Genomic DNA, 114,175 nt, shown 5'->3' with positions numbered 1-114,175 from the left:
GCAGCAAGTCCGTTGGAGGATGCTCGCAGATGACAGCGCCGACGTACCGCCAGGTGCCCGCACAGGTCGACCTGCCCGCTCTTGAGCACGCCGTGCTCGACTTCTGGCGCGACCAGAAGATCTTCGCCAAGAGCCTGGAGCAGTCCGAGGGCCGCCCGGAGTGGGTGTTCTACGAGGGGCCGCCCACCGCGAACGGCATGCCCGGCGCCCACCACATCGAGGCACGCGTCTTCAAGGACGTCTTCCCCCGCTTCCGCACCATGCGCGGCTACCACGTGGCCCGCAAGGCCGGCTGGGACTGCCACGGCCTGCCCGTCGAGCTGGCGGTCGAGAAGGAGCTGGGCTTCTCCGGCAAGCAGGACATCGAGGCGTACGGCATCGCCGACTTCAACGCCAGGTGCCGCGAGTCCGTGACCCGGCACACCGACGCCTTCGCCGAGCTGACGACCCGCATGGGCTACTGGGTCGACCTGGACGACGCCTACCGGACCATGGACCCCGAGTACGTGGAGTCGGTCTGGTGGTCGCTGAAGGAGATCTTCACCAAGGATCTGCTGGTCCAGGACCACCGCGTCGCCCCCTGGTGCCCCCGCTGCGGCACCGGCCTGTCGGACCACGAGCTGGCGCAGGGCTACGAGACGGTCGTCGACCCGTCCGTCTACGTCCGCTTCCCGCTCACCTCCGGTCCGCTCGCCGGCGAGGCCGCGCTCCTGGTGTGGACGACGACCCCCTGGACCCTGGTGTCCAACACGGCGGTCGCCGCGCACCCGGAGGTCACCTACGTCGTCGCGACCGACGGCGAGGAGAAGCTCGTCGTCGCCGAGCCGCTCGTCGCCAAGGCACTCGGCGAGGGCTGGGAGACCACCGGCCAGACCTTCACCGGCGCCGAGATGGAGCGCTGGACATACCAACGTCCGTTCGACCTCGTGGAGTTCCCGGAGCCGGCGCACTACGTGGTCAACGCCGACTACGTCACCACCGAGGACGGCACGGGTCTGGTCCACCAGTCCCCCGCCTTCGGTGAGGACGACCTCAAGGTCTGCCGCTCCTACGGCCTGCCGGTGGTGAACCCGGTCCGCCCGGACGGCACCTTCGAGGAGGACGTACCGCTCGTCGGCGGCGTCTTCTTCAAGAAGGCCGACGAGAAGCTCACCGAGGACCTGAAGCAGCGCGGCCTCCTCTTCCAGCACCTGCCGTACGAACACAGCTACCCGCACTGCTGGCGCTGTCACACCGCGCTGCTCTATTACGCGCAGCCCTCCTGGTACATCCGCACCACGGCGATCAAGGACCGCCTCATCCAGGAGAACGAGGGGACCAACTGGTTCCCGGAGACGGTCAAGCACGGCCGCTTCGGCGACTGGCTGAACAACAACATCGACTGGGCGCTGTCCCGCAACCGCTACTGGGGCACCCCGCTGCCGATCTGGCGCTGCGAGGACGACCACCTCACCTGCGTGGGCTCCCGCGCGGAGCTGACCGAGCTGACCGGCGCGGACCAGTCGGACCTTGACCCGCACCGCCCGTACATCGACGAAGTCACCTTCGCCTGCCCGCACGAGGGCTGCGGCAGGACGGCCACGCGCGTGCCGGAGGTCATCGACGCCTGGTACGACTCGGGTTCGATGCCGTTCGCGCAGTGGGGCTACCCGCACAAGAACAAGGAACTGTTCGAGAGCCGGTACCCGGCGCAGTTCATCTCCGAGGCGATCGACCAGACCCGCGGCTGGTTCTACACGCTGATGGCGGTCGGCACCCTGGTGTTCGACAAGTCGTCGTACGAGAACGTCGTCTGCCTCGGCCACATCCTGGCCGAGGACGGCCGCAAGATGTCCAAGCACCTGGGCAACACCCTGGACCCGATCCCGCTCATGGACCGGCACGGCGCGGACGCGGTGCGCTGGTTCATGGCGGCCGGGGGCTCCCCGTGGGCGGCCCGCCGGGTCGGTCACGGCACCATCCAGGAGGTCGTCCGCAAGACGCTGCTGACCTACTGGAACACGGTCGCCTTCCAGGCGCTGTACGCCCGTACGTCGAACTGGGCACCGTCGGCGGCCGACCCGGCCCCGGCCGAGCGCCCGGTGCTGGACCGCTGGCTGCTGTCCGAGCTGCACGCGCTGACCGACCAGGTGACGCAGGCACTGGAGGCGTACGACACCCAGCGCGCCGGCAAGCTGCTCTCCGCCTTCGTGGACGACCTGTCCAACTGGTACGTCCGCCGTTCGCGCCGCCGCTTCTGGCAGGGCGACAAGGCCGCGCTGCGCACGCTGCACGAGGTGCTGGAGACGGTCACCAAGCTGATGGCGCCGATCACTCCGTTCATCGCCGAACGGGTGTGGCAGGACCTGGTCGTTCCGGTCACCCCGGGCGCGCCGGAGTCCGTGCACCTGGCCGCCTGGCCGGAGGCGGACCTGTCGGCGATCGACCCGAAGCTGTCGCAGCAGATGGTCCTGGTGCGCCGGCTGGTGGAGCTGGGCCGCGCCACGCGCGCGGAGTCGGGCGTCAAGACGCGGCAGCCGCTGTCCCGTGCCCTGATCGCGGCCACCGGCTTCGAGTCCCTGGACCGGGAGCTGCACACGCAGATCACCGAGGAGCTGAACGTCGAGGGGCTGGCCTCGCTCAGCGAGGTCGGCGGCAGCCTGGTGGACACGACCGCCAAGGCCAACTTCCGGGCGCTGGGCAAGCGGTTCGGCAAGCGCGTCCAGGATGTGGCGAAGGCCATCGCGGGCGCCGACGCCGCCGCCCTCTCCCTCGCCCTGCGTGAGGGCACGGCGTCCGTGGAGGTCGACGGTGAGACGGTCAGCCTCGCGCCGGACGAGGTGATCATCACGGAGACCCCGCGCGAGGGCTGGTCGGTGGCCTCCGACTCCGGTGCCACGGTGGCACTGGACCTGGAGATCACCGAGGAGCTGCGCCAGGCGGGCCTGGCCCGGGACGCGATCCGGCTGATCCAGGAGGCCCGCAAGAACAGCGGCCTGGACGTCGCCGACCGGATCGCCCTGCGCTGGACCTCCACGGACCCGGCCGCGGTCGCCGCGCTCACCGAGCACGCCGGACTGATCGCCGACGAGGTCCTCGCGACCGACTTCGCCCAGGGCGAGGCGGACGACACCTTCGGCGAGCCCTTCACCGACGAGGGACTGTCGCTCGTGTTCCGCCTGCGCAAGGCGTAACCGCCGGACGGTCGCAAGGCCCGGTCCCCGCACGGGGGCCGGGCCTTCGGCGTCGTGGAAGGGCGCGGGTGCCTGCGGCATCTCGACGTCCGGCCAGGCGCCGCCGCGCACGGGAAACGCCGGGCGGGCCCGATGCGAACCGGCGTCCTCCTGGATGCCATCGAGGGCCGACGACCCTCCACGCCCCCGGCGCGCCGAGAACGCTCCCCGAGCCGGTCACCGGGGCCCATGGAGGCTCGGGTCGGCGCCCCCCTTCACAGGACAGGCGCCGTCGGGCCGGGGCACCGTGCGCCCGCGCGGCGGAGCCGCATGCCGATGCGGGCCCGCACCCCTGAGGCACCTGCCCGCAACCCGCGTAAAAAGGGCGGGCCCCCGGGACCGAAGTCCAGGGGGCCCGCCCTAGTGGACGCTGCCGACGCCGTTGTCGTACCGACCTCAGTGGCCGGTCAGTTGTCGTCCTCGTCGATCAGGAACCCACGCATCGGCGAAGGAGCCTGGCCCATCGGGGACGGACCCTGCGGGCGGACCGGGGCCATCGGCTGGGTCATGGCCGGGGTCATCTGCTGCTGGCCGCCGTAGGACGGGCCGGACGGAGCGGGCGAGCCGCCCATCGTCTGGTTGCCGCCGTAGGACGGGGCGCTCGCGCCGGCCGGGGCCATGGAGGGCGCCGGGGACGGCGGCAGCGACGCGGTGGCCGGGGTACGCGGCGGGGCCAGGGAGTCGTCGGCCTGGGTCTCCAGCTGGCGCAGCTGCGACTCCAGGTACGACTTCAGGCGGGTGCGGTACTCGCGCTCGAAGCCGCGCAGATCCTCGACCTTGCGCTCCAGCGTGGCGCGCGCGGACTCCAGGGAGCCCATGGCGACACGGTGCTTCTCCTGCGCGTCCCGCTCCAGGGCGTCGGCCTTGGCACGGGCGTCACGCTCCAGACCCTCGGCGCGGCTGCGGGCCTCGCCGACGATCTTGTTGGCCTCGGAGCGGGCCTCGGCGATCGCCTGGTCGGCGGTCTGCTGGGCCAGCGAGAGGACACGGGCGGCGCTGTCGCCACCGGGGCCCTGACCGGGGCCGCCCATCGGACCGCCCATGGGGCCGCCCATCGGACCGCCCATCTGCTGCTGCATGGGCGGCTGTCCGCCCATGGGGCCCTGACCCATCGGACCCTGACCCATGGGGCCCTGACCCATCGGACCCTGGCCCATCGGGCCCTGGCCCATCGGACCGGGACCCTGCGGGCCGCCCTGCCCGCCGGGGCCTGCGGGCAGCTGCGGGGCACCGCTCGGCAGCTGGGGCGGGCCACCCATGGGGCCACCCATCTGCTGCTGCGGCGGGCCCGATATGCCGGCGGGCACCGGCTGGCCGGGACCTCGCATGCCCTGCTGCTGCTGAGGATGCTGCTGGTCCTGCTCCGGCGGCTTGCGCATGTTCTGCTGGTTCTGGGCAGCAGCGCGCGTGGCCGCGGCCAGCTTGGCGCGCAGGTCCTCGTTCTCGCGGAGCAGACGGGTCAGTTCGGCTTCGACCTCGTCGAGGAAGGCATCGACCTCGTCCTCGTCATAGCCTTCTCGGAGGCGGACGGTCGTGAACTGCTTGTTCCGCACGTCCTCGGGGGTCAACGGCATCTCTTCACCTCAACGTAGTCATCGGCAGTCGGCAAGACCGGATCGTCCACCCTCATCTCACGAAGCCCTGCGCAATGGAGATGAGAATGTAGACGATGATCATCAGTACGAAGAAGGACAGGTCGAGCGCCACGCCCCCGAGACGCAGCGGCGGGATGAACCGCCGCAGAAGCTTCAGCGGTGGATCGGTGACAGTGTAGGTGGCCTCCAGTACGACCACCATCGCCTTGCCGGGTTGCCACGAGCGGGCGAACTGGAACACGTAGTCCATGACGAGCCGGAAGATGAGCACGACAAGGAACACCATCAGCGCGATGTAGATCACCTGCGCGAACACGCTCATGGTCGGTGGTTCCCTCTCCCCTGTTCCCGTGCTCTTCCGTACTTCGTTGCGGTCGTGCGTCTCAGCTCTGGTTGAAGAACCCGCCCTCTGCGATGCGGGCCTTGTCCTCCGCCGTGACATCGACGTTAGCAGGAGACAACAGGAACACCTTCTGCGTCACCCGCTCGATGCTGCCGTGAAGACCAAACACCAAACCGGCCGCAAAGTCGACAAGTCGCTTGGCGTCTGTGTCATCCATCTCAGTCAGATTCATGATCACCGGGGTGCCTTCACGGAAGTGTTCCCCGATGGTACGGGCCTCGTTGTAGGTCCGGGGGTGAAGCGTGGTGATCCGGTACGGCTCTCGTTCCGACACGACCTTGGGCATGATCACCGGTGCGTTCTTCTCCAGGGACTGACGTTCTTGTGTGATGGATGCCACGGGCGCGATGCGCGCCGGACGTCCGGATTCCGCGGCGAGCGAAGTCGAACGGGCCAGCGGCTCGCGCGGCGCGGGGGGTTGCACGATTCGCACCTCTTCGTCCCTTTGGGACTGATGTGCGCCGTGCGACTGGTGTGACGATTCGTGCCGTCGGTGGTCCCGCTCCGGCTCCGGGTCCAGCTCGGGCTCGAAGTCGTCATCGGGATCGAATCCGCGGCCGTCGTACCCATCGTCCTCCACGAGGCCGAGGTAGACCGCCATCTTGCGCATCGCGCCGGCCATGCTCTGAGTCCTCCGCTCTGTGGTGGATCGACTGACGACTGCCAAGTGCCCGCGATCCACGTGGTCGTTGTGCCCAACTTCACGGGCATTGACCATATTTTCTGCTGTGGTCCGACTTCCTGGCGACGTTACCCGAGCCTGGGGCGGACTCCGAGTACCGCGCTACCGACGCGCACATGTGTCGCCCCGGCGGCCACGGCCTGTTCGAGGTCCGCGCTCATCCCTGCCGACACCATGGTTGCAGCCGGATGGGCTCGGCGCAGGTCAGTCGACAAATCCATGAGGCGCCCGAACGCCGCCTGTTCGCGCCCCGCGTACTCCCCGGTGAGCGGGGCGACGGTCATCAGCCCGTCGAGCCGCAGCCCGGGCGAGCCCGCGACGAGGTCGGCCAACTCTTCGATTCCGCCCGGTGCGATGCCGCCGCGCTCGCCTCTGCCGCTCGCCCCCGCGTCGAGCGCGACCTGGATGAGACAGCCCACCTCGCGCTCCGCCCGCACGGCCTCCTTCGACAGGGCGGCGACGAGCCGGGAACGGTCGATGGACTGCACGACGTCGGCGTAACCGACCACGGAACGCACCTTGTTGGTCTGCAACTGACCGACAAAGTGCCACTTCAGGGGCAGATCCGCACAAGCCGCGGCCTTCGGGGCCGCGTCCTGGTCGCGGTTCTCGGCGACATGGCGCACACCGAGCTCCGACAGGATCCGCACATCGCTCGCCGGGTAGGTCTTCGTGACCACGATCAGGGTCACATCCTCCCGCTCGCGCCCGGCCCCCGCGCACGCGGCGGCGATGCGCTCCTCCACCTTCGCCAGATTCGTGGCGATTTCGGTCTTACGGTCCGTCATGCCCCATCAGTCCAGCCAGACATAGCCTGCGAGCCGCCCGGTGACCCGGTCGCGGCGGTACGAGAAGTGGTCGCCCGACTCCAGGGTGCACACCGGCGACTGCGCCCGGTCGCACACCCCCAGCCGGTCGAGCTGCGCGTGCACGCCGGCACTCACATCGACCGCCGGCGTGCCCCAGCTCGTTTCGGCGTACGCCGCCGACTCGACGGCGGCCACCTCGGCGCGCATCGCCTCCGGCACCTCGTAGCACCGGCCGCACACGGCCGGCCCGGTGCGGGCGACGATGCGGGCGGGGTCGGCGCCGAGCGACTCCATGGCGTCGATCGCCGCGGGGACGATCCCCTTGATCATGCCGGGCCGCCCGGCGTGGGCCGCGGCGACCACCCCGGCGACCGGGTCGGCCAGCAGGACCGGCACACAGTCGGCGGTCAGCACGGCCAGGGCCAGCCCGCGGGTCGCGGTCACGAGCCCGTCGACCTCCGGGGTGAGCCGGGTGGTCCAGGGCTCCTCGACCTCGGCGACGTCGTTGCCGTGCACCTGGTTCATCCAGACCACCCGCGCCGCGTCCAGGCCCAGCGACTTGGCGGCCAGTTCCCGGTTGGTGCGCACGGCCTCGGCGTCGTCCCCGACCGCCCCGCCGAGGTTCAGCTCCTCATACGGAGCGGCGCTCACCCCGCCCCACCGGTCGGTGAAGGCGAAGTGCGCGCCGCTCACGGTCTCGCGCCGACCTATCACTTGAGGAAGTCCGGCACGTCCAGTTCCTCGGCCGCGCTGTCCGAGTAGGTCCGGGGCGACGGCGTCACCGGCGGGGCGACCGGGATGTCGGCCACCGGCTCGGGAGCCGGCTCCGGCTCCTCCTTCGGCTTGACGCTGCCCAGCGAGCCGAAGGACGGACGGCTGGGCTCGCTCGGCCGGGCCGGGGCGGGCTCCTCGCGGCGGGCGGAGGCCGAACCGGCGGAGGCCGAACCGAGGACGGTGTCCCGGCGGGCCGGCGGCTGGCCGCCGTCGAAGCCGGCCGCGATCACGGTGACCCGGACCTCGTCGCCCAGGGCGTCGTCGATGACCGCGCCGAAGATGATGTTGGCCTCGGGGTGGGCGGCCTCGCTGACCAGTTGGGCGGCCTCGTTGATCTCGAACAGGCCGAGGTCGGAACCGCCGGAGATGGAGAGCAGCACGCCCCGGGCGCCGTCGATGGACGCCTCCAGCAGCGGCGAGGAGATCGCCATCTCGGCGGCGGCCACCGCGCGGTCGTCGCCGCGGGCCGAGCCGATGCCCATGAGCGCCGAACCGGCCTCGGACATGACCGACTTGACGTCGGCGAAGTCCAGGTTGATCAGGCCGGGGGTGGTGATGAGGTCGGTGATGCCCTGCACACCGGAGAGCAGGACCTGGTCGGCGGACTTGAAGGCGTCCAGGACCGAGACCTGGCGGTCCGAGATGGACAGCAGCCGGTCGTTGGGGATGACGATGAGGGTGTCGACCTCTTCGCGGAGTTCCGCGATGCCGTCCTCGGCCTGGTTCGCGCGGCGCCGTCCCTCGAAGGTGAACGGGCGCGTGACCACACCGATGGTGAGGGCGCCGAGCGAGCGCGCGATGTTGGCCACGACGGGTGCCCCGCCGGTGCCGGTGCCGCCGCCTTCACCGGCCGTCACGAAGACCATGTCGGCCCCCTTGAGGACCTCCTCGATCTCCTCGCGGTGGTCCTCGGCGGCCTTGCGGCCGACGGCCGGGTTGGCTCCGGCGCCGAGTCCGCGGGTGAGTTCCCGGCCGACGTCGAGCTTGACGTCGGCGTCGCTCATCAACAGCGCCTGTGCGTCGGTGTTGATGGCGATGAACTCGACGCCCTTGAGACCGACCTCGATCATCCGGTTGATGGCATTGACACCACCGCCGCCGACACCGATGACCTTGATGACTGCGAGGTAGTTCTGCGGTGCTGCCACGTCGAAGGCCTCTCGCCTCGAATTACGTTGTCGTCGCCGTGCGGTGCCCCGCACCGGGACGACAGATGCCGAATGGGACGGTCCGTAGCGCCGACCCGAACCCTAACCCTGAAGTTTAGGGTTACCAGTGTGTCTGTTCCCTGGAGTCTTCTGAACAGGACACTAAGTCGACAAGTGGCGCCCGTTCAACGAACACGCCGAACCTCCCGTTTTTCTTTTCACCCTATGTGATCAGCCGTAGCAGTGCCCAACCAGGGTGCTGGCCTGCGCTGATGTGCGTCAACTCCCCGATGACGCAGGGGCGGTGGGGACGCTGACATCGAAGTACCGCGCGCCGGGAGCTGCTTTCATGAGAGCCGTGAGGGCCCGCGCCTTGAGGCGGCCTTCCTCATCGCTGCCCCATGCCACCGTGCGGCCGTCGCCCAACTGGAGCGAGATGGCGTCGTAGGAGCGGACTTGGACGGTCCGGGTGGTCTGCGCCACCTGGGCGGGCAGGTCGCCGGCGACCCGGACGGCCGCGCGTACGAGCCGGTCGGTGCCGAAGCGGCGGAAACTCGCGGCGCCCGGCCCCTCCCGGGAGGCGGACAATTCCAGTGCCGGAACGCCTTTCGGCGCCTGCGGAACCGTGGCGAACCGGACACCTTCGTCATCGACTTCGACGAAGTTCCCGCCCTTTCGGACAAGAAGAACCGGAGTGCGCTCGATCACCTTCAGGCCGATTCCATGAGGCCAGGAGCGAACCACGTCTACGGTGTCGATTCGGGGCAATTTCCGCCGAAGCCGGGCCTCGATGGCCCCCGTGTCGATGGAAACCATCGGCGCCCCGACGGGCACGGCCGCGGCCCGGCGGACCTCCTCGGAGGTCAGCACGAGCGTGCCCGACACCGAGACGTGCCTGACGCGCAGCCACTGGGAGCCGTACAGCACCCACGTCCCACCGGCCCCCAGAAGCAGGACGAGGACGGCCAGGATGACGATCGCACGAAGGCGCCGCCTTCTGAGCCCGCGGGCGGGCGGCGGGCCGGACGACTCCTGCTGGCGTTCACCGCGCTGGGCGGTCATCGGTCCGGCCACGCTCACTGCCCTTTCGTCATATGGTCCTAACGGCGCGAGGCGATCGCCTCGTACACCATGCCGACGAGCAGCTCGTCGGCGTCCCGGCGGCCGAACTCGCTTGCCGCGCGGGACATCTCGTACAGCCGGTGCGGGTCGGCGAGCACGGGCAGCACGTTCTGCTGCACCCACTCGGGCGTCAGTTCCGCGTCGTCGACGAGGAGCCCGCCGCCGGCCTTGACCACCGGCTGGGCGTTCAGCCGCTGTTCGCCGTTGCCGATGGGCAGCGGGACGTAGGCGGCCGGGAGCCCGACGGCGGAGAGTTCGGCGACGGTCATCGCGCCCGCGCGGCAGAGCATCATGTCGGCCGCGGCGTACGCGAGGTCCATCCGGTCCAGGTAACTTACCGGGATGTAGGGGGGCATCCCCGGCATCTGGTGCACTTGCGGCAGTTCGTTCTTCGGACCGACCGCGTGCAGGATCTGGATCCCGGCCTGCTGGAGCCACGGGGCGACCTGCTGAACCACCTCGTTGAGGCGCCGGGCGCCCTGGGAGCCGCCGGAGACCAGCAGCGTGGGCAGGTTCGGGTCGAGACCGAAGCGGGCCCGGGCCTCCGGCCGGACGGCGGCCCGGTCCAGGGTGGCGATGGAGCGGCGCAGCGGGATGCCGATGTAGCGGGCGTCACGCAGCTTGCTGTCCGGGGTGGAGACGGCGACCCGGGCCGCGTACCGCGAGCCGATCTTGTTTGCCAGACCCGGGCGGGCGTTGGCCTCGTGGATCACGATGGGCACGCCGAGGCGCTTGGCGGCCAGATAGCCGGGCAGGGCGACATAGCCGCCGAATCCGACGACGCAGTCCGCCTTGGTGCGCTCCAGGATCTGCTCGGCGGCCTTGATCGTGCCGCGCAGCCGGCCCGGGACGGTGATCAGCTCGGGGGTGGGCTTGCGGGGCAGTGGCACCGCGGGGATCAGCGCCAGCTCATAGCCGCGCTCCGGGACGAGCCGGGTCTCCAGGCCGCGCTCCGTGCCCAGGGCCGTGATCCCCACGGTCGGGTCCTGCCTGCGCAGGGCGTCCGCGAGGGCGAGCGCGGGCTCGATGTGGCCGGCGGTCCCCCCACCGGCGAGTACGACATGCACCGAAATTCACCGCTCTCCGGACGAACGTGCCGCTGAGGCACGCCGTCGCATCGTGTTCCATCTCCGAGGCCCCCGCTCGGCACCGGAGCCTCCCGCCCGCTTTTTACCAAAGCGAGGTTGCCGCATCGCAAGCGCTGCCCGCGCAGCGGGCTCGTCGCGCGCGAAGGCGATCAGCAACCCGATGGCGAACATGGTCGGCAGCAGGGCGGACCCTCCGTAGGAGAACAGCGGGAGGGGGACGCCGGCGATCGGCAGCAGGCCGAGCACCGCACCGATGTTGATCACCGCCTGGGCGGTGATCCAGGTGGTCACACCTCCCGCGGCATACCTCACGAAGGGGTCCTCCGTGCGTCCGGCCACGCGGATACCCGCATAGCCTAGAGCCGCGAACAGGGCGAGCACCGACAGCGTCCCCGCCAGGCCCAGTTCCTCACCGGTGACGGCGAAGATGAAGTCCGTATGGGCTTCGGGGAGTTGGCCCCATTTTTCCACACTCGCGCCGAGCCCGGAGCCGAAGAGGCCGCCGGAGGCGAGCGCGTAGATCCCGTGCACGGCCTGCCAGCAGTCGGCGACCCCCGTCTTGGGCTCGGTGGCGCCGATGCAGGCGAGCCGGGCCATCCGGTTGGGGCTGGTCTTGATCAGGAGCACACCGATCAGGGCGGCGACCGACAGCACCCCGGCGAACAGCCGGGTCGGCGCCCCCGCGAGCCACAGCAGCCCGAACAGGATCGCTGTGAGAATGATCGCGGTGCCCATGTCGCCACCCAGCATGATCAGCCCGAGCAGCAGGAAGGCGACCGGGACCAGCGGCACCAGCATGTGCTTCCACTGGGTCAGCAGCTTCCGCTCCTGTTTGCGGGCGATCAGGTCCGCGCCCCACAGCACCAGGGCGAGCTTGCCGAACTCGCTGGGCTGGATCTGGAAGGAGCCGCCGAGGGAGATCCAGTTCTGGTTGCCGTTGACCGCCATCCCTATCCCGGGCACCTGCACCAGGACCATCAGGAAGACGGCGGCGGCGAGGATCGGGTAGGCCAGCGCCCGGTGCAGCTTCACCGGCATACGGGAGGCGGCGAACAGCAGGGCGCCGCCGATCACCGCGGCGAGGAACTGCTTGCGGAAGAAGTACGACCCGGGCAGTGAGAGCTGGAGCGCGGTGATCTGGGAGGCCGAGTAGACCATCACCAGGCCCAGCACGATGATCAGCACACAGCCGCCGACGATCAGGTAGTAGGCCGTCAGCGGCCGGTCCCATGCCTTCCGCGCGCGCGAGTAGAGCCGCTGTACGGGGTTCTCGCGCGGGGGGCGGGAGACGGCGGGGCGGCGGGACGCCCGCTGTACGGGCGGGCGGCCGGTACGGCTACCGGGCATCGGTGCCTCCATCGAACGTCGACCGTCCCACGCGTCCCTCCCAAGATCCGCCCGGCGGGCGGCCGGGGTCAGGCGCCGAGTTCGCGGACCGCCGCCGCGAACGCGTCACCGCGCTGGTTGTAGTTGGTGAACATGTCCATGGAGGCGCAGGCCGGGGCCAGCAGCACCGTGTCGCCGGGCTGAGCCAGCCGCTTCGCTTCCGTCACCGCCTGGAGCATCGCCCCAGTGTCGGTCCGGTCGAGGTCGACCACGGGTACTTCCGGGGCGTGTCGCGCCAGGGCGTCGCGGATCAGGGCCCGGTCCGCGCCGATCAGAACCGCGCCGCGAAGCCGCTTCGCCGACCTGGCGACCAGTTCGTCGAAGGTCGCGCCCTTCGCCAGACCGCCCGCAATCCATACGATCGGTTCATATGCCGCCAACGAGGCTTCGGCGGCATGGGTGTTGGTCGCCTTGGAGTCGTCCACGTACGCGACACCGTCGATGTCGGCCACGTGCGCGATGCGGTGGGCGTCCGGGCGGAAGGCCCGCAGACCGTCCCGTACGGCGGTGGCGGGCACCCCGAAGGCGCGCGCGAGGGCCGCCGCCGCAAGGGCGTTGGCGATGTTGTGCGGGGCCGGCGGATTGACGTCGGAGACCTCGGCGAGCTCCTGCGCGTTCTTCTGCCGGTTCTCCACGAAGGCGCGGTCGACCAGGATGCCGTCCACCACACCGAGTTGGGAGAGGCCGGGCGTGCCCAGGGTGAACCCGACGGCCCGGCAGCCCTCCTCGACGTCGGCCTCGCGCACGAGGTCCTCGGTGGCCCTGTCGGCGACGTTGTAGACGCAGGCGACCTTGTTGCCCTCGTAGATACGGCCCTTGTCGCGTGCGTACGCCTCCATGGAGCCGTGCCAGTCCAGGTGGTCCGGCGCGAGGTTCAGGACCACCGCCGAGTGCGCCCGCAGGGAGGGCGCCCAGTGGAGCTGGTAGCTGGACAGCTCCACGGCGAGGACGTCGTACCGCTCCTCGCCGAGGACCGCGTCCAGAAGGGAGACGCCGATGTTGCCGACGGCGGCCGTGCGCAGGCCCGCGGCCGTCAGGATCGAGGCGAGCATCTGGACGGTCGTGGTCTTGCCGTTGGTGCCGGTCACGGCCAGCCAGGGGGCCGCGTCGGGACCGCGCAGGCGCCAGGCCAGCTCCACGTCGCCCCAGACCGGCACACCCGCCTCGCGGGCTGCCAGGAACAGCGGCTTGTCGGGCTGCCAGCCGGGCGCGGTGACGATCAGCTCGGTGCCCTCCGGCAGGGTGGCCCCGTCGCCCAGGCGCACGGTGATGCCGAGCGCCCGGAGCTCCATGGCCTGCTCACGCGCGCGTGCGTCGTCGCCGTCGTTGACGACCGTGACGACCGCTCCGCGCGCGTGCAGCGCTTTCGCCGCCGGGACGCCGGAGACGCCGAGCCCGGCGACGGTGACGTGCTTGCCCTGGAAGTCGAAGAGCTCCGAGGTGGAGGTCACTTGTCCGCTGCCCATCCCGCGTAGAAGAGGCCCAGTCCGACGATCACACAGATGCCCTGGATGATCCAGAACCGGACCACCACCAGGACCTCGGACCAGCCCTTGAGTTCGAAGTGGTGCTGGAGCGGTGCCATCCGGAAGACGCGCTTGCCGGTGAGCCGGAACGAGCCGACCTGGATGACGACCGACATGGTGATGAGGACGAACAGACCGCCCATGATGGCCACCAGCAGCTCCGTGCGGGAGAGGATGGCCAGACCGGTGAGGACACCGCCGAGCGCGAGCGAACCGGTGTCGCCCATGAAGATCTTGGCCGGCGAGGTGTTCCACCACAGGAAGCCGAGGCAGGCACCCATCAGCGCGGAGGCGACCACGGCGAGGTCCAGCGGGTCGCGCACCTCGTAGCAGGCGCCCGGGTTGGTGAGGGTCTGCGCGTTGGCGCAGGACTCCTGGAACTGCCAGACGCCGATGAAGGTGTAGGCGCCGAAGACGAGGACCGAGGCACCGGTGGCGAGACCGTCCAGACCGTCGGTCAGGTTCACGCCGTTCGACATCGCGAGGATCATGAACAGCGCCCAGACCACGAACAGCACCGGGCCGATCGACCAGCCGAAGTCGGTGATGAACGACAGCTTCGTGGACGCCGGGGTGTTGCCGCGCGCGTCGGAGAACATCAGCGACAGCACGGCGAAGGCGATGCCGACGATCAGCTGACCGGCCATCTTCGCCTTGGCCCGCAGGCCCAGCGAACGCCGCTTGACGATCTTGATGTAGTCGTCGAGGAAGCCGACCAGGCCCATGCCGAACATCAGGCCGAGCACCAGCACGCCCGAGTACGTCGGCGTCTGACCGGTGATCACCTTGGACAGGAAGTACGCGACGATCGTCGCCAGGATGAAGGCGATACCACCCATGGTCGGGGTACCGCGCTTGCTGGCGTGCTCCCGGGGGCCGTCGTCACGGATGTACTGGCCGTAGCCCTTGCGGGCGAGCAGCTTGATCAGCAGCGGGGTGCCGATCAGTGTCAGGAAGAGGCCGATGACACCCGAGAACAGGATCTGCTTCATCATCGGGCATCAACCCCACGCCCGGTACCGGCCTCGACGAGCGCCTGGGCGACGCCCTCCAGCCCCACCGAACGGGACGCCTTCACGAGTACGACGTCCCCCGGGCGCAACTCGCTGCGCAACAGGTCGATCGCCGCCTGTGCGTCGGACACGTGCACCGACTCCTCACCCCACGAACCCTCGTTATATGCGCCCAATTGCAGCCAGGAGGCCTCAATCCCCCCGACGGCGACGAGCTTGCTGACGTTGAGCCGGACGGCCAGCCGTCCGACGGCGTCGTGCTCGGCGAGCGCCTCGTCCCCCAGCTCGGCCATCTTGCCGAGCACCGCCCACGTGCGGCGCCCCTTGCCCATGGCCGCGAGCGCCCTGAGGGCGGCCCGCATGGACTCGGGGTTGGCGTTGTAGGCGTCGTTGACGATGGTCACGCCGTCCGGGCGCTCGGTGACCTCCATGCGCCAGCGGGAGAGGGAGCCCGCCTCCGAGAGCGCGAGGGCGATCTCTTCCGCGGACATGCCCAGCTCATGGGCGACGGCGGCCGCGGCGAGCGCGTTCGACACGTGGTGCTCACCGTACAGGCGCATGGTCACATCGCTTGCACCGGAGGGTGTGTGAAGCCTGAAGGCGGGCTGTCCGCTGTCCGTGAGTCGCACGTTCTCGGCGCGTACGTCCGCTTCGGCCGACTCTCCGAAAAGGACCACCTTCGCCTTGGTACGGGGGGCCATGGCCCGGACCAACGGGTCGTCGGCGTTGAGGATCGCCACGCCGCCGTCCTCGGCCCGGGGCAGCGCCTCGACCAACTCGCCCTTCGCCTCGGCGATCTGCTCACGTCCGCCGAACTCGCCGATGTGGGCGGTGCCGACGTTGAGCACCAGGCCGACACTCGGCGGGGTGAGGCCGGTGAGGTAGCGGATGTGGCCGATGCCGCGGGCGCCCATCTCCAGTACGAGGAACCGCGTCTCCTCCGTGGCGGACAGGGCGGTGAGCGGCAGCCCGATCTCGTTGTTGAGCGAGCCGGGTGTGAACACGGTCGGCGCCTTGCGCCGGAGCACCTGGGCGATGAGGTCCTTGGTGCTCGTCTTGCCGGCCGAGCCGGTCAGGGCGACGAGGGTGGCGCCGAGCCGGCGTACGACGTGCCGGGCGAGGGCGCCGAGGGCCGTCTGGACGTCTTCGACGACGATCGCGGGTACACCGACCGGCCGGGAGGCCAGCACGGCGACCGCGCCGGCCTCGACGACCTGCGCCGCGAAGTCGTGGCCGTCCACGCGCTCGCCGACGAAGGCGGCGAACAGGCTGCCGGGCACCACCTCGCGGGAGTCCCGGACGACCGGTCCCGTGACCTGCACGGACGGATCCGGTATGTCGTGCGTCTGCCCGCCGACGACTGCTGCGATCTCGGCGAGGGAGAGGGCGATCACAAGTTCATCCCTGGGTCTTCTGGATAGCTTCGCGAAGCACCTGGCGGTCGTCGAAGGGACGGACCACGCCGGCGATGTCCTGGCCCTGCTCGTGCCCCTTGCCCGCGACCAGCACGGTGTCGCCGGCCTGGGCGCGGCCCACGGCGGCGGCGATGGCGGCGGCCCGCTCCTCGAAGAGGAGCACCTCACCGCGTTCGTGCGCGGGCACGGAGGCCGCGCCCTGGAGCATGGTCGCGAGGATCGCGAGCGGGTCCTCGGAGCGGGGGTTGTCGGAGGTCAGTACGGCCGTGTCGGAGAGACGGGCCGCGGCGGCGCCCATCGGGGCGCGCTTGGTCCGGTCGCGGTCGCCGCCGCAGCCGAGGACGATGTGCAGCCGGCCCTTGGTGACCTTGCGCAGCGCCTTGAGCACGGACTCGACCGCGTCCGTCTTGTGGGCGTAGTCGACGACCGCGAGGTAGGGCTGCCCGGCGTCGACGCGCTCCAGGCGGCCCGGGACGCCCGGTACGGCGGCGATGCCGTCGGCGGCGGCCTGCGGGTCGAGGCCGGCCACGGCGAGGGCGACGATGGCGGCGAGGGTGTTCGCCACGTTGAAGGGACCGGCGATCGGCGACCTGGCCTGGATCCGCTCGCCGTTCGGGCCGAGCACGGTGAACGTCGAGTCCATGGGGCCGACCTGGACGTCCTGGGCGCGCCAGTCGGCGTCGGGGTGGCCCTCGGCGGAGAAGGTGACGACCGGGACGGTCGCCTCCTCGGCGAGCCGGCGGCCGTACTCGTCGTCGGCGTTGACCACGCCGAGTTTGCTGCGTTCCGGCGTGAAGAGCTGTGCCTTGGCCCGGAAGTAGTCCTCCATGTCGGAGTGGAACTCCATGTGTTCCGGGCTGAGGTTGGTGAAGACGGCGATGTCGAAGACGCAGCCGTCGACCCGGCCGAGGACCAGGGCGTGGCTGGAGACCTCCATGGCGACCGCCTCGACGCCCCGCTCGCGCATGACGGCGAACAGGGCCTGGAGGTCGGTGGCTTCGGGGGTGGTGCGTTCGGACTTGATGCGCTCGTCGCCGATGCGCATCTCGACGGTGCCGATGAGACCGGTGGCGCGGGCGGTTTTCAGGCCGCCTTCCACCAGGTAGGCGGTGGTGGTCTTGCCGGAGGTGCCGGTGATGCCGATCTGGAGCAGATCACGGCCCGGGTGGCCGTAGACGGTGGCCGCCAGTGCGCCCATCCGCGCGCGTGGGTCGTCCACGACCAGGACGGGCAGGCCGGTCGCGGCGGCGCGCTCGGCGCCGCTCGGGTCGGTGAGCACGGCGACCGCGCCGAGGCTCGCGGCCTGGGTGGCGAAGTCGGCGCCGTGCAGCCGGGCGCCCGGCAGGGCGGCGTACAGGTCGCCGGGTCGGACGGCGCGCGAGTCATGGGTGATCCCCGTGACCTCGGCGGAGCCGGCCGGAGCGGCGGCACCCAGCTGATCGGCGAGTTCCGCGAGGGGTGTGGCGGAGACGCGCACCGGTCGCGGCGGTCCCGGATATGTCACGGAAGCGCCCTTCTGGGTGGTTTGGGACTGATCAGCGTGTGGCACGGCGGTGAGCGTACCGGGCGCACCCGCTCCGGAGCGAAGTGAGGGGCTCTCGGCCCCGTGGTTCCCGGCGTCGGGGGTGATCGTTGTCACGAGCTCGTTCCTGGTGTTTCCGTGGTGCTGATCAGGGCTTGTAGTCGACGGGCAGGTTGGCGGGCTTCGCCCCGGTCGGCGGGACCTGGAGGGTCTTCAGGGCGAACTCCATCACCTGCTTGTAGATGGGACCGCAGATCTGGCCGCCGAAGTAGCTGCCCGAGGTGGCGTTCTGGATCGCGCAGTAGACGGTGATCCGCGGGTTGTCGGCGGGGGCGAAGCCGGCGAACGACGAGGTGTAGCCGCGGTAGCGGCCGGTGGCCGGATCCACACGGTTGGCCGTGCCGGTCTTGCCCGCCACCCGGTACCCGGGAATGCGGGCCTTGATGCCGGTGCCCTGCTCGTCGTCGACCACGGACTCCAGCATCTGGGCCAGGCTCTTGGCGGTCTTCTCGCTGACGACCCGTGCCTGCCGGGGTTTCGGCGCCGGGGTGAAGCGGCCGTCGGCGCCCTTGGTGCCGCGCACCAGGGTCGGCTCGACCCGGACGCCGCCGTTGGCGATGGTCGAGTACACGGAGGCGGCCTGCATGGCGTTGATGGAGAAGCCCTGGCCGAAAGGAATCGTGTACTGCTGCGAGGTGGACCACTTCTGCGGCTGCGCGAGGATGCCGGGGGTCTCGCCGGGGAAGCCGAGGCCGGTGTAACCGCCGATGCCGAACTTGCGCAGGTACGAGTAGAGGACCTTGTTGGCCTCGGACTGGCTCCTGCCCAGCTCGCCGGTGGCCAGGATGGTGCCGATGTTGCTGGACTTGGCGAGCACGCCGTTCAGCGTGAGGTACCAGGTGCCGTGGTCGACGTCGTCCTGGAAGAGCCGGTCGCCGCGGTGCAGCCGGTTGGGTACGACGACGTGGGTGAGCGGGGTGGCCGCGTTCCGTTCCAGCACGGCCGCCATCGACATGACCTTCGCGGTGGAACCGGGCTCGTAGGCGTCCTGGAGGGCCGCGTTGCCCATGGCCTCGCCGTCCGCCTTCGACAGGTCGTTCGGGTCGAAGCCGGGCGAGTTGGCCATGGCCAGGATCTGGCCGGTGCGGGTGTCCTGGACGATGACGTAGCCGCGGTCCGCCTTGGACTTCTTCACCTGCTCGCTGATCGCGTTCTGGGCGGCCCACTGGATGTCGCGGTCGATGGTCAGCTCGACGTCGGAGCCGGGCACGGCGGGCGTCTCGGTGGACCCGGCCGTGGGCACCTCGCGCCCGCCGGACTGGGCGTACCGGAGCTTGCCGTCCTTGCCGGACAGCTGCTTGTTCAGCTGCTGCTCGACACCGCCGCCGCCCTGGCCGTCGGCGTTGACCCAGCCCAGTATCCCGGCGGCCAGGTCACGGTTGGGGTACACCCGCTGGCTGCTGGGGTCGGCGAAGACACCGGCCAGCACGTTGACGGTGGTCCGGTCGGTCTCGCCCTTCTTGGTGAGGGCGGTCTTCAGGTCCTTGATCTGCTTCCAGACCTGCGGGGTCTGCCGGGCGGCGAGCCGGGTGTAGCGGGAGTTCCTGTTCTCGGGCCGCAGCTTCCTGACGATCGCGGCCTGGTCCTGGCCGAGGATCGGGGCGAGCAGCGCGGCGGCCCGCTCCGGGCCGTCCTGGATCTTCAGCTGCTTGGCGTCGAACATGGTCGGGTCGGCCGTGATGTCGTACGCGCTCTCGCTGACGGCGAGGGCGACGCCGTCGCGGTCGGTGATCTCGCCGCGCTCGGCGGCCAGGGTGTGCACCACGTACCGATTCTGCTCGGCCCGTGCCGCGTAGGAGCTCGCCTCGACGGCCTGGACCTGGAGCAGCCGTACGACGAAGACGAGCAGCACCAGGGTCAGGGCGAGGCCGACCAGGCGCAGCCGGGGCCGGGGGCTGCCGAGCCGGAGCGGGCGCGGGGGCATGGGCCGGGCTCCGCTCGGGCGGCGGGCCGGCCGGGCACCGGGCCCGGGCTGCCGCCGGACGGTGCCCCGCGGCCGGGGAGGCTTGGCGGGCCCGGGCACACGGCGGCGCGGCGGTTGCCTGTCGGACACTTCCGTCACCTGCCGGGGGTCGGGGTGGCAAGGGGCTGGGGGGTGGCGGGCGGCGCGGGGGCCGCGGGGGCCCCCTGGGGCTGGACCGGCGGGGCGGGGGGCGCCGCCGTGCCGGGAGCGGGGGGCGCCGCCGTGCCGGGAGCGGGGGGCGCCGCCGTGGGGGCCGGGGCGGCGGAGGTGCCCACGGCCGGGATCAGCGCCTCCGGGGCGGCCGGGCCCGAGAGGACGGCGGCTTCGGGGGCGGCGCTGGGGACGCCCTTGACCGTGCCGTCGGGGCCGAGGAAGGCCGGGTCGCCGCCGGGGATCATGCCGAGTTCGCCGGCGCGCCGCTGGAGGGCGTCGGGGGACGAGTAGGCGTCGATGTCCCGCTGGAGGGCCTGTTCCTCGTCGGTGAAGTTCTTCGTCCGCTTCTGCAGGTCGGCGAGTTCGAACGAGCCTTCGCTGAGCGCGGAGTTCAGCACCAGCAGCCCGATGAGGCCGCCGCCGAGGAGCACGACGACGAGGAGGACGAACGGGGTGCGGGCCGCCCGGGCGCGGCCGGCGGGCAAGAGCCGGGCGAGCCGGGCGGCCCTTCCCTTCAGCGCGGGTTTCCTGCTCACTGCTCCCCCGGTGCGTGGGGGATGCCGCTCCCCCGGTGCGCGGGGGGAACCTTCCGACCCGTCTCGCTCACTCGACGTCCTCCCTGATGCGCTCGGCACCCCGCAGTCTGGCCGGTGCGGCCCGGCGGTTCTCGGCGATCTCCTCCTCGGTGGGAAGTTCGGCACCGCGGGTGAGCAGCTTGAGCCGCGGCTGGTAACGCTCGGGCACGACCGGCAGCCCGGGCGGCGCCGTGGAGGCGGCCCCGGCCGCGAACACCTGTTTGACGAGCCGGTCTTCGAGCGAGTGGTACGACAGCACGGCGATCCGGCCGCCGACGTCCAGGCTCTTCACGGCGGCCGGGATCGCCCGCTCCAGCACGGACAGCTCGCCGTTGACCTCGATGCGCAGCGCCTGGAAGGTCCGCTTGGCCGGATTGCCGCCGGTGCGCTTCACGGCCTGCGGCAGGGCGTCACGGATGAGCTCCACCAGCCGGGCGCTGTTGCTGAACGGCTCCTTCTCGCGCTCGCGGACGATCGCGGCGACGATGCGCTTGGCCTGCTTCTCCTCGCCGTAGGCGCGCAGGATGCGCACGAGTTCGCCCGCCGGGTAGGTGTTGAGGACCTCGGCGGCGCTGCTGCCGGTCGTCTGGTCCATGCGCATGTCCAGGGGCGCGTCCTGCGCGTAGGCGAAGCCGCGGTCGGCCTCGTCGAGCTGCATGGAGGAGACCCCGAGGTCGAACAGCACGCCCTGCACGCGGGCGACGCCGAGCCGGCGCAGTACGCCGGGCAGCTCGTCGTACACGGCGTGCACGAGGGTGGCGCGGTCCCCGAACGGCGCGAGCCGCTCGCCGGACAGGCGCAGCGCCTCCTTGTCCCGGTCCAGGCCGATCAGCCGGGCGTCGGGGAACCGGGTCAGCAGCGCCTCGCTGTGCCCGCCGAGGCCGAGGGTGCAGTCGACGACCACCGCTCCCGGGAGCTCCAGGGCGGGCGCCAGCAGATCCAGGCACCGCTGGAGCATCACCGGGACGTGTCGACTCTGGCTCAAGGGGGCCTCTCAGTTCCGGCGGGCCGTACGCACCGTCGGTCCCCCGAGCCGTACGTACGCGCCGCGCGCGCGAGGAGACCGGTCCGGGCACGTGCCGGGGTCTCCGGGGGTTTCACCAGCGGGGAGAGACTCGCCTCCCGCTTTCGCGTCACTTTAGTCCACGCCGTCCCCTGGTCAATCAACCGACCTGCGCGTCGCGGACCACGACACGACGGGAACCACCTTTGGCACCGATCCACCCGTTCAGCTCACCTTTGCCTCCCTGTGGGTTAGCTCACAACAAGCCACGCTGACGTTCTTTGTCCCCTCTCACAGCAGGCCAGACCGGTACGTGACCAGTAACGTCGTCGGTATGACGACTTCCGCAGCACCCACTGGATCCGAAGGCGCCATAACCACTGGCGACACCGTGACCGACCGCCTCGTGGAGGCCAACCGACGGTATGCCGAGGCGTTCACGGACCCCGGCATGGACGCCCGTCCCGTTCTGCACGTCGCCGTGGTCGCGTGCATGGACGCCCGCCTCGACCTGCACAAGGCCCTCGGTCTGCAACTCGGCGACTGTCACACCATCCGCAACGCCGGCGGCGTGGTCACCGACGACGTCATCCGGTCCCTGACGATCAGCCAGCGCAAGCTGGGCACCCGCAGCGTCGTGCTCATCCATCACACCGGCTGCGGCCTGGAGTCCCTCACCGAGGACTTCCGCAACGAGCTGGAGATGGAGGTCGGGCAGCGGCCGTCGTGGGCGGTGGAGTCCTTCCAGGACGCGGACCAGGACGTGCGCCAGTCCATGCAGCGGGTGCGCACCTCACCCTTCCTGACGCACACCGACGACGTCCGCGGGTTCGTCTTCGACGTGCGCACCGGTCTGCTGCGCGAGGTCGACCCGGCCTGACCCGGACGGACCGGCCGGCCGCCCCGGGATATGTCCCGCCGTCCGCGGCGGGACATATCTCGGCGTCCGCGGCGGGAACGCGGTCGGAAATGCCGTGAAGACCGACATCGCGGGGGCAGTTGTCCACAGGCGAGTGACACGAATCGGTAACGGCGGCAAGAATGCGGGTGTGGCGTCACGCGGAACCTTTCCCGCGTGGTGCCCGTGTTTCGGGGTGGGCCGGTTTCGCGTTCAGAGCGTCGGCCCGGAAAGTAACGGGCCGAGGAGGGCCGGGTGTCGACCTATGACGATCCAGCGAGCCATGGGGGTGCCCCCGCCCGAGCGTATTCGAGGGTGGGGGATGATCTGACCGCCACCGTGGAGCGGGTGCGCGGTTCGGTGGAAGGCGTGATCGAGGGCAAGCCCGAGGTCGTGCGACTCGCGCTGACCGTGCTGCTCGCCGAGGGCCACCTGCTGATCGAGGACGTCCCCGGAGTGGGCAAGACGATGCTCGCCAAGGCGCTGGCGCGGTCCATCGACTGCTCGGTGCGGCGCATCCAGTTCACGCCGGACCTGCTGCCCTCGGACATCACGGGCGTGTCGATCTGGGACCAGCAGCGCAGGGACTTCGAATTCAAGCCGGGCGCCATCTTCGCGCAGATCGTGATCGGCGACGAGATCAACCGCGCCTCGCCCAAGACCCAGTCCGCGCTGCTGGAGTCCATGGAGGAGCGGCAGGTCACCATCGACGGGCAGACGTACGAACTGCCCAGCCCCTTCATGGTGGTGGCCACCCAGAACCCGGTCGAGATGGAGGGCACCTACCCGCTGCCCGAGGCACAGCGCGACCGCTTCATGGCCCGCGTCTCCGTCGGCTACCCGAGTGTGGAGGCCGAGTTGCAGATGCTCGACATCCACGGCGGGGTGAGCCCTCTGGAGGACCTCCAGCCGGTGGCGCACGCGCACGAGATCGTGAAGCTGATCGAGGCGGTGCGCGGGGTGCACGTCTCCGAGCCGGTCCGGCGGTACGCGGTCGAACTGGTCGCCGCCACCCGCACCCACCCGGACCTCAGACTCGGCGCCTCCCCGCGGGCGACGCTGCACCTGCTGCGCGCGGCGAAGGCGGCCGCGGCCCTCGCCGGCCGGGAGTACGCGCTGCCGGACGACGTCCAGGCACTCGCCGCCGCCGTCCTCGCCCACCGTCTGCTGCCCACCGCCCAGGCCCAGCTCAACCGCCGTTCGGCCGATCAGGTGGTGCTGGAGATCCTGCAGCGCACCCCGGTGCCCTCGGCGGGCCGGCAGAGCGGCTACGGCGGCCTCGGCCGGAACATCCCGGCCTACCCCCAGCAGCCGCCGCGGAGTCTGTGATGAGCCCCGGGGGGGCCGGGCCGACGGAGGACGACCGCAAGGAGACGGGCGGCGTCCGTACGGCTCTGTCGGGTCTGACCACCCGCGGCCGCTCCTTTCTCGCGGCCGGGATCGCCGCCGCGATCTGCGCGTTCGTCCTGGGCCAGAGCGATCTGCTGCGGGTCGGCCTGCTGCTCGCCGCACTGCCCCTGATCTGCGCGGCCGTGGTGTACCGCACGCGCTACCGGGTGGCCGCGAGCCGCCGTCTCGCCCCCGCGCGCGCCCCGGCCGGCAGCGAGGCCAGGGTCCACCTGCGCATGGACAACGTCTCCCGGCTGCCCACCGGTCTGCTGATGCTCCAGGACCGGGTGCCCTACGTGCTCGGGCCGCGGCCCCGGTTCGTGCTGGACCGGGTGGAGCCGGGGGGCCACCGCGAGGTGTCCTACCGGGTCCGCTCCGACCTGCGCGGCCGGTATCCACTGGGCCCGCTGCAGCTGCGGCTGACGGACCCCTTCGGCATGTGCGAGCTGACCCGCTCCTTCTCGACGTACGACACCCTGACGGTCATCCCGCGCGTGGAGCCGCTGACCCCGGTCCGCTTCGGCGGCGAGGCCCAGGGGTACGGCGACGGACGGCAGCGCTCGCTGGCCCTCGCGGGCGAGGACGACGTGATCCCGCGCGGCTACCGCTACGGCGACGACCTGCGCCGGGTGCACTGGCGGTCCACCGCGCGCTACGGCGAGCTGATGGTGCGCCGCGAGGAGCAGCCCCGGCGCTCCCGGTGCACCGTCCTGCTGGACACGCGGGGCGGCGCCCACGAGGGCGCGGGCCCCGACTCGGCCTTCGAGTGGGCCGTCTCCGGTGCCGCCTCAGTACTGGTGCACATGCTGGAACGCGGCTTCTCGGTGCGGCTGCTGACCGACAGCGGCAGCGCGGTGCCCGGCGAGGGCGGCGACGGCTTCGCGGGCACCGGCCAGGAGACGGCGGACGCGGCCGGGCTGATGATGGACACCCTCGCCGTGATCGACTACTCCGACGGCACCGGGCTGTCCCGGGCCTACGACGTGCTGCGCGGTGGCAACGAGGGGCTGCTGGTGGCCTTCCTGGGCGACCTGGACGAGGAGCAGGCCACGACGGTCGCCAAGATGAGCCGGCGCAGCGGGGGTGCCGTCGCCTTCGTGCTGGACCCGGACACCTGGGTGCGGGAGGCGACCGACGTCGCCCGCCCGGGCCACCAGCACCCGCAGCGGCTGCGCCTGCTGCGCGAGGCGGGCTGGACGGCGCTGAGCGTGCCGCGCGGCGCCTCGCTGGACGAGCTGTGGCGGCAGGCGGACCGGGAACGCTCCGGGCTGGCCTCGCTGAGCGGGGAGGCACTGGGATGAGCGGCCGGGCACGACTGGCGCTGTGCGCGGCGGCGGCCACGCTGATGACCTGCTGCGCGCTGCTGCCGCTGGTCGCGGAGCCGATCTGGCTGTTTCAGCTGGTCCCGCTGCTGGCCGTACAGACCGGGGTGGGCGCGGCGGCCCGCCGGGTGCCGCTGGGCCGGCCGCTGACGGTGGCGGCGCAGGCCCTGGTCACCCTGGTGCTGCTGACCCTGGTGTTCGCCCGGCAGCACGCGATCGCCGGACTGGTCCCCGGTCCGGACACCTTCCGGTACTTCGCCGAACTGCTCCGGCAGGGCACGGACGACGTCAGCCAGTACGCGATACCGGCGCCGGTCACCGACGGCATCAAGCTGATGCTGATCGGCGGCGCGCTGCTGATCGGGCTGCTGGTGGACGTGCTCGCGGTGACCCTGCGCAGCGCGGCCCCGGCCGGACTGCCGCTGCTCGCGCTGTACTCGGTGGCCGCGGGCCTGTCCGACGGCGGCGCCGAGTGGCTGTGGTTCGTGGTGGCGGCGGCCGGCTATCTGATGCTGCTGCTCGCGGAGGGCCGGGAGCGGCTCGCCCAGTGGGGCCGGGTGTTCGGCGGCGTGCCCCGCGCGCCGGGCGCCTTGGAGGCCGGCGCCGTGGCGCCGGTGCGCACCGGGCGCCGGATCGGTGCGGTCGCGCTCGGCGTGGCCCTGGTGGTGCCGCTCGCCCTGCCCGCGATGCACGGCGGCCTGCTGGACGCCGTCGGCACCGGCGTGGGGGCGGGCAACGGCCACGGCACGATCTCGACGGTCAACCCGCTGGTGTCGCTGCGCGACAACCTGAACACGAACGACGACCGCCTGGTGCTGTCCGTGCGCACCAGCACGGACGACATCTCGGACCTGTATCTGCGGATCGTCTCCCTGGACGACTTCGACGGCACGACCTGGACGCCGGCCCAGCGGCATGTCGTCGGTGTCCCGGACAAGCTGCCCACGCCCATGGGCCTGGGGGCGGACATCAGGCGCGGCAAGGTGAGGACGACCGTCACGGCGGCGGACACGTACGCCCAGAACTGGCTGCCGATGCCCTACCCGCCGAGCGACGTGAAGGTCAGCGGCCGGTGGCGGTACGAGCCCGTCGGCATGACCCTCCTCGGCGACCACGGCCAGACCACGCGCGGGGAGACCTACCAGGTGACCAGCCTGGACGTGCAGCCGACGGCGGAGCAGCTGGCGTCCGCGCCGCAGCCGCCGGCCGCCCTGCGCGGCGAGTACACCAAGGTGCCCTCCTCGCTGCCGAAGGTGGTGGCCCGCACGGCCAGGGAGATCACCGCGGGCGCGAACAGCCACTATGAGGAAGCCGTCAAGCTCCAGGACTACTTCGCCGTCACCGGGGGCTTCCAGTACGACACCTCGGTGAAGGTGGGCCGTGGTCCCGAGGCCATCGCCAACTTCCTGAAGCGGAAAGAGGGTTTCTGCGTCCACTTCTCCTTCGCGATGGCGGCGATGGCCCGCACGCTCGGCATCCCGGCCCGGGTCGCGGTGGGCTTCGCGCCCGGCACCCCGCAGGCCGACGGCACGATCGCGGTGAACCAGAAGGACGCGCACGCCTGGCCCGAGCTGTACTTCGAGGGCGTGGGCTGGACCCGTTTCGAGCCGACCCCCACCCGTGGCACCACCCCGTCGTACACCCAGTCGGACACGCCCGGCACCTCGCTGCCGGACGAGGCGCTGCCGTCCAAGGGCGCGTCCTCGGCTCCCTCGGCCGCGGCCTCGCCGAGCGAGAGTTGCGCGGGCGAGCTGCGCCGGCTTCAGGGCTGCGGCAGCCCGTCCGCGGCGGCGGCCCCGCACCACGACCACGACGGTACGGACGGCTGGTGGTGGCTGCTGGTCGTGCCGGGCGCGCTGCTGGTCCTGGCGGTTCCGCTGTCGCCGCTGCTGTGGCGGAGGCGGGTGCGCGCGCTGCGGCTGGGCGGGCACGCCCGGACCGCGCAGGGGGCGGCGGCTCACTCGCTGGCCGCCTGGCAGGAGCTGACGGACAGCGCCTGGGACCACGGCATTCCGCTGGACGAGTCGCTGACCCCGCGCAAGGCCGCCGCCCGCATCGTCCGGCTCGGGCAGCTGGATCCGGCGGCCGGGGCCGCCGTGCACCGGGTGGCGGACGGGGTGGAGCAGGTGCTGTACGCGCCCCGGCCGCGCCCGGCGGCGGGAGCGGCGGAGGACGTGCACCGGGTGATCGGGGCACTGCGGGCCACGGTGAGCGCCCGGACGCGGCTGCGGGCGCTGCTGCTGCCCCGCTCCTCGGTCCGGGTGCTGTGGGCGGTGTCGGCCCGCTGGTCGGCGCTGCGGGCCCGGGCCGCGGCGGCCCGTCCGACGCTGCGCCGGCCCTCCCGGCAGCAGGGCTGAGCGCACACCGGCAGCGGCCTGAGGCCACACGGGCAGCGGGCTGAGCGCATACGTGAGGGGCGGCCACCGCGTGGTGGCCGCCCCTCACGTATGTCTGCCGCCGTCGGCATCCGTCTGCCGTGGCCGGCGTGTGTCCGTGGCCGCGTACGTCCGTGGCCGGCGCCGGAGCGCGGAGCGGTCAGTGGCCCTGTTCGTCCCGGCGGCGCTGCCAGCGCTGCTCGATCCGGTCCATCACGGAGCGCTTCGGCCGTACCTGCCGGCGAGCCGCCCCCTGGGGCTGCTCGCCGGGTTTCGGGGCCTTGCGCCAGCCGGTGACGGCGAGCACGGCACAGCCCAGCATGACGAGGAAACCCACCACACTGACCCAGATCTGCTGCATGACCATTCCGGTCATGAGGAGCGCGATACCGATGAGGAAGCCCGCGACCGCCTGGTAGACCCGCCGCCGGGTGTACGTCCGCAGCCCGTTTCCCTCAAGCGCCGACGCGAACTTGGGATCTTCGGCGTACAGCGCTCGCTCCATCTGCTCGAGCATGCGCTGCTCGTGCTCCGAGAGCGGCACGGAGTCCTCCTCATCGTGCAGTCGCCGGGGCGACCCGGGGGGTCCCTTCAGGATAGGCAGGGAATCGCCCCCGTGAAACCCGCCCCTCTACGCCAATTGGCCAGCCGAACTCCGCCATGACCGTCCGGCTCGCTGAGGCTTCCATTCCCCGGCGGCCGACCCGTCATGCCGGAAGCCGCACCTCGATCATACGGCGCAAACCCCTCGATCGGGCGGCTTGTGGCGTACTCCATGTGCGGTCGAGACCCTGATCAGCGACTTGTCACGGCCGCCCGCTCAGCCCTCTGCGGCCGCCGCCGTCTCACCGAGCACGTGCAGCTGGGTGGCGACCGAGTGGAACGCGGGCAACTCGGCCGCCGCGGCCTCCAGCTTCAGCAGCGCGTCCGCGGCACCGGGCTCGGTGTCCACCAGGACGCCGGGTACGAGGTCGGCGAAGACGCGCACCCCGTGCACCGCGCCGACCCGCAGGCCGGCGTTCTCGACCAGTGCGGTGAGCTGCTCGGCGGTGAACCGGCGGGGCACCGGGTCGCCGGTGCCCCAGCGGCCGTCGGGGTCCTGGAGCGCCTGCCGGGCCTCGCTGAAGTGTCCGGCGAGGGCGCGGGCGAGCACGGCGCCGCCGAGTCCGGCGGCGAGCAGGCTGAGGACACCCTCCGGGCGCAGCGCCGCCACCACGTTGCGGACGCCCTCGGCCGGGTCGTCCACGTACTCCAGGACGCCGTGGCACAGGACGACGTCGTAGCCGCCGCGCTCGACCACGTCGAACAGGCCGTGCGCGTCGCCCTGGACGCCCGTGACCCGGTCCGCGACGCCGGCCTCGGCGACGCGGCGCTCCAGCGCGAACAGGGCGTTGGGGCTGGGGTCGACCACGGTGACGCGGTGGCCCAGGCGGGCGACCGGCACGGCGAAGTTGCCGCTGCCGCCCCCGGTGTCGAGGACGTCCAGCGAGGTCCGGCCCGTGGCCTTGGCCCGGTGGTCGAGGGCGTCCTGCAGGACCTCCCAGACCACGGCGGTACGGAGGGAAGCGCGAGGGCGCGACGGGTCCGACACGGCAGTTGACTCCTCGGCAGGGCTTGAGGGTTTCAGGCGCCTCCACCCTATTGCCTCCCGTGCCGTACCAGGTCATCGCGCCGCGGCGCGACCGGTGCGTCTCCCGCCGGACGTGGCGGGGGGGTGATGCCGGTGCCGTCACAGCGGACCGGGCCGGGTGCGGCCGGTGCGTCTCCCGCCGGACGCGGCGGGGGTCAGCCCGTGTCCGGGAGATCGCCGTGCGTTCCCGGGGCCCGTGGCGCCGGGCCGTCCGGTTCGTCGGTGTCCTGGCGGGGCTGGGGCAGGACCGGCTGGAGGACCAGCATGCGCTCGACGATGCGGAGGAACATCACCACGTCGCGTATCAGGTCGTCGGCGTCCCGCGAGCCCGCCGCGCCCTGGATGCCCGCCTCGGCGCGGGCGCGGCGGGCGGCGCCGGAGGCGAACAGCGCGCTCCACTCGGTCAGCTCGGGGGCGATCTCGGGCAGCACCTCCCAGGCGCTGCGGATCCGGGCCCGGCGGCGCGGTGAGGTCTCGGGGCGGCCCCGGGCGGCGAGCACGGCGGCGGCGGTGCGCAGGGCGGCGAGGTGGGCCGTCGCGTACCGCTCGTTCGGCGTTTCCAGGACGGCGGCCTCCTCCAGCCCGGCGCGGGCCTGGGCGAGCAGGTCGAGGGCGGCGGGCGGGGCCGTGGCCCGGCGGAGCACGGGGTGCACGTCGCTCGCCGGGCCGTTCAGTGAGGGGGCAGGGCCGGTGGCGCGGCGCCGACGGGCGGCGGCTGCGGACGAGTGGGCCATGACGAACCTCCTGTCGTCTGGGTGACGGCACGAATGCCGTATGTGCCCATCGTGAGGTATGCCACTGACAATCCGTTCTGACCTGGGGCTTTGCCTCGAGCACAGGTTCGGGCGTATTTTTGTACTGACCAGTCAGTTCAAATAGTCACAGGGGGGCTCGTGGACGGCACGGACGACACCGGCGACACGGCCGGCGCGAGCGTCAGCACCGACGGCCTCGGACTCAAGGGCCCACGGGGGTGGGCCTTCCGTGGCATCACCCTCGACGCGGAGCCGGGCTCGCTGATCGCGATCGAGGGACCGTCCGGCTCGGGCCGCACCTGTCTGCTGCTCGCGCTCACGGGGCGGATGAAACCCAATGAAGGGGTGGCCGCCGTAGGCGAGTTCAAACTTCCCCGGCACATGGCGGCGCTGCGCCGGATCAGCGCGGTGGCCAACGTGGCCGGCGTGACCGACCTGGAGCCGGCCCTGACCGTCGGGGAACACCTGCGCGAACGGGCCCTGTTGCAGAGCCGCTTCGGCGACTCCCTGCGTGAGCTGCTGCACCCCCGGACCCGGCGCGTCCACGAGGCCCGGCTGCGCGTTGACGCGGCGCTGGCCGCCGCCGGACTGGACCTGGAGACGCTCCCGAAGGGCTCCCGGACAGCCGTGCGTGACCTGGAACGGCCGCAGGAGGTACGGCTGTCCCTCGCGCTGGCCCTGCTCGGCCGGCCCCGGCTGCTCGGCGTCGACGACGTCGACATGAAGCTCTCGGAGGCCGAGCGCGCCGACGTCTGGGGCGTGCTGCGGGCCCTCACGCAGGCGGGGACGACGGTCGTGGCCGTGTGCCGCACCGCGCCCGAGGGCTGCGTGTCGGTGTCCACGGTGCCGGGCGACGACAAGGCCCGCGAGGGCGCCGACGACAGCGACGACGACAGCGACCCGAAGGAGGAGGCCGATGCGCTCGCCGAGGCTGGCCGCGCTTGAGCTGAGGCGCTTCGGGCGGGGCAGGCTGCCGCGCGCGGCCCTGGTCGCGCTGCTCGTGCTGCCCCTGCTGTACGGCGCCCTGTACCTGTGGTCCTTCTGGGACCCGTACGGCCGTCTGGACCGCATCCCGGTGGCCCTGGTGAACGACGACAAGGGCGCCACGGCGGGCGGAAAGAAGATCACCGCCGGTGACGACATCGTCGACGGGCTGCGCGACAGCCGGACCTTCGAGTGGCACGAGGTGAGCGACGCGGAGGCCCGCGCGGGCGTCGAGGACGGCACCTACTACCTGTCGCTGACCATGCCCGCCGACTTCAGCGACCGGATCGCGTCCAGTTCGGGCGACTCCCCCGAGACCGGCGCCCTCCGGGTGCGCACCAACGACGCGAACAACTACATCGTCGGCCAGATCTCCCGCACCGTCTTCAACGAGGTGCGCTCGGCCGCGTCCACGAAGGCTTCCCGGACCTTCCTGGACAAGATCTTCGTGTCCTTCTCCGACATCCACGACAAGACCGTCACGGCGGCCGAGGGCGCCGACAAGCTGAACAGCGGCATCGGAAAGGCGGAGAAGGGCTCCAAGGACCTCGCCGACGGGCTGAAGGACGCCAAGAGCGGCAGCGGCAAGCTGGCCAAGGGCCTGAAGAAGCTCGACACCGGCGCCGGCGACCTGCAGAAGGGTTCGCGGCAGGTCGCCGACGGCACCCAGGCCCTCGCCGACAAGGTCAACGGTGTCTACGCCGACGCGGGCCCGTTCATCAAGGGCAACGAGAAGACCATCGGGGACACCGCCAGGCTGGTCTCCGACTCGGCCAAGGCGGTCAAGGACAACCTCGACGTGCTGGTGAAGCACGCGCCGGGCGCCGCGAAGGCCGCCCACGCGTCCTCCGCCCTCCTGGACGAGGTGTACAAGAAGCGCTGCGAGCCCGCGACCCTGCCCGACCCCGCCTGCCCGGAGCTGAAGCGGGCCAAGACCGCCGCCGCCGACGTGGCCGTCGTCGCCGACGACCTCAACACACTGATCGCGGACCAGGACGGCGATCTGAAGACGATGCGGGACAACCTGGGCGCGCTCCGGAAGCAGGCCGACGCCCTCGCCGAGCGTTCACCTCATCTCTCCGAGGACGTCGAGGACGCCGTCAAGAAGGTCAACAAGCTGAACGCCGGCGCGCAGAAGGTCGCCGCCGGCGCCGAGAAGCTGCACACCGGACTCGGCACCGCCCACACCGGCGCGGACACGCTGGACAAGGGCATCGGCACCGCCAAGTCGGGCGCCGAGACCCTGAACGGCGGCCTGTACAAGCTGTCCGACGGCTCCGGGAAGCTGGCCGGCGGGCTGCACTCCGGCGCCGAGAAGATCCCGGACTACGACAAGCGGGACCGCGACCGGCGCACCGACGTGATGGCCGACCCCGTGCAGCTGGCCTCCCACGACCTGCACAAGGCGCCCAACTACGGCACCGGCTTCGCCCCCTACTTCATCCCGCTGTCCCTGTGGGTCGGCGCGATGGTGGCCTACATGCTGATCCCGCCGCTCAACCGGCGCGCGCTGGCGGCCGGCTCGTCGGCCTGGCGGATCGCGCTCGCGGGCTGGCTGCCGGTGGTCGCCGTGGGCGTGCTCCAGGTGGGGGCCCTGATGGCCGTGCTGCACTGGGCGATCGGGCTGCAGATGCTGCGGGCGGCCGGCACGATCGGTTTCCTGTGCCTGGTGACGGCCTGTTTCGCGGCGATCGTGCAATGGCTGAACGCCCGCTTCGGGGCGGCCGGCCGGATCCTCGTCCTCGCGCTGCTGATGCTCCAGCTGACCTCGGCGGGCGGCACCTATCCCGTGCAGACCAGCCCGCGCTTCTTCTCCGCGATCCACCCGTTCCTGCCGATGAGCTACATCGTGGAGGCGCTGCGCCGGCTGATCACGGGCGGCGGGCTCGGCCCGGTGTGGCAGGCGTGCGCTGTCCTCTCCGCGTTCACCGCCGGCGCCCTCGCGCTGACCGCTCTCGCGGCCCGCCGCCGCCAGGTGTGGACGCTGGACCGGCTGCACCCGGAGCTGAGCCTGTGATCCCCGGGAAGCTCCCGCACGCGCGCGTACCTGTGAGAATCGGGGCCATGGAAAGCAGCAGCGCCAGGTCCGGCGGCAGCACGCGCCGCGAGGCCACCCGGCAGAAGCTCTACGAGGCGGCCGTCACTCTCATCGCCGAGCAGGGCTTCTCCGCGACCACGGTGGACGAGATCGCCGAGCGGGCCGGGGTCGCGAAGGGCACGGTCTACTACAACTTCGCGAGCAAGTCCGTTCTGTTCGAGGAGTTGCTGAGGCACGGCGTCGGCCTGCTCACCGCCTCCCTGAAGGAGGCGGCCGAGAGCACGGCAGGCGAGGGCGGCAGCAAGGTGGACGCGCTGGACGCGATGGTCCGCGCGGGCCTGGTCTTCATCGACCGCTATCCGGCCTTCACCCAGCTGTACGTCGCCGAGCTGTGGCGCACCAACCGGGCCTGGCAGTCCACGCTGATGGTGGTGCGGCAGGAGGCGGTCGCGGTGGTGGAGGGGGTACTGCGCGAGGGGGTGGCGGCCGGCGAGTTCAGCGACGAGATCGACGTCCAGCTGACGGCGGCGGCGCTGGTCGGCATGGTCCTGGTGGCCGCGCTGGACTGGAAGTCCTTCCAGCCGGAGCGTTCCCTGGACGACGTCCACGCGGCCCTGTCCCGGCTGCTCCAGGGTCGGGTCAGCGGCCGGGTCTGAGCGCGCCCCGGGCACACCCCGCATCTCCCGGGCACACGGGGAAGGCGCCGGTCCGTCCCCGGACCGGCGCCTTCCCCTTCCCCCGTGCTCCCCCGTGATCTCCCCGCGATTCCCCCTGTTTCCCCCGTACTTCCGCCCCGCACTCCCCGTACGGGCTCCCCCGTGCGGACCCCCGTGGTGGTCTTCCCCGAGGCCCCCTGTCTCGCTTCCGCCGACGATCGGCGGAAGGAGCGGCCGGCGGGCGGGCGCCGTTCCGCCGCCCCGTGCCGGCGGTGCCGGGCCCCGCCCCCTGCCGTGCCTCCACTCTCTCGTTCCGGCGCCCCTCGCCTCATCCGTGCAGATACTCATCTGGCCGGTTGAGTACGCGTACTCAGCCGGCCGAGCGCGTGCCCACGCCTGCGGCCCGCGGTCTGGTTACGATCGCGTCCGTGTCCGTACTCCCTCTCGTCTTCACCAGCGGCTGGGCAAGCGGCATCAACGCCTACGCGGTGGTGCTGCTCCTCGGCCTCTTCGGCGCGACGGGGGTCAGCGACGACGTCCCGCAGACGTTGCAGCGCCCCGAGGTGCTGATCGCCGCCGGCGTGCTGTTCCTGTGCGAGGCCGTCGCCGACAAGATCCCGTACGTCGACTCGCTGTGGGACTCCGTGCACACGGTGGTCCGTCCGCTCGCCGGCGCCTGGGTGGGGGCGCTGCTCGCCGGGCAGAGCGGCTCGCTGTCCGATGTGGCGGCCGGCCTGCTCGGTGGTTCGACGGCGCTGGCCAGTCATACCGTCAAGGCCGGGACGCGGATGGCGGTCAACGCCTCGCCCGAGCCGTTCAGCAACATCGTGCTGAGTTTCGCCGAGGACCTCGGGGTCGGGGCCGTCGTCTCGTTCGCGATGTTCCATCCGGAGGCGGCGGCGATCATCGCGGCTGTCCTGCTGGTGGGCGGGCTGCTGGCCCTGCTGTTCCTGATCTCGCGCATCCGGCGCTTCCTGCGCCGCCGGGCCCAGCGCCGCGAGGAGCGGCGCCTGGCCTCGCGGTCCCCCTGACCTGCGCCGGAGCCGCCCGGCGGCCGGAGTGTCAGTGGCGGTCGATAAGGTCGCGGGCATGGCACGGATTGCGGTGATCGGCGCCGGGACGGGCGCGATGGCGGCTGCGGCCCGGCTGGCCGTCGCGGGCCACCGGGTGGTGGTGTACGAGCGTACGGAGACGTACGGTGGCGCGGTGCGCCGGTTCGAGCGGGACGGGTTCCGTTTCGACACGGGCCCGGGGCTGCTGACGCTGCCCGCCGTGTACCGCGATCTGTTCGTCAAGACCGGCAAGGAGTCGCTGGAGGACTGCGTCGAGCTGGTCCAGGTCGACCCGTCGGCGCGGCATCTCTTCGCGGACGGCAGCGAGGTGTCCCTGCCGAACGCCTCGCGCGCGGGCGTCGTCGCGGCCCTGGACGAGGCGCTGGGCGCGGGGGCGGGCGGGCGCTGGGGCGACTTCCTGGTGCGGGCCCGTGAGGCATGGGACCGTACGCGCCGGCCGCTGCTGGAGGAGCCGCTGTGGCCCAACTGGCGGGTGCTGGCCGACAAGGAGCCGTATCCGGCGGTCCCGCACAAGCGGCTGCTGCGCACGCGCCGGGCCGGGACCCTGGCCGAGATCGGCTTCTGGGAGCTGCGCGACGCGCGCCTGGAGGCCATCCTGATGAGTCACGCGCTGGCGTACGGCCTCGCTCCCTGGTCCGCTCCGGCGAGTGCGGCCGTGCTGCCGTACATGGAACACGCCTTCGGCACCTGGTATGTGCGCGGCGGCATCCGCGAGTTGGCGCGCGCGGTGTACGAGCGGTGTCTGAAGCGGCGGGTGGAGTTCGTCTTCGGCGCCGAGGTCATCCGGATCGTGGAGAAGGACGGCCGGGCCGCCGGGGTGGAGCTGGCCGACGGCAGCGTCGCCGAGGCGGACCATGTCGTGGCGGACGTGCACCCGGCGCGGCTGCGGGCCCTGACGCAGCGTCCGCTGGACGACGAGGGTGACGTCCGGGCCGATCCCGGCGCCGCCCCGCCCTCACGGTTCACGCTGCTGCTCGCCCTGCGCGGCGGACGCCCGCCCGGAACCGCGCACCGCACGGTCGTTCATCCGGCGGAGCCCGAGTCGGAGTACGACTTCCTGGCCTCGCCGGGCGGCGACGAGCCCCGTTGTCCGACGGTGACCGTGCTGCGCCCCGACGACCCCGCGCTGCGCCCCGACGAGGACCACGAGGCGGTGGTGCTGTCCGCCACGGTGTCCACCGAGGCCGCCTGGGACGAGGAGGGCACCGTCCGGCGGTACACGGACTTCCTCCTGGAAGCCGCCGAGCGTGCGGTGCCCGGCCTGCGGGAGCGCTTGCTGTGGCACGAGGTGCGCGCACCCGGGCATGTCGAGGACGACACGGGCGCCGCCTCCGGAGCCGTGCCCGCGCCCTCGCTCGCCGCGGGCGGGGGGCGCTTCCTGCATCCGGCGAACACCACGCGGCTGCCCGGGCTGTACCGGGTGGGCGGCTGGTCCCACCCGGGTGGCGGACTCCCGCACGCCGGTATGTCCGGCGCGCTGGTGGCCGGCTTGATCGTGGAAGGGCCGGAGTTCCGCGGCTCGCAGTGAGCGGACACCCGCCGACCGGTGCCCCGGAGGGCGGAGCGTGAGCGCGGGCCGGAGCCAGGAGCCCGGAGCGAGAACCGGATCCCGCGGCGTTGCACCGGAGCCGCAGCGCGATCCTGGGCCCGCAGCGTGACGCTGGGCCCGCAGCGCGAGCCGGAGCCATCAGGCGTGAACCTTGTGAGCCAAGGCTCAAGGCGTGGGCCGGAGCCCAGGGGCGAGCCAAGGCTCAAGGCGTGAGCCGGAGCCCAGGGGCGAGCCAAGGCGTGAGCCAAGGCGCAGGGCGCGAACCGGAGCCCAGGCGTGAGCCACGGTTCGGGGCGTGAGCCGGGGCCCAGGGCTCCCGGCCGTCAGAAGCGGTACTGCTCGTCGTATCCGACGCCGGGCTGCGACTGCTGCCCGTTCGGCTGGTGCGGATACGGCTGCTCCTGCGGGAGTTCGCCGCCGTAGGTCTCGTCGGTGCGCTGCTGCGGCACCCACACCCCGCCGGGCGGGGTCTCGCCGTAACCGCCCGTGGCGTACGGGTCCTGGGTGTATCCGGGCTGTCCGTACTGCTGGCCGTAGCCCTGGTCGTAGGAGCCGTAGGGCTGGCTGCCGATGTACGGGTCGGAATAGTTGGCGTAGCCCTGCTGGCCCGCCGTCTCGTAACCGTAGCCCTGTTGGGCGTAGCCGGAGTAGTCGTAGGCGTAGCTCTGCTGGGTGGCGTCCGCGGGCGCGGTGTCGCCGTAGACCCCGTAGTTGCCGGTGTCATCGGGGAGGGGCTGCGGCTCGTAGACGGAGGTGGTCCCGGCGGCGTCCGGCTGGGCCGGACGGTCGGCGGCCGGGGTGAAGACGTCGTCGCGGTCGTAGTCGTCGTCGAAGCCGGCGTATGCCTGGCCCTGGCCGCCGTGGACGTCGTCGTGGTCGGTGCCCCGGTCGCCGGCGTCCCCGGCGAACTCCGGGTCGGCGTCCGGGACGCCCGGCTCGTGCCGGTCCGCCCTGCCGCGGCGGCGCTTGCTGCCGCCGCCGGCCTCGGCCTCGGGCCGCTTGACCGCCCAGCCGGAGGCGAAGCCACGCCGGAACGACAGCGTGACGTAGGTCTGGCCGACCGCGAAGGCGATCGCGCCCAGCCCGATCACGATGACGGAAGGCATCAGCACGCCCAGGACGACGCCGACGAAGCCGGCGAAGGCGAGAAGCCGCCAGCGCAGCCGCGCCTTGTACTGCAGCAGCACCTCACCCAGCAACCACAGTGCGACGACGCCGAACGCGATGTAGAGGACCGTCCAGCCCATGTACGCCCCTCTCCCAGTGGCCGTTACGCAGTGTGTCGTACTGCGGTGCGGCCGGTCTAGGCCCGCGGGGGATGGTGCAGGCCCAGGTTCTCGTAGATTTCCAGGGTCGCCGTGGAGTTGTTGAGCGTGATGAAGTGCAGTCCGGGCACTCCCTCGGCCAGCAGCCGCGCGCAGAATTCCGTGGCGAACTCGATACCGATGGAGCGTACCGTCGCCGGATCGTCCTTCGCTGTGAGGATCCGCTCTTTCAGGGCGTCCGGGAAGACGGCGTTGCTGAGTTTGGGCAACCGTTCCAGCATCTTCACGCTCGTGACCGGCAGGACCTCCGGGATGACCGGGGTGTCACAGCCCGCGGCCACCACGCGGTCGCGCAGCCGCAGATACGACTCCGGCCGGAAGAACATCTGTGTGATGGCGTAGTCGGCGCCCGCACGGCACTTGTCCACGAAGTGGCCGACGTCGGTGTCCCAGTCCCCGGAGCGCGGGTGCATCTCCGGGAACGCGGCGACGCCCACGCAGAAGTCACCCGACTCCTTGATGAGCCGGACGAGTTCGGCCGCGTAGGTCAGGCCCCGGGGGTGCGGCACCCAGTCGCCCATGGGGTCGCCGGGCGGGTCGCCGCGGACGGCGAGGATGTTGCGGATACCGGCGTCCGCGTACTGGCCGATGATGTTGCGCAGCTCGGCGATGGAGTGGTCGACCGCGGTGAGGTGGGCGACCGGGGTCAGTGTGGTGTCGACGACGATCTGCTGGGTCTCCTTGACCGTGCCCGCGCGGGTGGAACCGCCGGCGCCGTAGGTCACGGAGACGAAGTCGGGAGCGACCGCCTCGACCCGCCGGAGCGCACTCCACAGGTTCCGCTCGCCCTTGGGGGTCTTCGGCGCCGAGAACTCGAACGAGTACGTCTGCTTGCCGGTGGCGAGGATGTCGCGCACGGTGCGTGCGCGATCAGTCCTGGTGGATGGGGTTCCGAGGGCCATACCCGCAGGTTAGCCAGGGGTGGACGGTCCCCCAACCACACGTAGGAAATTTGCCCGAATTGCCGGCTTCCTGTCCACCCCTTGGACAAAACCCCGGGACCCCGGACCGGCGCCGCACCGGCATCGGACGGCGGGCCCGCACCGGATCACCGGGGGCCGCCCGGCGGTCGTCAGCCCTGCCGCAGCCGCTTCGCGAACTCGGTCGCCGCCGCGCCCGGGTCGTCCGCCTCGGTGATCGCGCGGACCACGACCACCCTGCGGGCACCCGCGTCCAGCACCTGGTCCAGGTTGTCGAGGCCGATGCCGCCGATGGCGAACCAGGGACGGTCGGTGCCGAGGCCCGCCGTGTGGCGCACCAGGTCGAGGCCGGGGGCGTGGCGGCCGGGCTTGGTGGGGGTGGGCCAGCAGGGACCGGTGCAGAAGTAGTCCACGCCCTCCTGCGCGGCGGCGGCGGTGGCCTCGGCCCCGGCGTGCGTGGAGCGGCCGATCAGGACCCCGTCACCGAGGATCCCGCGGGCCGCGGGGACCGGCAGGTCGCCCTGGCCGAGGTGCAGCACGTCGGCGCGGGCGGCATGGGCGACGTCGGCCCGGTCGTTGACCGCGAGCAGCTTGCCGTGCCGGGCACAGGCGTCGGCGAACACCCGCAGGTGCTCCAGTTCCTCGGCCGCCTCCATGCCCTTGTCCCGCAGCTGCACGATGTCGACCCCGCCGGCCAGGACCGCGTCCAGGAACGCGGGCAGGTCGCCCTGGCGCTTGCGGGCGTCCGTGCAGAGGTACAGGCGGGCGTCGGCCAGCGCGGCGCGGGCGGTGTCGGACATGCGTGGGTCCCCCCGTGGTCGGTGTGCCTGGTGGTTCGGCGGGTGGCGTACGGGCTCGGGGCCCGTACGCCACCCCCTGATGCGGTCGGCCTCAGACGGCGAGCGCCTGGGCGCGGCGCTTCACCTCCGTGCCGCGATTCTCGCTCAGGGCCTGCGCGGGGGTGCCGGGCAGGGTCGGGTCGGGGGTGAAGAGCCACTCGATCATCTCTTCGTCCGTGAAGCCGTCGTCCCGCAGGAGCGTCAGGGTCCCGGACAGGCCCTTGACGACCTTGTCCCCGTCGATGAAGTCGGCGGGGACGTGCAGCGCCTTGTTCTCACCTCGGCGTACGGCGATGAGCTGGCCCTCCTTGACCAGCTGCCGGACGCGCGTCACCTCGACGCCGAGCTGTTCGGCGATGTCGGGGAGGGTGAGCCAGGCGGGGACGAGAGCATCGATTTTTGCGTCAATCTCGGTCACGGGGACAAGCCTGCCATCCCCCACCGACAGTCGGAAGTCAGGCGGGTCCACCTGGGAGGACGCGCTAGTCGGCCGTCGCGTCCTTCAGGGGGCGGGCGGGGTCGGACAGAGCCTCGGAGTCCATGTGCCGGCCCGCCTCGATCAGGCGGCGGCCCTGGGCCAGATCACGCGGCCGGCCGACGGCCAGCAGGGCCACCAGGCGACCCTCGCGCAGCCAGCACACCGTCCAGGCGGGGCCCGCCGGATCACCGCGCCACACCATGCGGTCGGCCGCGGCATGGTGGCCGGCGTGCTGCACGAACCGGCCGAACTGCTCGGACCAGAAGTACGGCACCGGGTCGTAGACCGCCGGGGTCTCGCCGAGGATGTTCGCGGCGACCGTGCGCGGGCCCTGCAGGGCGTTGTCCCAGTGGTGGACGAGCAGCCGTTCGCCGTAGCGGGCCGAGGGGAAGGACGCGCAGTCGCCGACGGCGTACACGTCCGCGAGGGAGGTGCGCAGCCGGGCGTCGGTGAGGATCTCGCCGTGCGCGCCCAGGGCGATGCCGGAGCCCGCCAGCCAGCCGGTGGCGGGGCGGGCCCCGATGCCGACGACGACGGCGCCCGCGGGCAGCCGGGTGCCGTCGGCGAGCACCACCGCGCCCGGCTCGACGCGCTCCACGCGCGCGTGGGTGCGCAGCTCCGTGCCTCTGTCGGCGTACCAGGCGGTCATGGGCGCGGCGACCTCGGCGGGCAGGGCGCCGGCCAGCGGGTGGTCGGCGGCCTCCACCACGGTCACCGCGCAGCCGGCCTCGCGGGCGGCGGTGGCGAACTCGGCGCCGATCCAGCCGGCGCCCACCACCACGATGTCGTGCTGCCGCGCGAGCACGGGCCGCAGCCGTTCGGCGTCGTCCAGGGTGCGCAGCAGATGCACCCCGGGTACGCCCTCGGTGCCGGGCAGCGTGATCGGTTCGGCTCCGGTGGCGAGGACCAGGACGTCGTACGGCACCGGACCCGTCTCGGTGTCCAGCTCGTACGCGGCGGGCCTGAGGCCCTGCACCTCGCAGCCGAGCCGCAGCTCGACGCCGAGGGCCTCGAAGTCCACGTCGAACGCGGAGCCCTCGGCCTTGCCGAGCAGCACGGCCTTCGACAGCGGCGGCCGGTCGTACGGCTGGTGCGGTTCGGCGCCGATGACGGTCACCCGGCCCCGGAAGCCCTGTTCCCGCAGGGCGACCGCGGTCTGCACCCCGGCCATGCCCGCGCCGACGACGACCGCGCGCCGCCCCTGTGACGTGCTCTCTTCCGCTGTCTGCTCGCTCACCCGATCACCTTAGACACATGACGAACCGTCAGTCAGGGGGCTTGCTCGGTGACCTGCTCCACAACGCTCGTGCCGGAGCCCGGCCGGGACTCCCACTCCCAGGTCTCCTCCAGCCGCACCCGTCCGTCCGGCAGCTCCACGACCGTGGACACGCAGTGCCCCGAGGCGGTCGTCCCATCGGTCCTGAGCTGCACGTACCGGAAGTCCAGCCGGTCTCCCTGCCGGGTGCCGACGAGGTGGCCGCGTACGACGTCACCGCCCGCGTACTCGGCCCAGATCTCGCCGTCCCTCTCGTGGTAGGCGAACCGGGTGCGGGTACCCACCTGACCTGGGGCCTGGTCGGACACAGGGGCGAAGGTCAGTGCGTCGAGCGACCGGGCCATGAAGCGGGGCTCCCTTACGAGTGACGAGGACCGCGGGCTAGGGTGGCCACCGTACAAGCACTCGCGGGAGCCCGGACGCACCGGGCTGAGAGGGAGGCTGGCGGCCTCCGACCGTACGAACCTGATCCGGGTCATGCCGGCGAAGGGAGGGGCTGGACGCCCATGTCGTCACGTACGTCCGACGTCCTCGTCATCGGGGGCGGAATCATCGGTCTGGTCACGGCCTGGCGGGCGGCGCAGCGCGGGCTCGCCACGGCCGTGGTGGACCCCGGTCCGGGGGGCGGGGCCGCACAGGTGGCGGCCGGGATGCTGGCCGCGGTCACCGAGCTGCACTACGGCGAGGAGACCCTGCTCGCCCTGAACCTGGAGTCGGCCCGCCGCTACCCGGCGTTCGCGGCCGAGCTGACCGAACTGACCGGCCACGACCTCGGCTATCGCCGCTGTGGCACCCTCGCCGTCGCGCTGGACGCCGACGACCGCGCCCACCTGCGCGAACTGCACGCGCTCCAGCAGCGCTCGGGCCTGGAGTCGGAGTGGCTGTCGGGGCGGGAGTGCCGGCGGCTGGAGCCGATGCTCGCGCCGGGGGTGCGCGGCGGGCTGCGGGTCGACGGCGACCACCAGATCGACCCGCGCCGGCTGGCGGCGGCCCTGGTGGCCGCGTGCGAGCGGGCCGGGGTGGTCTTCCACCGCGTCCTGGCGGAGCGGCTGGACGTGGCACGGGACCGGGCTGTCGGGATCACCACGGAGGACGGCACCGCACTGCGCGCGCAGCAGGTGGTGCTCGCCGCCGGGAGCCTGAGCGGGCGCCTCGCGGGCGTGCCGGAGGAGCTGCTGCCGCCGGTGCGGCCGGTCAAGGGGCAGGTGCTGCGGCTGACCGTGCCGCGCCGGTACGCGCCGTTCCTGAGCCGGACCGTGCGGGCCGTGGTGCGCGGCGGCCATGTCTATCTGGTGCCCCGGGAGAACGGCGAACTCGTCGTCGGCGCCACCAGCGAGGAGCTGGGCTGGGACACGACGGTCACGGCCGGGGGCGTGTACGAGCTGCTGCGGGACGCCCACGAGCTGGTGCCCGGCATCACCGAGCTGCCGCTCACCGAGACCCGGGCCGGGCTGCGCCCCGGCTCCCCCGACAACGCGCCGCTGCTCGGTCCGTCGGGCCTGGCCGGGCTGCTGCTGGCCACCGGGCACTACCGCAACGGCGTGCTGCTCACCCCGGTCACCGGGGACGTGCTGGCGCATGCCCTGGTGACCGGTGGACTGCCCGAGGAGGCGCGCGCCTTCACCCCGCGGCGGTTCGGCGCCGCGGCCATGGAACAACTGGAGCAGCCCGTATGAACCTCTCCGTCACCATCTCCGTCAACGGCGAGCCCCGTCAGGTCGCCGCCGGCACGGTGCTGGACGCCCTGGTCCAGAACCTCACCGCGGCGCCGCGCGGGGTGGCCGCCGCCGTCAACGAGACCGTCGTCCCACGCGCGCAGTGGGCGACGACCGCCCTCGCCGAGGGCGACCGCGTCGAAGTCCTCACCGCTGTGCAGGGAGGCTGAGCCATGGCTGACGATCCCCTGGTCCTCGGTGGGCTGACCTTCTCGTCCCGGCTGATCATGGGTACGGGCGGGGCGCCCAGCCTGGAGGTGCTGGAGCGGGCGCTGGTCGCCTCCGGTACGGAACTGACGACGGTGGCCATGCGCCGGGTGGACCCCTCCGTGCACGGCTCGGTGCTGTCGGTGCTGGAGAAGCTCGGCATCCGGGTGCTGCCGAACACGGCGGGCTGTTTCACCGCGGGCGAGGCCGTGCTGACCGCCCGGCTGGCCCGGGAGGCGCTGGGTACGGACCTGGTCAAGCTGGAGGTCATCGCCGACGAGCGGACGCTGCTGCCGGACCCGGTGGAGACGCTGGAGGCGGCGGAGACGCTGGTCGACGACGGGTTCACGGTGCTGCCCTACACCAACGACGATCCCGTCCTCGCGCGCAAGCTGGAGGACGTCGGATGTGCGGCGGTCATGCCGCTCGGGTCGCCGATCGGCTCCGGGCTCGGCATCCGCAATCCGCACAACTTCCAGCTGATCGTGGAGCACGCGCGCGTGCCGGTGATCCTGGACGCGGGGGCGGGTACGGCGTCCGACGTGGCGCTGGCCATGGAGCTGGGGTGCGCGGGGGTGATGCTGGCGTCGGCGGTGACGCGGGCGCAGGAGCCGGAGCGGATGGCCGCGGCGATGAGGCATGCGGTGGAGGGGGGCCGGTTGGCTCGGCTGGCCGGGCGGATTCCGCGGCGGTATCTCGCGCAGGCGTCGTCTCCTGCGGAGGGCCTGGCCGTGCTGGATCCGGAGCGGCCCGCGTTCTGACCGCAGTGGTGGTCCCGTCCGGGCTCTCCCACCCGCGCACCGCCCGTCACCGCCGACCGGAAGGCCGGCCTTCCGGTGCGGCGCCTCCACCGTCGGCGGCCGCGGATCGCGGGTGCGTCGCAGGCCGGCGCCTCCGCCACCAGGTGGCTGTGAGACGCGGACCGCGGATGCGTCACAGCCTCGGCGCCTCCGGGGCGGCACGAGTCGGCTGCTCCGCGTCGGGCCGGCTGAGGGCCTGGGTGCGCGGACCGCTGGGGCGTCACAGGTCGGTGGGTCCGCGTCCGGTGGCTGGGAGGCGGGGTGCGGCGTAGGTCACGTGTTCGTCGGTGGTGGCCGCGGGGCGTGGGGCGTCGCAGGTCGGGGGCTCGGCGTCGCCGCGGGCATGCGTGGGAAGCGTCACAGGTCGGCTTCAGTCCCGCTCCGATGCCGGTGGGCGGGGCGGCCGTGTCGGTCGTGGCTCGTAGACTCGCCTCTCGTGGATACGACCCTTCAGGACCCCCTCGTCGGGCAGCTGCTCGACGGCCGGTATCGCGTGGACGCGCGGATCGCGGCCGGTGGGATGGCCACGGTCTACCGGGCCCTGGACACCCGCCTGGACCGCGTTCTCGCGCTGAAGGTGATGCACCCGACGCTCGCGTCCGACGGAGCCTTCGTCGAACGGTTCATCCGGGAGGCGAAGTCCGTCGCCCGGCTCGACCACCCCAACGTGGTGCAGGTCTTCGACCAGGGCACCGACGGGTCGTACGTCTACCTGGCCATGGAGTACATCGCCGGCTGCACCCTGCGGGACGTGCTGCGCGAGCGCGGTGCCGTGCAGCCGCGGGCCGCGCTGGACATCCTGGAGCCGGTGCTCGCCGCGCTCGGTGCCGCGCACCGGGCCGGGTTCGTGCACCGCGACATGAAGCCCGAGAACGTGCTCATAGGCGACGACGGCCGGGTCAAGGTCGCCGACTTCGGGCTGGTGCGCTCCGTGGACACGGTGACCAGCACGACCGGTGCCGTGCTCGGGACCGTCTCCTACCTCGCGCCCGAACAGATCGAGCAGGGCACCACGGACCCGCGGGTCGACGTGTACGCGTGCGGTGTGGTCCTGTACGAGATGCTGACGGGCGCGAAGCCGCACTCCGGGGACTCCGCGGCCCAGGTGCTCTACAAGCACATCCACGAGGACGTACCGCCGCCCTCGGCGCTCGTGCCCGAGCTGCCGTACGAGCTGGACGCGCTGGTCGCGTCGGCCACCGCGCGCACCCCGGACGGCCGGCCGCACGACGCCGTGGCGCTGCTCGCCCAGGTGCGCGAGGCCCGCCGGACGCTGACCGAGGAACAGCTGGACGTGGTGCCGCCGCAGGCGCTGTCCGCCGGGCACGACAACGCCGATGACCGGACGAGCGTGATCCCGCGCGCCCTGACCGTGCCCCGGCCGCTGTCCGTGAACGAGGACGCGCCCCAGGCACCCGGGGACGGCATCGACCGCACCGCCCGCTTCCAGAGCCCGCCCGTGCCGCCCCGCCGGCGCCCGGCGCGGCCCCCGCGCGCGGTCATGGCCCTGATCGCGGCCGTACTGGTGGTGTTCGGCGTGGGCGCCGGTGTCTGGTACATCAACTCCGGCCAGTTCACCAAGGTGCCGCCGCTGCTGGCGAAGACGGAGACGCAGGCGAGGGAACGGCTGAGGACGGCCGGGCTCGACGTCGGCCAGGTCAAGCGGGCCTACAGCGACACCGTCGAGCGGGGCACGGTGATCGGCAGCGATCCGGCGCCGGGCGCGCGCATCCGGGACCACGACTCGGTGACGCTGACCGTGTCGCTGGGACCGGAGACGGTGAACGTGCCGAACGTGGAGGGGCAGCCTCTCACGAAGGCGCGGGCACGGCTGAAGGCGGACGGCCTGGAGCCGGGCATGGTCACCCGCGAGTTCAGCGACGACGTCGCCAAGGGCTCGGTGGTCCGGACGACGCCGGACGCGGGCACCAACCGGCACGCGGGCTCGGCGATCGCGCTGGTCGTCAGCAAGGGCAGCCCGATCGACGTGCCGGACGTCACCGGTGACGACCTGGACAGCGCGAAGGAAGAGCTGACGGACGCCGGGCTGAAGGTCCGGATCGCCGCCGGGCGGGTCAACTCCGAGTACGACAAGGGCAAGGTCGCCGCGCAGAGCCCGGACGACGGACGCCAGGCCGCCGAGGGCGACACGGTGACGCTGACGCTGTCCAAGGGCCCGGAGATGATCGAGGTCCCGGACGTGGTCGGGGACAGCGTGGACGACGCACACGAGGCCCTGGAAGGCGCGGGCTTCGATGTGGACGAGGACCGCGGGCTGCTCGGGCTGTTCGGCGACACCGTGAAGAAGCAGTCGGTGGAGGGCGGCGACAGGGCGCCCAAGGGGTCGACGATCACGATCACCATCCGGTGACCGGATTCACCGGGGACCGTGGTCCGGGCGTGGGGGCGGACATGACACCCTGAACGGGTGAGTCCCGTTCAGTCTCCTCTCCCCCGCAATCCCGTCGGCGGCCATGTGCCCGTGGCCGGTGGCCTGCACTCCGTCGGGCTGTCCTACGCCCGCGACCTGAAGGCGGAGACCGTGCAGGTCTTCGTCGCCAACCCGCGCGGCTGGGCCACGCCCGCCGGGAACCCGCGGCAGGACGAGGCGTTCCGCGCGGCGTGCGCCGAGGAGTCGATCCCGGCGTATGTGCACGCCCCCTACCTGATCAACTTCGGCTCGCACACCGAGGCGACCGTGGAGCGGTCGGTGGAGTCGCTCAGGCACTCGCTGCGCCGCGCGCGGGAGATCGGCGCGCTGGGTGTGGTGGTGCACACCGGGAGCGCGACCGGCGGACGGGCCCGGGAGACGGCGCTGAAGCAGGTGCGCGAGCACATGCTGCCGCTGCTGGACGAGCTGACCCACGACGACGACCCGTTCCTGCTGCTGGAGTCGACCGCCGGGCAGGGCGCCTCGCTGTGCTCGCGGACCTGGGAGTTCGGGCCGTACTTCGAGGCGCTGGACGCCCACCCGAGGCTGGGCGTGTGCCTGGACACCTGTCACATCTTCGCCGCCGGGCACGATCTGACCGGGCCGAGCGGCATGCACCAGACCCTGGACCTGCTGGTGGACACCGTCGGTGAGGGCCGGCTGAAGCTGATCCATGCCAACGACTCCAAGGATGTGGTGGGCGCGCACAAGGACCGGCACGAGAACATCGGCGCCGGGCATATCGGCGAGGACCCTTTCCGGGCACTCATGGCGCACCCCGCGACCGAGGGCGTCCCGCTGGTCATCGAGACGCCCGGCGGGAAGCAGGGGCACGCGGCGGACGTGGAGCGGCTGAAGAAGCTGCGGGTTTCCTGAACCATTGAGGAATACCCCCAGGGGGTATACGGTTCCTGCGAGTCGCAGGAACCGTCACTCGGCATGGGGGAAACCATGGACCACTCCGCGCACACCAGCCACGAGCACCACCCGCACGCGCACCACCAGCACGCCCACCACGGCCACGCGTCCGCGGCCACCTGGTCGACGGCCGCCCAGGCCACCCTGCACTGCCTCACCGGCTGCGCCATCGGCGAGGTGCTCGGCATGGTCATCGGCACGGCGCTCGGGTGGGGGAACCTCCCGACGATGATCACGGCGATCGTGCTGGCCTTCTTCTTCGGCTACTCGCTCACCCTGCGCGGCGTACTGAGGGCGGGCGTCGGTTTCCGTACGGCCTTCCGGGTGGCGCTGGCCGCGGACACCCTGTCCATCGCCGTCATGGAACTGATCGACAACGGGGTGATCCTGGTCTGGCCGTCCGCGAGGGACGCGATGCTGAGCGACGCGCTGTTCTGGGTCTCGCTCGTGATCTCGCTGGTGATCGCCTTCGTGGTGACCACCCCGGTCAACAAGTGGACGATCGGCCGCGGCAAGGGCCACGCGGTGGTGCACCAGTACCACCACTGAGCGGACCGGGGGTCAGAGCTCGGGGCCGTCCCCGGGCTCCTCCTGGTAGGAGTAGCGCTGCTCCTTCCAGGGGTCGCCGATGTTGTGATAGCCGCGCTCCTCCCAGAAGCCGCGGCGGTCGGCGGTCATGTACTCCACCCCCCGCACCCATTTGGGTCCCTTCCAGGCGTACAGATGGGGCACGATCAGGCGGGCCGGGAAGCCGTGCTCGGCGGTGAGCAGCTCACCGTCCTTGTGGGTGGCGAAGATCGCGTGGTCGGAGGAGAAGTCCGACAGGCGCAGATTCGAGCTGAAGCCGTACTCCGCCCAGACCATCACATGGGTGACGTCCGGCGCCGGCGGGGCAAGGTCCAGGATGGCGCGTGCCGGGACACCGCCCCACTCCGCGCCGACCATGCTGAACTTCGTCACGCAGTGCAGATCGGCCACCACGGTGGTGTACGGCAGGGCCGTGAACTCCTCGTGGCTCCAGGTGCGCTTATCGCCGTCGGCGGTGGCCCCGAAGACCCGGAACTCCCAGCGCTCGGGCCGGAACTTCGGGACGGGCCCGTAGTGCGTGACCGGCCAGCCACGCTGGAGCCGCTGACCCGGCGGAAGCTCGGACCCTGCCACTGCCCCAGACTCTCGCTCCACCGGATGACCCATGTATCCATCCTGACAGACCTCGGGCGATGCCCTTGACCACCGCTCGGCTAAACGGACAACTAGGCCAAGCTTGCACTTACTTACTAAGTATGCACTTACTGGACGATCTTCACGGGCAGTGCCATCATGCGGCGCTATCGACTGACACCCGTTGTCCGGAAGGAGCCCGTCGCATGCAAGGCGACCCCGAGGTCATCGAACTGCTCAACGAGCAGCTGACCGCCGAGCTGACCGCGATCAACCAGTACTTCCTGCACTCCAAGCTCCAGGACCACCGGGGATGGTCGAAGCTCGCCGAGTACACCCGGGCCGAGTCGTTCGACGAGATGCGGCACGCCGAGCTGCTCACCGACCGCATCCTGCTGCTCGACGGCCTGCCGAACTACCAGCGGCTGGGACACGTCCAGATCGGGCAGACGGTGGCCGAGATGTTCCAGGCCGACCGGCAGATCGAGATCGAGGCCATCGACCGGCTGCGCCGGGGCGTCCAGGTGATGCGCGACAAGAACGACATCACGTCGGCGAACATCTTCGAGGCGATCCTGGCCGACGAGGAGCACCACATCGACTACCTGGACACACAGCTGGAGCTCGTGGACAAACTGGGCGAGGCGCTCTACCTGTCGACCGTGATCGAGCAGAGCCAGCCCGATCCCTCAGGGCCGTCCACCAGCGGCTTCTCCAGCCCCTGAGCGGTCGCGGACCCGGACGTCAGGCGGCGTCGTCCCACGCTTGGAGAGCCGGGGCGCGCCGGTCGATCAGCTCCCGGCGCGGGCAGGCGCCCCGGCCGAGGAGGGCCTGGATGCGGCGCACGCAGCCACCGCAGTCGGTGCCGGCCTTGCAGGCCGAGGCGATCTGGCGCGGCGTGCAGGCACCGTTCTCCGCGTGCTGCTGAACCTGCTGCTCGGTGATGCCGAAGCAACTGCAGACGTACACGCGGTTCACCTCCCGACGGGATCGCTGACTCACTGCCGTCCCGGTTCCCGGTGAGGCAACCCTAACCTTACCTATCCCAGGCCACCCGCAAAAGGGCGAGGGGCGCGGATCGGATGTGATCCGCGCCCCAAGGCGACTAGCGGTACCGGCTCACTGGTCGCGGTACATCTCGGCCACGAGGAACGCCAGGTCCAGCGACTGGCTGCGGTTCAGCCGCGGGTCGCAGGCGGTCTCGTAGCGCTGGTGCAGGTCGTCGACGAAGATCTCGTCACCGCCGCCCACGCACTCGGTGACGTCGTCGCCGGTCAGCTCCACGTGGATGCCGCCCGGGTGGGTGCCGAGCCCCTTGTGGACCTCGAAGAAGCCCTTGACCTCGTCGAGCACGTCGTCGAAGCGGCGGGTCTTGTGCCCGGAGGCCGCCTCGAAGGTGTTGCCGTGCATCGGGTCGGTCACCCAGGCCACCGTGGCGCCCGACGCCGTGACCTTCTCGACCAGCTCGGGGAGCCGGTCCCGGATCTTGTCGGCGCCCATGCGGACGATGAAGGTCAGCCGGCCCGGCTCCCGCTCGGGGTCGAGGCGGTCGATGTACTGCAGCGCCTCCTCGGCCGTGGTGCTCGGGCCGAGCTTGATGCCGATGGGGTTGCGGATCTTCGAGGCGAACTCGATGTGCGCGCCGTCCAGCTGCCGGGTGCGCTCGCCGATCCACACCATGTGCGCGGAGACGTCGTACAGCTTGCCGGTGCGGGAGTCGACCCGGGTCAGGGCGGACTCGTAGTCCAGCAGCAGCGCCTCGTGCGAGGAGAAGAACTCGACGGTCTTGAACTCCTCCGGGTCGGTGCCGCAGGCCCGCATGAAGTTCAGTGCGTTGTCGATCTCACGCGCGAGCTGCTCGTAGCGCTGGCCCGACGGCGAGGTCCGCACGAAGTCCTGGTTCCAGGCGTGCACCTGGCGCAGGTCGGCGTAGCCGCCGGTGGTGAAGGCGCGCACCAGGTTGAGCGTGGAGGCGGACGCGTTGTACATCCGCTTCAGCCGCTCGGGGTCCGGGATGCGGGCGGCCTCGTTGAAGTCGAAGCCGTTGACCGAGTCGCCGCGGTAGGTCGGCAGGGTCACGCCGTCGCGGGTCTCGGTTCCCTTGGAGCGCGGCTTGGAGTACTGGCCGGCGATCCGGCCGACCTTCACCACGGGCACGGAGGCCGCGTAGGTCAGGACGGCACCCATCTGGAGGAGCGTCTTGAGCTTGTTGCGGATGTGGTCGGCGGACACCGCGTCGAATGCCTCGGCGCAGTCGCCGCCCTGGAGGAGGAACGCCTCTCCCTTGGCGACGGCCGCCATCCGGGCGCGCAGCTGGTCGCACTCGCCCGCGAAGACGAGCGGCGGATACGACTCGAGGTCCGCGATCACTGCGCGCAGAGCCTCGGCGTCGGGGTACTCGGGCTGCTGCGCCGCGGGCAGGTTTCGCCAGGTGTTGCCAGCGCCAGGGCTGGTCTTAGCGTTCACGGTCACCCCGTAAACATTACGGGGTCGTGTCGGATGTTCTTCCCTCCGGCTCGAAGGGTGAGACGGAGTGACTGACCGGTGGACGCGCGGGGGGTGCGGTAGGGTTCGTGGCATGTTCGCGCTTTCGATCCAGAGCTGCACCCAGAGCTGGTGGTGGACCGCTTCTCCGGCGGCCCGCTGATCGCGCGTGCGACAAGACTTCGCGAAGGCCGCCCGAGGGGCGGCCTTCGGTGTTTCCCGGGGTCGTTCCTCCTCATCCGTAGAAGAGGAACCATGGATCTGGCACAGCTGCTGCACGACCCCCGCCCCTTCGCCCTGCTCCGCCGCCGCACCCCCGGCCACGACGAGCAACTGGTGGAGGTCCTGCTCGGCCCGGTGACCAGCCGCGACCGGCTCGCCGACCTGCCCGACGAGGGGCTCGCCCTCGTCCCGTTCCGGCAGATCCGCGAGCGCGGCTTCGAGGTCCGCGACGACGGCACCCCGCTGCTGGTGCTGACCCCCGAGGAGTCCTACGGGATCCCGCTCGCCGAGGCGCTCTCCCAGCTCCCGGCGCACGAGGTACGGGTCGAAGGCGGCGGCTTCGACGTGGCGGACGAGGAGTACGGCGAGATCGTCGGCCGGGTGCTGCGCGAGGAGATCGGCCGGGGCGAGGGCGCCAACTTCGTGATCCGGCGCACCTACGAGGGCGAGATCCCCGGCTTCGGCCGCGCGGACGCGCTGGCACTGTTCCGGCGGCTGCTGGAGGGTGAGCGGGGCGCGTACTGGACGTTCGTGGTGCACACCGGGGACCGGACGCTGGTGGGCGCCAGCCCCGAGGTGCATGTGCGGATGTCCGGCGGCACCGTCGTGATGAACCCGATCAGCGGGACGTACCGCTACCCCGCCGAGGGACCGGCCCCGGAGCACCTGCTCTCCTTCCTGGCCGACGGCAAGGAGATCGAGGAGCTGTCGATGGTCGTCGACGAGGAGCTGAAGATGATGTGCACCGTCGGCGACATGGGCGGGGTCGTCGTCGGTCCCCGGCTGAAGGAGATGGCGCACCTCGCGCACACCGAGTACGAACTGCGCGGCAGGTCCTCCCTGGACGCGCGGGAGGTGCTGCGGGAGACCCTGTTCGCGGCGACGGTGACCGGCTCGCCGGTGCAGAACGCGTGCCGGGTGATCGAGCGGCACGAGGCCGGGGGGCGCGGGTACTACGCCGGTGCGCTCGCCCTGCTCGGGCGGGACTCCGGCGGCGCGCAGACCCTGGACTCCCCCATCCTGATCCGCACCGCCGACATCGGTGCCGACGGCCGGCTGCGCGTTCCGGTCGGCGCCACGCTGGTGCGCGGCTCCGACCCGGCGGGCGAGGTCGCGGAGACCCACGCGAAGGCGGCGGGCGTGCTGGCCGCCCTCGGGGTGCTGCCCGCCCGGCCGCGGGCGGAGCGGGAGGGGCCCCGGCTGGCCGACGACCCGCGGGTACGGGCCGCGCTGGACGGGCGGCGGGCCGCGCTCGCGCCGTTCTGGCTGCGGATGCAGGAGCGGTCCGAGTCGCTCGCGGGCCACGCCCTCGTCGTCGACGGCGAGGACACCTTCACCGCGATGCTCGCGCACGTCCTGCGGTCGACCGGGCTGGACGTGACCGTCCGGCGGTACGACGAGCCCGGGCTGCGGGAGGTGGTGCTCGCGCACGCGGGGCCGGTCGTCCTCGGGCCCGGTCCGGGTGACCCCCGTGACGGCGACGACCCCAAGATGCGGTCCCTGCGGGGCCTCACCGCCGAGGTGGTCCGGGCACACCGGCACGGTGTGCTCGGCGTCTGCCTCGGGCACGAGCTGATCGCGGCGGAGCTGGGCCTGGAGATCGTACGCAGACAAGTGCCGTACCAGGGCGCGCAGACGGAGATCGACCTGTTCGGGCGGAGCGAGACCGTCGGCTTCTACAACAGCTTCGTCGCGCGCTGTGACGGGGAGGCGGTCCGGGAGCTGGCCGCGCACGGCGTCGAGGTGAGCCGCGCGGACAACGGCGAGGTGCACGCGCTCCGGGGACCCGGCTTCGCGGGCGTGCAGTTCCATCCGGAGTCGGTCCTCACGCTGAACGGCACGGCGGTCGTTCAGGACCTGATCGGCCGGCTGCGCGGGGCGAGCGCGGTGGGGTGAGGCGGGGCCTGGGGACCGCGGGTCCCCCAGGCCCCGGTCGGGGTGTCAGCCGAAGAACACCCCGACCTCCTCGTACAGCTTCGGGTCCACCGTCTTCAGTCTGGCCGTGGCCTCGGAGATCGGGACACGGACGATGTCGGTGCCGCGCAGGGCGACCATCTTGCCGAAGTCGCCGTCACGCACGCAGTCGATGGCGTGCAGGCCGAAGCGGGTGGCGAGCCAGCGGTCGAAGGCACTGGGGGTGCCGCCGCGCTGGATGTGGCCGAGGACCGTGGTGCGGGCCTCCTTGCCGGTGCGCTTCTCGATCTCCTTGGCGAGCCACTCGCCGACCCCGGACAGCCGCACATGCCCGAAGGAGTCCTGCGACTGGTCCTTGAGCACCACCTCGCCGTCCTTCGGCATGGCGCCCTCGGCGATGACGACGATCGGGGCGTACGACGCCTTGAAGCGGGAGGTGATCCACGCGCACACCTGGTCGAGGTCGAAGCGCTGTTCGGGGATGAGGATGACGTTGGCGCCGCCGGCGAGCCCCGAGTGCAGCGCGATCCAGCCGGCGTGCCGCCCCATCACCTCGCAGACCAGGACCCGCATGTGGGACTCGGCGGTGGTGTGCAGCCGGTCGATGGCCTCGGTGGCGATGTTGACGGCGGTGTCGAAGCCGAAGGTGTAGTCGGTGGCGGACAGGTCGTTGTCGATGGTCTTCGGTACGCCGACGCAGGGCACGCCGTACTCGTCGGAGAGACGCGCGGCGACACCCAGCGTGTCCTCGCCGCCGATCGCGACGAGGGCCTCCACCTCCTGCTTGGCGAGGTTGTCCTTGATACGGCGGATACCGCCCTCCACCTTGAGGGGGTTGGTCCGCGAGGAACCGAGGACGGTGCCGCCGCGGGGCAGGATGCCGCGCACCGCCGGGATGTCGAGGCGGACCGTGTCGTTCTCGAGTGGACCCCGCCAGCCGTCCCGGAAACCGACGAAGTCATAGCCGTACTCCTGCACGCCCTTGCGCACGATGCCCCGGATGACGGCGTTGAGCCCGGGGCAGTCGCCGCCTCCGGTCAGTACTCCGACTCGCATGAAATGTCCCTTCGCCGCACTTGCCTGACGATCGGTCACGCTAATGGTGATACGCGTCACATCGGGAGAGGCGGGAAGGGTGATTCGGGCGCGTTGCCGGGATCCGGCCTACTCGTCGTCGAGTCCGCGCTCTATCGCGTACCGCACCAGCTCGACCCTGTTGTGCAGTTGGAGCTTGCCGAGGGTGTTCTGGACGTGGTTCTGCACCGTGCGGTGGGAGATGACGAGGCGTTCGGCGATCTGCTTGTAGCTCAGGCCCTTCGCCACCAGCCGCAGCACCTCCGTCTCCCGGTCCGTCAGCCGGGGCGCGCCCGGCTCGTCGGTGTCCGGAGCGGGCACGGGCTCGGCGGCCAGCCGCCGGTACTCGCCGAGGACGAGTCCGGCGAGGCCCGGCGTGAACACCGGGTCGCCCACGGCGGTCCGGCGCACCGCGTCCAGCAGTTCCTCGGTGGAGGCCGACTTCAGCAGATAGCCGGTCGCGCCGGACTTCACGGCCTCGAGCACGTCCGCGTGCTCACCGCTCGCCGAGAGGACGAGCACGCGCAACGCCGGGTTGTGGCCGACCAGTTCCTTGCACACCTGGACGCCCGGCTTGGCGGGCAGGTTGAGGTCCAGCACGAGGACGTCGGGGGCGGTGGCCCTGGCGCGGCGGACCGCCTGCTCGCCGTCACCGGCGGTGGCGACCACCTCGAAGCCGGACTCGGCCAGGTCACGGGCGACCGCGTCACGCCACATCGGATGGTCGTCCACCACCATGACCTTGATCGGGTCCTGCTGCTGTGTCATCGCTGTTCCGCCTTCTTCCCGCGCGCCCGTACGGCGCCCTTCGGTACCTTCAGTTCGACCTCGGTGCCCTGTCCGGGCACGGAGACGATCTCGGTGCTGCCGCCGAGGTCGCGCAGCCGGCCCCGGATCGACAGGGCCACCCCGAGCCGGCCCTCGCCCTCGGCCTGCACGAGCCGGCCCTCGGGGATGCCGGGGCCGTCGTCCCGGACGGTGACGACGATCTCGTCCGGCTCGTCCTCCACCAGGATCCAGGCCCGGGCCTGCGCACCGGCGTGCCGGCGCACGTTGTCCAGGGCTGCCCCGACGGCGGCGGCGACCTCACGGGCCGCGTCCGGCGGCAGCGGCACCGGGGCGCCGGGTTCGGCGAGGCTGACCCGGGCGCACGCGTAGGGGGCGAGCAGGGAACGCAGATCGACCGGGCCGGCCGGTTCGTCCTCCCCCGGCTCCTCCACCACCCGGACGACGGCGCCTTCGGCGAGGTCCTCCGAGACCCGGGACACCGGCACCAGACCGCCCGACACCAGCGTCCGCAGGGCCACTTCCTGCTCCCCGGCCAGCCGGCCCAGCTCCGCCGCCTCGCCGCCGAGGGCCGTGCCCCGGCGCTTCACCATCGCCAGCACCTGAAGGACGCTGTCGTGGATGTCCCGGGCCAGCCGCTCCCGCTCCCGGGTCGCGGCCTCGATCTCCAGCGCGCGGGCCAGGGTGCGCTCCGAGGCGCGGGCCACCTCCACGACGTAGCCGATGGCGATGGAGGCCACCCAGACGAGGATCACGTTGTGCACGGTGTCCCGGGCGGGGTGGCCGCGCTCGACCAGGTTGACGGCGGCCACCGCCGTGGAGGCGACGGCCGCCCAGCGCCAGCCCCCCTTGATGGCGAAGGCCAGCACCGCGCCTGCCGTCCATATCGACGGCAGGGTGGGGCCGCCGCCCGCGATCCGCTCGTGGCTGTCGGCGACCGGCGTGAGCAGGATGCCGGTGAGCGCGACGGCCAGGTCGACGGCCAGGAAGCGCCGGGTGCAACTCGCCGCGTTGGCCACTTTGGGCAGGGTGGCGAGGGTCCACCCGACCAGGACCGTGTAATAGGCGACGGCGACCCAGGGCCGCACGAAGTGGTCGTACGCGGTGGCGCACAGGCCGATGGCGTACAGCGTGGTCAGGACCCGGTAGCCGGCGAGCGCGCGCCACAGCGGCAGCTCGACCGACATCCGCATGACGCGCTCGCGCTTGGGCATGTCCCCCGGTCCCCCCGGCTCTCAGGTCCCCCGCCTAGGAGTCGGCCTGCTTCTTCTCGGCCTTCTCGGCCTTCTCGGCCTTCTCCGCTTCCTTGGCCGCCTTGGCCGCCTCCGCGATCTGCCGCTTGGCCGCGGTGGCGTACATGTCGACGTACTCCTGGCCGGAGAGCTTCATGATCTCGTACATGACCTCGTCGGTCAGGGCGCGCAGCACGAACCGGTCGTGCTCCATGCCCTGGTAGCGACTGAAGTCCATGGGCTTGCCGATCCGGATGCCCGGCCGCATCAGCTTGGGCATCACCTGTCCGGGCGGCTGGATCTTCTCCGTGTCGATCATGGCGACCGGGATGACCGGCGCGCCGGAGGCGAGCGCCACGCGCGCCAGGCCGCCGGGCTTGCCCCGGTACAGCCGCCCGTCGGGTGAGCGGGTGCCCTCCGGATAGATGCCGAACAACTCGCCGCGCTCCAGCACCTCTATACCGCTCCTGACCGCCGCCTCACCGGCGCCGCGCGCCCCGGAGCGGTCCACCGGGAGCTGGCCGACGCCCTTGAAGAAGGCCGCGGTGAGGCGGCCCTTCACGCCCGGGGTGGTGAAGTACTCGGCCTTGGCGATGAAGGTGACCTTGCGGTCCAGCACGGCCGGCAGGAAGAACGAGTCGGAGAAGGACAGATGGTTGCTCGCCAGGATGGCGGGGCCGCTGGCCGGAACGTTCTCCAAACCCTCCACCCAGGGCCTGAAGGCGACCTTCAGCGGCCCTCCGATGGCGAGCTTCATCGTTCCGTACAACACCCGTGTGCCTCCTGTTTGCGTCGAGGAGACCTTAACCCGCGGCACCGTCAATGGGCCCGACGACCCTGGTCGGTGTCAGTGCGGTCGCGTACGGTGAAGCACATGCCAGTTCTCCCCGGAGCCGAGCCGTACCGCCATGAGGGCGGGGAGGTGGGGGTCCTCCTCTGCCATGGCTTCACCGGCTCTCCCCAGTCGCTGCGCCCCTGGGCGGAGCACCACGCGGCCCACGGCCTGACCGTGTCCCTGCCGCTGCTGCCCGGTCACGGCACCCGCTGGGCGGACATGCAGCTCACGACCTGGCAGGACTGGTACGCGGAGGTGGACCGCGAGCTGCGGGTGCTGACCGCGCGCTGCTCCCGGGTGTTCGTCGCGGGCCTGTCCATGGGCGGGGCGCTGGCGCTCCGGCTCGCGGCCCGGCACGGCGAGCGGGTCACGGGCGCGGTGGTGGTCAACCCGGCGAACAAGGTGCACGGCCTGTCGGCGTACGCCCTCCCGGTCGCCCGGCATCTGGTGCGCACGACGAAGGGCATCGCCAGCGACATCGCGAAGGAGGGCGCGGCGGAGCTCGGGTACGACCGGGTGCCGCTGCACGCGGCGCACTCGCTGCGGGTGTTCCTGCGCCGGCTGGACGGCGAGCTGCCCCAGGTGACCCAGCCGTTGCTGGTGCTGCGCAGCGCCCAGGACCATGTCGTGCCGGCGGCCGACTCGGCGCGGGTGCTGAGCCGGGTGTCGTCCACGGACGTCACGGAGGTCGTGCTGGAACACAGCTACCACGTCGCGACGTTGGACGTGGATGCGGACCGGGTCTTCGAGGAGAGCCTCGGCTTCATCGGCCGGCTCGCACCCAGTGTCGGCAAGGAAGGGACGGCCGCAGTTGGCTGAGCACGACTCCGGCCGTGAGGACCGAGAGGGCCGCGAGGACCGAGAGGGCCGCGAGCCGGACAAGCAGGAGGTGCCGTTCGATGAGGACGCCGCTTGGCGGGCCATCGTCGCCGGCTACGGCGAGGAACCGCCGGACCCGCCGGGTGCCCGGCCCTTCAGGCGGGTGGAGGATCTCGCCCTGCTGGAGACGGACCCGGCGACGGACACCGTGAAGGATCCCGCAGCGGGTCCGGGGAAGGACCCGGAGAGCGAGCCCCAGCGCGACACGGACGACTCCGCGGGGCGGGGTCCCGCCCGTCCGCTGGGCGGCTCGGTGTCCTTCGCGCCCGGTGTCGGCCCGCGCGACCACACGCTGCCCGAGCCGTCCGACGACGACTTCGACGAGGACGACGAGGGCCACTTCGTCCCGCCGGAGCCGCCACCGCTGCCGACCGCGGACACGACCGCCAGGTTCGCCTGGCTCGGAGTGGTCGGCGGCCCCGTGCTGCTCCTGCTCGCGGTGGTACTCGGCTGGGACATGACCTGGTGGCTGGCGACCCTCGGCATCGGCGGCTTCCTCGGCGGCTTCGTGACCCTGGTGACCCGGATGCGGACGGACGACGACGAGAACGACGACCCGGGGCGCGGCGCGGTGGTCTGAGGAGCGCCCACGACGGGGCCGTACAAGGGGTTCCCTGCAGGTGGTGCAGGGGGCTCCTCACCCGGAGGGCACGCGCAGGGCGGCCAGTACCGGCAGGTGGTCCGTGGCCGCGGTCAGATCGGCCCGGGTGACGCCCGGCTGGTCCAGGGGGACGCCGCAGCCGAGGACCTCGACGCCCCCGGTGGCGAAGATCGCGTCGATGCGCTGGTGGGGGTCGGCGGGGGTGGAGGTGAACTCACCGCCCCAGGGTGCGGTCGTCCGGCAGTCCTGGAGAGGGGCGGCGAGCCGGCGGAAGGTACGGCCGTCGGGGCGTTCGTTGAGATCGCCGCCCGCGACGGCGTGGTCCACCCCGAGTCCGGTGAGACGGTCCAGGAGCAGGCCGCCCTGCTCGTAGCGCTCGTCCGGCTGGAGGCTGAGGTGGCAGCTGAGCACGCCGAGGCGGGCGCCGCCGAAGCGGACCACCGCCGTGGCGAAGCCGCGTCGGTGCAGGCCGGGGGTGAGGGGGAGCAGTACGTCCTCGGTGCGCTCGACGGTGGCGCGCAGGTTGCACAGGATCGCCGGTCCCGCCGCCGTGGCGCCCCCGGTGAGGACGACCTGTCCGGCGGCGGCGGCGAGCCGGGCGAGTTTCTTGCGCCAGCGGAAGAAGCGCGGGGCCTCCTGGACGAGGACCAGGTCGGGGGCGCAGGCGGTGATGACGCGGGCGAGGGCGTCCGTGTCGTCCCGCATCGAGCGGATGTTGTAGCTCAGGACGCGGATGACGGCCGAACCGTCCGGCTCTGTCGTGGAGTTGGGGAGCAGCGCCATGTGGATCAATGTACGCCCAACAGGTCGGGGCGCGAGGATCCGTCTGCGACTGCCCCTGCGGGGTGGCTTGTCGCGCCACGCGCCGGAGCCGCATGTCGAGTCCCCGCGCCCCTGGGTCGGATCGCGGCGGTTCACCACGTGACTGTCACATGATCGGGTCGGGCTCCCGGGCCAGGTCCGCCGCGCCCACCATGCCGGCCTTGTTGCCGAGCTGGGCCGCGATCACGTCGGCGACCGGGCGCCAGTTGCCGCCCACCAGCCAGCGCTTGTACGACTTGCGGATCGGGTCGAGGACCAGGTCGCCCTCGTCGGAGAGACCGCCGCCGACGATGAACGCGGACGGGTCGAAGAGGGAGGCCAGGTCCGCCAGGCCCGCGCCGGCCCAGCGGGCCAGCTCACGGTAGGAGTCGACGGCGACCGGGTCGCCCTGGCGGGCGGCCATGGAGATGTGCTTGCCCTCGATGCCGTCGGGGGTGCCGTCGCCCAGCGCCAGCAGGACCTCGGCGCGCTCGGGGGTGGCGTTGGCGCGCTGCTTGGCGTAGCGGACCAGGGCGCGCCCGGAGGCGTACTGCTCCCAGCAGCCCTGCGAGCCGCAGCCGCACAGCAGGCCGTCCGGGACCATGCGGATGTGGCCGAACTCGGCGGCTACCCCGAAGTGGCCGCGGCGCAGCTTGTTGCCGATGATGATGCCGCCGCCGAGGCCGGTGCCGAGCGTGATGCAGATGACGTTGCGGTGGCCCTTGCCGGCGCCGAACCTGTACTCGCCCCAGGCGGCGGCGTTGGCGTCGTTCTCGACCACGACCGGGAGGCCGGTGCGGGCCTCGACCTTCTCCTTGAGCGGCTCGTTGCGCCAGTCGATGTTCGGCGCGAAGTACACCGTGGAGCGCTGCCGGTTGACGTACCCGGCCGCACCGATGCCCACGCCGACGATCTCGTGCCCGGCGCGCGCCCCCTCCACCGCCGAGGCGATGGCGTCCACGATGGCCTCGGGCGTGGTGGGGGTCGGCACCTTGAAGGTCGAGAGGATGTTGCCTTCCTCGTCGACCACGCCGGCCGCGATCTTCGTGCCGCCGATGTCGACGCCGATGGTGAGTCCCATGAATCCCTCAGTTTCGGTCGAGCCCCGCTACGGCCAACCGTACCCGAGGCCCCGCCGTGGGAGGGCTTCAGTCCAGGTCGATGCGCTCCCCCGGACCGCTGCCCTCACCCCGGTCGCGCCGGTCCGGCCGGTCGTCCGCCGGGTCGGCCGTACGGGCGGTCCAGCGCTGTTCCTGACCTTGGACGGCGGAGCGGTAGGCGGCGAGCAGTTCGCCGCCGGCCGCGGCCAGATGGTCGAAGACGTCGGGATTGCGTTCTATGACGGGTTCCACGGCGGCCTTCGCCTGCTCGACGACCTGCCGCACCACCTGCTGGGCGGCGGGTCCGGCGAGACCGCCGAGAAGCGGTGACCGCAGGCCGGACAGCTTGTCGGCCACCGAGTCCACGAGCTTCTTCAGTTCCTCGGCGGCCGAGCCCGGCGGCGGGCCGTGCTCGGTGCGGCGGCGGGCCTTCTCGGCGGCGAGGTCCTCGGCGCAGGCCCTGGCCCAGGCGTCGGCGTCGGTCACCCGCTCCTCTTCCGGTTCGGCTGCGGGGCGCTCATCGCTCATGGCGGACTCCTGACTACGGTTCGCCTTTACGACGGTACCCGAACGGGCGTATCCCGTTCACCGTCCGGCGCCGGGCGTATCCCGTTCACCGTCCGGCGCCGGGCCACAGGTCCGGGTCCGGGGCGAACCGGATGCGCAGTTCGCCGTCCAGGAGTCCGGCGCCGGCGACGGTGCAGCGGCGCAGGGCGGAGGGCAGCGGCACGATCCGGCGGAAGGGGCCCGCCGTGATCAGGAGCTCGTCGCCGCGCCGGACGAGGTCCAGCTCGTCCCGTATGGCGCCGGGCAGCGGGAGGTGCCAGACCAGCACGCCGTCCTCGGCGATCCGGTCGGTGACGGGCCACTCGACCGGGTCGGGTGCCGGGTTGACCGCGGGCACGGCGAGGGCGGCGAGGTCGTCGGGCCCCTGCGGGTCCCGGCCGAGGTGCGGGACGACGTGGACGTCGTACGACTCCTGCCAGTCGGCGAGCGTCTTGCGCTGCTGGGCGAGGAGCCCCGCGAGCCAGCTGTCGGGGGCGGCCTCGGGCAGGGCCCGGTTGGCGATCAGCCCCTCGGTGCGCAGGCCGCGCAGGGCGAGGCCGAGGGCGGCGGTGCGCACGGCGCCGGCGCCGGCCGGACCCGGTTCGGCGACCAGGCGTACGGCGGTGTTGCGGTCGCTGAGGACGGCCTCCACCGCGGCCAGTTCGACGTCCCAGCGGGCCGCCGTCTCGTACAGCCAGTCGGCGGGCATGGGGACGCCGGCCAGCCGGCCGAGGACCGGGCGCAGGGCGCGGGCGGCCTGCCGTTCGGGCGGCAGGATGCGGCGCAGGTAGCGGCGCAGTTCTTCGGGCAGACCGAGCAGGGCGAGGGCCCCGGGCAGGGGCGGCAGGTCGACGACGAGCAGGTCGTACCGGTCGGAGAGGGCCGCGTCCCGCAGCGCGCGCAGGAAGGAGAGCTCCTCGGCGCCGGGCAGCGGGGTGACCTCCTCGGCGTCCAGCCGGGCGGCACCGAGCAGGTCGAGCACGGTCGTGGCGCGGTTCTGGAAGGCGGTGAGGTCCTGCCGGAACCGTTCCGTGGCGTCGGGCCGCCAGACGGTGAGGTACGGGGCGGCTTCCGCCGGTGCCGGTCCTGTTCCGGTGCCCAGCGCCACGCCCGGGGTGTCGGTGTGGTCGGCGCTGAGGAGGAGCGTGCGGGTGCCGCCGGCCGCGGCGCGGAGTGCGGTGGCGGCGGCGATCGTGGTCCGCCCGCTGCCGCCCGGGCCCGTGATCAGGATGGTGCGCATGACGGTGAACGGTACCGTCGTGCGCGGGAAGTAAACGGAGGCGCCTACTTCTCGCCCGACTCGACCCTCTTCTTCAGCCCCGCCAGCGCCCGGTCGATGATGACCTTCTCCGCCTTGCGCTTGATCATGCCGAGCATGGGGATCTTGACGTCGACGGTGAGGGAGTAGGTGACCTCCGTCGCGTCCTGGCCCGCCGGCTTGAGGAGGTAGGAGCCGTCGAGGGAGCGGAGCATCTGGGACTTGACCAGGGTCCAGGAGACCTCGTGGCCGCCGGTCCAGGTGTAGGCGAGGGTCTGGTCGTCCTTGATGGCGCCGGCGTCCATGACGAGGCGGACCTGTTCGGCGCGGCCCTGCGCGTCGGTGCCGAGGACCTCCGCCTCCTTCACCTCGCCGGTCCAGTCCGGGTAGCGCGCGAAATCGGCGATCACCGCCATGACGTCGGCCGGAGCCGCCTCGATCGTGATGCTCGAACTGGTGTGTTCCGCCATCGCCGTGGCTCCTCCAGATGCGGGCCGTATGGAGAGGTCTGTGTGCGCCGGGCTGCGCACGTGTGTGCAGCGTGAAGGCTACCGCGCCGCCGACCTGCCGACTTCACCCCGTCCGCCGGCCCACTCCGCCGGACTCACCATTCGAGCGCCCAGGGCGTGCCGCTGCCGGCGAAGTGCCCCACGTTCACACACTCGGTGACGCCGATCCGCATCCGGCGCGCCAGCGGCTGGTGCACGTGCCCGAACAGCGCGTACCGCGGCCGGGTGCGGTGGATGGCGTCCAGCAGGGCGCGGCTGCCCCGCTCGAAACGACGGGCCACGGTGTCGTAGACGAGTTCGGGCACCTCCGGCGGGATGTGGGTGCACAGCACGTCGACCTCGCCGACGGCCTCGATCTTCGCCGCGTACTCCTCGTCGCTGATCTCGTACGGCGTACGCATCGGGGTGCGCAGGCCGCCGCCGACGAAGCCGAAGGTACGCCCGCCGATCTCCACCCGCTGGCCGTCGAGGACCGTGGTGCCGGGACGGGCGTACTCCGGCCACAGCGCCGGCATGTCGACATTGCCGTACGTGGCGTACGTCGGCGTGGGGAACGCGGCGAACAGCTCGGCGTACTGCTTGCGCACCGCTTTCTCGATGGCCGTGGCCCGGTCGGTGCCGATCCCGGCCCACAGCCGGGCACCGAACTCGCGGGCCTCGGCGAATCGGCGGGCGGTGCGCAGCTCGACGATGCGGTCGGCGTTCTCCGTACCGAAGAGGTCGGGGAAGATCCCGCGCGAGTGGTCGGCGTAGTCGAGGAAGAGGACGAGGTCACCCAGGCAGATCAGGGCGTCGGCGCCTTCGCCGGCCCGGGCCAGGTCACGGGCGTTGCCGTGCACATCGCTGACCACATGGACCCGGGTCCGCCGGCTGCCGGAGCGTGAGGATGCCATGGTGATCAAGGGTAGGCGTGTGCGGTCGAGGTGAACAGTGCCGGTCGGGCCTGCGGTTACTGGCCGGTCGGTTCGGCCGTGGACTACTGTGCGCGAAGGAGAGCCCATGTGTGTGACGCAGCGAACATCTCGCCGGGACCCCCTGTCCTAGACGCCATACCGGCGGGTAACGTCCGGGCAGTCCAGTCGTGCTCTGGATTTCAACCACCGAAGTCCCCGAGCACTAGCCCGAGCCTTGGACCGCACCGTCGCATCGCACAACGTCGTGGCGCCGGCGCCCTATGAGGAGCAGCAGTCTTGCGCGAGTTCAGCCTTCCGGCTTTGTACGAGGTCCCTGCGGACGGCAATCTGACCGACATCGTCCGCAGAAACGCCGCGCAGCACCCCGACGTCGCCGTCATCGCCCGCAAGTCGGGCGGCGCCTGGCAGGACGTGAGCGCACGGGAGTTCCTGGCCGAGGTCCGCGCCGCCGCCAAGGGCCTCATCGCCTCCGGGGTGCAGCCGGGCGACCGGGTGGGCCTGATGTCCCGCACGCGGTACGAGTGGACGCTTCTGGACTTCGCGATCTGGAGCGCGGGCGCGATCACCGTGCCGGTGTACGAGACCAGCTCGCCGGAGCAGGTGCAGTGGATCCTGTCCGACTCGGGCGCGACCGCCTGCGTCGTGGAGCTGGACGCCCACGCGGCGGCCGTGGAGTCGGTGCGCGAGTCGCTGCCCGCGCTCAAGCACGTCTGGCAGATCGAGGCCGGGGGCGTGGCGGAGCTGGGCCTGCTCGGGCAGGACGTGTCGGACGAGACGGTGGAGGAGCGCAGCTCGCTCGCCCGGGCCGACGACCCGGCGACCATCGTGTACACGAGCGGCACGACCGGGCGCCCCAAGGGCTGTGTGCTCACCCACCGCAGCTTCTTCGCCGAGTGCGGCAACATCGTGGAGCGGTTGCGCCCGCTGTTCCGCACCGGTGAGTGCTCGGTGCTGCTCTTCCTCCCGCTCGCGCACGTCTTCGGGCGGCTGGTCCAGGTCGCGCCGATGATGGCGCCGATCAAGCTGGGCTGTGTCCCGGACATCAAGAACCTCACCGACGAACTGGCCGCGTTCCGGCCGACTCTGATCCTCGGTGTGCCGCGGGTCTTCGAGAAGGTCTACAACTCGGCGCGGGCCAAGGCCCGGGCGGAGGGCAAGGGCGCCGTCTTCGACAAGGCGGCGGACACCGCGATCGCCTACAGCAAGGCGCTGGACAGCCCGACGGGCCCGTCGTTCGGCCTGAAGGTCAAGCACAAGGTCTTCGACCGGCTGGTCTACGGCAAGCTGCGCGCGGTCCTGGGCGGCCGGGGCGAGTACGCCATCTCCGGCGGTGCCCCGCTGGGTGAGCGGCTCGGCCACTTCTTCCGCGGCATCGGCTTCACGGTGCTGGAGGGCTACGGCCTGACCGAGTCCTGTGCGGCGACCGCGTTCAACCCCTGGGACCGGCAGAAGATCGGCACGGTCGGACAGCCGCTGCCCGGCTCGGTGGTGCGCATCGCGGACGACGGCGAGGTGCTGCTGCACGGCGAGCACCTGTTCAGGGAGTACTGGAACAACCCGGGCGCGACGGCGGAGGCGCTGGCCGACGGCTGGTTCCACACCGGTGACATCGGCACCCTCGACGAGGACGGCTATCTGAGGATCACCGGCCGGAAGAAGGAGATCATCGTCACCGCGGGCGGCAAGAACGTCGCCCCGGCGGTGATCGAGGACCGGATCCGGGCGCACGCGCTGGTCGCGGAGTGCATGGTGGTGGGCGACGGGCGGCCGTTCGTGGGCGCGCTGGTCACCGTCGACGAGGAGTTCCTGGGCCGGTGGGCCGCCGAGCACGGCAAGCCGGCGGGCTCCACCGCGGCGTCGCTGCGCGACGACCCGGATCTGCACGCGGCGATCCAGGCGGCCGTGGACGACGGCAACGCCGCGGTGTCGAAGGCGGAATCGGTGCGGAAGTTCCGCATTCTTCCCTCCCAGTTCACGGAGGAGTCGGGCCACCTCACCCCGTCGCTGAAGCTCAAGCGGAACGTGGTGGCGAAGGACTACACGGACGAGATCGAGGCGATCTACGCCAAGTGACCCCGGCGGTACCTCATGGCGCGGTGTCCTCTGCGAGGACCCGCGCCATGGTGCGTTCGGCGAGGGCCGTGATGGTGACGAAGGGGTTCACGCCGATCGACCCCGGGACGAGCGAGCCGTCGGTGACGTACAGCCGCGAACACCCCTTGACCCGGCCGTAGTCGTCGGTCGCCCGGCCCAGCACACAGCCGCCGAGCGGGTGGTAGGTGAAGTCGTCCGCGAAGATCTTGCTGCCGGAGCCGAACAGGTCGTACCGGTAGATCGTGGCGTTGGCCAGGTTGATCCGGTCGAACAGTTTCTTGGCCATGCGCACGGAGACGGCGCTCTGGGCGGCGGTCCAGCCGAGCTTCACCGCGCCGGAGGTGGTGTCGTACGAGAACGACGCCCGCTCGGGGTTCTTGGTGATCGCGAGATACAGGCTGATCCAGTGCTCGAAGCCCATGGGCAGCGGGGCGATCTCGGCGAAGACCGGGTTGTCGGGGTTGGCCCAGTCGTCGATGCCCATGACGGGCATGGTGGCCTGGTCGGCGCCGACGGTGTCCCACACGTGGTTGGCGCGGCCGACCATGGTGTTGCCGTTGGTGCCCCAGCCCGCGCCGACGTCGGGGCTCAAGGCGGGCAGGGTGCCGGTGTCGCGGGCGCGGACGAGCAGTTCGGTGGTGCCGACGCTGCCACCGCCGAGGAACAGGTAGGTGCAGCCGTACTGCCTGGTCTCCACGACCGCGCCGGTGGCGTCGATGCGGTCGGCGGTCAGGACGTACGACCCGTCGCCCGCCCGGCTGATCGACGTGACCTTCTCCAGGGTGTGGATCGTGACGTTGCCGGTGCCGAGGGCGGCGGCCAGGTAGGTCTGGTCGAGGCTGCGCTTGCCGTGGTTGTTGCCGTAGATGACCTCGCCCGCGAGAGCGGACCTCGTGGCGGTGCCGGCGGCCTCGCGCTGCATGTAGCCGAAGTCGTAGACGTTCGGCACGAAGGTGGTTTTCAGGCCGGCGTTGGCGGCGGCCTTCCGGGAGGTGCGGGTGAACTTGTACCACTCGGTGGACTCGAACCAGGCCGGGTCGACGGAGTTGACGCCGAGCATGGCGCGGGCGCGCGGGAAGTACGTGCCGTACATCTCGTCGGCGTCCACCGCCGGGAACTGCTCGGTGAAGTAGGACTTGAGCGGGGTGACGGCCATGCCGCCGTTGACCAGGGAGCCACCGCCGACGCCCCGGCCGACGTAGACGGACATGTGGTCGTAGTGCACGCGGTCCAGGACGCCCGGGTAGGGGGTGATGGCCTTGTTGACCACGTCCAGCCACAGGAAGCTGGCGAGCGGGGCCTCGGTGCGGCTGCGGAACCACATGGAGCGCTGGTCGGGGGCGCTGGTGGAGCAGAACACCTTGCCGTCGGAACCGGCGGTGTTCCAGAGCCGGCCCATCTCCAGGACGAGGGTGCGGATACCGGCCTGGCCGAGGCGGAGGGCGGCGACCGCGCCGCCGTAGCCGGAACCGACCACGATCGCCGGGGAGTTGTCGACGGGAGCGGGTTCGGCGGCCCGGGCGGACTGGAGGCCGACGCGGGTGAGGCCGAGGGTGGCCGCGGTCTGCAGCGCGGCCATACCGAGTATGTGACGTCTCGTCAACTGACGTCTCATCAGGTTTGCTGTCATACGCGCAGCATGGGCGGATTATCTGGTTCCGCCAAGGGAGCGGGCGCCACCCGGGGAGAGGAGTTCGCCACGCCGGCGACTGCGGGCCCTTCGCGGCCGGTCGCGCCGTTCCCCGCGGCCCCTTCGGGGCCCCTTCCCTAGAGCAGGTTGTCGAGCCTCTCGGCGAGCAGGTCCCAGCGCCACTTCTCCTCGATCCACTGTCGACCGCGTTCGCCCATCCTGCGGCGCAGCTCGGGGTCGCCGAGCAGGGGCACGATGCGGTCGGCCGCGGCCTGCGGGGAGCCGCCCCGCACGACCCAGCCCGTTTCCCCGTCGATGACGGCGTCGGGGGCGCCCCCCGAGTCGCCCGCGACCACCGGGAGGCCCGTCGCCGATGCCTCCAGGTAGACGATGCCGAGGCCCTCCACGTCCAGGCCGCCGCGGCGGGTGCGGCAGGGCATGGCGAAGACGTCCCCGGCGCCGTAGTGCGCGGGCAGCTGCGACCAGGGCACGGCTCCGGTGAACCGGATTGAGCCGGCGACCCCCGTCTCGCGGGCGAGGCGGCGCAGGTCCTGCTCGTAGGGGCCGCCGCCGACGATCAGCAGCACGGTGTCCGGTTCGGCGGCGAGGATGCGGGGCATGGCCCGGATCAGGGTGTCCTGGCCCTTGCGCGGCACCAGACGGGAGACGCAGACCACGACCGGCCGGTCGGTGAGGCCGAGCCGGGCGCGGACCTCGTCGCCGCCGGAGGCGGGGTGGAAGGTCTTCTCGTCCACCCCCGGCGGCAGCTGCACCATGCGGCCGGCCGCCTCGGGGGTCAGGACGCCGGCGATCCGGGAGCGGGTGTACTCGCCCAGGTAGGTGATCGTGTCCGTGGATTCACCGATCCGGCGCAGCAGCTGCCGGGCGGCGGGCAGCTGGGCCCAGCCGGCCTCGTGCCCGTGGGTGGTGGCCACCAGCCGCTGCGCGCCGGCCTTCCGCAGCGCGGGGGCCATCAGGCCGAGCGGGGCCGCCGCGCCGAACCACACCGAGGTGCAGCCGTGCTCGCGCAGCAGCCCGACCGCCCGCCGGGTCGCCTGCGGGGTGGGCAGCAGCATGGTCGTACGGTCGCGCACGACGGTGAAGGGCTGCTCGGCGTCGAAGGCGGCGGTGGCCTCGGCGCCCTCCCGGTCGCGCTTCCAGGTGGACGCGTAGACGACCAGCCGGCCGGGGTCCAGGCGGAGGGCCATGTTGTGCAGGAACGCCTGGATGCCGCCCGGCCGGGGCGGAAAGTCGTTGGTGACGATCAGGGTCTTGTGCATCGCCGCCGACCCTACCGAATGGGCCGCCCCCCTACCGGGCGCGGCCGGGTCTGTGGCATGCGCGCAGGGTCGCAGGACATCATGGTCGCTCGAAGCGAATTCGAACGGCACGGCAATCGAGCGGCAGGGGATCACGTGGAGACGAAGGGCACCGGGCGGTCCCTGGCATGGCTGCTCATGACCTGGGGCGTCACCCGCGCGCTGCTGCTGCTGTTCGTGTTCCGGGTGTACGCCTTCCCGGGCCCGGACGTCACCTCGGACGTGTCGGTGATCTACCGCGGCTGGTACGAGGTGCTGCGGCAAGGAACGTTTCCGCTGGACGACGTGACCTGGCAGTACCCGCCCGCCGCCGCCCTCGCCATCCTCTCCCCCGCCGGGCTGCCCTTCCTGTCGTACGCGCACGCCTTCTTCGTGCTGGCCTGCCTGGCCGACGCCGTCGTGCTGGCCCTGCTGCTCCGGGCCGGCCGCGGCTCCGGGCGCTCACCGCGCGGGACCTGGGTGTGGGTGGCGGGCGTGCCGCTGCTCGGGCCGACGGTGTACGCCCGCTACGACGTGATGGTGACCGCGGTGGCCGTGGCGGCGCTGCTGGCCGGGGCCCGGCGCCCACGGGTGATGGGGGCGCTGACCGCGCTCGGGGCGCTGCTGAAGGTGTGGCCGGCGCTGCTGCTGGTCGGTGCCGTGCGACGGCGGGCCTGGGCGTCGGCGGCGGCGACCGCGGCGGGCGTCGCGATGCTGTTCGCGGTGTCCATGCCGGGCGCCTTCGCGTTCCTGACCTTCCAGCGGGACCGCGGCACCGAGGTGGAGTCGCTGGGCGCCCTGGTCTTCCATGTGGCCCGGCACTTCGGCTGGGACGGCCAGGTACTGCTGAACTACGGGTCGATCGAGTTCCTCGGCCCGCACGTGGACCAGGTCAGCACCGCCGCGCTGGCCCTGACCGGCGCCGCGTTCGGCTGGCTGCTGCTGTGGCGGCTGCGCGCGAGACGTCCGCAGGCGCACGTCCTCGCCGACGCGGCCCTCACCGCGGTGCTGCTGTTCACGGTGACCAGCCGGGTGGTCAGCCCGCAGTACCTGGTGTGGCTGATCGGCCTGGCGGCCGTCTGCCTGTCGCACCGGGCGAGCCGCATGGGGGCGCCCGCGCTGCTGATCGTGCTCGCGTCCTTCCTGACGGTCCTGGAGTTCCCGCTCGGCTTCTCGCACGTGGTGCTGAGCGACTGGTACGGCGTCACGCTGCTGGCGCTGCGCAACGGCCTGCTGGTCGCGGCCACGGTCACGGCGGCCCGCCGGCTGTGGCGCTCGACCGTCCCGCCGGCCACGACCGCCCCCTTCCCGCCTCACGCCACCCGCACCGAGGAGACCCCGGTCTCCTCCTGACGCCCGGCCCGCCGCAGCGGCACCACCACGGCCGCGCACTGCACGGCCATCGCCAGCGCCAGCGCCAGGCAGACGCCGGGCAGGCCGAGGCCGCGGAGGGCGTACGCGAGCGGCAGCTGGACGGCGGTCCCGAGCAGGGTGATCCGCAGCAGCACGGGCGCTCGGCCGCTGCCCTCGAAGACGCCGCCGAGCGCGATGAAGCAGGCCATCAGCAGCAGGTAGGGGCCGACACGGCGCAGGAACAGCACGCCCTGGTGGGCGACTTCGGGACCGGCGCCGAAGGCGGTCATGATCCAGGGGGCCGTGGCGGCGAACAGGACGGCGGCCGAAAGGCCCAGCGCGCCCGAGAGGAGCACCGCCTGGCGGCCGATGTCCCGGCGCGCGTCCAGCCCCGCGCCCCGGGTGTGGGCGGTGTGGATGGCCGCGGCCTGGCGTACCGCGTAGAAGGTCTGCGCCGCCGGCTGGACTTCCTGCGGACCCCGGCGAGCTTCTTCTACCAGGAGGGCGAGCCGGTGCGGGCGGAGCAGGCCGGGGACCTGTTCCGGGAGGGCATGCTCCGGGTCGCCCGGGCCACCGGGCAGGCCGAGCGGGAATGGCTGCGGGAGGCCATCGGCACGCTCAGTCGAGCTGCGTCGTGACGTAGTCCCGCCAGCGCCTGGTGAACTCCCGCGGTGTCGTCCCGAGCACCTTCTCCAGTGCCGCCTCGACCGCGCCCGCCCGCTTCCCGTGGGCGCCGACGTCCCGGTAGAAGGCGCCGAGCCGGGCCGGGCCCCACTGGTCGGCGATCATCCGGCAGGCCAGCCAGCCGCTCTCGTACGCCCGCGCCAGTTTCGTGGGTTCGCTGGTGAAGCCGAAGTCCGCGTCGGTGGGGAGCGCCTCGGGCGGCTCGCCGTCCCGGACGGCCCGGCCGAGCTCCGGGGCGGCCTCCGCCGCGGTCCGGCCGGTGCCGAGATAGCCGACCCAGTCGGCGTAACCCTCGGAGAGCCACAGCGGGGTGGCGGCGGTGGTGTTCGCCCGGGTGGCGACATGGGTGGTCTCGTGGGTGAGGACCACCTGCTTGCCGACGTCACCGAGCACGGCGTACGCCTCCGGGTTGACCACCACCCGGTCCGCGGGCGCCCGGCCCGGGCCGCCCGCCTCGCCCGTGGTGACCGCCGCGATGCCCCGGTACTCGGCGGCGGGCGAACCGAGCAGTGCCGCCATGGACGCCAGGGTCCGCGGGACGAGGACGACGATCCGGCGGCTCCACTCCGTGGCCCACACCCCGGAGACGGCCGGGACCGCACGGTCGGCCAGCCGGGCGAACTCCTTCAGGCCGCCGGCGGACCCGCCGGTGCCGAGCACCAGACTGTGCGCGCCCCGGACGACGGTCACCGTGCCCTGGTCCCACAGCTGCTGCCCGGCCTTACCGGCGGGCCGGTCGGCGGTGACGTACCAGCGGCCGTCGGCGGTGCGGCCGAGGGCGAGGCTGCGGTGGGCGTCGACGGGGGCCCGGTCGTAGCCGGCGACGCGGTAGCTCAGGTCGGCGTCGGCGGTGGCGCCGGAGGCGGTGCGGTGCACGGCGGTGACCCGGTAGCTCCAGGAGGCCAGCGGAAGGGCGCGCAGCCGGATGTACTCGGTGCGGGTGCCGGTCACGCCGTACGCCGCCTCGTCGTGACGGAGCAGGGCCGCCGAGCGCCGGTCGAGCACCTGCTGCACCTGGACCCGGGCCGGGTCGCCGGGCGGGCTCCCGCCGCAACCGGCGAGGGACAGCAGCAGACTGAACCCCACGGCTCCGGTGCTCCACGCCCGTCTGCGACCAGTCACTCGCCGATCGTACGGCGAGCGGCGCGGTCAGGGCCGGGTGACCGAGGAGACCGGCATCATCCCGACCGGGTCGTAACGCACCGGGGCGCCGGGGTACGGCGCGTGGATGACCTGGCCGTGACCGACGTACATCGCCACATGGCTGGCGTCGGAGCGGTAGACGACCAGGTCGCCGGGGCGGGCCTGGGAGAGCGGGACCTGCCGCCCGGCGAACCGCTGCTCCTGCGAGGTGCGCGGCAGATGGACGCCGGCGTGCGCGTACGCCCACTGCATCAGGCCGGAACAGTCGAAGCCCGAGGGGCCGTTGGCGCCCCACACGTAGGGGCGGCCGAGGGCGGCACGGGCGGCGGCCAGGGCCGCGGCGACGCGCCCGTCGGAGGCACCGGCACCGGCCGGCTCGGGCAGGTCCGGACGACTGCCGCGGGAGGCCCGGTCGTAGGCGGCGCGTTCGGCGGCGGACAGGGCGTTGAGCAGCTGCCGGGCCCGGGCGAGCTTGCTCTCCACGGTCCGCTTGTGGGCGGCCACGGCCTTGCGGCTCTTCTCCAGCTCGGCGAGCTTCCCGGCCGCCTCCGCGCGCTCCTGGGCGAGGTCCCGCATCGCGGACTGAAGCTCCTTGAGCCGGCCCGCCTGCCGGGCGCCGATACGGTCGAGCGTGGACGCCTTGTCCAGGTATTCGTCGGGGTCGGCGGAGAAGAGCAGGGCGACCGCCGGATCGATGCCGCCGGCGCGGTACTGGGCCCCGGCCAGCGAACCGAGCTGCCCGCGCAGGTCGTTGACGCGCTGCTGCTGCCGGGCGATGTGGTCCTGGGCGGCGCGGACCTCCCGGCGCAGCTCGCGGGCGCGCTCGTCGGCCTTGTCGTACGCCTGGGTCGCCTTCTCGGCCTCCACGTACAGGCGGTCCACCTCGGTGCGTGCGTCGGCGCCCGGCGCCGCCTGCGCCGGTACGGCGCCGACCGCGGCTGCCGCGGTCGACAGCACGCACAGGGCAGCGGCGGCGCCCCGGTCGAATCCGGACGGTGCAAGGCGGCGATGGGACCCCACGGCAGTCCTTCTGCTGGCGGACACAGACCGTTCCCCGGCGCCTGGGGACGGGGAGGCCCCGGCGCCGGGGAAACGCGGCAGACAGTAGCCGGGCGGACGGGCCCGGGCCAAAGCCCGCGGAGTCAACACACAGTGACGTCCCGCCGCTGACGCAGGTCACCGGCGGGACGTGGGGTCAGTTCGGGTCCCGGGGATTCGCCCGTTCGGGCGCCACCGTGTCCGCGTGTGTGACGCGGATCAGACCCGGACGCCGAACTGGAACGGCATGTTGCCGATGGCCTCGTAGCGGACCACGGCACCGGTGTGCGGTGCGTGCAGCACCTGGCCGTTGCCGGCGTACAGGCCCACGTGGTGCAGGTCGCCGTAGAAGAACACCAGGTCGCCGACCTTCAGGTCGTTCATGCCGACCCGGGTGCCTATGGTGGCCTGCGCCTCGGAGGTGCGCGGGATGGAGACGCCGGCCTGGGCGTAGGCCCAGGAGGTCAGGCCCGAGCAGTCGAAGGAGGACGGGCCCGTGGCGCCGTAGACGTACGGCTTGCCGAGCTGGCTCTGGGCGGCGGAGAACGCGGCCGAGGCGCGGCCGGAGGCCGGCGGGGCGTCACCGAGGTCCACGCGCTCGGTGGAGGAGCGGTTGGCGCGCTGCTGCTGCTCGGCGAGCTGCTGCTTCTCCTTGGCGGTCAGGGTGTTCAGGAGCTTCTGCGCCTCGGCGAGCTTGCCCTGGACTTCCTTCTTCTTGGTGCCCAGTTCGGTGCGGGTGGCCGAGAGATCCTTGAGCTTCTCGGTGGCCTCGGCCCGCTCCTGGGCGAGTTCGCGCTGTTTGTCCTGAATCTTCTTCAGCGCGTCGACCTGCTGGCTGCTCAACTGGTCGAGCGTGGACGCCTTGTCGAGGTAGTCGTCCGGGTCCGAGGACAGGAACAGCTGGACCGAGGCGTCGATGCCGCCGGAGCGGTACTGGGCGGTGGCCAGTGAACCCAGGCCGTCGCGCAGCTTGTTGAGCTCCTCCTGGCCGCGGGCGACGTTGTCCTGGATGGTGGAGATTTCCTTCTGCAGCTTCTGCTGCTTCTCCTTGGCGCCGTTGTACTTCTCGGTCGCCTGCTCCGCCTGCTCGTAGAGCTTGTCGACCTTGGCCTTGACCTCGTCCTTGCCGAGCTTCTCGCTCGGCGCGGCGTTGGCGGCGTTGGCGCTGAGCGCGACGGCAGCTGCGGCAGCGGTGGTGAGCACGGTCACGCGAGTGCGGCTCGGCTGCTTGGGTCGACGGTGGGACGCCACGGAGGACGAACTCCTTCTTGTGAGTGATCACCCGTTCGGAGGTTCGAGCCCAGACCCTAGTGACCCAGTTGTGATCAGTTCAAATCCCACACCGAAAAATCCCGTCACGCAATGCATTCTTTGCACACAACTCACATCCAGTGAGGCGTGATTGACGCTACGTTGCGTGACGATAGGCCCAATTCGGGCATCAGCCATGTCCGTTGGACGTTCAGGACAGGCGCTTCAGAAGCACCGCAGAAGCCACCGGTCGGGCACCCGCCTTGGCGATCCCGTCGGCCACCTCCCGGTCGGTGGAGGCGACGATGACCGGACGCCCCGGCGGCTCCGCGCGCACCAGTTGGCGGATCAGCTCGTCGGCCGTGACACCCGGCTTGGAGAACAGCACCCGCACCCCGCGCGGCGGCGCGAGCAGCACCGGCGCGGCCAGTTCGGCGCCGTCGAAGACACACGTCACCTCGGCCCCGGTCTGCGCGGCGAGCGCCGAGAGCTGGCCCAGCAGCCTGAGCCGCTGCTTCTCCAACGGCATCTGCGGATAGCCGGTCTTGGTCACGTTGTAGCCGTCCACGACCAGATGCGCCTGCGGCAGTGCCAGAAGCTGGTCGAGAATGGCCGGGTCGTTCTCCGACAGGGCGCGCGCCGCGATGTCCTTCGGGGTCATCCGTCCCGGTTCGACCGCGTCGACGGTCTCGGCCGGGCGCACCGACACCGGCGGCAGGGCGAGTTCGCGCCGGAGCCCCTGGGCGGCGTCCAGCAGGGTGTCGAGCAGCAGCCGCACCCGCATGTCCTCCACGCTGCGGCCCTCCCGGGCGGCCCGGCGGGTGGCCTCCAGCGCGGCCTCGGCCTCGCCCAGGCGGGCCTTGAGCCGCCGTGACTCGCTCTCCGCCACCGACACCTGCGCCTGCGCCTCGGCGCGCACGGCGTCGATCTCCCCCCGCATCTTGCGCACCGCGGCCTCGCCGCGCTTCACGTCACTGACCGCCGAACGCAGCTTGCGGTGGAGCGAGTCCGCTTCCTTCTTCGCCGACTCCAGCTCCACGCGCAGCCGCTCGGTCTCGGCCCGGGTGTGCTCGCGGGCCTGCGCCAGCTCCGCGCGCAGCCGTTCCAGCTCGGCCCGGCTCTCCTCGTCGGCCCGCTCGGCGTCCGCCCGCTGGGCCTCCTCGCCGGCCGCGGTGACCAGCTTCACCCAGCCCCCCGGGCGCAGCACGTAGGCCGCGGCCGCCACGTCGAGCGGGTCCGCGGCCGGGGGCGGGGAGCCCGAGTCGAGGGCGCCGGCGAGTTCCGGCTGCGTCTCTCTGAACTTCTCCCCGATCCGCTGCCGGAACAACGGATCGGTCTCCAGGGCCGCCGCCATCGCGTTCCCGGCGAACTTCGCCCGGCGATTGGGGGCGAACCGGGCGTACTGTCTCAGCTGGGCGGGAAGTTCCGCCACGGTCAGCCCGCCGAAGCCGTCCGAGACGATCTGCACGACCCGTCGGCGCACACCGTCGGGCAGCGGACGGTCAAGCACCTCGGCGGTGCCGTCGCCCGGCCCCCCGCCTGCGGTCTCCACCATCCGTCACACCCCAATACCGAATGAGCCTCTCCGGGGGCCGCTCCGCTCAGGAGCCGGCGCCCGGCCTGTCCACGAGTTCCACCTGATCCACCGCGTTGCACCAGCGGCACCGCACCGACTCGATGGTCTCACTGACCACCTCACGCTCCTCCACCGTCGGCTCGCCCGCCAGGTCGAGGTGGACGTACTCGACGACCTTCGACGAGCGGGTCACATCGAACCGCGTGAGGTTGCCGCACAGGGCGCAGCGCCACCGTGTCGTGGCCGTCGGCAGGGGAACCGTCATGGTGACTGTCCGCTTCCTTCTCGTGTCGGTCCGCGCCGTTCCCGACGCGTGTGGCTCGTAACCCTACGGCCTGGCGGGTCCTCGCCGCCCGCCCGTCCACGGCGGCGAGGCGGTCTGTCAGCTTGCGTCCCGTTACGTCATGCTCTGTAGTCATGATCAGCACCTGGAGCACGGCGGCCGGCAGGACACTCAGATCGGTCCGGGGGATCCCGGCGCCCGTGACGTACGGCCTCATCGCCCTGTGCTGCCTGCTCTTCGCCCTCGGCCCGGCCTCCGGGCTGATCCCCGGGTACGGCTCCGGGGACGCGCTGCTCGCCGCGCAGCGGGCGTACTTCCGGCACTGGGGCGTGGTCCCGGCCGAGCTGTTCGAGGGACCGGCCGGCGCCGCGCTCACCCCGGCCACCGCGCTGTTCGTGCACGGCAGCTGGGTGCATCTGCTCGGCAACATGCTCTTCCTCTTCGTCTTCGGGGCGATGACCGAGGAACGGATGGGCCGGGTGGAGTTCACCCTGTTCTACGTCGGCTGCGGCTATCTCGCCCTGCTGGGCTACGCGGCGGCCAACGCCACCTCCGGGCAGTCGCTGGTCGGTGCCTCCGGGGCGATCTCGGCGGTCCTCGGAGCGTTCCTCTTCCTGTTCCCCCGCGCGCGCGTGACCAGTCTTCTGCCGTTCCTGTTCTTCCTGCCGCTGCGCTTCCCGGCCTGGGTCGTGCTGCCGTTCTGGGCGGCCCTGCAATGGCTGGCGGCGGGGCGCGCCTCCGACGGGCCCGGGGTGGCCTATCTGGCCCACCTGGTGGGCTTCGGGCTGGGCTTCGGCTACGCGTGGGTGCGCTACGGGAGGTTGACGGGCCCGAGGGGCCGCCTCGGCAGGGCGCTGGTGGGCGGCGGGCGGGCGACTAGAGTGAAACCCGCCCCAGCTCCGGTCACCGAGGGAGAGAAACAACCGTGATCACCGCGATCGTCCTGATCAAGACCAGCGTGGACCGGATCCCCGAGATCGCGGAGCAGATCGCCGCGCTGGAGGGCATCACCGAGGTCTTCTCGGTCACCGGCACCTACGACCTGATCGCCATGGTCCGGGTCCGGCAGCACGAGGACCTCGCCGAGGTCATCCCCGGCCGCATCAGCAAGATCCCCGGCGTGGAGGCCACCGACACCCACGTCGCGTTCCGCACCTACTCCCAGCACGACCTGGAAGCCGCGTTCGCGATCGGCCTGGACAACTAGCCGCCCAGATCGACAGCCGCGATTCCGGTGCCCGAGGGGACATAGAGGCGGTTGCCGCGGACGAGCGGGGTGTGCTGGTCGTCGCCCGCGTCCCGGCCGAGAGCCTCGCTCCAGCGCTTCCTGCCGTTCAGGTCCAGGGCCCAGACCCGGTCGGCCGCACGCGCGTACACCGTGTCGCCGGCCACCACCGCGCGGGGCTCGCCCGTGAGGTCGTACGACCAGGCCCGGGAGCCGTCGGCCGCCCGGACTGCGTACACCGTCTGCGACTCCGTGCCGACGGCCAGCGCCCGGGTGCCCGCGGTCAGGGGCCCGGTGTCGGCCTCCCGGCGCCACAGGCGCCGGCCGTCCGTGACCCGGAAGCCCTGGCGCGTGCCGGCGGCGTCCGCGAGCAGGGTGCCGCCCGCGAGGGCGACCGCCGTGACATCGGTGCCCGCCGACACCTGCCACTTCCGCGACCCGTCCCGCGCGTCCAGCGCCAGCAGGGTGTCGCCGTAGCTGCCCGTGCAGACCACCTCGCCCGAGACGAGGGGGGTACCGGTGGGTCCGGCCGGGGTCCTGGCGGTCCACCGCTCGCGACCGTCGCCGTCGTAGCGGCGCAGCCCGCCCGTGTCCGTGCCGCCGACGGAGACCAGCACGCCGGAGCCGAGCGGCACCGGGACGGCGTACCGCCGGTCGCCGAGGGTGCGGGTCCACAACGGGCTGCCCGACGGGCTGACCGCGGTCAGCCGGCGCACGTCGTCGGCGTGGAAGCCCACCACGCAGTAGACGGCGTCCCGGGTGACCACGGGGGTGGAGACGTCGTCGCCGAGGCGGACCTTCCAGCGCCCCGAGCCGTCCCGGTTGAGGGCGTGCAGGACGCCGCCGGAGGTGCCGGCGTAGACGACGGAACCGTCCGGGGAGAGCGCGCAGCAGGCGCCGTCCAGGCCGCCGATGCCGCCGAGGTCGTACTGCCAGCGCAGCACGGCGGACCGGGCGGCGGCCGGGACCGCCGTCATGTCGGGGTCCGAGGGGTCGGGCGCCCGGTAGCCGCCGCTCATGCCCTGGCTCTCGGCGGTGAAGCCCCACTTCAGCAGCCAGCCGCCTCCCGCCAGCCCGCCGACGACGGCTCCACCCGCGAGGGTCGCGAGGAGACGGCGGCGGCCGGGGGCGACGGAGCCCGGACGACGGACGGGAACCGTGGGACCGGTGGGCGCCGCGGCCGGCACCGGGACGGTGCCGGAGACGGGACTCGCGTGCACCCCGGACGCGGGCGCCGGCGCGGGCGCGGACACGCGCGCGGACTCGGGCGCGGACACGGGCTCGGGCGCGGACACGGGCGCGGGCGCGGACACGGGCGCGGGCGCGGACACGGGCTCGGGCGCGGACACGGGCTCGGGCGCGGACACGGGCTCGGGCGCGGACACGGGCGCGGACTCGGGCGCGGGCTTGGATACGGGCGCGGGCGTCCCGGAGCCCGTCACCGAAGCGGGCGCCCCGGACGCCGTCGCGGACGCGGAAGCGGGCGTCTTGGGCGTACCGAAGGCCGTCACCGAAGCGGGCGCCGCGGACGCCGCGGACGTCTCGGGCGCGGCCACGGGGGCGGGAGCCGCGGACGTCCCGGAGGGAGGCGTGGGGGCGAGGGTCGCGGGGGCCAGGTACTCCACGCCGCTGGGACGGTCGTCGGGGACCGGGCGCGGGCGGGTCGCGGGGCCGTACCAGCCCGGGCGGACGCCGGTGCGCAGGGTGTCCGGGGTGAATCCGGCGCTCGCCACGATCTCCGCCGGCTCCGGACGCTCCAGCGGGTCCTCGCGCAGGCAGGCGGTCACCAGCGGCCGGATCCCCTCCGGCACGCCGGACAGGTCGAAGTCGCGGGTGAGGATGCGCAGCAGGACCACCGAGTCCTGGCCCTCGCCGAACGGTTCCCGGCCGGCCGCCGCGTAGGCGAGGACCGCACCGAGGGAGAAGACATCGCTCGGCGGTCCGACCTGGCCGCCGTTGCGGATCTGCTCCGGCGAGACGTAGCCGACCGAGCCGACGACCGCGCCGGTGCGGGTCAGCGCGGTGGCCTCCAGGGCCCGGACGATCCCGAAGTCGATGACCCGGGGCCCGTCCGGGCCCAGCAGGATGTTCGACGGCTTCAGATCGCGGTGTACCAGGCCCTTGGCGTGGATCGCGGTCAGCGCCTCGCCGAGCGCGGCGGCGAGGATCCGCACCGCGGGACCGGGCAGCGCGCCGTGGTCGAGGACGGCGTCCCGCAGATTCGGGCCCGCGACGAACTCCGTTGCCATCCAGGGCCGTTCGGCCTCGGTGTCGGCGTCCACGACCCGCGCGGTGTACGTGTCCGCGCCGCCGACGGTCTGCGCGGCACGGACCTCGTGGCGGAAGCGGGCCCGGAAAGTGCGGTCCTCGGCGTGCTCGGTCCGCACCACCTTCACCGCGAGGCGTAGCCCGCCCCGGGACCGGGCGAGGTAGACCTCGCCCATGCCGCCCGCGCCGAGTCTGTGCGTGACTTCGTACGGGCCGATGTGGCGCGGGTCGGCTGCGCGCAGCGATCGCACTCCGTGCTCCCCCCGGTCTGGCTGCTGGCAGAGGGAGTGTATGGGGCGCCGGCGGCCCGGTGGACGTCGCCCGGCCGTTCGCCGCGTGCGGCGCCACGGCGGGCACGGGCCGTCGCGTGCCACGGCGGGTACGGGTCCGTCACGACGCCGCGGCCACTGCGGGTCCATCACGACGCCACGGCCACTGCGGGTCCACCACCACGCCACGGCCGCCGCGGGCCCGTCACGACGCCACGGCCACTGCGGGTCCACCACCATGCCACGGCCGCCGCGGGCCCGTCACGGCGCCACGGCCGCTGCGGGTCCACCACCACGCCACGGCCGCTGCGGGTCCGTCGCGGTTGCTCGCGCTCACGCGGCGGAGCCGCATGTCGGCACAGCACCGCGCCCCTTGCGGTCGGCCGTCCGTGCAGTCGGCTTCAGACCGCCGGGACGCAGCGGCCCTCCTCCGTGCGGTACTGCCACTTGGCGCCGTCCCGGACCAGTTCCCTGACGGCCTTCACGAACCGCTCGACGTGCTCGTCCGGGGTGCCCGCGCCGAAGCTCACACGGATGGCGTTGAGGGACTTCTCCCCCGGCGCCGCCTCGGGGGCGCCGCACTCGCCCTGGGTCTGCGGGTCGGTGCCGAGCAGCGTGCGGACCAGCGGGTGGGCGCAGAACAGGCCGTCGCGAACGCCGATGCCGTACTCGGCGGAGAGCGCGGCGGCGAAGTGGGAGCTGTTCCAGCCGTCGACGACGAAGGAGATGACACCGACGCGCGGGGCGTCGTCGCCGAAGAGGGAGAGGATCCGCACCTCGGGCACCTCGGCGAGGCCCTCCCGGACCGTGCGGACGAGGTGCTGCTCGCGGGCGACGAGGGCGTCCCAGCCGGCCTCGGTGAGCGCCTTGCAGGCCGAGGCGATGGAGTAGGCGCCGATGACGTTCGGGGAGCCGGCCTCGTGGCGGGCGGCGCTCTCGTGCCACTCCACGTCCACGCCGCCGTCCTGCCGCCGGGTGACCTTGCGGCTGGCGCCGCCGCCCGCGAGGTACGGTTCGGCCGCCTGGAGCCAGTCGGCGCGGCCCGCGAGGACACCGGAGCCGAAGGGGGCGTACAGCTTGTGGCCGGAGAAGGCGACCCAGTCGACGTCCAGGCCGGCGATGTCGACGGGGTGGTGCGGGGCCAGCTGGGCGGCGTCCAGGACGATCCGGGCGCCGTGGGCGTGCGCGGCGGCGGCCAGTTCCCGCACCGGCCACAGCTCGCCGGTGACGTTGGAGGCGCCGGTGACGCAGACCAGGGCCGGGCCGTGGCCCCCTTCAAGGGACACCGTGCGGTCGGCGAGGGCCCGCTCCAGAGTCTCGACGGCCTGCCGGGGGGTGCGCGGGGCGTTGAGGTAGGTGACGTTCGCGTCCTGCCAGGGCAGCAGGGAGGCGTGGTGCTCGGTCTCGAAGACGAAGACCTGGCAGCCGGCCGGGAGCGCGCGGGCCAGCAGGTTGAGGGAGTCGGTGGTCGAGCGGGTGAAGACCACCTGGTCGGCCGGCCGGCAGCCGAGGAACTCGGCGACCGTCCTGCGGGCGTTCTCGAACAGGTCGGTGGAGAGCTGGGAGAGGTAGCCGGCACCGCGGTGGACACTGCCGTAGTACGGGGCGTACGCGGCGACGTCGTCCCAGACGCGCTGGAGGGCGGGGGCGCTGGCCGCGTAGTCGAGCGCCGCGTAGCCGACTTCGCCTCCGGTGACCAACGGGACGGTGACATCTCGCCCCAGAACGGGCAGAGGGGTGCAAACGGACTGGTCGATGGCAGCGGTGGAGACGGACATGGCGGAACTCCCGTGACAGGAAAGCGAAGAAGAGAGAAAGGGGTGTGCGGAGGCGGGGCTCTGCGGCCCTAACGCATTCGCATGCTCACGGAAGACTCCTCGACGACCAGGATCCCCGGGTTCGCGAGGGATCCGCGCTTGCCGTGGACCTTGCTGTCCACGGCCTGGTCTTCACCCGGGGCACCCCGCCACGGACGGAGGGTTGCCGGACAGTCGGCCGGGGCCTCATGACTGTCACTCATGACCTGGTACAGGAAAGTACGCGAAATGATCGTCGTCCCGCAACCGGTGTCCGGATCGCGGGACGACTCCCGGTGAGGTCACGCGTTGCTGGCGGCCACCCAGCGCTCCAGCGAGCGCTTGGCCGCGCCCGAGTCGATCGACTCCGCCGCCTGCGCCATGCCCGCGCGGATCTGCTCGGCGAACGGCGCGTCCGCCGGCCGCAGCGCCACCAGCGCCGCCGCCGAGTTCAGCAGTACGGCGTCCCGTACGGCCCCCCGCTCGCCGTCGAGCAGCCGGCGGGCGACCTCCGCGTTGTAGGAGGCGTCGGCGCCGCGCAGGGCCTCCACGGGGACGAGGTCGATACCGGCGTCCCGCGGGTCGAAGCTCTCCTCCGTGACCTTGCCGTCGCGGACCACCCACACCCGGGAGGGAGCGGTGACGGTCAGCTCGTCCAGGCCGTCGTCGCCCCGGAAGACCAGGGAGGAGTTGCCGCGCTCGGCGAGGACACCGGCCACGATCGGCGCCATGCGGGGGTCGGCCACACCGACGGCCTGCGACCGCACCTGGGCCGGGTTGGTCAGCGGACCGAGCACGTTGAACGTGGTCCGGATGCCCAACTGGGAGCGTGCCGGGGCGACATGGCGCAGGGACGGGTGGAACCGCACCGCGAAGCAGATGGTGATGCCGGCTTCCTCGGCGACCTCGGCGACCCGCCGCGGGGTCAGGTTCAGGTTGATTCCCAGCTTCTCCAGGACGTCGGAGGAGCCGGAGGCGGAGGACGCGGCGCGGTTGCCGTGCTTGACGACCTTCGCGCCCGTGCCCGCGACGACGATGGAGGACATGGTGGAGATGTTCACCGTCTTGGCGCCGTCACCGCCGGTGCCGACGATGTCGACGGCCGGGCCGGGCACCTCGATCACATTGGCGTGCGCGTACATCGTCCGCACGAGTCCGGTGATCTCCTCGACCGTCTCGCCCTTGGCCCGCAGCGCCACCATGAACGCGGCGATCTGCGCGTCGGTCGCCTCCCCGCGCATGATCAGGTCCATCGCCCAGGCGGTGTCGTCGGCGGACAGGTTCCGGCCGTCCAGCAGGCCGTTCAGCAGGACGGGCCAGGAGCGGCCCGCCGCGGTGTCGCCTCCAGCGGGGGTCACAGCGCTCATCAGCCGCTCCTTGTAGACAGTGCTGAAACGTCGTACACCACCCTATCCAGCCCGAGGCAGGACGAAGGGCCCCGTCCGGGGTGCGGACGGGGCCCTTCAGCGTGGCGTGGCGACGCGGGGATCAGTGGTGGCCGTGGCCGCTCGTGATCTCCTTGTACTCCTCGACGGTCGGCTTCGGGATCTGGCTGTCCTCGCCGTAGTAGCTGTTGGACAGCTTGGCCCGCAGCTTCTGCGAGGCCGGCACCTTGCGCTCGACACCGTTCTCGTCGACCGTGGGGCCGATCTCGGCCGGCTCGTACTGGTGGTGGGCCGTGAGAGTGTGCAGCTGCTCCTGGCTGAGCGGCTCGTGCACCTCGATGAACTCACCGTGCGGCAGGCGCTTGATGATGCCGGTCTCCCGACCGTGCAGCACCTTGTCGCGGTCGCGGCGCTGGAGACCCAGGCAGATCCGCTTGGTCACGATGAACGCGATGACCGGTCCGGCGAAGAAGAAGATCCGGACGAACCAGGTGACGGCGTTGATCGACAGGTTGAAGTGCGTGGCCCACAGGTCGTTGCCACCGCCGACCAGGGTGATCATGTAGATCGTCACCCAGGCGACACCGAACGCGGTACGGGTCGGGGCGTTGCGCGGGCGGTCCAGGATGTGGTGCTCGCGCTTGTCGCCGGTGACCCAGGACTCGATGAACGGGTAGACCGCGATCACTGCCAGGACCAGCGGGAAGAGCACCAGCGGGATGAACACGCCCAGGACGAGCGTGTGGCCCCAGAAGTTGATCTCCCAGCCCGGCATGAAGCGGATCAGACCCTCGGCGAAGCCCATGTACCAGTCGGGCTGGGCGCCGGTGGACACCTGGTCCGGACGGTAGGGGCCCATGGCCCAGATCGGGTTGATCTGGGCGACCGCCGCGATGGCCGCGATGACACCGAAGACCAGGAAGAAGAAGCCTCCGGCCTTCGCCATGTACACCGGCAGCAGCGGCATGCCGACGACGTTCTTCTCGGTCTTTCCGGGACCCGCGTACTGCGTGTGCTTGTGGTAGAAGACCAGGATCAGGTGCGCCACCATCAGGCCGAGCATGATGCCCGGCAGCAGCAGGATGTGGATCGAGTAGAACCGGGCGACGAAGTCGTGGCCGGGGAACTCTCCGCCGAACAGGAAGAACGACAGGTACGTGCCGACGATCGGCACGGACAGGATCGCGCCCTCCATGAAGCGGACACCGGTGCCCGAGAGCAGGTCGTCCGGGAGCGAGTAACCGGTGAAGCCGGTGAACATGCCGAGGACGAACAGCAGGAAGCCGAACAGCCAGTTGATCTCACGCGGCTTGCGGAACGCGCCGGTGAAGAACACGCGCATCATGTGCACGAACATGCCGGCGAGGAAGATCAGCGCGGCCCAGTGGTGGATCTGCCGGATGAGCAGACCACCGCGCACGTCGAAGGAGATGTGCAGGGTCGAGTTGAACGCCTCGGACATCAGCTGTCCCTGAAGCGGGATGTAGCTGCCGTGGTACTCCACCTCGTTCATCGACGGGTGGAAGAACAGCGTCAGATACACACCCGTCAGGATGATGATGATGAAGCTGTACAGGCACACTTCGCCCAACATGAACGACCAGTGGTCGGGGAAGATCTTACGCATGTTGGCCTTGGCCAGGGAGTAGATCCCGAGCCGGCCGTCGGCCCAGTCGGCGACGCGCTCGCCGGCCGGTGCCTTCCCGCGAGAGCGGCCCGCCGCGCCGGCGGATGAAGGCGTTTCGTTCGATGCAGTACTCATCCGCGCTCCCAGAATGCAGGACCGACGGGCTCCTCGAAGTCGCCGAGCGCCTGGAGGTAACCCTCACTGTCCACACCGATGCGCAGCTGCGGCAGGGCGTGGCCGGCGGGGCCGAAGATCACTCGGGCGCCGTCGGAGAGGTCGAAGGTGGACTGGTGGCACGGGCACAGCACGTGGTGCGTCTGCTGCTCGTACAGCGAGATCGGGCAGCCGACGTGGGTGCAGATCTTGGAGAAGGCGACGATGCCCTCGTGCGACCAGTCGAGCTCGCGCTTGTCCTTGATGTTGCCCGGCTGAAGCCGGACGATCATCAGGGCCGCCTTGGCGATCTCCGTCTGGAACTCCTCGGACTTCTCCTCCAGGCCGTCGGGCTTGGCGAAGGTGAGAGAGCCGACGGCGACGTCCTCGGGACGCAGCGGCTCGTTCGTGTTCATGTTGACCAGGCGCTTGCCCTTGGCCCACATCGTGTGCCGGAGCTTGGTACCGGGCGCCGGGCCGAGGCCGCCGAGCAGCATGACACCGGAGAGCGGCACCAGGGCCAGCGCGCCGAACATCGTGTTGCGGATCAGCTTGCGGCGGCCGATCGCCGACTCCTTGGCGCCCTGGCGGAAGTCCGCGTGCACCTTCGCCCGGACGTCCGCGGGAGCCTCGATCGGGTGACGCTTGTCGGCGACCTCGACGTCGGACATCAGGGTGCGGGCCCAGTGGACCGCACCCGCGCCGATGCAGAACAGCGCCACACCGAGGGTGAGACCCAGCGTGAAGTTCATCGCGCTGAGGTGACCGATCGGGAAGACGAAGATCGCCTTGTCGTTCGGGATCACCAGGTACGCGACGATGAAGGCGATGGTGGCCAGCATCGACACCGTGAACAGCAGGGCGACCATGCGCTCGGACCGCCTGGCGGCCCGCTCGTCGACGTCCTGGATCCGGTGCTCGTGCGGCGGCAGCCCCGGGTCGGCGAACGGGTTCTCCTCGTCCGCGATCCCTACCGCGCCGTGTGCGTGGTCCTGCTCAGCGGGCAGGTTCTCTTCTGGAATGTCTTGGCTACTCATGACTTCTTGGCCTTTGCGGTCCGAGCGGCGACCCAGACGGCGACCGCGATCAGCGCGCCAAGGCCGAAGATCCAGGCGAACAGACCCTCACTGACCGGCCCAAGGCCGCCCAGCTCCAGGCCGCCGGGGTTCTCCGTCTTGCTGCCGTTGACCGCGTTCAGGTACGCGATGATGTCCTTCTTGTTCTTCTCCGACATCGTGGTGTCGGGGAAGGACGGCATGTTCTGCGGGCCCGTCTGCATGGCCTCGTAGATGTGCTTCGGAGCGACACCCTCAAGGCTCGGCGCGTACTTGCCCTTGGTCAGGGCGCCGCCCTTGCCGGTGAAGTTGTGGCACTGCGCGCAGTTGGTGCGGAACAGCTCACCGCCCGCGGCGATGTCCGCGCCCTCCGGGCCGTACTGCTGTTCGGTCGGCACGCTCGGGCCGGCACCCAGCGACGCGACGTACGCGGCGAGCTGGTCGATCTGGGCCTGCGTGTAGATGGGCTTCTTCTTCGGGACCTGGGCGCCCTGCGAGGTCGCGGCCGGCATCCGGCCGGTGCTGACCTGGAAGTCGACGGCCGCGGCGCCCACGCCGACGAGGCTCGGTCCGTCGGAGGAGCCCTGGCCACCGGTGCCGTGGCAGCTGGCGCAGCCGACCTCGTAGAGCTTCTTGCCCTCCTTGATGGTCAGGGACTGGGAGGTGTCATCGGCCTGCGCCTTGCCCGCGGGCGCGAACGCGGCGTACAGCCCCCCAGTGGCCGCCAGCGCGAGGAGTAGGACGACGACCGCCGCCAGCGGATGGCGTCGTCGTGCGGAGAGCTTTTTCACGGATTACCCCGGTGTCAGGATCTTCTGCGTCGGTGCTTCTGGATGTGCGGGAGCGGTCCCGCTACTTGATCAGGTAGATCGTGGCGAAGAGGCCGATCCAGACGACATCGACGAAGTGCCAGTAGTAGGACACGACGATGGCGGCGGTCGCCTGCTCGTGGGTGAACCTCTTGGCCATGTAGGTACGGCCGAGGACCAGCAGGAAGGCGATGAGGCCACCCGTCACGTGCAGGCCGTGGAAGCCGGTGGTCAGGTAGAACACCGAGCCGTACGGGTCGGAGGACAGCGAGATGCCGTCCTTCTTCACCAGCTCCGTGTACTCGAAGATCTGACCGCCGATGAAGATCGCACCCATGATGAAGGTGAGGATGAACCAGCCACGGAGCTTCTTCACATCGCCGCGCTCGGCCGCGAACACGCCGAGCTGGCAGGTGAGGGAGGAGAGCACCAGGATCGTGGTGTTCGTGGCGGAGAAGGGCACATTGAGCGCCTCCGCCATCTCCTTCCAGTGAGCCGGTCCGGTCACCGACCGGAGGGTGAAGTACATCGCGAAGAGGGCCGCGAAGAACATCAGCTCGGAACTCAGCCAGATGATGGTTCCGACGCTGGTGAGGTTCGGCCGGTTGACCGACGGGTGCGCGTGCCCGGTATCTACTGTCGTTGCTGTCGCCACGACCGACATTATGTCGGTCGCTTATCTCGCGCTCACTCCGGGGGGTGCCGTTCGGAGTGTTGCCGCCCGCCGAACCGGTGCTGACGTGGTGTTCATGGGAGTAACATCCGCCCAAACGGCCCTGTCCGTCCCGTCCGTACGACGCCGACGTCCCGGAGGAACAATGCAGCCGACCGCCACGGTGCTGGTCTACAGCGACGACTCCAACACCCGCGAGCAAGTACGGCTGGCCACAGGGCGCCGACCGGCTCCGGACGTGCCCCTGGTGGAGTTCGTGGAGTGCGCGACTCCCGAGGCGGTGCAGCGGGAGCTGGACAAGGGGGGCATCGACGTCTGCGTGCTGGACGGTGAGGCCGTGCCCATGGGCGGCATGGGGGTGTGCCGGCAGATCAAGGACGAGGTGTTCAACTGCCCGCCGGTGCTGCTTCTCATGGGCCGCCCGCAGGACGCCTGGCTGGCCACGTGGAGCCGTGCCGACGCCGCTGTGACGCTGCCGGTGGACCCGGTGGAGTTCGCCTCCGCCCTGGCCTCTCTGCTGCGTCGTAAGCGGCTGCTGAGCGCCTAGGGGCCCGGGGCGCGAGGTCGGTGCGCGAGAACGGCCCGGTGGGTGGTTCTCGCGCAGTTCCCCGCGCCCCCTCGGGGCGCTCACACGGCTGTCGGCTGGAGGCGTACCGCGTCCCCGGGTGCCGGGCCGTCCGGGGTGCCGTCGGTCAGGGCACTGCCCGTGCGCCACTTCGTCCAGTCGACGTTCCAGTCGCCGAAGCCGTTGCCGAAGGGCTCCATGGGGTCGCCCTGGGAGTTGACGACCTTGACGATGTCGCCCTCGCGGACGTTGTCGTAGAACCACTCGGCGTTGGCCGTGCTCATACCGGTACAGCCGTGGCTGACGTTGGCGGAGCCCTGTGAGCCGACGGACCAGGGCGCGGCGTGCACGTACTCGCCGGACCAGGTGACCCGGGTGGCGTAGTAGACCGGCAGATCGTAGGAGTCGGAACTGCCCTCGGCGATGCCGACGGTGGAGCCGCGCATCCGTACGAAGTACTGCTTCTCCAGTACGACCTTGACACCGTTGCGGGTCTCGAAGCCGGGCTTGCCGGTGGTGACGGGGATCTGCTCGATCTGCTGGCCGTTCTTGTAGTACGTGAGCTGGTGCGCGGCGGCGTCCGTGACGACCTCGACCCGGTCGCCGGTGGTGAGCTTCAGCGCTTTGGACTTCCCGCCCCACAGCCGGTCGCTGATCTTGACGCCGTCCAGGTTGCTGTGCACCCGGATCGTCGCGTGGGCGGGCCAGTACTCCTTGGGGCGGTAATGGAGTTCCTTGTCGCTCACCCAGTACCAGGAGCCCGGCACGGCCGGCACGGAGTCCACCCGCAGGGCACGCTCCACGAGGGCGCGCTGCGCCTTGTCCTTGACCGGCTGGTCGAGTTGGGCCGTGACGGGCTGTCCGACGCCGTACGTGCCCGTGCCCGGCCCGAACGTCACGCCCAGGGTCTTCTTGCTGGTGGGCTTGCTGGTATCGAACGTGAGGACCTTGCGGCCCGGTGCGCCGTCCTCGTCCTCGGTACTCACCGTGACCGTGTAGTGGGCGTTCGCGGCCAGCGGGGAGGTGCTGTGCCAGCGACTGCCGTCGGCGGCGAGTTCGCCCGTCACGTAACGCCCGGTGGAGTCCTGGGCGGTGACGTCCGTGATGCGGCCCTCACCGCTGTTGGCGGTGACCTCCAGAGGCTTGTCCGGATCGGCTCGTTTCCCTGCCTCGGTCGGACCGTTGAAGGAGATCAGGTCCGCTGCGTCGTACGGCCTGGCCGACAGGGGGTTGCCGTCCGAACCGCAAGCGGTGACGCCCGCACCGAGGGCGGTCACCAGCAGGGTGCAGCTGACGACGGTGCGGGTCCGCGCAAAGTGGTTCATATGATCACGCTATGAGATGGAGAGCTTACCGGCGCGGTGGGTAACTCGTACGGGCGAACGACATTCCGGCAAAGGACGGACCCGCCCGCGACGCACCGGAGAACGCCGGGAGCCCGGACCCTCCGTCAAGGAAGGTCCGGGCTCCCGGTGCGTTCGGCGCGCCCTACTGGGTGCGGTTCTCGCCGTGGTAGTACTCGAACACCCAGCCGAACAGGCCGATCACGATGAACGGCGCGGAGAAGTAGATCAGCCACCAGCCGACCGCGATGCTGAGGAAGGCGATCGCGCCGCCGAAGCCCAGCATGAGCGGCTGCCAGCTGTGCGGGCTGAAGAAGCCCAGCTCGCCCGCGTCGTCCGCGACGTCGGCCTCCTTGTCGTCCTGGGCACCCGCGTCGACCCGCCGGGCGGTGAAGCCCAGGTAGAAGCCGATCATGACGCTCAGGCCGAAGGCCAGGAAGAGCGCGGTGGTACCGGCCGGCTCCTTCGACCACACGCCATACACGATGGCCATGATCAGGATGAAGACGCTCAGCCAGATGAACATCCGACCCTGGATCTTCACTTGCCGGCCTCCTTGCTGCCCGCGACGGCGGTGGCGGGACCGACGTTCTCGAGCTGTTCGAGCGCGGCGATCTCAGGGTGGTGCAGGTCGAACGCCGGGGATTCGCTGCGGATCCGCGGCAGGGTGAGGAAGTTGTGCCGCGGCGGCGGGCAGGAGGTCGCCCACTCCAGCGAGCGGCTGTAGCCCCACGGGTCGTCCACGCCGACCGGCTTGCCGTACTTGGCCGTCTTCCACACGTTGTAGAGGAACGGCAGGATCGACAGGCCGAGCAGGAAGGAGCTGATGGTCGACACCGTGTTCAGCGCGGTGAAACCGTCGGCCGCCAGGTAGTCGGCGTACCGGCGCGGCATGCCCTCGGCGCCCAGCCAGTGCTGGACCAGGAAGGTGCCGTGGAAGCCGACGAACAGCGTCCAGAAGGTGATCTTGCCGAGCCGCTCGTCGAGCATCTTGCCCGTCATCTTCGGCCACCAGAAGTGGAAGCCGGAGAACATCGCGAAGACGACCGTGCCGAAGACCACGTAGTGGAAGTGGGCCACCACGAAGTACGAGTCGGAGACGTGGAAGTCCATCGGCGGCGAGGCCAGGATGACGCCCGTCAGACCACCGAACGTGAAGGTGATCAGGAAGCCGATGGCCCACAGCATCGGTGTCTCGAAGGACAGCGAGCCCTTCCACATGGTGGCGATCCAGTTGAAGATCTTCACACCGGTCGGCACCGCGATCAGGAAGGTCATGAAGGAGAAGAACGGCAGCAGCACACCACCGGTGACGTACATGTGGTGCGCCCACACCGTCACCGACAGACCCGCGATCGCGATGGTCGCCGCGATCAGGTTCATGTAACCGAAGATCGGCCGGCGGCTGAAGACCGGGATGACCTCACTGATGATGCCGAAGAACGGCAGGGCGATGATGTACACCTCGGGATGGCCGAAGAACCAGAAGAGGTGCTGCCACAACAGTGAGCCGCCGTTGGCCGGGTCGAAGACATGGGCGCCGAACTTCCGGTCCGCCTCCAGGGCGAACAGCGCCGCGGCCAGCACCGGGAAGGCCAGCAGGACCAGCACACCGGTCAGCAGCACGTTCCAGGTGAACACCGGCATACGGAACATCGTCATGCCCGGAGCGCGCATGCAGATGATCGTGGTGATGAAGTTGACCGCACCGAGGATCGTGCCGAAACCGGACAGGGCCAGACCCATGATCCACATGTCCGCGCCGATACCCGGCGAGCGGACCGCGTCCGACAGCGGCGAGTAGGCGAACCAGCCGAAGTCGGCCGCGCCCTGCGGGGTGAGGAAGCCACCCACCGCGATGGACGAGCCGAACAGGTACAGCCAGTAGGCGAACATGTTCAGCCGCGGGAACGCCACGTCCGGCGCACCGATCTGCAACGGCATGATCCAGTTCGCGAAACCGGCGAACAGCGGCGTCGCGAACATCAGCAGCATGATCGTGCCGTGCATCGTGAACGCCTGGTTGAACTGCTCGTTCGACATGAACTGCAGACCAGGACGGGCCAGCTCGGCGCGCATCAGCAGCGCCATGACGCCGCCGATCAGGAAGAACGCGAACGACGTCGAGAGGTACATCGTCCCGATCGTCTTGTGGTCGGTGGTCGTCAGCCACTTCACCACGACATTGCCGGGCTGCTTGCGCCGGACCGGCAGCTCGTCCGCGTACGAGCCTTCAGCTGCCGCGGCACCCTGGGGTTCGTTGAGGATGCTCACAGGTTGTTCGTCTCCCGGTTCTTCTCGTGGCTCGTCTGCGCGATGCCGGCGGGAATGTAACCGGTCTGCCCCTTCTTGACGAGGTCCTTGAGGTGCTGCTCGTACCGCTCGGGGGAGACGACCTTCACGTTGAACAGCATCCGGGAGTGGTCGACGCCGCAGAGCTCGGCACACTTGCCGAGGAAGGTGCCCTCCTTGTTGGGGGTCACCTGGAAGGCGTTGGTGTGGCCCGGGATGACGTCCTGCTTCATGAGGAACGGCACCACCCAGAAGGAGTGGATGACGTCACGCGAGGTCAGGACGAAGCGGACCGTCTTGCCCTTGGGAAGCCAGAGCGTCGGACCGGGGTTGCCCGTCTGCGGGTTCCGCGTGCCGGGCGTGCCGACGTCGTAGACACCGCCGGCGTTGGCCGGGAAGGAGTCCTTCAGCCGGTCCGGAATGGCGTCCAGGTTCTTGTCGGTCTTGGCATCGCCGGTGGAACCGGGGACGTTCTCGACGTAGTTGAAGCCCCAGCTCCACTGGAAGCCGACCACGTTGACCGTGACGTCGGGCTTCTTGTCGGTGAGGCTGAGCAGCTTCGATTCGTCCCGGGCGGTGAAGTAGAACAGCACCGAGATGATGATGATCGGGACCACCGTGTACAGGGCCTCGATCGGCATGTTGTACCGAGTCTGCGGAGGAACCTCGACCTTGGTGCGGCTGCGCCGGTGGAACATGGCGCTCCACAGGATCAGGCCCCACACCAGCACGCCGACGGCGAGCGCGGCAGCCCAGGAGCCCTGCCACAGGGAGAGGATCCGCGGAGCCTCTTCCGTGGTCGGGGTGGGCATGCCAAGGCGGGGGAAGTCCTTGTATGTGCAACCGGTTGCGGTCGCCAGGACCAGGCCCGCGGTCAGTGCCTGCAGCAGCTTCCGCCGCATCGGGCGCCGCGGCGAGCGGTCGGAGCCGTTGGGACTCACGTAGCGCCTTCCCGAGAGTCTCGCCCGCGCGGTCGGCTGCGGCCTTCTCGCTGGTCGGTCGCCGCCCTGCGTCGGGCAGGGGTTTGGATGTTTATGCGGACCAAACCCTAGCCGACGCCTTCCGAGGGTTCGCGGGGAGGGGGGCATACGCGTCGCCTGTCACCCTGTTGGGGTGCGGGCGGGCGCCCAATAGCTCGGCTTGTGACGGTTTGACGTGCGGGTGCGGGTGCGTCGCGGCCGCTCGCACCAGCGGCGGAGCCGCATGTCAGGCACGGCCCCGCGCCCCTGCGGGTCCTCCCACGTTCTAACGTTGCCGTGTGCCCTACTTCGACGCTGCGTCCGGCGCTCCCTTGCATCCCGTGGCCCGTCAGGCCCTGATGGCCTCCCTGGACGAGGGATGGGCCGATCCCGCCCGGCTCTACCGGGAGGGGCGGAAGGCGCGGCTGCTGCTCGACGCCGCGCGGGAGGCGGCTGCCGAGGCGGTCGGCTGCCGGGCCGACGAGCTGGTGTTCACCGCGTCGGGGACCCGGGCCGTGCACAGCGGGATCGAGGGGGCGTTGGCCGGCCGGCGCCGGGCCGGACGCCACCTGATCGTGTCTGCGGTCGAACACTCCTCCGTACTCCATTCGGCGGAGGTGTTCGAGGCCGGCGGCGGAACGGTCACCCGAGTGGCCGTCAGCCGGACGGGAGCCGTCACTCCGTCGGCGTACGAGGCCGCGCTCCGCCCGGACACCGCCCTGGCGTGCCTGCAGTCGGCCAACCACGAGGTGGGCACCGTGCAGCCGGTGGCCGAGGTGGCCGACGCGTGCCGGGCGGCCGGGGTTCCGCTGCTGGTGGACGCGGCGCAGTCGCTGGGCTGGGGGCGGGTCGAGGGCGACTGGTCGCTGCTGACGGCCAGCGCGCACAAGTGGGGCGGGCCGCCCGGGGTCGGTCTGCTCGTCGTGCGCAAGGGGGTGCGGTTCGCCGCGCAAGGGCCGGTCGACGAGCGGGAGTCGGGCCGGGCGCCGGGGTTCGAGAACATCCCGGCGATCGTGGCGGCCGTGGCCTCGCTGCGCGCGGTACGGGCCGAGGCGGCCCAGGAGGCGGTACGGCTGCGGGAGCTGACGGAGCGGATCCGGGCGCGGGTGCCGGAGCTGGTGCCCGACGTGGAGGTGGTCGGCGACGCTGCGCGCCGGCTGCCCGGGATCGTCACCTTCTCCTGCCTCTACGTCGACGGTGAGGCGCTGTTGCACGAGCTGGACCGGGCGGGGTTCTCGGTCTCCTCCGGCTCCTCCTGCACGAGCAGCACGCTGACGCCCAGCCATGTGCTGAGGGCGATGGGGGTGCTGAGCGAGGGCAACGTACGGGTGTCCCTGCCGCCGGGCGTGGCGGAGGCGGACGTGGAGCGGTTCCTGGAGGTGCTGCCGGGCACTGTGGCCGGCATCCGGGAGAAGCTGGGGGCACCCGCGCCGGCCGTCCGGGCGGACACCGAGGAACTCGTCGTCGACTCCCTGGGCAAGCGCTGCCCGATCCCGGTCATCGAGCTGGCCAAGGTCATCGGGGACGTGCCCGTGGGCGGGACCGTCCGCGTCCTCTCCGACGACGAGGCGGCCCGCCTGGACATCCCGGCCTGGTGCGAGATGCGGGGCCAGGAGTACCTCGGGGAGCAGCCGACAGAACGCGGCACGGCATACGTGGTACGCCGAGTGAGCTGACCCACCCAGACAACACGGTCCCGAGCGCAGCCCCGAAGCGGGGCCGGGCCGCAGCCCCGAAACAGGCGCCGGGACCCAGCCCCCCAAGGGGCGCGGGGAACTGCGCGACCAGCCCCCACCCACCCGCACCCGACAACGCCGACCCCGCACGGGCACCCGGGCCGCAGCCCCGAAGCAGGGGCCGCAACGCAGCCCCGAAGCGGGGACGGGGGCGCAGCCCCGCAAGGGGCGCGGGGAACTGCGCGACCAGCCCCCACCCACCCGCACCCGACAACGCCGACCCCGCACGGGCACCCGGGCCGCAGCCCCGAAGCAGGGGCCGCGACGCAGCCCCGAAGCGGGGACGGGGGCGCAGCCCCGCAAGGGGCGCGGGGAACTGCGCGACCAGCCCCTACGCACCCGCACCCGACAACGGCGAACCCGGGGCAGCCCAGTGGTCGACGCCCCTCAGCCCAGGTGACCCCGCACCTCTTCGGCGGCCGAATCCCCGTACGCCTTGGTGAACCGCTCCATGAAGTGCCCCCTCCGCAGCTGGTACTCCTGCGTACCCACCGTCTCGATGACGAGCGTCGCCAGCATGCAGCCGACCTGGGCGGCACGCTCCAGCGAGACACCCCAGACCAGTCCGGACAGGAACCCGGCGCGGAAGGCGTCGCCGACACCCGTGGGGTCGGCCTTGCGCTCCTCCTCCGGGCAGCCGACCTCGATCGGGTCCTCCCCGGTCCGCTCGATACGCACGCCCCGCGAGCCGAGCGTGGTGACCCGGTGGCCGACCTTGGCCAGGATCTCGGCGTCGGTCCAGCCGGTCTTGCTCTCGATCAGGCCCTTCTCGTACTCGTTGGAGAAGAGGTAGGTCGCCCCGTCCAGCAGTATCCGGATCTCCTCGCCCTCCATCCGGGCGATCTGCTGGGAGAAGTCGGCGGCGAAGGGGATCCGCCGGGAGCGGCACTCCTCCGTGTGGCGGAGCATCGCCTCCGGGTCGTCGGCGCCGATGAGGACCAGGTCGAGACCGCCCACGCGATCGGCGACGGTCTTGAGCTCGATCAGGCGGGCCTCGCTCATCGCGCCCGTGTAGAAGGAGCCGATCTGGTTGTGGTCGGCGTCGGTCGTGCACACGAAGCGGGCGGTGTGCAGGGTCTCGGAGATGCGGACCGAGTCGGTGTCCACACCGTGCCGGCCGAGCCAGGCCCGGTACTCGTCGAAGTCGAAGCCGGCGGCGCCGACCAGGATCGGCCCGGTGCCGAGCTGGCCCATGCCGAAGGCGATGTTCGCGGCGACGCCGCCGCGGCGGACGTCGAGGTTGTCGACAAGGAAGGAGAGCGAAACCGTGTGCAGCTGGTCCGCGACGAACTGGTCGGCGAAACGGCCGGGGAAGGTCATGAGGTGGTCGGTGGCGATGGAGCCGGTGACTGCGATGCGCACGACGGAGATTCTCCTGCGGGAGGCTGGATTGACAGTTCACGCTACCCGCTCGGACGCCGCCACTGAAGCGGGCAAAACTACCCGATAGTAGATCTTTCTTCGCAGCGTGTGCCGTGCCTACGGTTCGGTCATGACGAACCTCAAGGCCACCCCCTCCACCCCGGCCGAGCCCGACGGCGGTCTCGCCTCCCTGCGCGGCGACTGTGCCCGGATGGTTCCGCACTGGGCGGTCCCGGAGCACGCCGACGCCCGGCCGGTGTCCCCGTCCCGCATCCACGGGGTGAACGTGCCGGCGCGTTCGGCCCGGCTGCTGGACGCGATGTCGGACTACGGCGACTGACCCGCGGAGCGCGCTCCCGGGAACCGTGTGCTCCCCTCCCGCGTCCCATCGGCGTCCCCGCGCAGGGGATGCGGGACACGATCCAGCGAGGAGCGATGCGGTGAACACCGAGCGGCCTGAGGACTCCGGGAACGCTGAGGTTCCGGAGGCATCCGGAGAGCGTACGGCCACGGACGCGGGCGGCCGGGCCGGACGGCGGCGGTCGCCCGCCGTCGTCGTGTCCGTCGCCGCCGCCGTTCTGCTGGTCGGCGGCGGTGGCGCCTACCTCGCCGCGAGCAGCGGCACGGGTGGCGGTGCGGGCGGCCCGGCCGCGTCCGGCGCGGGCACCACTCCCCCGCCGCTGGTGCTGGACGGCTGGGCGAACGACGGCACCGGCGGCATCGCCCCGGGCGAGCCGGACCCCCACGGCGCCCGGTACGTGGCGGAGGGCGAGCTGCCGGGCGGGCCCGGCTCGGCGGCCGTGTACGAGCCGGAGGCCGAGGTGGGCCGGGAGCAGGTGGCCCGGCTGGCGAAGGCGCTCGGCATGGACGGGACTCCGGTGGCCGAGGGCCGTACCTGGCGGGTCGGCGGCAAGGACGGCTTCGGACCGAGCCTTCAGGTGGATCGGGACGCGCCGGGAAGCTGGACCTACAGCCGGTACGCGCCGGGCACCGACAACTGCCGCAAGGTGACCGTCTGCGCGCAGGACCCGGGTGCTCCGGCCGGCGCCCCGGTGAGCGTGGCCGACGCCGAGCGGGCGGCGGCACCGGTGCTGAGGGCGGCCGGGCTGGACGACGCGAAGACCGACGCGAGCCAGGTCTTGGGCGCCCAGCGGGTGGTCAACGCCGACCCGGTGGTGGGCGGGCTGCCCACGTACGGCTGGACGACCGGCCTGACCGTCGGCCGGAAGGGCGAACTGGTCGGTGGTCACGGGCTGCTGGGTGCGCCGGTGAAGAGCGACACGTACCCGGTGCTGGGCGCGGCGAAGACGCTGGAGCTGATGAACGGGGCGGCGAGGGGCGAGCACCGGATGGGGATCGGCGGATGCGCGAGCCCGGTGCCGCTGAAGGACCGGCTGGAGCAGCCGTGCGGGGCGTCCACGGGGGCGCCGAAGGCCACGCCGAAGCCGGCCGGGGACACGGTCACGGTCGAGAAGGCGGTGTTCGGGCTGGCCGCGCACTCCGTCGGCGGACGGCAGACGCTGGTGCCGTCCTGGCTGTTCCAGGTGCGGGGGGCCGCGGCGGGCGGCGACTTCACGGTGACGTATCCGGCGGTCGACCCGAAGTATGTGGCCTCGCGGTCCGCGCCCTCGGCGCCGCGGACCTCCGGGGCCCCCGGGAAGAACCGCGGCGTGCGGGTGAACGCCTACACGGCCGACGGACGGACCCTGAACCTGAGCTTCTACGGCGGGGTGTGCGCCGACTACCGGACGTCGGCACGGGAGAGCGGCGACCTGGTGACCGTGACGGTCACCGAGACGCCCTGGCCGGACAGGGTGTGCGTGCTGATCGCCAAGGAGTACGTGAAGACCGTACGGCTGGACGCGCCGCTGGACGGGCGGACGGTGGTCGGCACGGACGGCAAGGCGGTCCCGAAGGCCAAGCCGGGCACCCTCAGGCCGGACGCGTCGGCGCAGCCGCGCTGAGCCCTCCTTGACGGACAGAAGGCGGCGGCCCCCATGCGGGGGCCGCCGCCTTCGTCGAACCGTGCGGCCGTCGGACCGTCGGTCCGCCGGCCGGACCGTCAGCTGAAGGAGTCGCCGCAGGCGCAGGAGCCGGTCGCGTTCGGGTTGTCGATCGTGAAGCCCTGCTTCTCGATCGTGTCCACGAAGTCGACGGTGGCACCGCCCAGGTACGGGGCGCTCATGCGGTCCGTGACGACCTTGACCCCGCCGAAGTCCTTCTCCACGTCGCCGTCGAGCGAGCGCTCGTCGAAGAAGAGCTGGTAGCGCAGGCCGGAGCAGCCGCCGGGCTGGACGGCGACGCGGAGCGCGAGGTCGTCACGGCCTTCCTGGTCGAGCAGGGCCTTCACCTTGGCCGCGGCGGCGTCGGTCAGGATGATGCCGTCGGTGACGGTGGTGGTCTCGTCCGATACGGACATCTACATCTCTCCCGGGTTGTACGGAGACTGCTTGCCGACGAGTGCAACCGGCGTTCCCGCGGATTCATTCCGGGCCGGGCATTCGCGTTGTCGCGTTTCTGCTTCTTTCCTCATGCTCGCACATGCCCGGTCGGGCGGACAGTGACCCGGGGAGGGGCCCGGAGGGATTCACGTCACATAGACGTTATGGCCATCGTCAAACTGACGTGAAGCGGTTATGATAGATAGCGTCAGTTAGACGAAAAGTAGAAAGGGTGCGTGTCGTGACCACCGCCCAGACCCCGGAGCTCGACGTGCAGCCGACTCCGCTCGCCCTGCTGCTGCTCGGCCGTGAGGCCGACCCGAAGAGCGAGCGGGGCGTCGATTGCCCCGGTGACCTGCCGTCGCCGTCCGACCCAGACCTGGTCGAGCGCGCCCGCGCGGCCAAGGAGAAGCTCGGCGACAAGGTCTTCGTGCTCGGCCACCACTACCAGCGAGACGAGGTCATCCAGTTCGCCGACGTCACGGGCGACTCCTTCAAGCTGGCCCGGGACGCCGCCGCGCGCCCGGAGGCGGAGTACATCGTCTTCTGCGGTGTGCACTTCATGGCCGAGTCGGCGGACATCCTGACCTCCGACGACCAGAAGGTCGTCCTGCCCGACCTCGCCGCCGGCTGCTCCATGGCCGACATGGCGACGGCCGAGCAGGTCGCCGAGTGCTGGGACGTGCTGACCGAGGCGGGCATCGCCGAGCAGGTGGTGCCGGTGTCGTACATGAACTCCTCGGCCGACATCAAGGCGTTCACCGGCAAGCACGGTGGCACCATCTGCACCTCCTCCAACGCCAAGCGCGCCCTCGACTGGGCCTTCGAGCAGGGCGAGAAGGTCCTCTTCCTGCCCGACCAGCACCTGGGCCGGAACACCGCCGTCCGGGACATGGGCATGTCCCTGGACGACTGCGTGGTCTACAACCCGCACAAGCCCAACGGCGGCCTGACGGCGGACGAGCTGCGCGCCGCGAAGATGATCCTGTGGCGCGGCCACTGCTCGGTCCACGGCCGGTTCAGCCTGGACTCGGTGAACGACGTCCGCACGCGCATCCCCGGCGTGAACGTCCTGGTGCACCCCGAGTGCAAGCACGAGGTCGTGGCCGCGGCGGACCACGTCGGCTCCACCGAGTACATCATCAAGGCCCTCGAAGCCGCCCCGGCCGGTTCCAAGTGGGCCATCGGCACCGAACTGAACCTGGTCCGCCGCCTGGCGAACCGTTTCGCTCCCGAGGGCAAGGAGGTCGTCTTCCTCGACAAGACGGTCTGCTTCTGCTCGACCATGAACCGCATCGACCTGCCCCACCTGGTCTGGGCCCTGGAGTCCCTGGCCGAGGGCAACCTGGTCAACCGCATCGAGGTCGACAAGGAGACGGAGGCGTTCGCCAAGCTCGCGCTGGAGCGGATGCTGGCGCTGCCGTAGGGCGCCAGGAAACGACCGAGGCCCGGCCCCCCGACGAGGGGGGCCGGGCCTCGGTCGTGTGTCAGACGCCGGCCGGTTCCAGCACCTCGGGTTCCCGGTCCTGCCTCTTCGCCGCCCGCTTCTTCGCCCGGCGCTCCTTGCGGAGCTCCAGCATCGCGTAGAGCGTCGGGACGAGGAGCAGGGTCAGCAGGGTCGAGGTGATCAGACCGCCGATGACGACCACGGCCAGCGGCTGGGCGATGAAGCCGCCCTCGCCGGTGACGCCCAGGGCCATCGGGAGCAGGGCGAAGACGGTCGCCAGCGCCGTCATCAGGATCGGCCGGAGCCGGTGCCGGCCGCCCTCGACCACGGCCTCGACCACGCCGTAGCCCTGTCCGCGGTACTGGTTGATCAGGTCGATCAACACGATCGCGTTGGTCACCACGATGCCGATCAGCATCAGCATGCCGATCATCGCGGGCACGCCCATCGGGGTGCCCGTGGCGACCAGCAGGCCGATCGCGCCCGTCGCCGCGAAGGGGATGGAGACCAGCAGGATCAGCGGCTGGGCCAGCGAGCGGAACGTCGCGACCAGGAGCATGAAGACGATCGCGATGGCCGCCAGCATGGCCAGGCCCAGGTTCTTGAACGCGTCGTCCTGGTCGGAGGAGACACCACCGATCTCGGCCGTGGCGCCCGCCGGGAGCTTCAGGGCCTTGATCTTCGACTGGAGCTTGCTGCTGATCGCGCCGGTGTTGTCCCCCGTCGGCCTGGCCGTGACGGTCGCCGCGCGCTGCCCGTCGATGCGGGTCATGGACACGGGGCCGTCCACCAGCCGCACCGCGGCGATGTCGCCGAGCTTCACCGGGCCGAGGCGCAGGTTCTTCAGCTGGGCCAGCGTGGTCGCGGGCTTCGCCGACGTGACGACGACATCGCGTTCGGTGTCGTCGAGGATCGCCTTGGCCGCCGTCGTCCCGCGCACGGCCTGCGCCACCGCGGCGCCCAGCTTCTGGTCGTCGAACCCGGCCGCCGCCGCCTTGGCGTTGGCCTTGACCGAGATCCGCGGCACGCTCTGCGCCAGGTCGCTGCTGACGTCCGTGACGTGGTCGAGGCCGGCGACCGTGGAGCGGACCCGCTCAGCGGCCGAACTCAGCGCCTTCACGTCGGACGCCTTGACCACCACGCTCAGGTCCTGGCTGCCGAAGCCGTCACCGGCCGACACGGTGGTCGTGCCGATGCCCTTCAGCTTCCGCAGGCCGTCCTCGAGGTGCCGCTGGACGTCGTCGTACGACGCCGAGTCCGCCAGCATCACCTGGTACGACGCCTGGTTGGTGTCGGTGCCGCCGCCGAAGGCCGCCATGAAGCCGGAGGAGCCGACGGTGACCTGGTAGTCCTTCACGCCGTCGGTGGAGGCCAGCAGCTTCTCGACCTTCTTCGCCTGCGCGTCGGTGGCGGCCAGGCTGGTGCCGGGCTTCAGCTTCTGCTTGACGGTGAGGACCTCCTGCTCGCCCTGGTCGAAGAAGTTCGTCTTCAGCAGGCCGCCCATGCCGAACGTGACGACGAGGACCACGAGGGCGATCAGCACGCTGGTGAGGCGGCGCCGGGTGGCGAACCGCAGGACGGGCACGTACGCGCGCTGGAGGCGGCTGTTCGCCTCCTTCTCCTCGGCCTTGCGGCGGGCCTCCGCCGCGTCCTCGGGGGTGCCCTTCGGGGCGCGCAGGAACCAGTACGACAGGACCGGTACGACCGTCAGCGAGACCAGGAGGGAGGCCAGCAGGGCCGCCGTCACCGTGATGCTGAACGAGCCGAACAGGGCGCCCACCATGCCGCCGACCAGGCCGATCGGCAGGAACACGGCGACCGTGGTGAGGGTGGAGGAGGTGACCGCGCCGGCCACCTCGCGCACCGCGGTGAGGATCGCCTCCTTGCGCTCCTCGCCGTAGCCGAGGTGCCGCTTGATGTTCTCCAGGACCACGATCGAGTCGTCGACGACCCGGCCGATGGCTATGGTCAGCGCGCCCAGCGTGAGCATGTTGAGCGACAGGCCGCGGGTCCACAGCACGATCAGCGCGAGGACGACGGACAGCGGGATGGAGACCGCCGTGACGAGCGTCGAGCGGACCGAGGCGAGGAAGACCAGGATCACCAGGACCGCGAAGAGCAGGCCGAGCGCGCCCTCCGTGGTCAGGCCCTTGATGGACTTGGACACGGCCGGGCCCTGGTCGCTGACGACCGTGAGCTTCGCGCCCTGACCGAGATCCTCACGCAGGCCGGGCAGCTTGTCCTTGACCGCGTCGGAGATGGACACCGCGCTGCCGTCGTGGTCCATCGTCACGTTGACGGCGAGGCTGGGCCTGCCGTCGGTGCGGGTGAGGGAGTCGGCCGGGGCCGGCCGTTCCTCGACGGTGGCCACGGCACCGAGGCGTACGGGCTTCCGGCCGCCCTCGCCGGTGACCATCAGGTCCTTGATCTGCTTCAGGGAGGTGAAGCCGCCGCCGACCTGGACGGTGCGATTGGCGCCGTCCTCGTCGAAGGAGCCGGCCGGGACGGTCGCGCCGCCCGCCTGCAGGGCCTGGCCGAGCGCCGCCGGAGTGAGACCCGCCCGCGTGAGCTTCGCGTCGTCGGGGGTGACGGTGACCTGGAGGTCACGGACGCCCATGACCTGGACGCGGCCGACGCCGTCGATGTCCTTCAGCGCCGGCACGACCGTCGTGTCGAGCTGGTCGGCGAGGGCCTGCTGGTCCTTGTCGGAGGTGACGGCGAGGACGACGGTGGGCATGTCGTCCGTGGAGCCGGAGACGACCTGCGGGTCGACGTCGTCCGGGAGCCGGTTGCGGGCCCGGTTCACGGCCTGCTGGACGTCGGAGACGATCTGCTCGGTGTCGTTGTCGTAGTCGAAGGACGCCATGATCACGGCGTTGCCCTCACTGGCGGTGGAGGTGACCGCGGTGACACCGTCGACGGCCTGGAGGTTCTCCTCGATCGGCTCGACGACCTGCTTCTCGACCACGTCGGGTGAGGCGCCCTGGTACGGCGCGATCACCGACACCATGGGCAGGTTGATGGTGGGCAGCAGCTGCTGCTTGATCTGGGGTATCGCGATCAGCCCGAAGACAAGCGCGATGAGCGACACCAGGCCGACAAGGGCCCGTTGCCGAAGGCTGAATCTCGACAGCCAGGACATGGATCAGGGTCTCTCTTCTGGAAGCGGCAGAAGCGGCGAGGACGCCGGTGAGCGCCCACCTCACCACCCTGGGCCATGCCGGAAGGCCGGAGCGTAGGCCCCAGGTCCCGTTCCTTATCCGGCCCCTACTCCGCGCGCAGTAGACGCGGGTGGAGCTCACTCCATCCTCGGACGTACCAGCCCGGACTCGTACGCGATCACGACGAGCTGCGCCCGGTCCCGCGCGCCCAGCTTGGCCATGGCCCGGTTGACGTGCGTCTTCACCGTCAGCGGGCTGACCGCCAGGCGCTCGGCGATCTCGTCGTTGGAGTGGCCGCCGGCGACCTGGACGAGGACCTCTCGCTCCCTGCCGGTGAGGGCGCCGAGCCGCTCCGCGCGGGCGGGGTCGGGGATGTCACCGGCGTCGCCCTGGGCGAGGAAGCGGGCGATCAGGCCCTTGGTGGCGGCGGGAGACAGCAGGGCCTCACCACCGGCCGCGACCCGGATGGCGCTCAGCAGCTCCTCCGGCTCGCTGCCCTTGCCGAGGAAGCCGGAGGCACCGGCACGCAACGCCTGGACGACGTAGTCGTCCACCTCGAAGGTGGTCAGGATGACCACACGGACCGGCGCGAGGGCCGGGTCGGCGCTGATCTGCCGGGTCGCGGCGAGGCCGTCGGTGCCGGGCATCCGGATGTCCATGAGGACGACGTCGGGGACGTGCTCCCCGGCCAGCCGGACCGCTTGCGCACCGTCGGACGCCTCCCCCACCACCTCCATGTCGGGCTCGGAATCGACCAGCACCCTGAACGCGCTGCGCAGCAGTGCCTGGTCGTCGGCGAGCAGGACACGGATCGTCATACGGGCTCCCCCTGGGCCGTCGTCGTCTTGACCGGCAGGATCGCATGGACGCGGAAACCGCCGCCGTAGCGGGGTCCGGTGGTCAGGGTGCCGCCGATGGCGGTGACGCGCTCGCGCATCCCGAGCAGCCCGTGCCCGCCGCCGGCCTCGGGCACACCCGGCTTTCCGGGGCCGTCGTCGAGGACGGTGACCTCCAGGTCCGGCCCGACGCGTACGACGCTCACCTCTGCCTCGGCCCCGGCCCCCGCGTGCTTCTGCACGTTGGTCAGGGCCTCCTGGACGATCCGGTAGGCGGCCAGATCGACGGCGGCCGGGAGCTCGGTGCCCTGATCCGCGCGGGCCACGGCCACCGGCAGGCCGGCGCTGCGGAAGGTGTCGGCCAGCTCCTCCAGGCGGCTCAGGCCCGGGGCGGGCTCGGTGGGGGCCTCGGGGTCGCCGGACTGGCGGAGCAGGCCGACCGTGGCCCGCAGCTCGTTCAGCGCGCTGCGGCTGGCCTCGCGGACGTGCGCGAGGGCCTCCTTGGCCTGGTCGGGCCGCTTGTCCATGATGTGGGCGGCGACGCCGGCCTGCACGTTGACCAGGGCGATGTGATGGGCGACGACATCGTGCAGATCGCGGGCGATGCGCAGCCGCTCCTCGGCGACCCGGCGGCGGGCCTCCTCCTCGCGGGTGCGTTCGGCGCGTTCCGCGCGGTCCCGGATGGCCTGGACGACCGCGCGGCGGCTGCGTACGGCGTCGCCCGCGGTGGCGCCGATACCGGTCCAGGCGAGGACGCCGAGGTTGTCCTGGGCGTACCAGGGCAGCGGGCCGGCGAGCATGGCGGCGGCCGTCAGCCCGGTCATGGTGAGCAGGCCGAGCCGCCAGGTGGTCGGCCGGTCGGTGGTCGCGGCGACGGTGTACAGGGCGACGACGGCGGACATCGCGACGGGGGCGCGCGGGTCGCCGGTGACGCACTCGATCAGGGAGACCGTGCCGGTGACGGCGAGGACGGTCCGGGGCCGGCGCCGGCGGAAGACGAGCGCCACCGCGCCGATCAGCATGAGGAGGAGGCTGAGGACGGCGGGGGTGCGGACGCCCCAGGTGACGCCGTGCTCGTCGCGGGGCACGACGAAGGACCCCACGACCATGCAGACCAGCACGCCCGCCGCGATGGCCGCGTCCAGCGCCAGCGGGTGGGCCCTGAGGCGGCACCGGGCACGTTCGAGAGTGCTCACGTAGGAACAGTACGGTTCGAGCACGGGCCGACAGCAAGTTGCCTGCTACGAGGCGTGACCGAGGGCTGGCCGAACCACCCCGAGCTGTTGGGCACGGCGTCGCCCGACGGTCCGTGATCCGTCAAGTGCCGTTGGCCGGACGCCCGCACCCTTCTCGCGAGCATCCCCGCCGACGAAAGGCACCCCGTGCGCCCCTCCGCGATATGGTCCGCCGCCGCCCTCGCGCTCGTCTCCACCGCCGGTCTCACCACCTCCGCGCAGGCGGCGACGTACGGCACGCCGACGATCAGACTGTCGGCCTCCTACCTCTCGGGCGCCGTCGGCGGCACCGGCGACCCCACCGTCGGCGTGACCGTCGCACAGAGCGGCGCGGACGCCTCCGCCCTGACGGTCACCGCGACCAGCAGCAGCATGGGCACGGTGGCCGGCACCACCGACGTACGCGTCACCGGCACCGGCGGCAGCCGTACCGTCGCCGTCACCGCACACGCCCGCGGGTACACCGACCTCACCCTGAAAGTCACCGGTCTCGGCGGCAAGACGGCCACCACGACCCTGCACTACGCGGCGTCCCCGGCCGTGCAGCACAGTGCCGACGCCCGCTATCTGACCGGCGCCTCGGACGCCTCCGCGGCGATCGACGTCGGCGGCGGTCACGTCGTCGTCGCCAACGACGAGGACAACACCCTGCGCCTGTACGACGGTTCGGCCTCCGGCGCGCCCGTGCGCAGCTGGGACCTGGACGGTGCGCTCGGCGCCGACAAGGAGGTGGACATCGAGGGCGCGGCACGCGTCGGGAACACGATCTACTGGACGGGCTCGCTGGGCAACAACAAGGACGGCGAGTACAAGGCGGACCGGAACACCGTGTTCACGACGACCGTCTCCGGGTCGGGCGCCGCCACCCAGCTGGCCTTCGGCACCGCCGGGCACCGGCTGCGCGACGACCTGGTGGCCTGGGACGAGGCGAACGGCGACCGGTACGGCTTCGCCGACGCGACGGCCGACGGACAGACCCCGAAGCAGGCCGACGGCTTCAACGTCGAGGGGCTGGAATTCGCCCCCGGTTCGACCACCACCGCCTACGTCGGCTTCCGCGCCCCGCTGGTGCCGCCGCAGACCGGCGGGAAGGCGCTGATCGTGCCGGTCACGAACCTGGACCAGGTGGCGCGCGGGACGAAGGCGGCCTTCGGGACACCGGTCGAGCTGGACCTGGGCGGGCTCTCCGTCCGGGACCTGCGGCGGAACGCACAGGGTCAGTACCTGATCCTGGCGGGGTCCTGGGCGGCGGAGGACAACAGCGCGCCGTACGCCCTGTACTCCTGGGACGGGATCCCCGGGCACCGGCCCGTGCGGGTGCTGGACCTGCCGACGGCGGACGCGGGCGGCTGGGAGTCCGTGGTGTCCGTGCCCGATCTGACCGCCGCCGGCGCCCGGGTGCAGCTGATCACCGACGACGGCGCCGCCGATCTCTACGGCGACGGCACCGAGGCCAAGGACCTCACGCACCCGGAGTGGCAGAAGTCCCGTTCCACCTGGTTCACCCTGGGCTGACCGCCGGTTCACCCTGGGCTGACCGGCGAAGGGCTCAGCCCGGGATCAGTCCGTCGTCGCTGAGCAGCTCCCGGATCTCCTCCAGCGTCGCGTCGGGCGACGGCAGGATCAGTTCGGAGGGTTCCAGGGAGTCGTCCGGCAGCGGGGTGCCGAACCGGCGGACGGCGTCCAGGAGCGCGGTGAGCGTGCGTCGGAAGCCCTCGCCGTCGCCGCTCTCCACCTCCGCCAGGAGGTCGTCGTCCAGCTTGTTCAGCTCGGTGAGGTGGGCGTCGTCCAGCCTCACCTGGCCCTCCCCCATGATCCGTACGATCACGTCGGCCTCCTCGGCTCGGGCCCCGGCGCCGGACTACTGCTTGTCGAAGCGCGGGGTGTCCTGCGGCTGCTGCTGGGACTGCCCCTGACCGGTGCCGCCCTCGATGGCCTGCTGCGGGGAGCCCCCGGCCAGCTCGGCCTTCATGCGCTGCAGTTCCAGCTCTACATCCGTACCACCGCTGAGCCGGTCCAGCTCGGCCTGGATGTCGTCCTTGGCCATGCCGGACTGGTCGTCGAGGGCGCCGGAGGCGAGCAGTTCGTCGATGGCTCCGGCCCGGGCCTGGAGCTGGGCGGTCTTGTCCTCGGCGCGCTGGATGGCGAGGCCGACGTCGCCCATCTCCTCCGAGATGCCGGAGAACGCCTCGCCGATGCGGGTCTGGGCCTGGGCGGCGGTGTAGGTGGCCTTGATGGTCTCCTTCTTCGTGCGGAAGGCGTCCACCTTGGCCTGGAGGCGCTGGGCCGCCAGGGTGAGCTTCTCCTCCTCGCCCTGGAGGGTCGTGTGCTGCGTCTCCAGGTCGGTGACCTGCTGCTGGAGGGCGGCGCGGCGGGACAGCGCCTCGCGGGCCAGGTCCTCGCGGCCGAGCGCGAGCGCCTTGCGGCCCTGGTCCTCCAGCTTGGAGGACTGCTGCTGCAACTGGTTGAGCTGGAGCTCCAGGCGCTTGCGGCTGGTCGCCACGTCGGCGACGCCGCGCCGCACCTTCTGCAGCAGCTCCAGCTGCTTCTGGTACGAGTAGTCGAGGGTCTCGCGCGGGTCCTCGGCCCGGTCAAGGGCCTTGTTCGCCTTCGCGCGGAAGATCATCCCCATACGCTTCATGACACCGCTCATGGGCTTCGCGCGCCCCCTTCTGACGGACTCCGGCTCGCAGATCCTGCGACAGGACCCACAGTACGGGCCCTGTCTCCATTACCGCACTGTTCGCGGGGTGATGCGCTCATCCCCGAGGACGACTGCGGTGCGTAGCGCTCCGGCGTAGGGAGTAGGTGATCCCACCGGAGCCTTCGTGTGTCCCCTCTGTCCCCTTGGAGACGTCCGGTGTTGCCGGATCGTTCCCGACCGGACTGCGGTCCATGCGGGTGCAGCCCGTACCCTTGGGTTTTGTGTTCCGTAGCCGTGCCAAGGAAGAGAAGGCCCCGACCGCCGACAAGGCGCCGGTGACCCTCTCCAAGCAGACCCGCGACCCGCAGGCCCCCAAGGGCAGGCCCACGCCCAAGCGCAGTGAGGCCCAGTCCCAGCGCCGCAGCGTCGCCAGTACCCCCACGAACCGCAAGGAGGCCGCGAAGCGCCAGCGCGAGGAGCGGCGGCAGGCCCTGGAGCGCCAGCGCCAGGCGCTGGCCAGCGGCGACGAGCGCTACCTCCCGGCTCGGGACAAGGGCCCGGTCCGCAAGTTCGCCCGTGACTGGACGGACTCGCGGTTCAACGTGGCGGAGTTCTTCCTGCCGCTCGCCGTCGTGATCCTCGTGCTGAGCGTGGTGCGGGTGCCGTCGATCCAGAGCATCGCGCTGCTGCTGTGGCTGATCGTGATCGTGCTGATCGTGCTGGACGCGGCGGTCAGCGGCTTCCGGCTGAAGAAGCGGCTCAAGGAGCGCTTCCCGGACCAGAACACGCGCGGCGCGGTCGCCTACGCGCTGATGCGGTCGTTGCAGATGCGCCGGCTCCGGCTGCCGAAGCCTCAGGTCAAGCGCGGAGAGCGGCCCTGAGCGCTGAGGTCTTCACCGGGGGTGCGGCCGAAGCCTGGCTGAACAAGCCGGGCGGCCTGCGCGATGTCGTACGCCAGGAGCTGGTGACCCGGCAGCTGGACGAGCAGATATCCGGGCGGTTCCCGGTCGGGCGGCGGCTGCGGGTGCTCGACGTGGGGATGGGCCGGGGCACGCAGGCGCTGCGGCTGGCCCGGCTCGGCCACCAGGTGACCGGGGTCGAGCAGGACACGACGAGGATCGCCGCCGCCCGCACGGCCGTGGCCCGGGAACCGGAGGGCATCCGGGAGCGGGTCCGGCTGGTGCAGGGCGACGGGCGGGACACCGGTGTGCACTTCCTGCCGGGCAGCTTCGACGTGGTGCTGTGCCACGGCGTTCTGATGTACGTCGAGGAGCCCGACCCGCTGGTGGCGGGCCTGGCCCGGATGCTGGCCCCCGGCGGACTGCTCTCCCTGCTCGTCCGCAACGGCGACGCGCTCGCCATGCGCCCCGGCCTGTCCGGCGACTGGGCGGGTGCCCTGGCCGCCCTCGACACCACGGTCCACCTCCCCCGTTCTCGAACAGGTTCGACCGAGGGGGCCCCCGCCCGGCTCGGCCCGGACGTACGGGCCGACCGGCTCGCGACCCTCACCGCCACCCTCGACGGCATCGCCGCCCCGCTGCACGCCTGGTACGGCGTCCGGGTCTTCACGGACACGGCGGCGGACGACGCGCCGGTCCCCGACGACCTGGAGACACTGCTCGCGGTCGAGGAGCGGGCCGGGCGCACGGACCCCTACCGCAGGGTGGCCGCCCTGCTGCATCTGTGCGGGGTACGGGGCTGAGCCCGTTCGGGGCAACAGCGCGGGCCGGGTGATCACCACGTGGTGAGACTCGGGGCATGGACGCTTCCCGTAGCCGTGCGTGTGCTCTCCGAGCGACCGTCACCGCCGCCGCGCTGATCTGCTGCGCGGCCCTCACCGCGGGCTGCACCGCGCCCGCCGCCCAGGCCGGGCGGGACACCTCGGCGGCCGCCCGGGCGACCGCGGGGACGACCACGGGCGATCTGCAGAGCCAGTACCAGCGGGTCATCAAGGAGGTCCTGCCGTCGGTCGTGCAGATCCAGGCCAGTCACGACCTGGGCTCCGGGGTGGTGTTCGACGACAAGGGGCACATCGTCACCAACGCGCACGTGGTCGGCACGGAGAAGACCTTCCAGGTGACCACGGCCAACAACGAGGAGCCGCTCACCGCGAGCCTGGTCTACTCCTACCCCGAGCAGGATCTCGCCGTGATCAAGCTGGACAAAGTGCCGGACGGGCTCAAGCCCGCGGTGTTCGGGAACTCCGAGAAGGTGGAGGTCGGCCACATCGTGCTGGCCATGGGGTCGCCGTTCGGGCTGTCGTCCAGCGTGACCCAGGGCATCGTGTCGGCGACCGGACGCACCGTCAGCGAGGGCGGCGACACGGGCGCGACGATCGCGAACATGGTGCAGACGTCGGCCGCGATCAACCCGGGCAACAGCGGCGGCGCCCTGGTCAACCTGGACGGACAGGTGATCGGCATCCCGACGCTCGCAGCGGCCGACCCGACCCTCGGGGGCAGCGCGGCGCCCGGTATCGGGTTCGCGATCCCGGTGTCGATGGTGCGCACGGTCGCCGACCAGATCATCAAGGACGGCAAGGTCGTCGACTCCGGGCGGGCGGCCCTCGGCATCACCGCGCGGACGGTCGTGGACGACAGCTACCGGCCGGCCGGGGTGGCGGTGGTCAGCGTCGGGGGCGGCGGCCCGGCCGACAAGGCGGGCCTGCGTCCCGGCGACATCATCACCAGGCTGGGCGACCAGTCCATCACCACCATCACCTCGCTGTCGGAGGCGCTGGCGTCGGCCCGGCCGGGCCGGCGGACGCCGTTGACGTACGAGCGTGACGGCACCGAGAAGACGGTCGAGGTGACACTGGGCGAGCAGTGAGGAGGGAGGCCCTCCTCACGCCGCTGCCCACGGGGTCACGCGTCGGCGTGCAGGCTCATCGGCCCGTAGATCTCGCTGCTCTCCTCGAACAGCCGCACCTGGTCGGCCCCGCCCTCCTCCAGCGCCTTCCAGTGCTCACCGATCCAGGACTCGGCATCCCCCTGCGTGGTGAACTCCTCGGGCTGCACGGCGGGCTGGACCTCCGTCCCGTCGGCCTTCTCGAACCGCCACTTCCATGCCGTCATGTGGGCCTCCTTCGACGCAACACCTGCTGGCAGCCTAGCCGGAAGCGCAAGACCTGCCGGGACAGGCGAAAATCGGTCCGTGGAAATCACTCTGCTCGGTACCGGTGCCCCCGCGGGACTGCCTCGCCCCGACTGTTCCTGTGCCGCCTGTGCGTCCGCGCTCGGGCCGCACGCGCGGGCCGCGACCGCGGTGCTCGTGGACGGCACGCTGCTGATCGACCTGACGCCGGGTGCGGCGTTCGCGGCGGCGCGCGCCGGGCACTCGCTGGGCGGGGTTCGGCAGGTGCTGCTGTCGCATCCGCACGACGGCCCGGCGGTGGAGGTGCCGGCGGGGCTGCCGCAGCCCGGCCGGGTGCCGGACGGGCGGGAGTTGGCGCTGCTGACGGGACATCGGGTGCGGGCCGTGGCGATGGACGCGGGCGGCACCGGGTACGCGGTGACCGGGCCGGACGGGCAGCGGCTGCTGTACCTGCCGCCGGGCGGGGCACCGGCCGGTCTGGAGGAGGCGACGGCGGAGTCGTACGACATGCTCCTCGCCGACGTCGTGGGCCGCCCCGACGCGCTCGCCCGGCTCCGCGCGGTCGGCTCGGTGGGCCCGACGACGGACGTCCTCGCCGTCCACCTCGACCACGACGTGCCGTCCGGCGCGGAGTTGCGGCGCCGGCTCGCGGCGGCCGGGGCGCGGGCGGTGCCGGACGGTACGACGCTGGTGGTCGGGGCGTACGAGGAGGTGCCGGACGTGCCGCGCCGGACACTGGTGCTGGGCGGGGCGCGCTCGGGCAAGTCGGTGGAGGCGGAGCGGCGGCTGGAGACGTTCCCGGACGTGCTGTACGTGGCGACGGGCGGCACGCGCGGCGGGGACACCGAGTGGGCGGCCCGGGTGGACGCGCACCGGGAGCGGCGGCCGGGGTCGTGGCGTACGACGGAGACGACGGACCTGGTGCCGCTGCTGGCCGGGGAGGGGCCGCCGCTGCTGATCGACTGTCTGTCGCTGTGGCTGACGGACGTGATGGACCGCGTCGGGGCGTGGGACGACTCGGAGTGGTCGGGCGGCGGCGAGAAGGCGTTGCGGGAGCGGGTGGGTGAGCTGACGGAGGCGGTGCGCCGTACCCGGCGGACCGTGGTGGCCGTGTCCAACGAGGTGGGGTCGGGGATCGTCCCGGCCACCGCGTCCGGCCGCCGCTACCGGGACGAACTGGGCCGGCTGAACGCGGCGTTCGCGGACGAGTGCGAGCAGGTGCTGCTGGTGGTGGCCGGGCAGGCGCTGGTGCTCCGCGGCTGACCGGTCCCCCGGTGCGGGTGCCGGGCCGGGCGCGGCGGTACCACGCGGCCGACGGCACCCGCGACTCCCCAGGGGCTCGGGGAACCGTGCGACGGCCACGGTGCGGCGGCGGTCGGGGTTGGCGGCAGTCGGGGGCGGCAGTTCGTGGCGGCGGTCGGGGGCGGCGGTCGGTGGTGGCGGCGGCAGTTGGTGGCGGCGGTCGGTCGTGGCGGCGGCAGTCGGGCGGCGGCGGTGGTTCGCGGCTATCCGGCGTTCTTCCGCGCCACGATCCGGTACGCGTTCGAGAAGCACGTTCGCCGGAACAGCGGAGCGAACCCCTGGTCCAGGCCCCAGAGCAGGTCCACGACGGGTGTCGTCACCAGGTGGACGAGCGGGTGGGCGTGGTGCAGCATCAGGGTGAGGGCCGCTGTGAGGTCGTACGGGACGTGCGGCGAGGTCCGGTCCGACACGAGGACCGAGCAGCCCAGGCTCTCCAGCTCCGCCCGCAGGTTGGCCCGCGGCACCAGGTGCAGGTGGCGGGGCTGGCCGTACGGAAGCCACCACTTGCCGAGGAGCGCGGCGAACGCACAGCGCGGATCGGTGACTTCGACGACCAGGTGGCCCCCGGGCCGCAGGACGGTCAGCGCGGCGCGGAGTTCGGTGCGCGGATCGGGCGCGTGCTCCAGGTGGTGGAACATGGTGACGACGTCGTAGCGGGCACGCAGGCGGTTCGCCATCCCCGGGGTCGTCAGATAGCCCCGGTGCGCTTCCTCCACACGGCCCTCCAGCAGCGCCTGTTCCACCCGGGCCGTCGGATCCAGCCCGTCGAAGCTGGTGTACGGGAAGAACTCCTTCGCCGCCTCGGGGAAGCGGGCGTGCCCGGTGCCGACGTCCAGCCAGCTCTCCGGTTCGCGCAGCGCCGACAGGCGCCGGGCGGTGGCCCGGTGCCGGCGGCGGACCGCGCGGGGAGAGATCACGCGCGCGGTGAACTCCTCCAGTTGTCGCTCGTAGAAGTCCCGGTGGAAGAAGGCGAATCCCTCCGCGGTGAGCCGGGGGTTCTGGAAGGCGTGGGAGCAGTCACCGCACTCGTCGACGGCGAACGTGCCCTGCCGGTGGCGCAGCGGATCGGGCGCGCGCAGCCGGGTGCGCAGGCGCCGGGAACCGCACCAGGGGCAGTCCTCGCGGCGCGGCTCCTGGAAGGGGTCGTGGGGGGTGGTGATCTGGGGGGTGAGGGGCGTGGTCGGCATGGGCGGCTCCCTGTGCGACATTCCGCGGCAAAGCGGAACGTATGGGATACCGATCTGAGGTGCAAAGACGTCGTGGGGGTGTGGTGGCGACGTGGCGCCGGGATGGTCGTTCACGGGCGGTACTGTTCGGCGAATGAGCAGCCTTAATCTGGACGACTTCACCGATCTGATCGAGCGCCCGGACGGGGGCGTGCGCCGTGACGCCGAAGCCCGGCGGGAGCGCCAGATCGTGCCGCCCGGGGCGCTGGGCCGGCTGGACGAGCTGGGCGAGTGGCTGGCCGCCGCGCGGGGCGAGGTGCCGGTACGACCGGTCGAGCGGCCGCGTGTGGTGCTGTTCGCCGGCGACCACGGCATCGCCGAGCTGGGCGTCTCGGCGCGGCCCGCGGGCGGCGCCGAGCAGCTGGTGCGGGCGGTGCTGGAGGGCGCGAGCCCGGTGGCCGTGCTCGCGCGCCGGCAGGAAGTGCCCGTACGGGTGGTGGACATGGCCCTGGACTGTGCGCCGGACGCCTTCCCGAAGGACGTGGGACGGCACCGGGTGCGGCGGGGCAGCGGCCGTATCGACGTCGAGGACGCGCTCACCCTGGACGAGGCCGAGGCCGCCCTGCGGGCCGGTGTCGCGGTCGCCGACGAGGAGGCCGACTCGGGCACCGATCTCGTGGTGCTCGGTGATGTCAGCGTGGGCGGGACCACGCCGGCGGCGGTGCTGATCGCCGCGCTGTGCGGCACCGACGCGTCCGTGGTGACCGGGCGCGGCGGGCTCGCGATCGACGACCTGACCTGGATGCGCAAGTGTGCGGCGGTCCGGGACGCGTTGCGCCGGGCGCGGCCGGTGCTCGGGGACCAGTTGCAGCTGCTGGCGGCCGTGGGCGGGGCGGACCTCGCGGCGATGACCGGGTTCCTGCTCCAGTGCGCGGTGCGGAAGCTTCCGGTGCTTCTCGACGGGGTCGTGGCCGCCGCGTGTGCGCTGGTCGCCCAACGGATCGCGTTCCGGGCGCCGGACTGGTGGCTGGCCGGGCACGACAGCGGGGAGCCGGGCCAGGCGAAGGCGCTGGACCGGATGGCCCTGGAGCCGCTGCTGGAGCAGGGGGTGAGGGTCGGCGAGGGCGTGGGCGCGCTGCTGGCACTGCCGCTCGTGCGGAGCGCCGCCGCGTTGGCAGCGGAGCTGCCGGAGAAGCCGAAGGCCGAGCAGCCGCGGGAGGAGCCGACGGAGGGGCCGGAGGAGGAGCCGGAGGAGGAGAAGCAGTAGGCGGCTGCGGCCGGTCGGGCACCGCCGGACCACACCGCCGTGGCTGAGCGCCATTGCGGCGGAAAAAAGATCAAGCACCGCCCGATCACACCGGACCGGTTGGGGGGCCTTTACGGCCGGAGGAGACCCGGGGCCGCGCGGATCGTGGCGGGGCGGCTGGGGACCGTCGGGGCGGGAAGAAGCGAGCATCGCCGGATCACACCGGTCCGGCTGAGCACCTTCGCGGCGAAAAAAGACCAAGCACCGCCCGATCACACCGGACCGGTTGGGGGGCCGTCACGGCCGGAGGAGACCCGGGGCCGCGCGGATCGTGGCGGGGCGGCTGGGGACCGTCGGGGCGGGAAGAAGCGAGCATCGCCGGATCACACCGGTC

The 114,175-nt window shown here is 71.8% G+C and carries 100 protein-coding genes, 2 pseudogenes and 2 riboswitches; of the genes and pseudogenes, 36 read left to right on the top strand and 66 right to left on the bottom strand.

The genetic code is table 11. The features are described 5' to 3' along the window. Positions 1 to 29: 29 nt before the first annotated feature. Positions 30 to 3,173, top strand: coding sequence for an isoleucine--tRNA ligase (ileS, locus tag ACIGYR_RS12075; protein WP_399595456.1), 3,144 nt, complete (start codon positions 30 to 32; stop codon positions 3,171 to 3,173). A gap of 446 nt (positions 3,174 to 3,619) precedes the next feature. Here ileS and ACIGYR_RS12070 read toward each other — a convergent pair whose 3' ends face one another. The 16 genes from ACIGYR_RS12070 to rsmH form a co-directional block, all read right to left on the bottom strand. Beyond that, a complete protein-coding gene (locus ACIGYR_RS12070) occupies positions 3,620 to 4,786 on the bottom strand; it encodes a DivIVA domain-containing protein (RefSeq protein WP_399595458.1) in 1,167 nt (388 codons plus the stop codon). Positions 4,787 to 4,838: 52 nt separating this feature from the next. Next, a complete protein-coding gene (locus tag ACIGYR_RS12065) occupies positions 4,839 to 5,129 on the bottom strand; it encodes a YggT family protein (protein WP_318204030.1) in 291 nt (96 codons plus the stop codon). 61 nt (positions 5,130 to 5,190) lie between these two features. After that, entirely contained in the window at positions 5,191 to 5,832 is a 642-nt protein-coding gene (gene sepF, locus ACIGYR_RS12060; protein WP_391839184.1) for a cell division protein SepF, read from the bottom strand. A gap of 128 nt (positions 5,833 to 5,960) precedes the next feature. Then, positions 5,961 to 6,680: a YggS family pyridoxal phosphate-dependent enzyme gene (locus tag ACIGYR_RS12055; RefSeq protein WP_391839182.1), complete on the bottom strand. Its 720-nt coding sequence runs from the start codon at positions 6,678 to 6,680 to the stop codon at positions 5,961 to 5,963. A gap of 6 nt (positions 6,681 to 6,686) precedes the next feature. Continuing rightward, positions 6,687 to 7,415, bottom strand: a complete 729-nt coding sequence (pgeF, locus tag ACIGYR_RS12050) for a peptidoglycan editing factor PgeF (protein WP_399595460.1) — start codon at positions 7,413 to 7,415, stop codon at positions 6,687 to 6,689. Next, a complete protein-coding gene (gene ftsZ, locus ACIGYR_RS12045) occupies positions 7,412 to 8,623 on the bottom strand; it encodes a cell division protein FtsZ (protein ID WP_399595462.1) in 1,212 nt (403 codons plus the stop codon). The genes pgeF and ftsZ overlap by 4 nt, the downstream gene beginning before the upstream one ends. A 279-nt stretch (positions 8,624 to 8,902) precedes the next feature. Next, positions 8,903 to 9,697, bottom strand: coding sequence for a cell division protein FtsQ/DivIB (locus tag ACIGYR_RS12040; protein WP_399595463.1), 795 nt, complete (start codon positions 9,695 to 9,697; stop codon positions 8,903 to 8,905). A gap of 26 nt (positions 9,698 to 9,723) precedes the next feature. After that, positions 9,724 to 10,812, bottom strand: a complete 1,089-nt coding sequence (gene murG, locus ACIGYR_RS12035; protein WP_399595465.1) for an undecaprenyldiphospho-muramoylpentapeptide beta-N-acetylglucosaminyltransferase — start codon at positions 10,810 to 10,812, stop codon at positions 9,724 to 9,726. A 6-nt stretch (positions 10,813 to 10,818) separates the two neighbouring features. Continuing rightward, the gene (gene ftsW / locus ACIGYR_RS12030) at positions 10,819 to 12,180 is read right to left on the bottom strand and encodes a putative lipid II flippase FtsW (protein ID WP_399595467.1); all 1,362 of its coding nucleotides are present in this window, start codon (positions 12,178 to 12,180) and stop codon (positions 10,819 to 10,821) included. Positions 12,181 to 12,248: 68 nt separating this feature from the next. Then, positions 12,249 to 13,685 (bottom strand): UDP-N-acetylmuramoyl-L-alanine--D-glutamate ligase, encoded by a 1,437-nt coding sequence (gene murD / locus ACIGYR_RS12025; protein WP_399595469.1) that lies wholly within the window; start codon positions 13,683 to 13,685, stop codon positions 12,249 to 12,251. Beyond that, positions 13,667 to 14,740: a phospho-N-acetylmuramoyl-pentapeptide-transferase gene (gene mraY, locus ACIGYR_RS12020; RefSeq protein ID WP_391839170.1), complete on the bottom strand. Its 1,074-nt coding sequence runs from the start codon at positions 14,738 to 14,740 to the stop codon at positions 13,667 to 13,669. Before mraY ends, murD begins: the two co-directional genes overlap by 19 nt. Continuing rightward, positions 14,737 to 16,152: a UDP-N-acetylmuramoyl-tripeptide--D-alanyl-D-alanine ligase gene (gene murF / locus ACIGYR_RS12015; protein ID WP_399595470.1), complete on the bottom strand. Its 1,416-nt coding sequence runs from the start codon at positions 16,150 to 16,152 to the stop codon at positions 14,737 to 14,739. The genes mraY and murF overlap by 4 nt, the downstream gene beginning before the upstream one ends. A 4-nt stretch (positions 16,153 to 16,156) precedes the next feature. Beyond that, positions 16,157 to 17,677 (bottom strand): UDP-N-acetylmuramoyl-L-alanyl-D-glutamate--2,6-diaminopimelate ligase, encoded by a 1,521-nt coding sequence (locus tag ACIGYR_RS12010; RefSeq protein ID WP_391839166.1) that lies wholly within the window; start codon positions 17,675 to 17,677, stop codon positions 16,157 to 16,159. Positions 17,678 to 17,843: 166 nt separating this feature from the next. Next, complete coding sequence (locus tag ACIGYR_RS12005; RefSeq protein WP_399595472.1) at positions 17,844 to 19,808, bottom strand: peptidoglycan D,D-transpeptidase FtsI family protein; 1,965 nt, start codon at positions 19,806 to 19,808, stop codon at positions 17,844 to 17,846. Between the two features lie 5 nt (positions 19,809 to 19,813). After that, a complete protein-coding gene (locus ACIGYR_RS12000) occupies positions 19,814 to 20,407 on the bottom strand; it encodes a septum formation initiator family protein (RefSeq protein ID WP_399595474.1) in 594 nt (197 codons plus the stop codon). Positions 20,408 to 20,474: 67 nt separating this feature from the next. Then, the gene (rsmH, locus tag ACIGYR_RS11995; protein ID WP_391839162.1) at positions 20,475 to 21,431 is read right to left on the bottom strand and encodes a 16S rRNA (cytosine(1402)-N(4))-methyltransferase RsmH; all 957 of its coding nucleotides are present in this window, start codon (positions 21,429 to 21,431) and stop codon (positions 20,475 to 20,477) included. 352 nt (positions 21,432 to 21,783) lie between these two features. Here rsmH and ACIGYR_RS11990 point away from each other — a divergent pair, with 352 nt between their 5' ends. The 4 genes from ACIGYR_RS11990 to ACIGYR_RS11975 all read left to right on the top strand — a co-directional run bounded on the left by ACIGYR_RS11990 (position 21,784) and on the right by ACIGYR_RS11975 (position 27,415). Next, complete coding sequence (locus ACIGYR_RS11990; RefSeq protein WP_391839160.1) at positions 21,784 to 22,329, top strand: beta-class carbonic anhydrase; 546 nt, start codon at positions 21,784 to 21,786, stop codon at positions 22,327 to 22,329. A gap of 273 nt (positions 22,330 to 22,602) precedes the next feature. Then, positions 22,603 to 23,676: an AAA family ATPase gene (locus ACIGYR_RS11985; protein WP_399595476.1), complete on the top strand. Its 1,074-nt coding sequence runs from the start codon at positions 22,603 to 22,605 to the stop codon at positions 23,674 to 23,676. Further along, the gene (locus ACIGYR_RS11980; protein WP_399595477.1) at positions 23,676 to 25,037 is read left to right on the top strand and encodes a DUF58 domain-containing protein; all 1,362 of its coding nucleotides are present in this window, start codon (positions 23,676 to 23,678) and stop codon (positions 25,035 to 25,037) included. Before ACIGYR_RS11985 ends, ACIGYR_RS11980 begins: the two co-directional genes overlap by 1 nt. Beyond that, positions 25,034 to 27,415, top strand: a complete 2,382-nt coding sequence (locus ACIGYR_RS11975) for a DUF3488 and DUF4129 domain-containing transglutaminase family protein (protein ID WP_399595479.1) — start codon at positions 25,034 to 25,036, stop codon at positions 27,413 to 27,415. Before ACIGYR_RS11980 ends, ACIGYR_RS11975 begins: the two co-directional genes overlap by 4 nt. 178 nt (positions 27,416 to 27,593) lie before the next feature. Here ACIGYR_RS11975 and ACIGYR_RS11970 read toward each other — a convergent pair whose 3' ends face one another. The 3 genes from ACIGYR_RS11970 to ACIGYR_RS11960 form a co-directional block, all read right to left on the bottom strand. After that, positions 27,594 to 27,977, bottom strand: a complete 384-nt coding sequence (locus ACIGYR_RS11970) for a DUF3040 domain-containing protein (protein WP_391839153.1) — start codon at positions 27,975 to 27,977, stop codon at positions 27,594 to 27,596. Positions 27,978 to 28,253: 276 nt separating this feature from the next. Continuing rightward, the gene (locus tag ACIGYR_RS11965) at positions 28,254 to 29,024 is read right to left on the bottom strand and encodes a methyltransferase (protein ID WP_391839151.1); all 771 of its coding nucleotides are present in this window, start codon (positions 29,022 to 29,024) and stop codon (positions 28,254 to 28,256) included. Positions 29,025 to 29,218: 194 nt separating this feature from the next. Then, a complete protein-coding gene (locus tag ACIGYR_RS11960; protein ID WP_399595480.1) occupies positions 29,219 to 29,797 on the bottom strand; it encodes an SAV_6107 family HEPN domain-containing protein in 579 nt (192 codons plus the stop codon). A 159-nt stretch (positions 29,798 to 29,956) separates the two neighbouring features. Here ACIGYR_RS11960 and ACIGYR_RS11955 point away from each other — a divergent pair, with 159 nt between their 5' ends. The 5 genes from ACIGYR_RS11955 (at position 29,957) to ACIGYR_RS11935 (ending at position 36,097) form a co-directional block, all read left to right on the top strand. Further along, positions 29,957 to 30,763, top strand: coding sequence for an ATP-binding cassette domain-containing protein (locus ACIGYR_RS11955; protein WP_399595481.1), 807 nt, complete (start codon positions 29,957 to 29,959; stop codon positions 30,761 to 30,763). After that, positions 30,735 to 32,819, top strand: coding sequence for a YhgE/Pip family protein (locus ACIGYR_RS11950; RefSeq protein ID WP_399595482.1), 2,085 nt, complete (start codon positions 30,735 to 30,737; stop codon positions 32,817 to 32,819). Before ACIGYR_RS11955 ends, ACIGYR_RS11950 begins: the two co-directional genes overlap by 29 nt. A 47-nt stretch (positions 32,820 to 32,866) precedes the next feature. Continuing rightward, entirely contained in the window at positions 32,867 to 33,496 is a 630-nt protein-coding gene (locus ACIGYR_RS11945; RefSeq protein ID WP_399595484.1) for a TetR/AcrR family transcriptional regulator, read from the top strand. Between the two features lie 428 nt (positions 33,497 to 33,924). Beyond that, positions 33,925 to 34,527, top strand: a complete 603-nt coding sequence (locus ACIGYR_RS11940; RefSeq protein WP_391839140.1) for a DUF4126 domain-containing protein — start codon at positions 33,925 to 33,927, stop codon at positions 34,525 to 34,527. Positions 34,528 to 34,585: 58 nt separating this feature from the next. Further along, positions 34,586 to 36,097, top strand: a complete 1,512-nt coding sequence (locus ACIGYR_RS11935) for a phytoene desaturase family protein (RefSeq protein ID WP_399595486.1) — start codon at positions 34,586 to 34,588, stop codon at positions 36,095 to 36,097. A gap of 344 nt (positions 36,098 to 36,441) precedes the next feature. Here the strand turns inward: ACIGYR_RS11935 and ACIGYR_RS11930 are convergent, their stop codons facing one another. The 6 genes from ACIGYR_RS11930 to ACIGYR_RS11905 form a co-directional block, all read right to left on the bottom strand. Beyond that, a complete protein-coding gene (locus ACIGYR_RS11930; protein ID WP_399595488.1) occupies positions 36,442 to 37,365 on the bottom strand; it encodes a hypothetical protein in 924 nt (307 codons plus the stop codon). Positions 37,366 to 37,421: 56 nt separating this feature from the next. Continuing rightward, entirely contained in the window at positions 37,422 to 38,345 is a 924-nt protein-coding gene (gene metF, locus ACIGYR_RS11925) for a methylenetetrahydrofolate reductase [NAD(P)H] (protein ID WP_399595490.1), read from the bottom strand. 170 nt (positions 38,346 to 38,515) lie between these two features. Continuing rightward, complete coding sequence (gene thiE / locus ACIGYR_RS11920) at positions 38,516 to 39,163, bottom strand: thiamine phosphate synthase (protein WP_399595492.1); 648 nt, start codon at positions 39,161 to 39,163, stop codon at positions 38,516 to 38,518. A gap of 91 nt (positions 39,164 to 39,254) precedes the next feature. Next, the gene (locus ACIGYR_RS11915; protein ID WP_399595494.1) at positions 39,255 to 39,620 is read right to left on the bottom strand and encodes an Rv2175c family DNA-binding protein; all 366 of its coding nucleotides are present in this window, start codon (positions 39,618 to 39,620) and stop codon (positions 39,255 to 39,257) included. 64 nt (positions 39,621 to 39,684) lie between these two features. Next, a complete protein-coding gene (locus ACIGYR_RS11910) occupies positions 39,685 to 40,917 on the bottom strand; it encodes an NAD(P)/FAD-dependent oxidoreductase (RefSeq protein ID WP_399595496.1) in 1,233 nt (410 codons plus the stop codon). Between the two features lie 32 nt (positions 40,918 to 40,949). Next, entirely contained in the window at positions 40,950 to 41,300 is a 351-nt protein-coding gene (locus ACIGYR_RS11905) for a hypothetical protein (protein ID WP_399595498.1), read from the bottom strand. A 53-nt stretch (positions 41,301 to 41,353) separates the two neighbouring features. Then, positions 41,354 to 41,465, top strand: a riboswitch (TPP riboswitch). Here ACIGYR_RS11905 and thiO point away from each other — a divergent pair. The 6 genes from thiO to ACIGYR_RS11875 all read left to right on the top strand — a co-directional run bounded on the left by thiO (position 41,463) and on the right by ACIGYR_RS11875 (position 47,576). Further along, positions 41,463 to 42,632, top strand: coding sequence for a glycine oxidase ThiO (gene thiO / locus ACIGYR_RS11900; protein WP_391839125.1), 1,170 nt, complete (start codon positions 41,463 to 41,465; stop codon positions 42,630 to 42,632). Its footprint overlaps the riboswitch before it by 3 nt. Continuing rightward, entirely contained in the window at positions 42,629 to 42,841 is a 213-nt protein-coding gene (gene thiS / locus ACIGYR_RS11895) for a sulfur carrier protein ThiS (protein WP_391839124.1), read from the top strand. The genes thiO and thiS overlap by 4 nt, the downstream gene beginning before the upstream one ends. Positions 42,842 to 42,844: 3 nt before the next feature. Beyond that, the gene (locus ACIGYR_RS11890; RefSeq protein ID WP_391839122.1) at positions 42,845 to 43,639 is read left to right on the top strand and encodes a thiazole synthase; all 795 of its coding nucleotides are present in this window, start codon (positions 42,845 to 42,847) and stop codon (positions 43,637 to 43,639) included. A gap of 475 nt (positions 43,640 to 44,114) precedes the next feature. Then, positions 44,115 to 46,049, top strand: a complete 1,935-nt coding sequence (gene pknB, locus ACIGYR_RS11885) for a Stk1 family PASTA domain-containing Ser/Thr kinase (RefSeq protein ID WP_399595500.1) — start codon at positions 44,115 to 44,117, stop codon at positions 46,047 to 46,049. Between the two features lie 57 nt (positions 46,050 to 46,106). After that, positions 46,107 to 46,985 (top strand): deoxyribonuclease IV, encoded by an 879-nt coding sequence (locus tag ACIGYR_RS11880; RefSeq protein WP_399595502.1) that lies wholly within the window; start codon positions 46,107 to 46,109, stop codon positions 46,983 to 46,985. A gap of 75 nt (positions 46,986 to 47,060) precedes the next feature. Then, positions 47,061 to 47,576, top strand: coding sequence for a DUF4396 domain-containing protein (locus ACIGYR_RS11875; RefSeq protein ID WP_399596496.1), 516 nt, complete (start codon positions 47,061 to 47,063; stop codon positions 47,574 to 47,576). A 12-nt stretch (positions 47,577 to 47,588) separates the two neighbouring features. Here the strand turns inward: ACIGYR_RS11875 and ACIGYR_RS11870 are convergent, their stop codons facing one another. Next, positions 47,589 to 48,221 carry a sulfite oxidase-like oxidoreductase gene (locus ACIGYR_RS11870; RefSeq protein WP_399595503.1) on the bottom strand — a complete coding sequence of 211 codons (633 nt, stop codon included), beginning with the start codon at positions 48,219 to 48,221 and terminating at the stop codon, positions 47,589 to 47,591. A gap of 173 nt (positions 48,222 to 48,394) precedes the next feature. On the opposite strand from ACIGYR_RS11870, the gene bfr reads away from it, so the two are divergent. Then, positions 48,395 to 48,913: a bacterioferritin gene (gene bfr, locus ACIGYR_RS11865; protein WP_399595506.1), complete on the top strand. Its 519-nt coding sequence runs from the start codon at positions 48,395 to 48,397 to the stop codon at positions 48,911 to 48,913. A 19-nt stretch (positions 48,914 to 48,932) separates the two neighbouring features. Here the strand turns inward: bfr and ACIGYR_RS11860 are convergent, their stop codons facing one another. Further along, complete coding sequence (locus tag ACIGYR_RS11860) at positions 48,933 to 49,157, bottom strand: bacterioferritin-associated ferredoxin (RefSeq protein WP_399595508.1); 225 nt, start codon at positions 49,155 to 49,157, stop codon at positions 48,933 to 48,935. Positions 49,158 to 49,307: 150 nt separating this feature from the next. Beyond that, a complete protein-coding gene (locus ACIGYR_RS11855) occupies positions 49,308 to 50,660 on the bottom strand; it encodes a class II 3-deoxy-7-phosphoheptulonate synthase (protein ID WP_391839110.1) in 1,353 nt (450 codons plus the stop codon). A 267-nt stretch (positions 50,661 to 50,927) separates the two neighbouring features. Between ACIGYR_RS11855 and ACIGYR_RS11850 the strand changes: the two genes are divergently transcribed. Then, positions 50,928 to 52,790 (top strand): anthranilate synthase family protein, encoded by a 1,863-nt coding sequence (locus ACIGYR_RS11850; protein WP_399595510.1) that lies wholly within the window; start codon positions 50,928 to 50,930, stop codon positions 52,788 to 52,790. A gap of 45 nt (positions 52,791 to 52,835) precedes the next feature. Here ACIGYR_RS11850 and ACIGYR_RS11845 read toward each other — a convergent pair whose 3' ends face one another. From ACIGYR_RS11845 to ACIGYR_RS11830, 4 genes are all read right to left on the bottom strand, one after another. Beyond that, positions 52,836 to 53,864 carry a 6-phosphofructokinase gene (locus ACIGYR_RS11845; RefSeq protein WP_391839106.1) on the bottom strand — a complete coding sequence of 343 codons (1,029 nt, stop codon included), beginning with the start codon at positions 53,862 to 53,864 and terminating at the stop codon, positions 52,836 to 52,838. Between the two features lie 108 nt (positions 53,865 to 53,972). Further along, on the bottom strand, positions 53,973 to 54,650 hold the full coding sequence (locus ACIGYR_RS11840) for a response regulator (protein WP_399595511.1): 678 nt from the start codon (positions 54,648 to 54,650) through the stop codon (positions 53,973 to 53,975). Further along, positions 54,647 to 55,882: a MacS family sensor histidine kinase gene (macS, locus tag ACIGYR_RS11835; RefSeq protein WP_399595512.1), complete on the bottom strand. Its 1,236-nt coding sequence runs from the start codon at positions 55,880 to 55,882 to the stop codon at positions 54,647 to 54,649. Before macS ends, ACIGYR_RS11840 begins: the two co-directional genes overlap by 4 nt. A 34-nt stretch (positions 55,883 to 55,916) precedes the next feature. After that, on the bottom strand, positions 55,917 to 56,657 hold the full coding sequence (locus tag ACIGYR_RS11830) for a lysophospholipid acyltransferase family protein (protein WP_399596498.1): 741 nt from the start codon (positions 56,655 to 56,657) through the stop codon (positions 55,917 to 55,919). A gap of 117 nt (positions 56,658 to 56,774) precedes the next feature. On the opposite strand from ACIGYR_RS11830, the gene ACIGYR_RS11825 reads away from it, so the two are divergent. Both ACIGYR_RS11825 and ACIGYR_RS11820 read left to right on the top strand, forming a co-directional pair. Next, on the top strand, positions 56,775 to 57,554 hold the full coding sequence (locus ACIGYR_RS11825) for an alpha/beta hydrolase (protein ID WP_399595513.1): 780 nt from the start codon (positions 56,775 to 56,777) through the stop codon (positions 57,552 to 57,554). Then, positions 57,547 to 58,194, top strand: coding sequence for a hypothetical protein (locus ACIGYR_RS11820; protein ID WP_399595516.1), 648 nt, complete (start codon positions 57,547 to 57,549; stop codon positions 58,192 to 58,194). The genes ACIGYR_RS11825 and ACIGYR_RS11820 overlap by 8 nt, the downstream gene beginning before the upstream one ends. 57 nt (positions 58,195 to 58,251) lie before the next feature. On the opposite strand, the gene ACIGYR_RS11815 is transcribed toward ACIGYR_RS11820, so the two are convergent. The 6 genes from ACIGYR_RS11815 to ACIGYR_RS11790 all read right to left on the bottom strand — a co-directional run bounded on the left by ACIGYR_RS11815 (position 58,252) and on the right by ACIGYR_RS11790 (position 63,280). Next, positions 58,252 to 58,998: an endonuclease/exonuclease/phosphatase family protein gene (locus tag ACIGYR_RS11815; RefSeq protein WP_399595517.1), complete on the bottom strand. Its 747-nt coding sequence runs from the start codon at positions 58,996 to 58,998 to the stop codon at positions 58,252 to 58,254. Between the two features lie 145 nt (positions 58,999 to 59,143). Further along, positions 59,144 to 60,097 carry an ROK family glucokinase gene (locus tag ACIGYR_RS11810; protein WP_391839096.1) on the bottom strand — a complete coding sequence of 318 codons (954 nt, stop codon included), beginning with the start codon at positions 60,095 to 60,097 and terminating at the stop codon, positions 59,144 to 59,146. Positions 60,098 to 60,164: 67 nt separating this feature from the next. Beyond that, positions 60,165 to 60,644, bottom strand: a complete 480-nt coding sequence (locus ACIGYR_RS11805) for a DUF5304 domain-containing protein (protein WP_399595520.1) — start codon at positions 60,642 to 60,644, stop codon at positions 60,165 to 60,167. A gap of 85 nt (positions 60,645 to 60,729) precedes the next feature. After that, on the bottom strand, positions 60,730 to 61,902 hold the full coding sequence (locus tag ACIGYR_RS11800; protein WP_399595521.1) for an ArsA family ATPase: 1,173 nt from the start codon (positions 61,900 to 61,902) through the stop codon (positions 60,730 to 60,732). A 44-nt stretch (positions 61,903 to 61,946) separates the two neighbouring features. Beyond that, positions 61,947 to 62,390 carry an SRPBCC family protein gene (locus tag ACIGYR_RS11795; protein ID WP_391839090.1) on the bottom strand — a complete coding sequence of 148 codons (444 nt, stop codon included), beginning with the start codon at positions 62,388 to 62,390 and terminating at the stop codon, positions 61,947 to 61,949. A 134-nt stretch (positions 62,391 to 62,524) separates the two neighbouring features. Continuing rightward, complete coding sequence (locus ACIGYR_RS11790) at positions 62,525 to 63,280, bottom strand: metallophosphoesterase (RefSeq protein ID WP_391839720.1); 756 nt, start codon at positions 63,278 to 63,280, stop codon at positions 62,525 to 62,527. A 339-nt stretch (positions 63,281 to 63,619) separates the two neighbouring features. On the opposite strand from ACIGYR_RS11790, the gene ACIGYR_RS11785 reads away from it, so the two are divergent. After that, the gene (locus tag ACIGYR_RS11785; protein WP_391839088.1) at positions 63,620 to 65,416 is read left to right on the top strand and encodes an AMP-dependent synthetase/ligase; all 1,797 of its coding nucleotides are present in this window, start codon (positions 63,620 to 63,622) and stop codon (positions 65,414 to 65,416) included. A 13-nt stretch (positions 65,417 to 65,429) separates the two neighbouring features. Here ACIGYR_RS11785 and ACIGYR_RS11780 read toward each other — a convergent pair whose 3' ends face one another. Together ACIGYR_RS11780 and ACIGYR_RS11775 are read right to left on the bottom strand one after the other, a co-directional pair. Then, complete coding sequence (locus ACIGYR_RS11780) at positions 65,430 to 67,016, bottom strand: GMC oxidoreductase (RefSeq protein ID WP_391839086.1); 1,587 nt, start codon at positions 67,014 to 67,016, stop codon at positions 65,430 to 65,432. A 188-nt stretch (positions 67,017 to 67,204) separates the two neighbouring features. Further along, entirely contained in the window at positions 67,205 to 68,347 is a 1,143-nt protein-coding gene (locus ACIGYR_RS11775; RefSeq protein WP_399595524.1) for a glycosyltransferase family 4 protein, read from the bottom strand. Positions 68,348 to 68,482: 135 nt separating this feature from the next. Here ACIGYR_RS11775 and ACIGYR_RS11770 point away from each other — a divergent pair, with 135 nt between their 5' ends. Beyond that, positions 68,483 to 69,718, top strand: coding sequence for a glycosyltransferase 87 family protein (locus tag ACIGYR_RS11770; protein ID WP_399595526.1), 1,236 nt, complete (start codon positions 68,483 to 68,485; stop codon positions 69,716 to 69,718). Here the strand turns inward: ACIGYR_RS11770 and ACIGYR_RS11765 are convergent. Then, positions 69,679 to 70,176 (bottom strand): annotated as a pseudogene (locus ACIGYR_RS11765) (MATE family efflux transporter); the annotation flags it as partial. The gene ACIGYR_RS11770 and the pseudogene ACIGYR_RS11765 sit on opposite strands and share 40 nt — an antisense overlap. Between ACIGYR_RS11765 and ACIGYR_RS11760 the strand changes: the two are divergent. Then, positions 70,168 to 70,356: pseudogene (locus ACIGYR_RS11760) on the top strand (PadR family transcriptional regulator); the annotation flags it as partial. The pseudogenes ACIGYR_RS11765 and ACIGYR_RS11760 overlap by 9 nt on opposite strands. Here ACIGYR_RS11760 and ACIGYR_RS11755 read toward each other — a convergent pair. The 5 genes from ACIGYR_RS11755 to ACIGYR_RS11735 all read right to left on the bottom strand — a co-directional run bounded on the left by ACIGYR_RS11755 (position 70,337) and on the right by ACIGYR_RS11735 (position 75,675). Continuing rightward, complete coding sequence (locus ACIGYR_RS11755) at positions 70,337 to 71,524, bottom strand: hypothetical protein (RefSeq protein ID WP_399595527.1); 1,188 nt, start codon at positions 71,522 to 71,524, stop codon at positions 70,337 to 70,339. The pseudogene ACIGYR_RS11760 and the gene ACIGYR_RS11755 sit on opposite strands and share 20 nt — an antisense overlap. Positions 71,525 to 71,551: 27 nt before the next feature. Beyond that, entirely contained in the window at positions 71,552 to 72,565 is a 1,014-nt protein-coding gene (locus tag ACIGYR_RS11750; protein WP_399595528.1) for an NlpC/P60 family protein, read from the bottom strand. Positions 72,566 to 72,802: 237 nt separating this feature from the next. Beyond that, on the bottom strand, positions 72,803 to 73,834 hold the full coding sequence (locus ACIGYR_RS11745; protein WP_399595530.1) for an NlpC/P60 family protein: 1,032 nt from the start codon (positions 73,832 to 73,834) through the stop codon (positions 72,803 to 72,805). A gap of 211 nt (positions 73,835 to 74,045) precedes the next feature. Then, the gene (locus ACIGYR_RS11740; RefSeq protein WP_391839077.1) at positions 74,046 to 75,389 is read right to left on the bottom strand and encodes an NYN domain-containing protein; all 1,344 of its coding nucleotides are present in this window, start codon (positions 75,387 to 75,389) and stop codon (positions 74,046 to 74,048) included. Between the two features lie 46 nt (positions 75,390 to 75,435). Beyond that, positions 75,436 to 75,675, bottom strand: a complete 240-nt coding sequence (locus tag ACIGYR_RS11735) for a hypothetical protein (protein WP_029382693.1) — start codon at positions 75,673 to 75,675, stop codon at positions 75,436 to 75,438. A gap of 152 nt (positions 75,676 to 75,827) precedes the next feature. Here ACIGYR_RS11735 and ACIGYR_RS11730 point away from each other — a divergent pair, with 152 nt between their 5' ends. Together ACIGYR_RS11730 and ACIGYR_RS11725 are read left to right on the top strand one after the other, a co-directional pair. After that, positions 75,828 to 76,622 (top strand): rhomboid family intramembrane serine protease, encoded by a 795-nt coding sequence (locus tag ACIGYR_RS11730; protein WP_391839076.1) that lies wholly within the window; start codon positions 75,828 to 75,830, stop codon positions 76,620 to 76,622. Then, positions 76,619 to 76,900 (top strand): Lrp/AsnC family transcriptional regulator, encoded by a 282-nt coding sequence (locus ACIGYR_RS11725; RefSeq protein WP_391839074.1) that lies wholly within the window; start codon positions 76,619 to 76,621, stop codon positions 76,898 to 76,900. The genes ACIGYR_RS11730 and ACIGYR_RS11725 overlap by 4 nt, the downstream gene beginning before the upstream one ends. On the opposite strand, the gene ACIGYR_RS11720 is transcribed toward ACIGYR_RS11725, so the two are convergent. The 7 genes from ACIGYR_RS11720 to ACIGYR_RS11690 all read right to left on the bottom strand — a co-directional run bounded on the left by ACIGYR_RS11720 (position 76,897) and on the right by ACIGYR_RS11690 (position 86,944). Further along, a complete protein-coding gene (locus ACIGYR_RS11720) occupies positions 76,897 to 79,437 on the bottom strand; it encodes a PQQ-binding-like beta-propeller repeat protein (RefSeq protein WP_399595532.1) in 2,541 nt (846 codons plus the stop codon). The genes ACIGYR_RS11725 and ACIGYR_RS11720 overlap by 4 nt on opposite strands. Before the next feature lie 419 nt (positions 79,438 to 79,856). Beyond that, a complete protein-coding gene (locus ACIGYR_RS11715) occupies positions 79,857 to 81,233 on the bottom strand; it encodes an aminotransferase class V-fold PLP-dependent enzyme (protein ID WP_399595534.1) in 1,377 nt (458 codons plus the stop codon). Positions 81,234 to 81,362: 129 nt separating this feature from the next. Next, positions 81,363 to 81,479: riboswitch (SAM riboswitch) on the bottom strand. A 74-nt stretch (positions 81,480 to 81,553) separates the two neighbouring features. Further along, positions 81,554 to 82,618: an anthranilate phosphoribosyltransferase gene (gene trpD / locus ACIGYR_RS11710; RefSeq protein ID WP_399595536.1), complete on the bottom strand. Its 1,065-nt coding sequence runs from the start codon at positions 82,616 to 82,618 to the stop codon at positions 81,554 to 81,556. 121 nt (positions 82,619 to 82,739) lie between these two features. Beyond that, positions 82,740 to 84,398, bottom strand: coding sequence for a cytochrome bc complex cytochrome b subunit (locus tag ACIGYR_RS11705; RefSeq protein WP_399595538.1), 1,659 nt, complete (start codon positions 84,396 to 84,398; stop codon positions 82,740 to 82,742). Beyond that, on the bottom strand, positions 84,395 to 85,453 hold the full coding sequence (locus ACIGYR_RS11700) for a Rieske 2Fe-2S domain-containing protein (protein WP_399595540.1): 1,059 nt from the start codon (positions 85,451 to 85,453) through the stop codon (positions 84,395 to 84,397). Before ACIGYR_RS11700 ends, ACIGYR_RS11705 begins: the two co-directional genes overlap by 4 nt. Beyond that, on the bottom strand, positions 85,450 to 86,262 hold the full coding sequence (locus ACIGYR_RS11695) for a c-type cytochrome (protein WP_391839062.1): 813 nt from the start codon (positions 86,260 to 86,262) through the stop codon (positions 85,450 to 85,452). Before ACIGYR_RS11695 ends, ACIGYR_RS11700 begins: the two co-directional genes overlap by 4 nt. 61 nt (positions 86,263 to 86,323) lie before the next feature. Then, a complete protein-coding gene (locus ACIGYR_RS11690; RefSeq protein ID WP_391839060.1) occupies positions 86,324 to 86,944 on the bottom strand; it encodes a heme-copper oxidase subunit III in 621 nt (206 codons plus the stop codon). A gap of 154 nt (positions 86,945 to 87,098) precedes the next feature. On the opposite strand from ACIGYR_RS11690, the gene ACIGYR_RS11685 reads away from it, so the two are divergent. Further along, complete coding sequence (locus ACIGYR_RS11685; RefSeq protein ID WP_391839058.1) at positions 87,099 to 87,500, top strand: hypothetical protein; 402 nt, start codon at positions 87,099 to 87,101, stop codon at positions 87,498 to 87,500. A gap of 80 nt (positions 87,501 to 87,580) precedes the next feature. On the opposite strand, the gene ACIGYR_RS11680 is transcribed toward ACIGYR_RS11685, so the two are convergent. The 4 genes from ACIGYR_RS11680 to coxB all read right to left on the bottom strand — a co-directional run bounded on the left by ACIGYR_RS11680 (position 87,581) and on the right by coxB (position 92,094). Next, positions 87,581 to 88,843 (bottom strand): Ig-like domain-containing protein, encoded by a 1,263-nt coding sequence (locus ACIGYR_RS11680; RefSeq protein ID WP_399595544.1) that lies wholly within the window; start codon positions 88,841 to 88,843, stop codon positions 87,581 to 87,583. Between the two features lie 163 nt (positions 88,844 to 89,006). After that, a complete protein-coding gene (locus tag ACIGYR_RS11675) occupies positions 89,007 to 89,405 on the bottom strand; it encodes a cytochrome c oxidase subunit 4 (RefSeq protein WP_031166647.1) in 399 nt (132 codons plus the stop codon). Then, positions 89,402 to 91,135 (bottom strand): cytochrome c oxidase subunit I, encoded by a 1,734-nt coding sequence (ctaD, locus tag ACIGYR_RS11670; protein WP_391839053.1) that lies wholly within the window; start codon positions 91,133 to 91,135, stop codon positions 89,402 to 89,404. The genes ACIGYR_RS11675 and ctaD overlap by 4 nt, the downstream gene beginning before the upstream one ends. Next, positions 91,132 to 92,094 carry a cytochrome c oxidase subunit II gene (gene coxB / locus ACIGYR_RS11665; RefSeq protein ID WP_391839052.1) on the bottom strand — a complete coding sequence of 321 codons (963 nt, stop codon included), beginning with the start codon at positions 92,092 to 92,094 and terminating at the stop codon, positions 91,132 to 91,134. Before coxB ends, ctaD begins: the two co-directional genes overlap by 4 nt. A gap of 317 nt (positions 92,095 to 92,411) precedes the next feature. Here coxB and ACIGYR_RS11660 point away from each other — a divergent pair, with 317 nt between their 5' ends. Then, entirely contained in the window at positions 92,412 to 93,788 is a 1,377-nt protein-coding gene (locus tag ACIGYR_RS11660) for a cysteine desulfurase/sulfurtransferase TusA family protein (RefSeq protein WP_399595546.1), read from the top strand. A gap of 447 nt (positions 93,789 to 94,235) precedes the next feature. On the opposite strand, the gene ACIGYR_RS11655 is transcribed toward ACIGYR_RS11660, so the two are convergent. Next, a complete protein-coding gene (locus tag ACIGYR_RS11655; RefSeq protein WP_391839048.1) occupies positions 94,236 to 95,210 on the bottom strand; it encodes a carbohydrate kinase family protein in 975 nt (324 codons plus the stop codon). Positions 95,211 to 95,340: 130 nt separating this feature from the next. Between ACIGYR_RS11655 and ACIGYR_RS11650 the strand changes: the two genes are divergently transcribed. Both ACIGYR_RS11650 and ACIGYR_RS11645 read left to right on the top strand, forming a co-directional pair. After that, positions 95,341 to 95,550, top strand: a complete 210-nt coding sequence (locus ACIGYR_RS11650; RefSeq protein WP_391839046.1) for a hypothetical protein — start codon at positions 95,341 to 95,343, stop codon at positions 95,548 to 95,550. A gap of 100 nt (positions 95,551 to 95,650) precedes the next feature. After that, a complete protein-coding gene (locus ACIGYR_RS11645) occupies positions 95,651 to 97,174 on the top strand; it encodes a hypothetical protein (RefSeq protein ID WP_399595549.1) in 1,524 nt (507 codons plus the stop codon). 98 nt (positions 97,175 to 97,272) lie between these two features. Here ACIGYR_RS11645 and ACIGYR_RS11640 read toward each other — a convergent pair whose 3' ends face one another. Further along, a complete protein-coding gene (locus ACIGYR_RS11640) occupies positions 97,273 to 97,629 on the bottom strand; it encodes an iron-sulfur cluster assembly accessory protein (protein ID WP_023551351.1) in 357 nt (118 codons plus the stop codon). Positions 97,630 to 97,892: 263 nt separating this feature from the next. Between ACIGYR_RS11640 and nadA the strand changes: the two genes are divergently transcribed. Further along, a complete protein-coding gene (gene nadA / locus ACIGYR_RS11635) occupies positions 97,893 to 99,077 on the top strand; it encodes a quinolinate synthase NadA (protein WP_399595551.1) in 1,185 nt (394 codons plus the stop codon). Positions 99,078 to 99,138: 61 nt separating this feature from the next. Here nadA and ACIGYR_RS11630 read toward each other — a convergent pair whose 3' ends face one another. The 3 genes from ACIGYR_RS11630 to ACIGYR_RS11620 form a co-directional block, all read right to left on the bottom strand. After that, complete coding sequence (locus ACIGYR_RS11630) at positions 99,139 to 102,240, bottom strand: efflux RND transporter permease subunit (RefSeq protein ID WP_399595552.1); 3,102 nt, start codon at positions 102,238 to 102,240, stop codon at positions 99,139 to 99,141. A 156-nt stretch (positions 102,241 to 102,396) separates the two neighbouring features. Continuing rightward, the gene (locus tag ACIGYR_RS11625; RefSeq protein WP_391839038.1) at positions 102,397 to 103,077 is read right to left on the bottom strand and encodes a response regulator; all 681 of its coding nucleotides are present in this window, start codon (positions 103,075 to 103,077) and stop codon (positions 102,397 to 102,399) included. After that, positions 103,074 to 104,291, bottom strand: a complete 1,218-nt coding sequence (locus tag ACIGYR_RS11620; RefSeq protein ID WP_399595554.1) for a sensor histidine kinase — start codon at positions 104,289 to 104,291, stop codon at positions 103,074 to 103,076. Before ACIGYR_RS11620 ends, ACIGYR_RS11625 begins: the two co-directional genes overlap by 4 nt. 201 nt (positions 104,292 to 104,492) lie before the next feature. Here ACIGYR_RS11620 and ACIGYR_RS11615 point away from each other — a divergent pair, with 201 nt between their 5' ends. After that, a complete protein-coding gene (locus tag ACIGYR_RS11615) occupies positions 104,493 to 105,845 on the top strand; it encodes a hypothetical protein (RefSeq protein WP_399596500.1) in 1,353 nt (450 codons plus the stop codon). A 34-nt stretch (positions 105,846 to 105,879) separates the two neighbouring features. On the opposite strand, the gene ACIGYR_RS11610 is transcribed toward ACIGYR_RS11615, so the two are convergent. Together ACIGYR_RS11610 and ACIGYR_RS11605 are read right to left on the bottom strand one after the other, a co-directional pair. Continuing rightward, positions 105,880 to 106,158, bottom strand: a complete 279-nt coding sequence (locus ACIGYR_RS11610) for a hypothetical protein (RefSeq protein ID WP_391839034.1) — start codon at positions 106,156 to 106,158, stop codon at positions 105,880 to 105,882. Between the two features lie 33 nt (positions 106,159 to 106,191). Continuing rightward, positions 106,192 to 106,983 carry a PspA/IM30 family protein gene (locus ACIGYR_RS11605; protein WP_391839033.1) on the bottom strand — a complete coding sequence of 264 codons (792 nt, stop codon included), beginning with the start codon at positions 106,981 to 106,983 and terminating at the stop codon, positions 106,192 to 106,194. Between the two features lie 242 nt (positions 106,984 to 107,225). Here ACIGYR_RS11605 and ACIGYR_RS11600 point away from each other — a divergent pair, with 242 nt between their 5' ends. The 3 genes from ACIGYR_RS11600 to ACIGYR_RS11590 all read left to right on the top strand — a co-directional run bounded on the left by ACIGYR_RS11600 (position 107,226) and on the right by ACIGYR_RS11590 (position 109,803). After that, complete coding sequence (locus ACIGYR_RS11600; protein WP_399595556.1) at positions 107,226 to 107,855, top strand: DUF3043 domain-containing protein; 630 nt, start codon at positions 107,226 to 107,228, stop codon at positions 107,853 to 107,855. An 83-nt stretch (positions 107,856 to 107,938) separates the two neighbouring features. Continuing rightward, complete coding sequence (locus tag ACIGYR_RS11595; protein ID WP_391839029.1) at positions 107,939 to 108,676, top strand: class I SAM-dependent methyltransferase; 738 nt, start codon at positions 107,939 to 107,941, stop codon at positions 108,674 to 108,676. A 56-nt stretch (positions 108,677 to 108,732) separates the two neighbouring features. Then, positions 108,733 to 109,803 carry a S1C family serine protease gene (locus ACIGYR_RS11590; protein ID WP_399595559.1) on the top strand — a complete coding sequence of 357 codons (1,071 nt, stop codon included), beginning with the start codon at positions 108,733 to 108,735 and terminating at the stop codon, positions 109,801 to 109,803. A 35-nt stretch (positions 109,804 to 109,838) separates the two neighbouring features. On the opposite strand, the gene ACIGYR_RS11585 is transcribed toward ACIGYR_RS11590, so the two are convergent. Beyond that, entirely contained in the window at positions 109,839 to 110,048 is a 210-nt protein-coding gene (locus ACIGYR_RS11585) for a hypothetical protein (protein ID WP_391839025.1), read from the bottom strand. A 79-nt stretch (positions 110,049 to 110,127) separates the two neighbouring features. On the opposite strand from ACIGYR_RS11585, the gene ACIGYR_RS11580 reads away from it, so the two are divergent. After that, positions 110,128 to 111,330, top strand: a complete 1,203-nt coding sequence (locus tag ACIGYR_RS11580; RefSeq protein ID WP_399595561.1) for a bifunctional adenosylcobinamide kinase/adenosylcobinamide-phosphate guanylyltransferase — start codon at positions 110,128 to 110,130, stop codon at positions 111,328 to 111,330. A gap of 242 nt (positions 111,331 to 111,572) precedes the next feature. On the opposite strand, the gene ACIGYR_RS11575 is transcribed toward ACIGYR_RS11580, so the two are convergent. After that, positions 111,573 to 112,556, bottom strand: coding sequence for a class I SAM-dependent methyltransferase (locus ACIGYR_RS11575; protein ID WP_399595563.1), 984 nt, complete (start codon positions 112,554 to 112,556; stop codon positions 111,573 to 111,575). A 133-nt stretch (positions 112,557 to 112,689) separates the two neighbouring features. On the opposite strand from ACIGYR_RS11575, the gene cobT reads away from it, so the two are divergent. Beyond that, complete coding sequence (cobT, locus tag ACIGYR_RS11570; protein ID WP_399595565.1) at positions 112,690 to 113,802, top strand: nicotinate-nucleotide--dimethylbenzimidazole phosphoribosyltransferase; 1,113 nt, start codon at positions 112,690 to 112,692, stop codon at positions 113,800 to 113,802. Positions 113,803 to 114,175 lie beyond the last annotated feature (373 nt).

Source organism: Streptomyces sp. NPDC053076 (genome assembly GCF_044546845.1).
Taxonomy (GTDB): domain Bacteria; phylum Actinomycetota; class Actinomycetes; order Streptomycetales; family Streptomycetaceae; genus Streptomyces.
This window is presented reverse-complemented; position numbering and strand designations above follow the sequence as displayed.

Bases quoted from the DNA above. Each gene is read 5' to 3' on its own strand.
- ileS (WP_399595456.1), top strand. From the start codon at position 30: ATGACAGCGCCGACGTACCGCCAGGTGCCCGCACAGGTCGACCTGCCC.
- ACIGYR_RS11700 (WP_399595540.1), bottom strand. From the start codon at position 85,453: ATGAGTAGCCAAGACATTCCAGAAGAGAACCTGCCCGCTGAGCAGGAC.
- ACIGYR_RS11600 (WP_399595556.1), top strand. From the start codon at position 107,226: ATGCGGGTGCAGCCCGTACCCTTGGGTTTTGTGTTCCGTAGCCGTGCC.
- ACIGYR_RS11930 (WP_399595488.1), bottom strand. From the start codon at position 37,365: ATGGGCTGGACGGTCCTCTACATCGCGTTCGGCGTCGTCGCACTGTGG.
- ACIGYR_RS11605 (WP_391839033.1), bottom strand. From the start codon at position 106,983: ATGAGCGGTGTCATGAAGCGTATGGGGATGATCTTCCGCGCGAAGGCG.
- thiS (WP_391839124.1), top strand. From the start codon at position 42,629: ATGAACCTCTCCGTCACCATCTCCGTCAACGGCGAGCCCCGTCAGGTC.
- ftsW (WP_399595467.1), bottom strand. From the start codon at position 12,180: ATGCCCGGTAGCCGTACCGGCCGCCCGCCCGTACAGCGGGCGTCCCGC.
- ACIGYR_RS11825 (WP_399595513.1), top strand. From the start codon at position 56,775: ATGCCAGTTCTCCCCGGAGCCGAGCCGTACCGCCATGAGGGCGGGGAG.
- ACIGYR_RS12065 (WP_318204030.1), bottom strand. From the start codon at position 5,129: ATGAGCGTGTTCGCGCAGGTGATCTACATCGCGCTGATGGTGTTCCTT.
- bfr (WP_399595506.1), top strand. From the start codon at position 48,395: ATGCAAGGCGACCCCGAGGTCATCGAACTGCTCAACGAGCAGCTGACC.
- ACIGYR_RS11935 (WP_399595486.1), top strand. From the start codon at position 34,586: ATGGCACGGATTGCGGTGATCGGCGCCGGGACGGGCGCGATGGCGGCT.
- ACIGYR_RS11875 (WP_399596496.1), top strand. From the start codon at position 47,061: ATGGACCACTCCGCGCACACCAGCCACGAGCACCACCCGCACGCGCAC.
- thiO (WP_391839125.1), top strand. From the start codon at position 41,463: ATGTCGTCACGTACGTCCGACGTCCTCGTCATCGGGGGCGGAATCATC.
- ACIGYR_RS11815 (WP_399595517.1), bottom strand. From the start codon at position 58,998: ATGGCGCTGCTCCCCAACTCCACGACAGAGCCGGACGGTTCGGCCGTC.
- ACIGYR_RS11945 (WP_399595484.1), top strand. From the start codon at position 32,867: ATGGAAAGCAGCAGCGCCAGGTCCGGCGGCAGCACGCGCCGCGAGGCC.
- metF (WP_399595490.1), bottom strand. From the start codon at position 38,345: ATGGCCCTCGGAACCCCATCCACCAGGACTGATCGCGCACGCACCGTG.
- thiE (WP_399595492.1), bottom strand. From the start codon at position 39,163: ATGTCCGACACCGCCCGCGCCGCGCTGGCCGACGCCCGCCTGTACCTC.
- ACIGYR_RS11730 (WP_391839076.1), top strand. From the start codon at position 75,828: ATGATCAGCACCTGGAGCACGGCGGCCGGCAGGACACTCAGATCGGTC.
- ACIGYR_RS11690 (WP_391839060.1), bottom strand. From the start codon at position 86,944: ATGTCGGTCGTGGCGACAGCAACGACAGTAGATACCGGGCACGCGCAC.
- mraY (WP_391839170.1), bottom strand. From the start codon at position 14,740: ATGATGAAGCAGATCCTGTTCTCGGGTGTCATCGGCCTCTTCCTGACA.
- ACIGYR_RS11905 (WP_399595498.1), bottom strand. From the start codon at position 41,300: ATGGCCCGGTCGCTCGACGCACTGACCTTCGCCCCTGTGTCCGACCAG.
- ACIGYR_RS11740 (WP_391839077.1), bottom strand. From the start codon at position 75,389: ATGGTGGAGACCGCAGGCGGGGGGCCGGGCGACGGCACCGCCGAGGTG.
- ACIGYR_RS11850 (WP_399595510.1), top strand. From the start codon at position 50,928: ATGGATCTGGCACAGCTGCTGCACGACCCCCGCCCCTTCGCCCTGCTC.
- murD (WP_399595469.1), bottom strand. From the start codon at position 13,685: ATGGGCAGCGGACAAGTGACCTCCACCTCGGAGCTCTTCGACTTCCAG.
- ACIGYR_RS11780 (WP_391839086.1), bottom strand. From the start codon at position 67,016: ATGGCCGCGCTGCAGACCGCGGCCACCCTCGGCCTCACCCGCGTCGGC.
- ACIGYR_RS11805 (WP_399595520.1), bottom strand. From the start codon at position 60,644: ATGAGCGATGAGCGCCCCGCAGCCGAACCGGAAGAGGAGCGGGTGACC.
- ACIGYR_RS11705 (WP_399595538.1), bottom strand. From the start codon at position 84,398: ATGAGTACTGCATCGAACGAAACGCCTTCATCCGCCGGCGCGGCGGGC.
- ACIGYR_RS11585 (WP_391839025.1), bottom strand. From the start codon at position 110,048: ATGACGGCATGGAAGTGGCGGTTCGAGAAGGCCGACGGGACGGAGGTC.
- ACIGYR_RS11685 (WP_391839058.1), top strand. From the start codon at position 87,099: ATGCAGCCGACCGCCACGGTGCTGGTCTACAGCGACGACTCCAACACC.
- ACIGYR_RS11715 (WP_399595534.1), bottom strand. From the start codon at position 81,233: ATGTCCGTCTCCACCGCTGCCATCGACCAGTCCGTTTGCACCCCTCTG.
- ACIGYR_RS11840 (WP_399595511.1), bottom strand. From the start codon at position 54,650: ATGACACAGCAGCAGGACCCGATCAAGGTCATGGTGGTGGACGACCAT.
- trpD (WP_399595536.1), bottom strand. From the start codon at position 82,618: ATGAGCGCTGTGACCCCCGCTGGAGGCGACACCGCGGCGGGCCGCTCC.
- ACIGYR_RS12070 (WP_399595458.1), bottom strand. From the start codon at position 4,786: ATGCCGTTGACCCCCGAGGACGTGCGGAACAAGCAGTTCACGACCGTC.
- ACIGYR_RS11800 (WP_399595521.1), bottom strand. From the start codon at position 61,902: ATGCGCACCATCCTGATCACGGGCCCGGGCGGCAGCGGGCGGACCACG.
- ACIGYR_RS11990 (WP_391839160.1), top strand. From the start codon at position 21,784: ATGACGACTTCCGCAGCACCCACTGGATCCGAAGGCGCCATAACCACT.
- ACIGYR_RS11640 (WP_023551351.1), bottom strand. From the start codon at position 97,629: ATGTCCGTATCGGACGAGACCACCACCGTCACCGACGGCATCATCCTG.
- ACIGYR_RS11960 (WP_399595480.1), bottom strand. From the start codon at position 29,797: ATGGCCCACTCGTCCGCAGCCGCCGCCCGTCGGCGCCGCGCCACCGGC.
- ACIGYR_RS11950 (WP_399595482.1), top strand. From the start codon at position 30,735: ATGCGCTCGCCGAGGCTGGCCGCGCTTGAGCTGAGGCGCTTCGGGCGG.
- ACIGYR_RS11630 (WP_399595552.1), bottom strand. From the start codon at position 102,240: ATGTCCTGGCTGTCGAGATTCAGCCTTCGGCAACGGGCCCTTGTCGGC.
- ACIGYR_RS11795 (WP_391839090.1), bottom strand. From the start codon at position 62,390: ATGGCGGAACACACCAGTTCGAGCATCACGATCGAGGCGGCTCCGGCC.
- ACIGYR_RS11845 (WP_391839106.1), bottom strand. From the start codon at position 53,864: ATGCGAGTCGGAGTACTGACCGGAGGCGGCGACTGCCCCGGGCTCAAC.
- ACIGYR_RS11975 (WP_399595479.1), top strand. From the start codon at position 25,034: ATGAGCGGCCGGGCACGACTGGCGCTGTGCGCGGCGGCGGCCACGCTG.
- ACIGYR_RS11890 (WP_391839122.1), top strand. From the start codon at position 42,845: ATGGCTGACGATCCCCTGGTCCTCGGTGGGCTGACCTTCTCGTCCCGG.
- macS (WP_399595512.1), bottom strand. From the start codon at position 55,882: ATGCCCAAGCGCGAGCGCGTCATGCGGATGTCGGTCGAGCTGCCGCTG.
- ACIGYR_RS11810 (WP_391839096.1), bottom strand. From the start codon at position 60,097: ATGGGACTCACCATCGGCGTCGACATCGGCGGCACGAAGATCGCGGCC.
- ACIGYR_RS11735 (WP_029382693.1), bottom strand. From the start codon at position 75,675: ATGACGGTTCCCCTGCCGACGGCCACGACACGGTGGCGCTGCGCCCTG.
- cobT (WP_399595565.1), top strand. From the start codon at position 112,690: ATGAGCAGCCTTAATCTGGACGACTTCACCGATCTGATCGAGCGCCCG.
- ACIGYR_RS11775 (WP_399595524.1), bottom strand. From the start codon at position 68,347: ATGCACAAGACCCTGATCGTCACCAACGACTTTCCGCCCCGGCCGGGC.
- ACIGYR_RS11980 (WP_399595477.1), top strand. From the start codon at position 23,676: ATGAGCCCCGGGGGGGCCGGGCCGACGGAGGACGACCGCAAGGAGACG.
- ACIGYR_RS11625 (WP_391839038.1), bottom strand. From the start codon at position 103,077: ATGACGATCCGTGTCCTGCTCGCCGACGACCAGGCACTGCTGCGCAGC.
- ACIGYR_RS11680 (WP_399595544.1), bottom strand. From the start codon at position 88,843: ATGAACCACTTTGCGCGGACCCGCACCGTCGTCAGCTGCACCCTGCTG.
- ACIGYR_RS11870 (WP_399595503.1), bottom strand. From the start codon at position 48,221: ATGGGTCATCCGGTGGAGCGAGAGTCTGGGGCAGTGGCAGGGTCCGAG.
- ACIGYR_RS12055 (WP_391839182.1), bottom strand. From the start codon at position 6,680: ATGACGGACCGTAAGACCGAAATCGCCACGAATCTGGCGAAGGTGGAG.
- ACIGYR_RS11575 (WP_399595563.1), bottom strand. From the start codon at position 112,556: ATGCCGACCACGCCCCTCACCCCCCAGATCACCACCCCCCACGACCCC.
- sepF (WP_391839184.1), bottom strand. From the start codon at position 5,832: ATGGCCGGCGCGATGCGCAAGATGGCGGTCTACCTCGGCCTCGTGGAG.
- ACIGYR_RS11830 (WP_399596498.1), bottom strand. From the start codon at position 56,657: ATGAAGCTCGCCATCGGAGGGCCGCTGAAGGTCGCCTTCAGGCCCTGG.
- ACIGYR_RS11590 (WP_399595559.1), top strand. From the start codon at position 108,733: ATGGACGCTTCCCGTAGCCGTGCGTGTGCTCTCCGAGCGACCGTCACC.
- ACIGYR_RS11650 (WP_391839046.1), top strand. From the start codon at position 95,341: ATGACGAACCTCAAGGCCACCCCCTCCACCCCGGCCGAGCCCGACGGC.